This is a genomic window from Actinomadura sp. RB99, from assembly GCF_014706005.1.
Classification (GTDB): Bacteria; Actinomycetota; Actinomycetes; order Streptosporangiales; family Streptosporangiaceae; genus Spirillospora.
Genome location: NZ_JABMCA010000029.1, coordinates 1 through 113,662 on the forward strand (window position 1 = coordinate 1; position 113,662 = coordinate 113,662).

96 protein-coding genes and 1 pseudogene are annotated in these 113,662 nt (G+C 73.7%); 43 read left to right on the forward strand and 54 right to left on the reverse strand.

The window, feature by feature from the left end:
• The first annotated feature begins 627 nt into the window (after positions 1 to 627).
• Together amrb99_RS24600 and amrb99_RS24605 are read left to right on the forward strand one after the other, a co-directional pair.
• Entirely contained in the window at positions 628 to 2,133 is a 1,506-nt protein-coding gene (locus amrb99_RS24600; RefSeq protein ID WP_347256832.1) for a glycoside hydrolase family 3 N-terminal domain-containing protein, read from the forward strand.
• Positions 2,134 to 2,194: 61 nt separating this feature from the next.
• Positions 2,195 to 2,698, forward strand: coding sequence for a hypothetical protein (locus amrb99_RS24605; protein WP_190860100.1), 504 nt, complete (start codon positions 2,195 to 2,197; stop codon positions 2,696 to 2,698).
• A gap of 131 nt (positions 2,699 to 2,829) precedes the next feature.
• Here the strand turns inward: amrb99_RS24605 and ptsP are convergent, their stop codons facing one another.
• The 7 genes from ptsP to nagA form a co-directional block, all read right to left on the reverse strand.
• Positions 2,830 to 4,512: a phosphoenolpyruvate--protein phosphotransferase gene (gene ptsP / locus amrb99_RS24610; protein WP_190860101.1), complete on the reverse strand. Its 1,683-nt coding sequence runs from the start codon at positions 4,510 to 4,512 to the stop codon at positions 2,830 to 2,832.
• The gene (locus amrb99_RS24615) at positions 4,505 to 4,777 is read right to left on the reverse strand and encodes an HPr family phosphocarrier protein (RefSeq protein ID WP_190860103.1); all 273 of its coding nucleotides are present in this window, start codon (positions 4,775 to 4,777) and stop codon (positions 4,505 to 4,507) included. Before amrb99_RS24615 ends, ptsP begins: the two co-directional genes overlap by 8 nt.
• Positions 4,774 to 5,457, reverse strand: a complete 684-nt coding sequence (locus amrb99_RS24620) for an HAD family phosphatase (protein WP_190860106.1) — start codon at positions 5,455 to 5,457, stop codon at positions 4,774 to 4,776. Before amrb99_RS24620 ends, amrb99_RS24615 begins: the two co-directional genes overlap by 4 nt.
• Positions 5,458 to 5,461: 4 nt before the next feature.
• The gene (locus amrb99_RS24625; RefSeq protein WP_190860107.1) at positions 5,462 to 5,911 is read right to left on the reverse strand and encodes a PTS glucose transporter subunit IIA; all 450 of its coding nucleotides are present in this window, start codon (positions 5,909 to 5,911) and stop codon (positions 5,462 to 5,464) included.
• A gap of 86 nt (positions 5,912 to 5,997) precedes the next feature.
• Positions 5,998 to 6,231 carry a PTS glucose/sucrose transporter subunit IIB gene (locus tag amrb99_RS24630; protein WP_190860108.1) on the reverse strand — a complete coding sequence of 78 codons (234 nt, stop codon included), beginning with the start codon at positions 6,229 to 6,231 and terminating at the stop codon, positions 5,998 to 6,000.
• A 27-nt stretch (positions 6,232 to 6,258) separates the two neighbouring features.
• Entirely contained in the window at positions 6,259 to 7,299 is a 1,041-nt protein-coding gene (locus amrb99_RS24635; protein WP_241755887.1) for an SIS domain-containing protein, read from the reverse strand.
• Positions 7,296 to 8,453: an N-acetylglucosamine-6-phosphate deacetylase gene (gene nagA, locus amrb99_RS24640; protein ID WP_190860109.1), complete on the reverse strand. Its 1,158-nt coding sequence runs from the start codon at positions 8,451 to 8,453 to the stop codon at positions 7,296 to 7,298. Before nagA ends, amrb99_RS24635 begins: the two co-directional genes overlap by 4 nt.
• A 331-nt stretch (positions 8,454 to 8,784) precedes the next feature.
• On the opposite strand from nagA, the gene amrb99_RS24645 reads away from it, so the two are divergent.
• The 3 genes from amrb99_RS24645 (at position 8,785) to amrb99_RS24655 (ending at position 11,662) form a co-directional block, all read left to right on the forward strand.
• The gene (locus tag amrb99_RS24645; protein WP_190860110.1) at positions 8,785 to 9,525 is read left to right on the forward strand and encodes a GntR family transcriptional regulator; all 741 of its coding nucleotides are present in this window, start codon (positions 8,785 to 8,787) and stop codon (positions 9,523 to 9,525) included.
• 25 nt (positions 9,526 to 9,550) lie between these two features.
• A complete protein-coding gene (locus tag amrb99_RS24650; RefSeq protein ID WP_190860111.1) occupies positions 9,551 to 10,927 on the forward strand; it encodes a PTS transporter subunit EIIC in 1,377 nt (458 codons plus the stop codon).
• Between the two features lie 186 nt (positions 10,928 to 11,113).
• Positions 11,114 to 11,662: an Rv3235 family protein gene (locus amrb99_RS24655; RefSeq protein WP_190860112.1), complete on the forward strand. Its 549-nt coding sequence runs from the start codon at positions 11,114 to 11,116 to the stop codon at positions 11,660 to 11,662.
• Positions 11,663 to 11,808: 146 nt separating this feature from the next.
• Here the strand turns inward: amrb99_RS24655 and secA are convergent, their stop codons facing one another.
• Positions 11,809 to 14,679: a preprotein translocase subunit SecA gene (gene secA, locus amrb99_RS24660; protein WP_190860113.1), complete on the reverse strand. Its 2,871-nt coding sequence runs from the start codon at positions 14,677 to 14,679 to the stop codon at positions 11,809 to 11,811.
• A gap of 183 nt (positions 14,680 to 14,862) precedes the next feature.
• Here secA and amrb99_RS24665 point away from each other — a divergent pair, with 183 nt between their 5' ends.
• Positions 14,863 to 15,201: an HGxxPAAW family protein gene (locus amrb99_RS24665; RefSeq protein ID WP_190860115.1), complete on the forward strand. Its 339-nt coding sequence runs from the start codon at positions 14,863 to 14,865 to the stop codon at positions 15,199 to 15,201.
• Between the two features lie 178 nt (positions 15,202 to 15,379).
• Here the strand turns inward: amrb99_RS24665 and amrb99_RS24670 are convergent, their stop codons facing one another.
• The 7 genes from amrb99_RS24670 to mtrA all read right to left on the reverse strand — a co-directional run bounded on the left by amrb99_RS24670 (position 15,380) and on the right by mtrA (position 24,836).
• Entirely contained in the window at positions 15,380 to 16,573 is a 1,194-nt protein-coding gene (locus amrb99_RS24670) for a crosslink repair DNA glycosylase YcaQ family protein (RefSeq protein WP_347256833.1), read from the reverse strand.
• A gap of 427 nt (positions 16,574 to 17,000) precedes the next feature.
• Entirely contained in the window at positions 17,001 to 17,657 is a 657-nt protein-coding gene (locus amrb99_RS24675; RefSeq protein WP_225991365.1) for a response regulator transcription factor, read from the reverse strand.
• Positions 17,658 to 18,120: 463 nt separating this feature from the next.
• Positions 18,121 to 18,801, reverse strand: coding sequence for a ribosome-associated translation inhibitor RaiA (raiA, locus tag amrb99_RS24680; protein ID WP_190860118.1), 681 nt, complete (start codon positions 18,799 to 18,801; stop codon positions 18,121 to 18,123).
• An 869-nt stretch (positions 18,802 to 19,670) separates the two neighbouring features.
• The gene (locus amrb99_RS51405; RefSeq protein ID WP_190860120.1) at positions 19,671 to 20,543 is read right to left on the reverse strand and encodes a phosphoribosyltransferase family protein; all 873 of its coding nucleotides are present in this window, start codon (positions 20,541 to 20,543) and stop codon (positions 19,671 to 19,673) included.
• A 69-nt stretch (positions 20,544 to 20,612) separates the two neighbouring features.
• Positions 20,613 to 22,433 carry an LpqB family beta-propeller domain-containing protein gene (locus amrb99_RS24690; RefSeq protein ID WP_241755888.1) on the reverse strand — a complete coding sequence of 607 codons (1,821 nt, stop codon included), beginning with the start codon at positions 22,431 to 22,433 and terminating at the stop codon, positions 20,613 to 20,615.
• Positions 22,430 to 24,067 carry an MtrAB system histidine kinase MtrB gene (gene mtrB, locus amrb99_RS24695; RefSeq protein WP_190860122.1) on the reverse strand — a complete coding sequence of 546 codons (1,638 nt, stop codon included), beginning with the start codon at positions 24,065 to 24,067 and terminating at the stop codon, positions 22,430 to 22,432. Before mtrB ends, amrb99_RS24690 begins: the two co-directional genes overlap by 4 nt.
• A gap of 91 nt (positions 24,068 to 24,158) precedes the next feature.
• Complete coding sequence (gene mtrA, locus amrb99_RS24700) at positions 24,159 to 24,836, reverse strand: MtrAB system response regulator MtrA (RefSeq protein ID WP_151538627.1); 678 nt, start codon at positions 24,834 to 24,836, stop codon at positions 24,159 to 24,161.
• A gap of 436 nt (positions 24,837 to 25,272) precedes the next feature.
• Here mtrA and amrb99_RS24705 point away from each other — a divergent pair, with 436 nt between their 5' ends.
• The 5 genes from amrb99_RS24705 (at position 25,273) to amrb99_RS24725 (ending at position 30,626) form a co-directional block, all read left to right on the forward strand.
• Complete coding sequence (locus amrb99_RS24705; protein ID WP_190860124.1) at positions 25,273 to 26,403, forward strand: hypothetical protein; 1,131 nt, start codon at positions 25,273 to 25,275, stop codon at positions 26,401 to 26,403.
• Positions 26,403 to 27,086, forward strand: a complete 684-nt coding sequence (locus amrb99_RS24710; RefSeq protein WP_194737144.1) for a DUF4129 domain-containing protein — start codon at positions 26,403 to 26,405, stop codon at positions 27,084 to 27,086. The genes amrb99_RS24705 and amrb99_RS24710 overlap by 1 nt, the downstream gene beginning before the upstream one ends.
• Complete coding sequence (locus amrb99_RS24715; RefSeq protein ID WP_190860128.1) at positions 27,080 to 28,291, forward strand: DUF4350 domain-containing protein; 1,212 nt, start codon at positions 27,080 to 27,082, stop codon at positions 28,289 to 28,291. Before amrb99_RS24710 ends, amrb99_RS24715 begins: the two co-directional genes overlap by 7 nt.
• Before the next feature lie 74 nt (positions 28,292 to 28,365).
• On the forward strand, positions 28,366 to 29,334 hold the full coding sequence (locus amrb99_RS24720; RefSeq protein ID WP_190860257.1) for a MoxR family ATPase: 969 nt from the start codon (positions 28,366 to 28,368) through the stop codon (positions 29,332 to 29,334).
• The gene (locus amrb99_RS24725) at positions 29,334 to 30,626 is read left to right on the forward strand and encodes a DUF58 domain-containing protein (RefSeq protein ID WP_190860130.1); all 1,293 of its coding nucleotides are present in this window, start codon (positions 29,334 to 29,336) and stop codon (positions 30,624 to 30,626) included. Before amrb99_RS24720 ends, amrb99_RS24725 begins: the two co-directional genes overlap by 1 nt.
• Before the next feature lie 128 nt (positions 30,627 to 30,754).
• On the opposite strand, the gene amrb99_RS24730 is transcribed toward amrb99_RS24725, so the two are convergent.
• Positions 30,755 to 31,750: a stage II sporulation protein M gene (locus tag amrb99_RS24730; RefSeq protein ID WP_190860132.1), complete on the reverse strand. Its 996-nt coding sequence runs from the start codon at positions 31,748 to 31,750 to the stop codon at positions 30,755 to 30,757.
• Positions 31,751 to 31,820: 70 nt separating this feature from the next.
• Between amrb99_RS24730 and amrb99_RS52570 the strand changes: the two genes are divergently transcribed.
• Together amrb99_RS52570 and amrb99_RS24740 are read left to right on the forward strand one after the other, a co-directional pair.
• The gene (locus tag amrb99_RS52570; protein WP_190860135.1) at positions 31,821 to 32,972 is read left to right on the forward strand and encodes an RDD family protein; all 1,152 of its coding nucleotides are present in this window, start codon (positions 31,821 to 31,823) and stop codon (positions 32,970 to 32,972) included.
• Positions 32,973 to 33,126: 154 nt separating this feature from the next.
• Positions 33,127 to 34,548, forward strand: coding sequence for a cellulase family glycosylhydrolase (locus tag amrb99_RS24740; RefSeq protein WP_190860137.1), 1,422 nt, complete (start codon positions 33,127 to 33,129; stop codon positions 34,546 to 34,548).
• A 46-nt stretch (positions 34,549 to 34,594) separates the two neighbouring features.
• Here amrb99_RS24740 and amrb99_RS24745 read toward each other — a convergent pair whose 3' ends face one another.
• Entirely contained in the window at positions 34,595 to 35,845 is a 1,251-nt protein-coding gene (locus amrb99_RS24745) for an MFS transporter (protein ID WP_190860140.1), read from the reverse strand.
• Between the two features lie 102 nt (positions 35,846 to 35,947).
• Here amrb99_RS24745 and amrb99_RS24750 point away from each other — a divergent pair, with 102 nt between their 5' ends.
• Positions 35,948 to 36,823, forward strand: coding sequence for a LysR substrate-binding domain-containing protein (locus amrb99_RS24750; protein WP_190860141.1), 876 nt, complete (start codon positions 35,948 to 35,950; stop codon positions 36,821 to 36,823).
• A 9-nt stretch (positions 36,824 to 36,832) separates the two neighbouring features.
• On the opposite strand, the gene amrb99_RS24755 is transcribed toward amrb99_RS24750, so the two are convergent.
• From amrb99_RS24755 to ahcY (amrb99_RS24765), 3 genes are all read right to left on the reverse strand, one after another.
• Positions 36,833 to 37,411, reverse strand: a complete 579-nt coding sequence (locus tag amrb99_RS24755; protein WP_190860143.1) for a hypothetical protein — start codon at positions 37,409 to 37,411, stop codon at positions 36,833 to 36,835.
• A 2-nt stretch (positions 37,412 to 37,413) separates the two neighbouring features.
• Positions 37,414 to 38,670 (reverse strand): adenosylhomocysteinase, encoded by a 1,257-nt coding sequence (gene ahcY / locus amrb99_RS24760; protein WP_190860145.1) that lies wholly within the window; start codon positions 38,668 to 38,670, stop codon positions 37,414 to 37,416.
• Positions 38,671 to 38,738: 68 nt separating this feature from the next.
• On the reverse strand, positions 38,739 to 40,169 hold the full coding sequence (gene ahcY, locus amrb99_RS24765) for an adenosylhomocysteinase (RefSeq protein WP_190860147.1): 1,431 nt from the start codon (positions 40,167 to 40,169) through the stop codon (positions 38,739 to 38,741).
• 214 nt (positions 40,170 to 40,383) lie between these two features.
• Between ahcY (amrb99_RS24765) and amrb99_RS24770 the strand changes: the two genes are divergently transcribed.
• Both amrb99_RS24770 and amrb99_RS24775 read left to right on the forward strand, forming a co-directional pair.
• The gene (locus tag amrb99_RS24770) at positions 40,384 to 40,761 is read left to right on the forward strand and encodes a MerR family DNA-binding transcriptional regulator (protein ID WP_190860149.1); all 378 of its coding nucleotides are present in this window, start codon (positions 40,384 to 40,386) and stop codon (positions 40,759 to 40,761) included.
• 72 nt (positions 40,762 to 40,833) lie between these two features.
• Positions 40,834 to 41,244, forward strand: a complete 411-nt coding sequence (locus amrb99_RS24775; protein ID WP_190860151.1) for a hypothetical protein — start codon at positions 40,834 to 40,836, stop codon at positions 41,242 to 41,244.
• A 24-nt stretch (positions 41,245 to 41,268) separates the two neighbouring features.
• On the opposite strand, the gene amrb99_RS24780 is transcribed toward amrb99_RS24775, so the two are convergent.
• From amrb99_RS24780 to amrb99_RS24810, 7 genes are all read right to left on the reverse strand, one after another.
• Positions 41,269 to 41,940 carry a response regulator gene (locus amrb99_RS24780; RefSeq protein ID WP_190860153.1) on the reverse strand — a complete coding sequence of 224 codons (672 nt, stop codon included), beginning with the start codon at positions 41,938 to 41,940 and terminating at the stop codon, positions 41,269 to 41,271.
• A gap of 36 nt (positions 41,941 to 41,976) precedes the next feature.
• The gene (locus amrb99_RS53290; RefSeq protein ID WP_347256834.1) at positions 41,977 to 43,590 is read right to left on the reverse strand and encodes a histidine kinase; all 1,614 of its coding nucleotides are present in this window, start codon (positions 43,588 to 43,590) and stop codon (positions 41,977 to 41,979) included.
• A 424-nt stretch (positions 43,591 to 44,014) separates the two neighbouring features.
• On the reverse strand, positions 44,015 to 44,992 hold the full coding sequence (locus amrb99_RS24790) for a cation diffusion facilitator family transporter (RefSeq protein ID WP_190860155.1): 978 nt from the start codon (positions 44,990 to 44,992) through the stop codon (positions 44,015 to 44,017).
• A complete protein-coding gene (locus tag amrb99_RS24795; protein ID WP_347256835.1) occupies positions 44,993 to 46,171 on the reverse strand; it encodes a bifunctional phosphoglucose/phosphomannose isomerase in 1,179 nt (392 codons plus the stop codon).
• Entirely contained in the window at positions 46,168 to 46,350 is a 183-nt protein-coding gene (locus tag amrb99_RS24800; protein ID WP_151538645.1) for a Trm112 family protein, read from the reverse strand. Before amrb99_RS24800 ends, amrb99_RS24795 begins: the two co-directional genes overlap by 4 nt.
• 7 nt (positions 46,351 to 46,357) lie before the next feature.
• Positions 46,358 to 47,713, reverse strand: coding sequence for a phosphomannomutase/phosphoglucomutase (locus amrb99_RS24805; RefSeq protein ID WP_190860157.1), 1,356 nt, complete (start codon positions 47,711 to 47,713; stop codon positions 46,358 to 46,360).
• Positions 47,714 to 47,855: 142 nt separating this feature from the next.
• Positions 47,856 to 48,233 carry a DUF3499 domain-containing protein gene (locus amrb99_RS24810; protein ID WP_190860159.1) on the reverse strand — a complete coding sequence of 126 codons (378 nt, stop codon included), beginning with the start codon at positions 48,231 to 48,233 and terminating at the stop codon, positions 47,856 to 47,858.
• 242 nt (positions 48,234 to 48,475) lie between these two features.
• Here amrb99_RS24810 and amrb99_RS24815 point away from each other — a divergent pair, with 242 nt between their 5' ends.
• Entirely contained in the window at positions 48,476 to 48,904 is a 429-nt protein-coding gene (locus amrb99_RS24815; protein WP_347256836.1) for a metallopeptidase family protein, read from the forward strand.
• Between the two features lie 52 nt (positions 48,905 to 48,956).
• Here the strand turns inward: amrb99_RS24815 and amrb99_RS24820 are convergent, their stop codons facing one another.
• The 4 genes from amrb99_RS24820 to amrb99_RS24835 form a co-directional block, all read right to left on the reverse strand.
• The gene (locus amrb99_RS24820) at positions 48,957 to 50,399 is read right to left on the reverse strand and encodes a DUF5719 family protein (RefSeq protein ID WP_190860161.1); all 1,443 of its coding nucleotides are present in this window, start codon (positions 50,397 to 50,399) and stop codon (positions 48,957 to 48,959) included.
• A gap of 1 nt (position 50,400) precedes the next feature.
• A complete protein-coding gene (locus amrb99_RS24825; RefSeq protein ID WP_190860163.1) occupies positions 50,401 to 53,745 on the reverse strand; it encodes a glycosyltransferase in 3,345 nt (1,114 codons plus the stop codon).
• Positions 53,746 to 54,018: 273 nt separating this feature from the next.
• On the reverse strand, positions 54,019 to 54,234 hold the full coding sequence (locus amrb99_RS24830; protein WP_171064042.1) for a WhiB family transcriptional regulator: 216 nt from the start codon (positions 54,232 to 54,234) through the stop codon (positions 54,019 to 54,021).
• Positions 54,235 to 54,515: 281 nt separating this feature from the next.
• Positions 54,516 to 55,445 carry a hypothetical protein gene (locus amrb99_RS24835; protein WP_190860165.1) on the reverse strand — a complete coding sequence of 310 codons (930 nt, stop codon included), beginning with the start codon at positions 55,443 to 55,445 and terminating at the stop codon, positions 54,516 to 54,518.
• 171 nt (positions 55,446 to 55,616) lie between these two features.
• Here amrb99_RS24835 and cofD point away from each other — a divergent pair, with 171 nt between their 5' ends.
• Both cofD and amrb99_RS24845 read left to right on the forward strand, forming a co-directional pair.
• Complete coding sequence (cofD, locus tag amrb99_RS50180; protein WP_190860167.1) at positions 55,617 to 56,567, forward strand: 2-phospho-L-lactate transferase; 951 nt, start codon at positions 55,617 to 55,619, stop codon at positions 56,565 to 56,567.
• Positions 56,564 to 57,850, forward strand: a complete 1,287-nt coding sequence (locus amrb99_RS24845) for a coenzyme F420-0:L-glutamate ligase (RefSeq protein WP_190860168.1) — start codon at positions 56,564 to 56,566, stop codon at positions 57,848 to 57,850. The genes cofD and amrb99_RS24845 overlap by 4 nt, the downstream gene beginning before the upstream one ends.
• 52 nt (positions 57,851 to 57,902) lie before the next feature.
• Here the strand turns inward: amrb99_RS24845 and amrb99_RS24850 are convergent, their stop codons facing one another.
• Positions 57,903 to 58,919 carry a substrate-binding domain-containing protein gene (locus amrb99_RS24850; protein WP_190860170.1) on the reverse strand — a complete coding sequence of 339 codons (1,017 nt, stop codon included), beginning with the start codon at positions 58,917 to 58,919 and terminating at the stop codon, positions 57,903 to 57,905.
• Positions 58,920 to 59,009: 90 nt separating this feature from the next.
• The gene (locus amrb99_RS24855) at positions 59,010 to 61,562 is read right to left on the reverse strand and encodes a bifunctional FO biosynthesis protein CofGH (RefSeq protein ID WP_190860172.1); all 2,553 of its coding nucleotides are present in this window, start codon (positions 61,560 to 61,562) and stop codon (positions 59,010 to 59,012) included.
• Between the two features lie 256 nt (positions 61,563 to 61,818).
• Here amrb99_RS24855 and amrb99_RS24860 point away from each other — a divergent pair, with 256 nt between their 5' ends.
• On the forward strand, positions 61,819 to 62,193 hold the full coding sequence (locus tag amrb99_RS24860; RefSeq protein WP_190860174.1) for a hypothetical protein: 375 nt from the start codon (positions 61,819 to 61,821) through the stop codon (positions 62,191 to 62,193).
• Here the strand turns inward: amrb99_RS24860 and amrb99_RS24865 are convergent.
• From amrb99_RS24865 to amrb99_RS24880, 4 genes are all read right to left on the reverse strand, one after another.
• Positions 62,111 to 63,058 carry a DNA-3-methyladenine glycosylase 2 family protein gene (locus tag amrb99_RS24865; protein ID WP_241755889.1) on the reverse strand — a complete coding sequence of 316 codons (948 nt, stop codon included), beginning with the start codon at positions 63,056 to 63,058 and terminating at the stop codon, positions 62,111 to 62,113. The genes amrb99_RS24860 and amrb99_RS24865 overlap by 83 nt on opposite strands.
• Positions 63,051 to 64,118: a sugar phosphate nucleotidyltransferase gene (locus tag amrb99_RS24870; RefSeq protein ID WP_190860176.1), complete on the reverse strand. Its 1,068-nt coding sequence runs from the start codon at positions 64,116 to 64,118 to the stop codon at positions 63,051 to 63,053. The genes amrb99_RS24865 and amrb99_RS24870 overlap by 8 nt, the downstream gene beginning before the upstream one ends.
• A 37-nt stretch (positions 64,119 to 64,155) precedes the next feature.
• Positions 64,156 to 65,325 carry a glycosyltransferase gene (locus amrb99_RS24875; RefSeq protein ID WP_190860178.1) on the reverse strand — a complete coding sequence of 390 codons (1,170 nt, stop codon included), beginning with the start codon at positions 65,323 to 65,325 and terminating at the stop codon, positions 64,156 to 64,158.
• A gap of 180 nt (positions 65,326 to 65,505) precedes the next feature.
• On the reverse strand, positions 65,506 to 66,210 hold the full coding sequence (locus tag amrb99_RS24880; RefSeq protein WP_190860180.1) for a class I SAM-dependent methyltransferase: 705 nt from the start codon (positions 66,208 to 66,210) through the stop codon (positions 65,506 to 65,508).
• Positions 66,211 to 66,307: 97 nt separating this feature from the next.
• Here amrb99_RS24880 and amrb99_RS24885 point away from each other — a divergent pair, with 97 nt between their 5' ends.
• Both amrb99_RS24885 and trxA read left to right on the forward strand, forming a co-directional pair.
• Positions 66,308 to 67,309, forward strand: a complete 1,002-nt coding sequence (locus amrb99_RS24885; RefSeq protein ID WP_347256837.1) for a lysylphosphatidylglycerol synthase transmembrane domain-containing protein — start codon at positions 66,308 to 66,310, stop codon at positions 67,307 to 67,309.
• Positions 67,310 to 67,311: 2 nt separating this feature from the next.
• Entirely contained in the window at positions 67,312 to 67,635 is a 324-nt protein-coding gene (gene trxA, locus amrb99_RS24890; RefSeq protein ID WP_190860182.1) for a thioredoxin, read from the forward strand.
• Here the strand turns inward: trxA and amrb99_RS24895 are convergent.
• From amrb99_RS24895 to amrb99_RS24905, 3 genes are all read right to left on the reverse strand, one after another.
• Entirely contained in the window at positions 67,616 to 68,707 is a 1,092-nt protein-coding gene (locus amrb99_RS24895) for a glycosyltransferase (protein WP_190860185.1), read from the reverse strand. The two genes, trxA and amrb99_RS24895, sit on opposite strands and share 20 nt — an antisense overlap.
• Positions 68,707 to 69,648 carry a glycosyltransferase gene (locus amrb99_RS24900; RefSeq protein WP_190860268.1) on the reverse strand — a complete coding sequence of 314 codons (942 nt, stop codon included), beginning with the start codon at positions 69,646 to 69,648 and terminating at the stop codon, positions 68,707 to 68,709. The genes amrb99_RS24895 and amrb99_RS24900 overlap by 1 nt, the downstream gene beginning before the upstream one ends.
• Positions 69,649 to 69,872: 224 nt before the next feature.
• Positions 69,873 to 71,921 (reverse strand): hypothetical protein, encoded by a 2,049-nt coding sequence (locus tag amrb99_RS24905; protein ID WP_190860188.1) that lies wholly within the window; start codon positions 71,919 to 71,921, stop codon positions 69,873 to 69,875.
• Positions 71,922 to 72,028: 107 nt separating this feature from the next.
• Between amrb99_RS24905 and amrb99_RS24910 the strand changes: the two genes are divergently transcribed.
• The 8 genes from amrb99_RS24910 (at position 72,029) to amrb99_RS24945 (ending at position 84,882) form a co-directional block, all read left to right on the forward strand.
• The gene (locus amrb99_RS24910; protein WP_190860190.1) at positions 72,029 to 72,889 is read left to right on the forward strand and encodes a TIGR03089 family protein; all 861 of its coding nucleotides are present in this window, start codon (positions 72,029 to 72,031) and stop codon (positions 72,887 to 72,889) included.
• 154 nt (positions 72,890 to 73,043) lie between these two features.
• Entirely contained in the window at positions 73,044 to 74,465 is a 1,422-nt protein-coding gene (locus tag amrb99_RS24915; protein ID WP_190860192.1) for an LCP family protein, read from the forward strand.
• 11 nt (positions 74,466 to 74,476) lie between these two features.
• Entirely contained in the window at positions 74,477 to 75,682 is a 1,206-nt protein-coding gene (locus amrb99_RS24920) for an acyltransferase family protein (RefSeq protein WP_190860194.1), read from the forward strand.
• A gap of 117 nt (positions 75,683 to 75,799) precedes the next feature.
• Complete coding sequence (locus tag amrb99_RS24925; RefSeq protein ID WP_190860196.1) at positions 75,800 to 76,981, forward strand: acyltransferase family protein; 1,182 nt, start codon at positions 75,800 to 75,802, stop codon at positions 76,979 to 76,981.
• 95 nt (positions 76,982 to 77,076) lie between these two features.
• On the forward strand, positions 77,077 to 79,311 hold the full coding sequence (locus amrb99_RS24930; RefSeq protein WP_190860270.1) for a CDP-glycerol glycerophosphotransferase family protein: 2,235 nt from the start codon (positions 77,077 to 77,079) through the stop codon (positions 79,309 to 79,311).
• Positions 79,312 to 79,401: 90 nt separating this feature from the next.
• Positions 79,402 to 82,809 carry a bifunctional glycosyltransferase family 2 protein/CDP-glycerol:glycerophosphate glycerophosphotransferase gene (locus amrb99_RS24935; protein WP_190860198.1) on the forward strand — a complete coding sequence of 1,136 codons (3,408 nt, stop codon included), beginning with the start codon at positions 79,402 to 79,404 and terminating at the stop codon, positions 82,807 to 82,809.
• 115 nt (positions 82,810 to 82,924) lie between these two features.
• Entirely contained in the window at positions 82,925 to 83,707 is a 783-nt protein-coding gene (locus amrb99_RS24940) for a hypothetical protein (RefSeq protein ID WP_190860200.1), read from the forward strand.
• Positions 83,704 to 84,882 carry a glycosyltransferase family 4 protein gene (locus amrb99_RS24945; RefSeq protein WP_190860202.1) on the forward strand — a complete coding sequence of 393 codons (1,179 nt, stop codon included), beginning with the start codon at positions 83,704 to 83,706 and terminating at the stop codon, positions 84,880 to 84,882. The genes amrb99_RS24940 and amrb99_RS24945 overlap by 4 nt, the downstream gene beginning before the upstream one ends.
• A gap of 39 nt (positions 84,883 to 84,921) precedes the next feature.
• On the opposite strand, the gene amrb99_RS24950 is transcribed toward amrb99_RS24945, so the two are convergent.
• The gene (locus tag amrb99_RS24950) at positions 84,922 to 86,436 is read right to left on the reverse strand and encodes a hypothetical protein (RefSeq protein WP_190860204.1); all 1,515 of its coding nucleotides are present in this window, start codon (positions 86,434 to 86,436) and stop codon (positions 84,922 to 84,924) included.
• A gap of 185 nt (positions 86,437 to 86,621) precedes the next feature.
• Here amrb99_RS24950 and amrb99_RS24955 point away from each other — a divergent pair, with 185 nt between their 5' ends.
• Positions 86,622 to 87,656, forward strand: coding sequence for a CDP-alcohol phosphatidyltransferase family protein (locus tag amrb99_RS24955; RefSeq protein ID WP_190860206.1), 1,035 nt, complete (start codon positions 86,622 to 86,624; stop codon positions 87,654 to 87,656).
• A 139-nt stretch (positions 87,657 to 87,795) separates the two neighbouring features.
• Here amrb99_RS24955 and amrb99_RS24960 read toward each other — a convergent pair whose 3' ends face one another.
• The 3 genes from amrb99_RS24960 to wecB form a co-directional block, all read right to left on the reverse strand.
• Entirely contained in the window at positions 87,796 to 89,958 is a 2,163-nt protein-coding gene (locus amrb99_RS24960) for a glycosyltransferase (RefSeq protein ID WP_241755905.1), read from the reverse strand.
• Between the two features lie 86 nt (positions 89,959 to 90,044).
• Positions 90,045 to 90,779: a hypothetical protein gene (locus amrb99_RS24965; protein ID WP_190860211.1), complete on the reverse strand. Its 735-nt coding sequence runs from the start codon at positions 90,777 to 90,779 to the stop codon at positions 90,045 to 90,047.
• Positions 90,776 to 91,861 (reverse strand): UDP-N-acetylglucosamine 2-epimerase (non-hydrolyzing), encoded by a 1,086-nt coding sequence (gene wecB / locus amrb99_RS24970; protein ID WP_347256841.1) that lies wholly within the window; start codon positions 91,859 to 91,861, stop codon positions 90,776 to 90,778. The genes amrb99_RS24965 and wecB overlap by 4 nt, the downstream gene beginning before the upstream one ends.
• A gap of 54 nt (positions 91,862 to 91,915) precedes the next feature.
• On the opposite strand from wecB, the gene amrb99_RS24975 reads away from it, so the two are divergent.
• From amrb99_RS24975 to amrb99_RS24985, 3 genes are all read left to right on the forward strand, one after another.
• Positions 91,916 to 93,394 carry a glycosyltransferase family 4 protein gene (locus amrb99_RS24975; RefSeq protein WP_347256838.1) on the forward strand — a complete coding sequence of 493 codons (1,479 nt, stop codon included), beginning with the start codon at positions 91,916 to 91,918 and terminating at the stop codon, positions 93,392 to 93,394.
• 89 nt (positions 93,395 to 93,483) lie between these two features.
• A complete protein-coding gene (locus tag amrb99_RS24980; protein WP_190860220.1) occupies positions 93,484 to 94,746 on the forward strand; it encodes a nucleotide sugar dehydrogenase in 1,263 nt (420 codons plus the stop codon).
• A 140-nt stretch (positions 94,747 to 94,886) separates the two neighbouring features.
• Entirely contained in the window at positions 94,887 to 96,086 is a 1,200-nt protein-coding gene (locus tag amrb99_RS24985; protein ID WP_190860222.1) for a glycosyltransferase family 4 protein, read from the forward strand.
• Between the two features lie 31 nt (positions 96,087 to 96,117).
• Here the strand turns inward: amrb99_RS24985 and amrb99_RS24990 are convergent, their stop codons facing one another.
• Positions 96,118 to 98,160: a PQQ-binding-like beta-propeller repeat protein gene (locus amrb99_RS24990; RefSeq protein WP_190860224.1), complete on the reverse strand. Its 2,043-nt coding sequence runs from the start codon at positions 98,158 to 98,160 to the stop codon at positions 96,118 to 96,120.
• Between the two features lie 170 nt (positions 98,161 to 98,330).
• Between amrb99_RS24990 and amrb99_RS24995 the strand changes: the two genes are divergently transcribed.
• The 5 genes from amrb99_RS24995 to amrb99_RS25015 all read left to right on the forward strand — a co-directional run bounded on the left by amrb99_RS24995 (position 98,331) and on the right by amrb99_RS25015 (position 103,586).
• A complete protein-coding gene (locus amrb99_RS24995) occupies positions 98,331 to 98,933 on the forward strand; it encodes an HD domain-containing protein (RefSeq protein WP_190860226.1) in 603 nt (200 codons plus the stop codon).
• A gap of 44 nt (positions 98,934 to 98,977) precedes the next feature.
• Positions 98,978 to 99,472, forward strand: coding sequence for an SRPBCC family protein (locus amrb99_RS25000; RefSeq protein WP_190860228.1), 495 nt, complete (start codon positions 98,978 to 98,980; stop codon positions 99,470 to 99,472).
• A 90-nt stretch (positions 99,473 to 99,562) separates the two neighbouring features.
• Complete coding sequence (locus amrb99_RS25005) at positions 99,563 to 100,345, forward strand: acetoacetate decarboxylase family protein (protein WP_347256839.1); 783 nt, start codon at positions 99,563 to 99,565, stop codon at positions 100,343 to 100,345.
• Positions 100,342 to 101,028 (forward strand): SDR family NAD(P)-dependent oxidoreductase, encoded by a 687-nt coding sequence (locus amrb99_RS25010; RefSeq protein WP_190860230.1) that lies wholly within the window; start codon positions 100,342 to 100,344, stop codon positions 101,026 to 101,028. Before amrb99_RS25005 ends, amrb99_RS25010 begins: the two co-directional genes overlap by 4 nt.
• 89 nt (positions 101,029 to 101,117) lie before the next feature.
• Positions 101,118 to 103,586 (forward strand): ATP-binding domain-containing protein, encoded by a 2,469-nt coding sequence (locus tag amrb99_RS25015; protein ID WP_190860232.1) that lies wholly within the window; start codon positions 101,118 to 101,120, stop codon positions 103,584 to 103,586.
• 55 nt (positions 103,587 to 103,641) lie between these two features.
• Here the strand turns inward: amrb99_RS25015 and amrb99_RS25020 are convergent, their stop codons facing one another.
• Positions 103,642 to 104,127: a carboxymuconolactone decarboxylase family protein gene (locus tag amrb99_RS25020; RefSeq protein ID WP_190860234.1), complete on the reverse strand. Its 486-nt coding sequence runs from the start codon at positions 104,125 to 104,127 to the stop codon at positions 103,642 to 103,644.
• A gap of 222 nt (positions 104,128 to 104,349) precedes the next feature.
• Here amrb99_RS25020 and amrb99_RS25025 point away from each other — a divergent pair, with 222 nt between their 5' ends.
• Both amrb99_RS25025 and amrb99_RS25030 read left to right on the forward strand, forming a co-directional pair.
• Positions 104,350 to 105,297, forward strand: a complete 948-nt coding sequence (locus amrb99_RS25025) for an RNA polymerase sigma-70 factor (protein WP_206700091.1) — start codon at positions 104,350 to 104,352, stop codon at positions 105,295 to 105,297.
• A 119-nt stretch (positions 105,298 to 105,416) separates the two neighbouring features.
• Positions 105,417 to 106,049 carry a TetR/AcrR family transcriptional regulator gene (locus amrb99_RS25030; RefSeq protein WP_190860237.1) on the forward strand — a complete coding sequence of 211 codons (633 nt, stop codon included), beginning with the start codon at positions 105,417 to 105,419 and terminating at the stop codon, positions 106,047 to 106,049.
• Here amrb99_RS25030 and amrb99_RS25035 read toward each other — a convergent pair.
• The 6 genes from amrb99_RS25035 to amrb99_RS52580 all read right to left on the reverse strand — a co-directional run bounded on the left by amrb99_RS25035 (position 106,042) and on the right by amrb99_RS52580 (position 111,075).
• Positions 106,042 to 106,923: a glycosyltransferase family 2 protein gene (locus amrb99_RS25035; RefSeq protein ID WP_347256840.1), complete on the reverse strand. Its 882-nt coding sequence runs from the start codon at positions 106,921 to 106,923 to the stop codon at positions 106,042 to 106,044. The two genes, amrb99_RS25030 and amrb99_RS25035, sit on opposite strands and share 8 nt — an antisense overlap.
• Complete coding sequence (locus amrb99_RS25040) at positions 106,920 to 107,789, reverse strand: CDP-alcohol phosphatidyltransferase family protein (RefSeq protein WP_241755892.1); 870 nt, start codon at positions 107,787 to 107,789, stop codon at positions 106,920 to 106,922. The genes amrb99_RS25035 and amrb99_RS25040 overlap by 4 nt, the downstream gene beginning before the upstream one ends.
• A complete protein-coding gene (locus amrb99_RS25045; protein ID WP_190860276.1) occupies positions 107,779 to 108,852 on the reverse strand; it encodes an iron-containing alcohol dehydrogenase family protein in 1,074 nt (357 codons plus the stop codon). The genes amrb99_RS25040 and amrb99_RS25045 overlap by 11 nt, the downstream gene beginning before the upstream one ends.
• A gap of 62 nt (positions 108,853 to 108,914) precedes the next feature.
• Positions 108,915 to 109,646 carry a phosphocholine cytidylyltransferase family protein gene (locus amrb99_RS25050; protein WP_190860242.1) on the reverse strand — a complete coding sequence of 244 codons (732 nt, stop codon included), beginning with the start codon at positions 109,644 to 109,646 and terminating at the stop codon, positions 108,915 to 108,917.
• Complete coding sequence (locus tag amrb99_RS52575) at positions 109,643 to 110,248, reverse strand: DUF5941 domain-containing protein (RefSeq protein WP_194737147.1); 606 nt, start codon at positions 110,246 to 110,248, stop codon at positions 109,643 to 109,645. The genes amrb99_RS25050 and amrb99_RS52575 overlap by 4 nt, the downstream gene beginning before the upstream one ends.
• The gene (locus amrb99_RS52580) at positions 110,245 to 111,075 is read right to left on the reverse strand and encodes a DUF5941 domain-containing protein (RefSeq protein WP_190860244.1); all 831 of its coding nucleotides are present in this window, start codon (positions 111,073 to 111,075) and stop codon (positions 110,245 to 110,247) included. The genes amrb99_RS52575 and amrb99_RS52580 overlap by 4 nt, the downstream gene beginning before the upstream one ends.
• A gap of 133 nt (positions 111,076 to 111,208) precedes the next feature.
• On the opposite strand from amrb99_RS52580, the gene ispD reads away from it, so the two are divergent.
• Together ispD and amrb99_RS25070 are read left to right on the forward strand one after the other, a co-directional pair.
• Positions 111,209 to 111,910 carry a 2-C-methyl-D-erythritol 4-phosphate cytidylyltransferase gene (ispD, locus tag amrb99_RS25065; RefSeq protein WP_190860246.1) on the forward strand — a complete coding sequence of 234 codons (702 nt, stop codon included), beginning with the start codon at positions 111,209 to 111,211 and terminating at the stop codon, positions 111,908 to 111,910.
• Positions 111,907 to 112,659: a glycerophosphodiester phosphodiesterase gene (locus amrb99_RS25070; protein WP_190860248.1), complete on the forward strand. Its 753-nt coding sequence runs from the start codon at positions 111,907 to 111,909 to the stop codon at positions 112,657 to 112,659. Before ispD ends, amrb99_RS25070 begins: the two co-directional genes overlap by 4 nt.
• Before the next feature lie 30 nt (positions 112,660 to 112,689).
• Here the strand turns inward: amrb99_RS25070 and amrb99_RS25075 are convergent, their stop codons facing one another.
• Together amrb99_RS25075 and amrb99_RS25080 are read right to left on the reverse strand one after the other, a co-directional pair.
• Positions 112,690 to 113,256: a Uma2 family endonuclease gene (locus amrb99_RS25075; RefSeq protein WP_190860250.1), complete on the reverse strand. Its 567-nt coding sequence runs from the start codon at positions 113,254 to 113,256 to the stop codon at positions 112,690 to 112,692.
• A 66-nt stretch (positions 113,257 to 113,322) separates the two neighbouring features.
• Positions 113,323 to 113,662: pseudogene (locus tag amrb99_RS25080) on the reverse strand (hypothetical protein); the annotation flags it as partial.

The window sequence follows — 113,662 nt, forward strand, 5'->3', positions numbered from 1 at the left end:
CCGCCGGGCTGGCGCTGCGCCGGCTCGGCCATCCCCTGCCGGGCTGAGCGCCCGGCCGAGCCCCGCCCGGCCGTGCGGGCGCCGCCGGTGGCCGACCCCGCCGGACGCCCCGCCGAGAGGCCGGAGAGGACGGCGACGCCGCCGTCCGGCTCATCACGATGGACCCCACCGCACATCCGCTCCGTTCGCGGACCTGGGGGCCATCGTGATCGAGCTGTGACCACGGGGGCTCGAGATCCGCCGGCGCGGTGCCGGGGGCACCGTGGCCGGTGGGACGACCGGTCACCGGCGTGGCTCGTGCGCGGTTCGTGCGCGGCGACCCGGGCCCGTCCGGCGCCGCGAGTCGACAGGGCGGCGGCGAGCGGTTAACGTCGCGACGTCCGAAGCGAGCAGACGACCACGTCGGGGGGCCTGGTCAGGTGCATGCCACTCATGTCCGCGGATAGCCGGTCGCGACGCGCCGGAACCGCCCGCCGGCGGCCCCGGCGGGGCGGTGCTGCGCGGCTGGCGCTGGCCGCGGCGGCCGCGCTGGCGCTCCCCCTCGCCGGATGCGCCGGCGGCGGGCCGGACTCCTCCGCCCACCCGGAGTCGCCGGGGGCGTCGGGTCCATCCGGAAAGAAGGCGCCCGTGACGAAGTCCCCGGACGCGTGGGTCCCCGGCTACGTCGCGAAGATGAGCCTGGAGCAGAAGGTCGGGCAGCTGTTCGTGCCGACGTTCTCCAGCCGCGCGAGCGCCCTGGCGATCATCCGGAAGTACCACGTCGGCGGGTTCATCTACTTCCCGGAGAACTTCGGCTCGCCCGCCGAGACCGCCGCGCAGTCGAACGCGCTGCAGAAGGCGTCCAAGGTCCCGCTGCTGCTCGGCGTGGACGAGGAGCAGGGCATCGTGTCGCGGACGCCGTTCATCACCCGCTTCCCCGGGAACATGGCGCTCGGCGCGACCCGGAGCACCGCGGACGCGCGCGCCGCCGCGCGGGTCACCGCCACCGAACTGCACGCGGTCGGGATCAACCTGGACTACGCGCCGGACGCCGACGTCAACGTGAACCCGCGCAACCCGGTGATCGGGCTGCGCTCGTTCGGCTCCGACCCGGCGCGGGTGTCGCCGCTGCTGACCGCGGCGATCGCGGGCTACCAGGACGCCGGGGTCGCCGCGACGGCCAAGCACTTCCCCGGGCACGGCGACACCGCGACCGACAGCCACACCGGCCTGCCCGTGATCACGCACTCGGCGGCGCAGTGGCGGAAGCTGGACGCGCCGCCGTTCAAGGCCGCGATCGCCGCCGGCGTCGACCTCGTCATGACGGCGCACATCGTGGTCCCGGGGCTCGACGAGTCGGGCGACCCGTCCACGCTGTCGAAGACCGTGCTGACCGGGCTGCTGCGCGGCGAGCTCGGCTACCGGGGCGTGATCACCACGGACTCGCTGCAGATGGCGGGCGTCCGGGAGAAGTACGGCGACGCGGTCGTGCCCGTGCGGGCGATCAACGCGGGCGCCGACCAGCTGCTGATGCCGCCGAGCCTGTCCAAGGCGTACAACGCGGTGCTGGCGGCCGTCCGGTCCGGGAAGATCACGCAGAAGCGGCTGGACGAGTCCGTCACCCGGATCCTGAGCCTCAAGCAGAGGCGCGGGCTGTTCACGGCGCCGCCGGCCGACCCGGCGAAGGCGTCCGCGCGGATCGGCACGCCGCAGCAGAAGGCGACCGCGCGGCAGGTCGCCGAGCACTCGGTCACGCTGGTCCGCAACGACCGGGGCGTGCTGCCGCTGAAGGGCAGGAAGGTGAGCGTCACCGGTCCGCAGAGCGCGGAGCTCGGCGCCGCGCTGCGCGAGCAGGGCGTCGCGACGACCGCGCCGGGCACCGCCGACGTCCACGTGCTGACCACCCTGAACGCCGGGACGGCCACCGCCGCGCGGGTCGGCGCGCTGGCGTCCAAGCCGGTCGTCGTCGCGGCGATCGGCCGCCCCTACGACCTCGACCACGCCGGCGGCGCCGCCGCGACGCTCGCGACCTACTCCGCCGGCGCGACGTCGATCGGCGCGCTCGCGCGGGTGCTGTCGGGCGCGGTGAAGCCGGTGGGGAGGCTGCCGGTGCCCGCGGGCGGGCAACCCGTTGGTCACGGCTTGTCGTATTGATGGACGCGGGGCCCCGCGGACTGGGAAGATCGGCCCGCCTTCGCACCCCCGGGAGGTCCCCGTGCGCGTTCGTCCGTTCCTGCCCGCTCTGTCCCTGCTGCCCGCGCTGGCCCTCGGCCCGGCCGCCTGCGGCGGGAAGGAGGAGGCGGGGATGCCGCCGCTGACGCCCGAGCCGGGCGACTCGCGGCTCGTCGACGTGACCGCCCCGGCGAAGGACAGCCTTCCCGCACGGCTGGTGCTCTACAAGTACCTGCGCGGCATCGCCGCCGGGAACGTCAAGGTCTGCGCCCTGCTCGCGCCCGCGTACGACCGGGCGGCGTTCGGGCGCGCGGGCGGCTGCCGGTCCGGCGGGCTCGCCGCCGCCCGCGCGAAGCTGCGGCCCGCCGACCTGGCCGCGCTGCGCGGCGTGACCGTCCCGGTCTGCGACGACGGGCCGGGTGAGGGCGAGTACACGGTCGATTTCGCCGACCTGAAGTGGAAGGGCGACCCGGCGCGCCCGGGCGGGGTCCTGGCCGCGAACTACACGCTCGGCAAGACAGGGACCCGCTGGCTCATCACCGGCTGACGGCCGCCCGCGGCAGCGCCCGCGGAGAGACACGGCACCCGCGGTGGGACGCGGCGCCCGCGGTGGGACGCGGCGCCCGTGTCGGACGCTCGCGACGGGCCGCCCACCCCGACGACCCGCCGCGAGCGTGCTCAGACGCCGAGCTCGGCCAGGCCCGGCAGGTGGTCGCGCGCCGCCTCGCGCGCCTGCTCCGCGGAGCGGGCGGCGCGGGCCGCCTCGGCGGCGCGGCGGCACTCGTCCAGCGTGTGCCGGGCCAGGGCGGCCCGGACGAGCGGGAGGGACGGGGCGCTCATCGACAGCGACGTCACGCCGAGCCCGACCAGGACGCAGGCGAGCGCCGGGTCGGCGGCCGCCTCGCCGCAGACCCCGCACGGGACGCCCGCCGCCGCCGCAGGAGCGACCAGGTCGAGCACGGCGGGCTGCCACGGGTCCTGCAGGTGCGCGAGGCCGCCGACCTGCCGGTCGGCAGCGCACGCGTACTGGGTCAGGTCGTTGGTGCCGATGCTGAAGAACTCCACCTCCGGCGCCAGGTCGCGGGCGCGCAGCGCGGCGGCCGGCACCTCGATCATGACGCCGGGATGCGCGATGCCGGCCTCCCGGCAGGCCCCGGCGAAGAACGCGGCCTCCGCCGCGTCCGTCACCATCGGCGCCATGACCTGGAGCTTCACGCTGAGCCCGGCGGCGGCGCGGGCGAGGGCGGCGAGCTGCGCGGTCAGCACGTCCGGATGGCGGCGCGCCATCCGCAGCCCGCGCTCGCCGAGCGCCGGGTTCGGCTCCTCGCCGGGAGGCGGGAGGAACGCGAGGGGCTTGTCGGCGCCGGCGTCGAGCGTCCGGACGACCACGCGGCCCTCCGGGAACGCCTCCAGCACCTTGCGGTAGGCGTCCTCCTGCTCCTCGTCGGACGGCGGCACCGACCGGTCGAGGAACAGGAATTCGGTGCGGTACAGGCCGACGCCCTCCGCGCCGTTCGCGAGCGCGGCGTCCAGGTCCTTCGGCCCGCCGACGTTCGCCAGCAGCGGGACGGCGTGCCCGTCCTTGGTCGCGCCCGGCCCGGACGCCTCCGCGAGCGCGGAGTCGCGGGCCGCGGCCGCGGCGAGCGCGGCGGCGACCTCGGCCTCGGACGGGTCGGGCCGGACGGTCCCGGCGGACCCGTCGACGAGGACGCGGGTGCCGTCGGCGAGCTCCGTCGCGCCCGGCAGCGCCACCACGGCCGGGACGCCCATCGTGCGGGCGAGGATCGCGGTGTGGCTGGTCGGGCCGCCCTCCTCGGTGACGAACGCGACGACCTGCGCCGGGTCGAGCACCGCGGTGTCGGCGGGCGCGAGGTCCCGCGCGACCAGCACGAACGGCTCGTCCGACTCCGGCACGCCGGGCATCGGCAGGTCGAGGAGGCGGGCGATCGCCCGGTCCCGGATGTCGTCGAGGTCGCTGACCCGGGCGGCCATGTACTCCCCCGCCCCGGCGAGCATCTCCCGGTACACCCCGAACGCCTCGAACACCGCGCGGGCCGCGGCCGTGCCCTCGCCGATCTTGGCGGTGACGCCGTCGGCGAGGCCCGGGTCGCGGGCCATCAGCGCCTGCGCGTTCAGCACGTCCCGGCCGTCGGTGTTACCGGCGGCCGCCGCGCGCGCGCCGCGCTCCTCCAGGTCGGCGGCGACGGCTTCCAGCGCGGCCAGCGCGCTGTCGCGTTCGGCCGCCGCGTCGCCGCCGTGCCGGGAACCGGCCTCCGGCTCCGGGACGGCGCCGGCGATGCGCCGCACCGGGCCCGCGCCCACCCCCGGGCTGACGCCCGCGCCGCGCAGGACCTCAGGCACCTTCCGGCTCCGGCGTGGACAGTAGCGCCTCCAGGCTGTCCAGCAGCTCGTCGGCGCCGTCGCCGTCGGCGGCCAGCACGACCTCCTCGCCGTGCCGGGCGTCCAGGCCGAGGACCGCGAGGATGCTCTTGGCGTTCACCGGCGAGCCCCCGCGCTTGGCCACGGTCACGTCCATCGGCGCCTTGGCCGCGGTCTGGACGAACAGCGCGGCCGGCCGCGCGTGCAGCCCCACCCTGGACTCGATCTTGACGTTGCGCTCGCTCACAGAATCTCCCTTGCGCCGCCGCGCACCCGCAGCGCGGGGCCCGGCTCGACATTGACTTCCTTCAGGTCCGCGACCACGTGGTCCGCCGCGGCGAGCGCCGCCACCGGCTGGGTGGTGGCGACGCCGACGCAGGTCATCCCGGCCGCCTTCACGGCCGCGACGCCCGCGGGCGCGTCCTCGAACCCGACCGCCTCGCCCGGCGGGACGCCCAGGTCGCGCGCGGCGGCCAGGTACCCCTCCGGGTGCGGCTTGCCGGTCAGGACGTCCCCGGCGGTCACGACGATGTCCATCAGGTCGCGGACGCCCAGCGCGGCCAGCAGCCGCTCGACGTACGAGCGCTGCCCCGACGTGACGACGGCCAGCGGCACGCCCGCGTCCGCCAGCGACCGCACCAGCTCGACCGCCCCCGGCACGGGGACGTCCGCCGGCACGCCGGGCGCCGTCTCGTACGCCACGGCCTGCTCGAACAGCTCCTCGGCGGTGCGGCCGGGGAACAGGTGCAGCAGCTCCTCCAGCACCTCGATGCCGCGGCGCCCCGCGAACGACCCGATCAGCTCGTCGTCGAACGGCACGCCGTGCGCGTCGAACAGCCGCGCCCACATCACCCGGTTGCGCGGCTCGGTGTCCATCAGGGTGCCGTCGAGGTCGAACACCGCCGCGCGCAGGCCGATCAGCCCCATCCGATCAGCTCCATGTGAACAGCTCGGCCCCCTTGACGACCTCGCCCGCCTCCACGACGTCCGACAGCGCGTCGGCGCCGGCGTCCAGCGCCACCACGGCGCAGATCGGCGAGCGGCCGCCCGCCTCGATGACGGCGGGGTCCCAGGCGACCACCCGCTGGCCGGCCGTGACCTGGTCGCCCTCGGCGACCAGCAGCTCGAACCCCTTGCCCTTCAGCTTGACGGTGTCGATGCCGAGGTGCACGAGCACGCCGTGCTCCTCCTCGTCCACCACCACGTAGGCGTGCGGGTGCAGCTTGACGATCTTCCCGGTGACGGGGGCGATGGCGTGGCCGGGGCCGCGCTCGGGGTCGACGGCGGTGCCCGGGCCGACCATGGCCTGCGCGAACACCGGGTCCGGGACGCCGGCGAGGCCGACCACCCGGCCGGCCACCGGGGACAGTACTCGGGTCATGCGGGGGTTCCTTCTGCTCGGTCGGTACGCGGGTCGGCGCGCCGCTGGGGCGGACTCGCGGCCCCGGGCGCGCGCCCGGGAACGGGTCAGTCGAGGATGTCCTCGATGTCGCTGGCGATGGTGTCGGCCTCCGGGCCGACGACGACCTGCACGACGGTGCCGCTGCGCATGACGCCGAACGCGCCCGCCTTCTTCAGCGCCGCCTCGTCGACCTTGTCGCCGTCGGAGACCTCGGTGCGCAGCCGGGTCGCGCAGGGCTCGATCTCCACGATGTTGTCGGCGCCGCCCAGCGCGGCGACGATGGCCTCGGCCTTGTCCATGTCGTTCTCTTCCCTCGGTGCGTCCGGTCAGTCCGTCTGGGTGACCTTGTTGAGGCCGCGCGGGACGTCGGGGTCGACGCCGAGTCGGCGGGCCAGGTTCTCGACCATGAGCTGGCCGGGGACGATGAGGCCCAGCGGCGCCACCCACTCGGGCAGGCCGGGGCCGGGCAGCGCGGCCGAGCAGGCGTCCGCCAGGCCGTCGCCGCCGCCGACGCCGAACGCCTTGGCGCCCGCGCCCTCCACCCTGCGCGCCAGCGCGATGGTGCCCGGCAGCGTCGGGCCGGAGTCGGCCGCGACCAGCAGCGCGGGGGTCTGCGCGTCGACCACGGCGATCGGGCCGTGCAGCAGGTCGGCGTACGACAGGCCCATGGCGTGCAGGTAGCACGCCTCCTTGATCTTCAGCGCGAGCTCCAGCGCGGTGCCGAACGCGATGCCCCGCCCGGACACGACCGTGCCGGGGACCTTCGCCAGCTCCTCGACGATCTCGGGCAGCGCCGGGGACGCCTCCGCCGCCGCGATCAGCCGCGCCACCTCGTCGGGGACGCGGCGCAGGTCGTCCACGGCGACGTCGGCGCCGAGCCCGAGGCCGAGCACCGCCAGCGCGGCGAGCTGGGTCGTGTAGGTCTTGGTGGCGGGGACCGCGATCTCGTCGCCCGCCTCGGTGATCAGCGCGACCTCGGCGGCCTCCGCCAGCGGCGACCCGGCGCCGTTGGTGACGGCGACGGTGCGGGCGCCGCAGTCCTTCGCCCAGTCGAGGGTCTCGACGATCTCCTCGGTCTTGCCGGACTGGCTGATCGCGACGGCGAGCACGCCGGACAGGTCCAGGCGCCGCTTGTAGGTCGTCGCGATGGACGGGGCGGCGAGGGTGGCCAGCCGCCCGGCGTGCGACTCCACCAGGTAGCGGCCGTACACGGCGGCGTTGTCGGACGAGCCGCGCGCGATGAACAGCACCTGCCGCGTCTCCCGGGCGAGCGCCCCGATGTCGGGCGTGCGCGGCAGCAGCGCGTCGATCGTCCGGCGCAGCGCGTCGGGCTGCTCACCGATCTCGGCGCGCATCAGACTGGTCATGATCCCCCTCCGAAGAGTTCCTGCCCGTTGATCCAGGTCGTACGCGCCCGGTGGTCCGGCCCGAGCCAGACGAGGTCGGCGGCCGCGCCGGGCGCGATGCGGCCGAGGTCGGGGCGGCCGATCAGGTCGGCCGGGACGCGGGTCGCCGCGTCGACCGCCGCGGCCGGGTCGAGGCCGAGGCCGATGGCGTTGCCGACCGCCTCGTCCAGCCGCAGCCCGGATCCGGCGATGGTGCCGTCGGCGCGCAGCGGCGGGCCCTGCTCGGGCATGGTGATCGGCTCGCCGCCCAGCTCGTAGGTGCCGGGCGGCATCCCGGCGGCGGACGCGGCGTCGGTGACGAGCACGACGCGTCCGGCGGCGGCGCGCAGCACCAGCCGCGCGACCTCCGGGCCGACGTGGTGCAGGTCGAGGATGAGGCCGGGGTGCAGCCGCTCGTCGATGAGCGCCTGGACGGCCACGCCGGGGTCGCGGTGGTGGACGCCGCTCTGCGCGTTGAAGATGTGGGTGACCTTGCGGGCGCCGGCGTCGGCCGCGGCGGCGACCTGCGCGGCGGTCGCGTCGCTGTGCCCGACGCTGACCAGCACGCCGGCCTCGGTGAGGCGGCGGATCGCGGCGAGCGCGCCGTCCCGCTCGGGCGCGAGGGTGACGAGCTTGACGAGCCCGGTCTCCAGCAGCGCCTCGACCGCTTCGGGCGCCGGGTCGGCGAGGTGCGCGGCGTTGTGCGCGCCCTTGCGCTTCGGGGAGAGGAACGGCCCCTCCAGGTGGACGCCGAGCACGCGGGCGCCGGGCGGCAGCGCGGGCAGCAGGTCGCGGGTGCGGCGCAGCGCCTCGGCCTGCACCGCGACGGGCGCGGTGATGAACGTGGGCAGGAACGCGGTCACGCCGGTCTCGGGGAGCCGGGCGACGACCTCGCGCCAGCCGGTCTCGCCGGCGTCCGCCATGTCGTGCCCGAAGAACCCGTTGACCTGGAGGTCGACCAGGCCCGGGGCGAGCAGCCCGTCGGCCAGGTGCGCGTCGGCGCCGGGCGGCGTGCCCTCGCCGGCCTCCGTGATGACACCGTCCTCGACGCGGACGTATCCCGGGGAGACCGCGCGGGTAGGACCGTCCGCGGGGGTCATGATCACCCGCTCCGCGGTGATCAGCAGTGATGCCATGGGGGTGCACTCTCCGTGATGCGACCGGTCGCCGCCTGCGCGGCGTACTGGTCTAGTCCGGACTAGACCAGTACGCACCATACTCCACGAATCGGATGGAGCTAAAGATGTCGGCCCGAACTCGTCCGGAACGTCCCTGCCAGGGGGGTCGTGACCTGCACGTTCACCTGATCTTGCACCCCCGGGCATGTGGCCCGGCCGTTACGGTTTCGTGCATTGACACGACTTTCCATAATGTGGTCTAGTCCGGCCTAGACCAGTACGAACAAGTCGATTCACGTCATCCGCCAACGCGTCGATACGGCCGCCGAGGCCATCGAGGACACCCCCAGTGACGACCATCGATCCGCACAGCCCCGTCCCGAAGTACTTCCAGCTGCGCGCCATCCTGCTCGACCTCATCGAGAGCGCCGAGCTCCCCGTCGACGCCCCGATCCCCTCGGAGCGAGAGCTGTGCGTGCGGTACGGGCTGTCCCGCATGACCGTCCGCCAGGGCGTCGACCAGCTCGTGTCGGAGGGGCGGCTGTACCGCGTCCCCGGCAAGGGCACCTTCGTCGCCCGGCCCAAGATCGAGATGCCGCTGCGGCTCGTCTCGTTCACCGAGGACATGCTCGCCCGCGGGCTGCGGCCCGGCGCCGTCGACCTGGACCGCCGCACCGTCCCCGCGGACGCCCGGCTGGCCCGGATCTTCGAGGTCGAGCCCGGCACCGAGATCCACGTGATCGAGCGGCTGCGCACCGCCGACGGCGAGCCCATGGCGCTCGAACGCGCGCACATCCTCGCCTCGCTCGCGCCCGACCTGCTGGACCGCCGCCTCGCCGACCGCTCCCTGTACGGCGTCCTCGAAGCGGTGTACGGGCTGGTCTTCGACGCCGGGGACCAGACCATCGACGCCAGCCTGGCGGACGCGGCCGACGCCAAGCACCTGCAGATCCCGAAGGGCAGCGCCGTGCTGCTCCTGCAACGCCGCTCCTACACCGGAGGCGTCTGCGCCGAGCTGGGAGTGTCGACCTACCGGGCCGACCGCTACCAGATCCACACGGCACTCGGAAATCCCCCGCCGCACTCCTGACACACCCCTGAGGAGGAACCTCTCGATGACTTCGACCACCGTGGACGCCGCGCCGCGGCGGGGGTCGCGCGCCCTCGCGGTGCTGCAGCGGATCGGCCGCAGCCTCATGCTGCCGATCGCCGTGCTGCCCGCCGCGGCCCTGCTGCTGCGCTTCGGCCAGCCGGACATGCTCGGCAAGGACGGCCTCGGCTGGATCCGCGTCGCCGAGGTCGTCGGCGGCGCCGGCCAGGCCCTGTTCGACCACCTGCCGCTGCTGTTCGCGGTCGGCGTCGCGATCGGCTTCGCCAAGAAGTCCGACGGCTCCACCGCGCTCGCCGCCGTCGTCGGCTACCTGGTCTTCGACCAGGTCACCAAGATCATGTTCTCGCACTCGGCCGACCTCAAGGGCCAGGTGCTGATCACCAAGGTGACCGACGGGACCGCCGCGCCGGCCATCGACTTCGGCGCCAAGAACCCGACGGACGTGCTCGGCGGCATCCTCATCGGCGTCGTCGCCGCCCTGCTCTACCAGCGCTTCTACCGGGTGAAGCTGCCCACCTACCTGGCGTTCTTCGGCGGCCGCCGGTTCGTCCCGATCATCACCGCGCTCGCCGCGCTGGTGCTCGGCGTGCTCATCGGCTTCATCTGGCCGGTGTTCGGCGGCTGGCTCACCGACTTCGGCAACTGGATCACCGGCGCGGGCGCCGCGGGCGCCGGCATCTACGGCGTCGTCAACCGGCTGCTGCTGCCGTTCGGCCTGCACCACATCCCGAACTCGCTCATCTGGTTCGTGTTCGGCTCCTACAACGGACCGGACGGCGTCGTGCACGGCGAGATCAACCGGTACCTCGCGGGCGACCCGCACTCGGGCGGCTTCCTCGCCGGGTTCTTCCCCGTGCTGATGTTCGGCCTGCCCGGCGCCGCGCTCGCCATGTGGCGCGCCGCTCCCCCGCACCGCCGCTCCGCGGTCGGCGGCATCATGATCTCCGCCGCGCTCACCGCGTTCGTCACCGGCGTCACCGAGCCGATCGAGTTCGCGTTCATGTTCGTCGCGCCCGTGCTGTACGCGGTGCACGTCGTCCTCACCGGCGTCTCGATGGCGATCCTCAACGCCGCCGGCGCCCAACTCGGCTTCGGCTTCTCGGCGGGCGGCATCGACATGCTGCTGAACGCGTCGAAGGACAACACCAAGGGCCTGCCGCTCATCATCGGCATGGGCGTCCTGTATTTCGTCATCTACTACTTCCTCTTCAAGTTCCTGATCGTGAAGTTCGACTTCGCGACACCGGGACGGGAACCGGAGGACGTGGAGTCCGTCGCCGCCGACCCGGGGTCCAACCCGGAGCTGGCGGGCGGCGAGAAGAAGGCGTCGCGCCGCCGCAAGCAGGAGGCCGAACCCGCCGACTCCTCCAGCACCACCTGACCGACCTCTGCCACCTCGACGGCGGCGGGACGCCCTACAGGGCGCCCGCCGCCGTCCGCATTTCCGGGGCCGGGCTCCGGGGACCGAGACGGCGCCTATGGCGTTACGGCCGTGGCCGTACGTGGTCAGGGGCGTATTTTTCCGCTGCCTCGCGACTCCTGTTCAGAAACGAAGGGGGAGGCACTCATGGGACGACGTCCGGTCAGGAGTTCGGCGGTCCGCATCGTCCGGTACCGCGCCGCGCCGCCGCGGCCAACGGACGGCGCGCTGGCGCTCGATCCCGCGCAGGCGGCGGCGCGGCGGCGGGCCGCAGCGCCCGAACAGAAGGCCGGGGCACCGCCGGGCGGGGCCGTCCTGCCGGGCCGTCGCGGGCCGGGGCCACTGCGAGTGGTGCGGCCCGCGGACGGGATGGACGCGGAGGTCCGGGCCGTCGCCGACACCACGCTGCGGATCGTCGTCGAAGTGCTCGCCGGGACGCGCCCGCCGCACCAGCTGTCGCTGGTCGCGGTCCCGGCGGTGTGCCGCGGCCTGGCACCGCACCGCCGTGCGGTGCCCGACGGGCGGCGGATCGTCCCGCCGCGGGTGCTGTCCAGCCGATTGCAGCGCCCGTCGCCCACCATCGCCGAGGCGTCCGCCGTGGTCGTCGTGGCGGGACGCGTGCACGCGGTCGCGCTGCGCCTCCAGCACCTGCGCGGACGGTGGCGCTGCACGGCCGTCGAGACCACCGCCCCCTGACGGCGCCCCGAACACACGGCGGCCCTGACACAGCTCGGCCCTGCTACGGCGAGGCGCTGCTACGGCGAGGCGCTGCTACGGCGGCCCGTGAAACGGCGAGGCGGCCTCCCGGATGTCCGGGAGGCCGCCTCGTCAGCGCGTCGGCCCTACTTCTTGCTGCGCGGGTCGCCGTGGCAGCGCTTGAACTTCTTGCCGGAGCCGCAGGGGCACGGGTCGTTGCGGTTCACGCCCGCGTACTCGTCCTCCGTCTCCTCGGAGTGGTGCTCCACGCCGCCCTCGCCGTCGACGGTGGGCGCCGAGTAGTCCAGCTTCTTCGGACGCTTCGGCTCGTCGAGGCCCTTGGCGTGGATGACCGGCTCCTCCTCGGCCTCCACCGGGACGGTGTCGGACGGCTCCTCGCCGGCGCCTTCGGACGCCGCGGTCTTGGCGACCGACACCGGCTTCGCGCCCACCTGCGGGGCCTCCGGCTGCTCCTCGACCTCGACCTCGAGGTTGAAGAGGTAGCCGACCGACTCCTCCTTGATGCCGTCGAGCATCGCGTTGAACATGTCGTAGCCCTCGCGCTGGTACTCCACCAGCGGGTCGCGCTGTGCCATGGCCCGCAGGCCGATGCCCTCCTGCAGGTAGTCCATCTCGTACAGGTGCTCGCGCCACTTGCGGTCCAGCACCGACAGCACGACCCGGCGCTCCAGCTCCCGCATGACCTCGGGGCCGAGCTCCTCCTCGCGCTTGTCGTAGGCCGCCTGCGCGTCGTCGCGGATCTTCTCGGCGAGCGTCTCCGCGTCCAGGCCCGAGATGTCACCGTCCGCCTCGTCCTCGACCAGCTGGTCGACGGTGAGGCTGATCGGGTACAGCTGCTTGAACGCCTTCCAGAGCTTCTCGAGGTCCCAGTCCTCGGCGAAGCCCTCGTTGGTGGCGCCCGCGACGTAGCCCGCGACGACCTCGTCGATCATCCGGCGGACCTGGTCGTGCAGGTCCTCGCCCTCCAGCACCTTGCGGCGCTCGGCGTAGATGACCTTGCGCTGCCGGTTCAGCACCTCGTCGTACTTCAGGACGTTCTTGCGCATCTCGAAGTTCTGCTGCTCGACCTGGCTCTGCGCCGACCGGATCGCGTTCGACACGATCTTGGACTCGATCGGCACGTCGTCCGGGATGTTCAGGCGCGTCATGATCGCCTCGACCCGGGCCGAGTTGAACAGCCGCATGAGGTCGTCCTCCAGCGACAGGTAGAACCGGGACTCGCCCGGGTCGCCCTGCCGGCCGGACCGGCCGCGCAGCTGGTTGTCGATGCGCCGCGACTCGTGCCGCTCGGTCGCGAGCACGTACAGGCCGCCGATCTCGACGACCTCCTCGTGCTCGCCCTTCACGGCCTCCTTGGCCTTCTCCAGCGCCTCCGGCCAGGCCGCCTCGTACTCCTCCGGAGTCTCCAGCGGCGACAGCCCGCGCTGGTGCAGCTCCAGGTCCGCGCGGAAGTCGGGGTTGCCGCCGAGCATGATGTCGGTGCCGCGGCCCGCCATGTTCGTCGCGACGGTGACGCCGCCCTTGCGGCCCGCCTCCGCGACGATCGCCGACTCCTGCTCGTGGTGCTTGGCGTTCAGCACCGCGTGCGGGATGCCGCGCCGCTTGAGCATCTTGCTCAGCTTCTCGGACTTCTCCACCGACGTCGTGCCGACCAGGACCGGCTGGCCCTTCTCGTGCCGCTCGGCGATGTCGTCGACCACGGCCTCGAACTTGGCCTGCTCGGTCTTGTAGACGACGTCCGCCACGTCCTGGCGGATCATCGGCTTGTTCGTCGGGATCGGCACCACGCCGATCTTGTAGGTCTTGTTGAACTCCGCCGCCTCGGTCTCGGCGGTACCGGTCATCCCGGACAGCTTGTTGTAGAGGCGGAAGTAGTTCTGCAGGGTGATCGTGGCGAGCGTCTGGTTCTCGTCCTTGATCGCCACGCCCTCTTTGGCCTCGATGGCCTGGTGCATGCCCTCGTTGTAGCGGCGGCCGTGCAGGATGCGGCCGGTGAACTCGTCGACGATCAGGACCTCGCCGTTCATGACGACGTAGTCCTTGTCGCGCTTGTACAGCTCCTTGGCCTTCAGCGCGTTGTTGAGGAAGCTGACCAGCGGCGTGTTCACCGAGTCGTAGAGGTTGTCGATGCCGAGGTAGTCCTCGACCTTCTCCACGCCGGACTCGGTGATGCCGACCGTGCGCTTCTTCTCGTTGACCTCGTAGTCACCGGGACCGTACTCGTCGACCTGCCCGGCGGTGCTGACCAGCTCGGCCCGCTTCAGCCGCGGGACGATCTTGGCGAACTCCGAGTACCACTTGGAGTTCTGCTCGGCCGGACCGGAGATGATCAGCGGCGTCCGGGCCTCGTCGATGAGGATCGAGTCGACCTCGTCCACGATCGCGTAGTTGTGCCCCCGCTGGACGCACTCCTCCAGGCTCCACGCCATATTGTCGCGCAGGTAGTCGAACCCGAACTCGTTGTTCGTCCCGTAGGTGATGTCGGCGGCGTAGGCCACACGGCGCTCGTCCGGGGTCATCTGCGGGAGGATGACGCCGACCTCGAGGCCGAGGAACTGGTGGACGCGGCCCATCCACTCGGCGTCGCGCTTGGCCAGGTAGTCGTTCACCGTGACCACGTGCACGCCGTCGCCGGACAGGGCGTTCAGGTACGCCGGGAGGACACAGGTCAGGGTCTTGCCCTCACCCGTCTTCATCTCCGCGATGTTGCCCATGTGCAGCGCCGCGCCGCCCATGATCTGGACGTCGTAGTGGCGCTGGCCCAGGACCCGCTTGGCGGCCTCGCGTGCGGTCGCGAACGCCTCGGGGAGCAGGTCGTCGAGGGACTCGCCCTCGGCGATGCGCTCGCGGTACTTGTCGGTCAGCTCACGCAACTCGGCGTCGGACATGTCGACGAAGTCTTCTTCGATCGAGTTGACCTGATCCGCGAGCTTCTTGAGCTTGCGCAGAATTTTTCCTTCGCCCGCACGAAGGATCTTGTCGATGACTGGCGGCACTCTCGAAGGCTCCTTGCAGATCGTGGTTCACCGCTCCCGGCGGCACGCACACCACTCGTACGATGCCCATCGTAGGCGAGACCCAGAATGGTCTAGGTCACTCCGCAGCGCAATCCACGGTCCGCCCCGTTTGACGCACGGGGTCCGGGAGAAGATCTCATGCACCATCGGAGGGGAGGCGCAATGTCCGAAGAGTCGCACGGGTCCCACGCCGGCCGGCCGAGTTCCTGGGTCGCCGTCACGATCATCTTCATCGGCTTCGTGGTGGGCGGTGTCGCGCTCTGCAACGGCCCCATGTGGATCACGTTCTGGGTGGGCGTCGGGATCATCGTCCTCGGCATGCTGGCCAGCTGGGTCGTCCACCTGTTCTCCGACGTGGTGCTGGACGCGCCGCGGGTGATCCCCGAGATCGTCGACTACACCCTCTTCGGTTCGCGCAGCTCGAAGCGGCGCGGCGGCGACGCCGGCGAGATCCTCGACCGCCCCACCGCCACCGACCCCCAGCAGACCCCCCACGGCTGACCGACGCCCCAGCGCGCCCGGCTCCCCGCGAGCCGGGCGCGTTCACGTCTCCGGGGGCGAACCACCTCATTTCGGCGGCCCGGAGTTCGCACGGCGAACCGCCCGTTTCCAACCGACCAATTCCGCCCCACGGCCGCTGAAGCCAGATCTCTCCACCTGGATGCTCAAGCCGGACCGCTCAGGCGGGGCCGGCTTTGATGGCGGCGTCGATGAGGGCGCGGTCGACACCATCCGGGACGATCCGCTCGACGCGGACGTCGTCGCAGCCGACCCACGCCGCCGCCCGCCACAGCGCGGTGGCCAGCGACGCGGCCGACGCCTCGGCGCGCCCTGCGGTCCTGGTCGCCCACGGTTCGAACGACACCTGGCGGGCGACGAGCGTGCCGCCCTCCCGGGCCGGGTCGACCCGTCCGAGCAGGCGCCCGCCCGCTAGCAGCGGCATCGCGAAGTAGCCGTGGACGCGCTTGGCCTTCGGGACGTACGCCTCCAGCCGGTGGTCGAACCCGAACACCCGGGACGTCCGCGCCCTGTCCCACACCAGCGAGTCGAACGGCGACAGCAGCGTGGTGGCGTGCCGTCCCCGCACCGGAGCGGCGAGGGCCTCCGGATCGGCCCAGGCCGGCTGCCGCCACCCGGCCACCGTCACCGGGACGAGCCCGGCCGCCTCGACGACGCCGGCGACCTGGTCCTGCTTGAGCCGGTAGTAGTCGGCGAGGTCGCCACGGGTCGCCACGCCGAGGGCCCGCCCTGCCCGCGCGACGAGGGCCGTCAGGCACGCCTCGTCGTCCGGGTCTTGCGCGAGAAGTTCCGCGGGGACGGCCCGTTCCGCCAGGTCGTAGACCCGCCGCCAGCCGACCCGCTCGACGCACACGACCTCGCCGACGTCGAGCAGCCACTCGATGCCGATCTTGTGCTCGCTCCAGTCCCACCATTCGGCGCTGGCCTTGGCGCCGCCGAGTTCCTTCGTGGTCAGCGGGCCTTCGGAGCGCAGCCGGTCGCGGATCTCGTCGCACACGCCCTCGGGCACCTTGTGCCAGCGCCAGCCGCGCCGCAGGTAGGCGCGGCGGCGGAACGCGAACAGCGGCCAGTCGCGCATGGGCAGGATCGACGCCGCGTGCGCCCAGTACTCGAAGGCGCCGAAGGAGCCGTTCCCCCAGTAGGCGGTCTCGATCGCGCCACGCCCGACGGGCCCCAGGCGCGCGTACGGCACCAGCTCGTGGGACCGGGCCAGCACCGAGATCGTGTCGAGCTGGACGGCCCCCAGCCGTTCCAGCATGCCCGTCACACCGCCTCTCGGCCGCGCGCCCAGGAATCCCTGGGCGCGCAACTGGAGCCGCCGTGCTTCGTCCGCGCTGAGCTCTGCCTCGACCACGTCCGCGATGCTAGGCCACAACACCGACAAAACCACATTGCCGGTAACCCGACCCCCGCCGCCAGCCCGTTCCTGCCAGCAGCCCAAGCTGCCGGCTGCCCACACCCTGTAGGCGGGTGTGGCCGCCGATCAGGCGACGACGCGGCCCCACCGGTAGCCCACCGCGCCGAATCGGGTGGCGCGGCCTGCCCGGCAGCCACGCCCTGTCGGTGACGCTGCCACCGGTCAATTGACACGGCCCCGCCGGTAGGCCACGCCGTGTCGGGTGGCGCGGCCTGCCCGGCAGCCGCGCCGTGCCGGTGACGCTGCCGCCAGTCAGATGACACGGCCCCCGCCGGTAGGCCACGCCGTGTCGGTGGCGTGGCTTTGCCGGTGGCCGCGCCGTGTCGGTGGCGCGGCCGCCGGTCGGGTGGTGCGGCGCCCCGGGTCAGGTGATCTCTAGGAGCTTCTCGCGGACGGCGTAGACGACCGCTTCCATGCGCGAGTGGAGTTGGAGCTTCTCGAGGATGTTGCGGACGTGGTTCTTCACCGTGTTCTCGGAGATGAACAGCTCCCGCGCGATCTCCCGGTTGCCGAGGCCGCGGGCGACGAGCCGGAGCACCTCCATCTCGCGCTCGGTGAGGCGGGGCGCGGGGACCTGCTGGGTGCGCTCCTCGCTGCGCTTGGCGAGCGAGGCGAACTCGGTGATCAGCTTGGACGCCATCGACGGGCTGATCAGCGACTGCCCGCCGTGAACCGCGCGGACCGCCTGCGGGACCTCGTCGATCGAGATCTCCTTCAGCAGGTAGCCGCTGGCCCCGGCCTTGATCGCTTCGAAGAGGTCCTCCTCCTCGTCGCTGATCGTCAGCATCACGATCTTGGCGCTGGGCGCGGCGTCCTTGATCGCCGTGCACGCCTCGATGCCGCTGCGGCGGGGCATCCGGATGTCCATCAGCACCACGTCGGGCAGCAGGTCGCCGGCCATCTCGACCGCCTCGTGGCCGTCGCCGCCCTCGCCGATGACCTCGATGTCGTCCTCGGCCTGCAGCACCATCTCCAGGCCTCTGCGGAACAGCGCGTGGTCGTCGACGATGAGCACGCGGATCGGGTCGGCCGCATCGCCCGGCCGCGCGGCCCGCCGCTCGGCGGGGGTGGCGGCGGCGCCGCCCTGCCGGGGCACCGTCACGGCTTCGCGAGCCTCGGGATTCTCGCTCACCTGAGTCGCGGCGTGGAGGAGACGCCGCTTCCCCCCTTCACTGTCAGTGATCTGAAACTACCGGAGGGTCGGGGCTCCAGGGTCGCCCCCCGGAGTTCTTCGCCGGGTCCGGGGTGGCCCCGGGACGAACGGGGTCGGGGCCGCGCCGGCGTGACACCGGCGGCGGCAACGCCCCTCGGCCCCTACGTTACGGGGTTTTCCGCCGTTCCCAGCGTCTCGCGGGGCCGACGTCTCCTGACAAAAATCCGGAACGCCGGCCGGCCCGGACGCCCCGCGTGGCCCCACGGGGTGCGCGGGCCGGCCGGCGCCGTGCCGATCCCGGCGCCGCGTGCGCGCCGCCGGGCGCCGTTCCTCACTCCTCGACGAGTCTGATCACTCCGTAGTCCCAGCCCCTCCGGCGGTAGACGACCGAGGGGTGCCCGGTGGCCTTGTCGCGGTAGAGGAAGAAGTCGTGCCCCACGAGCTCCATCTCGAAGAGCGCCTGCTCGATGCCCATCGGCTCGGCCTTGTGGAACTTCTCGCGGACGACGACGGGCCCGTCGCCCTCCATCGGGATCGGGACGATGCTCTCGTCCACCTGGGCCCCGGGCCGCGCGGCGCCGGTCTCCTCCTCGGCGACCGCCGTGGCCGTGCGCGTGCCGCTGGACGCGGGCTCGGGCACGGGAGCGGTCATCGGCGCCGGTTCGGGGAGCGGTTCCATCGTGGCGATCTTGGCGCGGCCCTTGCCTCCGTGCGCCTTGCGGCGCCCGCAGTCGCGGCGCAGCCGCGACTCCAGCTTGTCGAGCGCCATGTCGAGCGCGCCGTAGCGGTCGTCGGCGGCGGCCTCGGCCCGGATCACCGGGCCACGTGAGCGGATCGTGAGCTCCACTCGTTCGCGCTGGTCGGCGAGCCGCGGGTTGCGTTCCTCGGACACCTCCACATCCACACGGATGACCTTCTGGTCGAGCCGCTCGATCTTGGCCAGTTTGCTGTCGACGTGCCGACGGAACCTGTCGTTGACCTCGGTGTGCCGGCCCCTCACGATGATGTCCACGCGGGACCCCCCTTCTCCCGGTTGCGATTCACGCCCGGTTCGGGACCCCTGTTGGCCCCGTACGGGCACCACAGCACGGTGGGTCGCACCCGCCCGGCCGACCTGGTCTTCGTCCCCACATCCGCCTGCTGAGGGGCTCGCGGCGCTCTCGCCACTACTGCCCTTCTCCCGGTTCGGGGGATGTCGGATCCCTCGACGGGGCAGGACTTACCTCTAAGGCGCACCGTGATCGGTCGACGAGAAGTCGCCTTACGTGGGCCGTTTCGCCTGCGCCTGGCATCGGCTAGCCGGATCGTCTGCCGTGCTCCTGACGAGCACTGCGATCCGACGCAACCACGGACCCGGGCGGGTGCCATGTCAGGAACGCTAACCCCTTACGCCACGAATGTCAGGGGGGTGAGGCGAGGAAAAACTCACTGAACGTCATCGAGAGCCGCCGCTACGCCGTCCCTGGGCCCGCCCCCGCCGGGCGCCGAAGGCCCCAGAGGCCCCTGGTGCCGGGCGGTTCGGGCGATCGTGACCCGCAGGTCAGGCCACCGTCTCCGCCGGGTGAGTTTGGGAAATCTCTACTCCCGTCATGAAGCGATGTGACCCGAATTACCCCTTCTGTCCGCCGAACGGCGCCCGTCGCCGCCTCAGGACGCCGCTACGTTAGGTAGCTAGCTGCCTTCCTAGCCCGCCGACGTGAAGAAAGTCACCGCCCGGCCGGGCACGGCCCTCACGATCAGCGACCCGGGTGGAACGGCGTCCCGCCGCCGGGTCACCGCACGTGGTGCGGGTGGTCGCCACGAGCAGCTCTCTGTGCAGCGTGGAGTCGCCATGCGATCACCGCCCTGCGCGGCTTCTCCTGCGCGGCGTGGACGGCGCGATCACCATTCTCGGCGCAGCGGGGTCGCCGCTACGGTGGCCGCTGCCGCGACGTCGGCGCCCGCCTCCCGCAGTGCGCGTGCCGCCTCGGCCAGCGAGGCGCCGGTCGTGACCACGTCATCGACCAGGACGACCCGTCGTCCGGCGAGAGGGGCCCGCGCGACCGCCTCCAGCGCGCCGTTCAGGTTGTCCCGGCGCGCCTTCGCCCCGAGCCCGGCCTGGTCGGCGACCCGCCGGCACTGGCGCAGCCCGCCCAGCGCGACCACCGGGACGCCGCCCGCCCGCAACCGCTGCACGGCCACCGCCACGGCCTGCCTCATGGGATCGTGCCCGCGCCGCCGTGCCGCTCCCCGGCGCGACGGCACCCACACGATTGGAATCGGCTCTGTTGGGGTCGCCGTCGCCGTCGCCGACGCCGACGCTGCCGAGGTCGCGGAGGCTGTCGTGGCTTTCGAGGCACTGCGCGGCGGGCCTGGCTGGAGCGGCGGGCCTGGGCCGCGCGGCGGGCTCGGCTCGCCTGGCGGACCAGACCGGCGCAGCGAGGCTGGGCCGCGCGGCGAGTCGGGTTGGCGGAGCGGGTCGGGTGCCCGGGGGTCTGGTAGGGCCGCGTCCACCGCTCTGGCCAGGGCCTCGCCGAGCGGGGTGGCCAGGGCCGTCCTGCCGTGCTCCTTGTAGGCCGAGAAGATCTTCTGGACGGCGCCCTCGTAGGCGGCGACCGTCCACGGAGGCGGGACGCCCGGGGGCGCCGGACGCGCCGGACGGGCGGGCCCGTACAGCGGCGCGGCACAGGAGCCGCAGAGCAGGCCGGGCTCGCCGCCGCAGCCGGCGCAGATCTCGGGGAGCAGGAAGTCGATCAGATCGCCGAAGAAGCTCATGACCTCGACGATGGCCGCCGGCCCCGGCGGCCGGAAGCCCTTCGCCGAATTGTGGATAACCGCGCGGGCTCAGTGCGCGTAGCTGGGGTCCCGGGCCGCCGTCGGGCAGATCCACTGGCTGTACGAGGTGACGGGCGGGCGCTGGCGGCACACCTGGTCCTTGCCCGACGACCAGGTCCCGATCAGGACCGGGGACCCCGGGGCCGCGGCGATGGTGCGGGGCTCGCCGAGCGCGCCGACGCCCAGGGACGTGATGGCGCTTCCGCTCACGGGCATCAGGTACGGCAGCGTCTGGGAGTCGCGCTTGGCGCGGCCGAGGACGGCGAGGGTGTCGTAGTCGCGCCACGCCAGGTCGACGGCGTCCTGGAGTTCGGACGAGACGGGCAGGAACGACCCCACGTCCAAGGACCCGTCAGGGGCGGTGGCTATCCGGCCCATCTGGACCTCGGGGCGCCCGTCGATCCCGACGATGACGGCGGTACGGACTCCGTCCCGCGCCACGCGGAACGCCAGCACCTGCCGTCCGCCGAGGCCCCAGTGGCCGGCCTTCACCGGCGCCTTGCCGGGACGGCGGACCCACAGCCACGACGCCTTAGGAGTGCTCTCCACCGTCCACAGGGTGCCGTCACGGCTCCACGAGGGCGCGGTGAAGCGCGCGCCCTTGTGGGCGTTCAGCAGGACGTGAAGGGCCGGGCTGCCCGCGACGGGCCCCGCGGTGACGAGCTGGGTGCCGTCTGTGCTGAGCCCCGCCAGCTCCTGGTAGTTCGGTGATACGGCCGGGTGGGACAGCCGTCCGGCGGCGCCGGTGACGACGGGCTGGGCGCGGTCGCCCTGGAGGGTGCCGAGGAAGCCGGCGGTGCCGGCGACGTAGGCGGTCTGGCGGACCTGCTCGTCGGGGTCCTGGCCGTCCGGGGAGTTCCCGTCCCAGGAGTGGACGGACTGCGTGGCGTCGGAGCCCTGCGGCGTCACGGTCTCGCCGTCGATCTCCAGCCGCCAGCGCTTGATCTCCGAGAGCTGCCGCAGCGTCCAGCTGAGCTGGGCCGACATGCGCTCCACGTTGCCGCCGCGGGCGTCCTGGGTGAGGTCGACGATCGCGACGTCCTTGTCGATGCGGACGCTGCCGCCGCGCAGCCTGGTCCCTTTGGGGAACGCGCTCTGCACGGCCCCGTTGAGCCAGGACGTGGGGCCGGACAGGAGCGCCTGGACGAGCTGGGTGGGGAGCGTCTCGCGGTCCACCACCGGCAGGAAGATGCCGTTGGGGACGAGGGTGTGCTCGTCAGGGGCGAAGAAGTACAGGTTGACGGTGCGCATGGCGCGCTCGACGTCGTCCTTGGTGAGGAACAGGCCGGCCTTGTCGTTGCCGGGGAGCCCGGTGATGCGCCAGACGCCCTGCTGGGTCTTGGCCAGCTGGAAGTCGGCTTCGACGCTCTTGGGCGCGGCGGTGTACTGGCCGTCGGAGTCGATCGTGCCGAGCTGGTCGCCGGTGACGTGCACGGTGGCCTGGTTCGCGGACGTCTGGTCCACGTGGGGGTCGACCGTGCGGCTCGACAGGACGTCCACGTACGGCCTGAGGCCGGGGTCCCAGGCGTTGGGTGTGCTCAGGTACTCCTTGGCGACCTTGTGGCCGTCGTCGAAGCTCGCGGAGGCGGTGAGGAAGCCGGAGACGAGCTGGGTGGGCCCCCAGTCGGGCTGGGGGCTGACGGGGATGAGGCGGACGTACGGGTCGTCCACGCGTTCGGCCTTCTCGGCGGGCTTGCCGGTGATGACCTGGCCGCCCGTGGGCACGTTGGCGCATCCGGCCGCGCACAGGACGAGCACGGCCGCGACGGCGACGGCGGGCCGCATCCGCCGGGACTGGAGGCGCCGCGCCGGGCGGCGGTCGCCGGTCAATCCCCCGCCTCCAGTTCGGCGAAGAGGGGGCGCGCGTCGCCGGCTCCGGGCGGGACGAGCGGGAGGGGCGATCCGCGCAGTTCGGCTCCGGCGACGCGGGGCAGCGACAGGCGGAACTGGGAGCCGACGCCGGGTTCTCCCCATGCCTGCAGCCATCCGCCGTGCAGCTGCGCGTCCTCGCGCGAGATGGACAGCCCGAGCCCCGTGCCGCCGGTAGTGCGCGCGCGGGCGGGATCCGCGCGCCAGAAGCGGTCGAAGACCATCTGTCCCTCCCCCGGTTTGAGGCCGACGCCGTGGTCCCGCACGGCGACGGCGACGGCGTCGCGGTCGGCGGCCACCGACACCACGATGTCCTCGCCCTCGCCGTGCTCGACGGCGTTGACGACGAGGTTGCGCAGGATGCGCTCGACCCTGCGCCGGTCCACTTCGGCCATGCAGGGCTCGCCGGGGAGCTGCAGGACGACCTTGCTGCCCTTGCGCTCGGCGAGGCCCTGGATGTCGCCGACGACGCGCAGGACCAGATCGCGCATGTCGAGCGATTCCGCGTCGAGCGTGGCGGCGCCGGCGTCGTGGCGGCTGATCTCCAGCAGGTCGGCCAGCAGCGACTCGAACCGTTCGAGCTGGCTCTGCAGGAGCTCCGCGGACCGTCCCACGGCGGGGTCGTCGAAGGTGTCGCGGTTCTCGTAGAGCATGTCGGCCGCGATCCTGATCGTGGTCAGGGGCGTGCGCAGCTCATGGGAGACGTCGGAGACGAACTGGCGCTGCAGCTGCGACAGGTCCTCCAGTTCGCCGATCTTCTCCTGGAGGTTGGCGGCCATGTCGTTGAAGGAGCGGGCCAGGCGCGCCAGATCGTCCTCCCCGCGCACGCGCATGCGCTCTTCGAGCCGTCCTGCGGCGAGCCTCTGCGCCCCCTGCGCGGCCAGGCGCACCGGGATGACGACCTGGCGTGTCACCAGTGAGGCGATGGCGGCCAGGAGGAGCACCAGGACGACGCCCACTCCGACCATGGAGCGGCTGACGTTGGTGAGGGTCTTCTGCTCCTGCTCCAAGGGGAACAGGTAGTACAGCTCGAACTGGCCGGACTTGCCGCCCACGATGAGGCCGCGTTCGGACGGGTGCCCTCCGACATAGGTGAGCTTGCCGTACGTGTAGGCGCGCGCTCCGGCGGGAGCGTGCTTCAACTCGTCCCGGAGACGCTTGGGGACGCTCTCCTTACGGAGCTCGTTGGTGGCGTACCCGTCGAAGTACTCGGCGGTGGTGTCGCGGATGTACACCTCGTACAGGCCGGACGGGCCGCTGCGCGCCTTGAGGCGGTTCACCACGGCGTTGAGGCGGCTGCCGTCCTCGGCGGCCGGCGACGTGCTGTTGCCCAGGTCCCGCTGGACCTGCGCCAGGCCCTCGTCCAGCTGGAGACGGGCCGCCTTGACCTTGCCGTCCATGAGCGCGGTCGACACCTGCTGCATGAGGAACACGCCCAGGATGGCCACCACGATCGCCGAAATGAACAGCGTCGAGGTGACCACCCGTACCTGGATGGAGCGGCGCCACCGCATGTACGCGCGGCTGGCCGTTCCGCGCAGGACGCGCCGCAGCGCCAGCAGGCCGCGCCGCGCGAACCGCTTCGCCCTCGACATGTCGGCCTTCACGAGGGGTCCTGGGGGCGGGGCGGTGTGGCGGTCATCGGCGTGCCGTTCCGGCTGTCACGAGGGGCGCGGGACCGGGGGGTCAGGCGGGCCCGGCCTTGTAGCCGACGCCGCGCACGGTGACGACGATCTCGGGCCGCTCCGGGTCCTTCTCGATCTTGGCGCGGAGCCGCTGGACGTGGACGTTGACCAGGCGGGTGTCGGCGGCGTGCCGGTACCCCCAGACCTGCTCCAGCAGGACCTCGCGGGTGAACACCTGGCGGGGCTTGCGGGCCAGGGCGACGAGCAGGTCGAACTCCAGCGGGGTCAGAGGGATGTGGCGGTCGGCGCGCTTCACCGAGTGCCCCGCCACGTCGATGGTGATGTCCCCTATCTGCAGGGTCTCGGGAGCGGGCTCGTCTGTGCGGCGCAGGCGCGCGCGCACACGGGCGACCAGTTCCTTGGGCTTGAACGGCTTGACGATGTAGTCGTCGGCGCCCGATTCGAGGCCGAGGACGACGTCGACGGTGTCGCTCTTGGCGGTCAGCATGACGATCGGCACACCGGACTCGGCGCGGATCTGCCGGCAGACGTCGATGCCGTCGGCGCCCGGCAGCATCAGGTCCAGCAGCACCAGGTCGGGCCGGGTCTCCCGGAACGCCTCGAGCGCCTTGTCGCCGTCGTGGACGAACGACGGCTCGAAGCCCTCGCCCCTCAGCACGATGCCGAGCATCTCGGCGAGCGCGAGATCGTCGTCGACGACCAGTACACGTCCTCTCATGGCCCTCATCGTCACAAAGTCGGGGTTCGGTGGAGTGGGGTGAGACGCTCCGGCCCCACCTCGCCAGGGAGAGATATGCCTTGGCGTGCCAGGTTACCTGCGTTTGCCTCGTACATGACTCCTCCATGCGTCCGGTGGCCGGCCCCTGACGCGCGCCAGGGCGTGACATGGCACTAGGCCCGCCTTATGCGCGCCTTATGCGTCACCCCATACAAGGGCGGGATTGTAAACGGGACTCCCGAAACACATGCCAGGTTGTCCGGGATCGGAAGCTTTCGTCCCTGTGCGCGCCCGTCAGGGCGCAGATCGGCACCGACCGGGCCCGTGTCGGCATATGCGGCGGCTCGCCCGTGACAGGATGACCTGACCGGCGGCCGCGGCCACCATGGGCCGTCCACGCCGGGACACCCCCCGCCGAAGATCGCAGGGAGCCGACATGCCGGGACCGGACGGCTGGGACGACGACGCGGACGCCGACGTCCCGTTCCGCCCCATGTCCATCTCGGAGATGCTGGACGGGTCGATCGCCGGGATCCGGCGCCGGCCCCGCACGGCCCTCGGCGTCGCCCTGGCGTTCAGCGCGGTGACCCAGGTGGCCAGTTCCGTCGCCGCCTACTTCTTCATCGGCAACGAGGCGCGCGACGAGGTCACGCCCGGGGTTCTGCTGCGGTCGTTCGGGGCGCAGATGACCCTCGCCGTCATGGGGCTGGTGCTGTCGGCCTACGGGATCCTGGTCCTGTCGGGGCTGCTCGCGCCGATCCTGGGCCGCGAACTGGTGGGGCTGCCCATCGCGCCCAGGCAGGCGTGGCGCGACGCACGGCCGCGGCTGGGCCGGCTCGCCGCAACGGCGGCCGTGGTGCTGCTGGTGCCGCTCGCCGCGATGGTGGCGCCGATCATTCCGTTCATCCTGCTGGTGGCGTCCAGTGCGCATCCTGCGCTGGGCGTGCTGGCGGCGGTCATCGGTTTTCCCGTCGGCATAGCGCTGATGGTGTGGTCGTACATCCTGCTGGTGCTGGCCGTACCGGCGGTGGTGCTGGAGCGTACGACCGTCGTCGGCGCGCTCAGGCGGGCCCGGGTGCTGTCCAAGGGCCGGTGGTTCCGCACGTGCGGGACGCTCCTGCTGGCGATCCTCATCACGGTGTTCATGGGGTTCTTCGCTCTGCGGATCCCGTTCCTGGTCATCCAGCTCATCTTCTTCGGGGTCGGCTCGGACGGCGGCTCGACGGTCGGCGCGCTGGCGGTCGACACGGCGGGCCGGATCATCAGCTGGGCGGTGGTGCTGCCGTTCGACGCCGGCGTCATCGCGTTGCTCTATATGGACCGCCGTATGCGCCGTGAGGGTCTCGACCTCGACCTGCGTACGCGGGGACGATCCGCCGCCGCCGTGGCTGCGGCCGGATCCGGCCGTGACGGCAGTGGCGCTAGTGGCGGTAGTGACGGCGACGGAGATGCCGAGGGGGACCGCCGGGCGGACGGCGACGACGGGGAGGGCTTCATCGACCTGTGGCGGCCCCGCCCTGTAGGGGCCTGGCAGGGAACCGGAACGGAAGCGGGGGCGCGCCGGTGATGCTCGACCCGATCGGCCGCGACGAGGCCCGCGACATGGCGCGCCGTGAGCTGGACAAACAGATCTACCAGCGGGACAAGCCGTCCTGGCTCGAGCGTGTGTGGGAACGCTTCTCCGACTGGCTCCAGAAACTGTTCAGCCACGCCTCCCATCCGAACGCGCACGGCAGCGGCGGCGGGTGGGTCTCCATCGTCGTCATCGTGGTGATCGCACTGGTGGCGGTCGGCCTGGTCGTGTGGCTCATGTGGGACCGCCGGAACCCGCGCTCCCGGAAGGACCCGCTCCTGGAGGACACGCCGTCGACCGCTCTCGACCACCGGGAGGCCGCGGAACGGCTCGCGGCCGAGGGGCAGTGGGCCGAGGCCATCCGGGAGCGGCTCCGCGCCATCGCCCGCGACCTGGAGGAGCGCGCGGTGCTCGCCCCGCGGCCCGGCCGGACGGCGGACGAGCTGGCGGCGGAGGCGGGCGAGGCCGTGCCCGAGCTGGCGGACGCGCTGCGCGCCGGCGTACGGGTGTTCGACGACGTCTGGTACGGCGACCGTCCCGGCACGGCCGAGCGGTACGCGCAGGTCAAGGAGCTCGACGAGCGGCTGCGCGCGGCGCGTCCGAAGCCGCTGGAGTCCGACGGCCTCACGCCCGCGGGCGTCGGCGCCGACGATCCGGACGGAGGCCAGCGATGGTGATCCAGTCGCCGGCGCGCGCGCAGGAGGCGGGCAGCGGCGGGGGCGGCGGCGAGGCATCCGCCCGGCAGGTCGCCGGGCGCCGCTGGCGGTCGGCGCGCGGCGTTGTGGCGGCGCTGCTCACTATGGCGGTGATCGCGATCATCCTGGCCGCGCTGCGCCCGTCCGGCTCGCCCGAACGGCTCGACCCCACCTCCCCCAAGAGGGACGGCTCGCGCGCGCTCGCGGAGATCCTCAAGCAGCACGGGACGCCCGTTGTGGTGGCGAGGCACGCCGCTCAGGCCGTCGACCAGTCCGGCCCCGGCACCGTCATGGTGGTCACGCGGAGCGAGCGGCTCACCGAAAACGACATCGACCGGATGCGGGGCGCGCAAGGGGCCCTGCTGCTGGTCGAGCCCACGGCGCCGGTGCTGGAGGCCCTCGCGCCCGGCGTCGAGATCGAGAACACCAGCTTCGCCGGCACGGGCGAGCCCGGATGCCCGCTGCCCGCCGCCACGCTGGCGGGCGCGGTGACGTTCGGCCAGTCGCAGACCTACGCCGTGTCCGGCAACGCCGTCACCTGCTATGAGGTGGACCACGAGGCACGCCTCGTGCAGGTGCAGGACGGTCCGAGGACCGTCACCGTGCTGGGCTCCAGCACGCCGCTCACCAACCAGCACCTCGCGGAGGAGGGCGACGCGGCGCTGCTGATGAACCTCGCGGGGGCGGGCCAGTCCGTGGTGTGGCTGGCCCCCGACCTCCCCACCGAGGGCGCCGGCGCGGGGCAGGAGTCGCTCACCGACCTGCTGCCGTTCGGCGTCAAGCTGTTCTTCCTGGAGCTGATCGTCGCCGTCGTCCTGGTGGCGCTGTGGCGGGGGCGGCGGCTCGGCCCGGTGGTGGCCGAGGCGCTGCCCGTGGTCGTCCGCTCCGCGGAGACGGTCGAGGGGCGCGCGCGCCTGTACCGGGCGAGCCGCGCCCGGGACCGGGCCGCGGACGCGCTGCGCTCCGGCGCCCGCGAGCGCATCGTCCCGCTCCTCGGCCTGCCGCGCACCAGCGCGCAGGACCCCGCGGCCGCGCAGGAGATCGTCGCGGCCGTGGCCCGCCGGACCGACCGCGGCGAGGAGTACGTCGGCGCGGCCCTGTACGGTCCCGAACCCGTGGACGACGCCGGGCTGATCGCCCTCACCTCCGTCCTCGACGACCTGGAAAGGCAGGTACGCCAGTCGTGAACCACCCTGTTGACCTCGGGAAGGACGACGCGCCCGGCCCGGTGCCGGGCGACGCCCCGCCGGGCGCCGGGGGCATGTCCGAGGAGACCCTGCGGCAGGCCGAGACCGCCCGCGCGGCGCTCGCGGCCCTGCGCGGCGAGGTGGCCAAGACGGTCGTCGGCCAGGACTCGGTGGTGACGGGGCTCGTCATCGCGCTGCTGTGCCGCGGCCACGTGCTGCTGGAGGGCGTCCCCGGAACCGCCAAGACGCTGCTCATCAAGACGCTGTCGCGGGCCCTCGACCTCGACTTCAAGCGCGTCCAGTTCACCCCCGACCTGATGCCGGGCGACGTGACCGGGTCCCTGGTGTACGACAACCGGACCGCGGAGTTCGAGTTCCGCGAGGGCCCGGTCTTCACCAACCTGCTGCTCGCCGACGAGATCAACCGCACCCCGCCGAAGACGCAGGCGTCGCTGCTGGAGGCCATGGAGGAGCGGCAGGTCTCGGTGGAGGGGACGGCCCGCGCCCTGCCGGACCCGTTCGTGGTGTGCGCGACGCAGAACCCGATCGAGTACGAGGGCACGTACCCGCTGCCCGAGGCGCAGCTCGACCGGTTCCTGGTGAAGCTGACCGTGCCCGTCCCCACCCGGGACGAGGAGATCAGGATGTTGCAGCGGCACGCCGCGGGGTTCGACCCCCGCGACCTGTCGGAGGTGAAGGCCGTGGCGGGCGCCGCGGAGCTGGCGGCCGGGCGCGCCGCGGTCCGGTCGGTGCACCTGGACCCGAAGGTCGCCGCGTACGTCGTGGACCTGTGCCGCGCCACGCGCCAGTCCCCGTCGCTCCAGCTGGGCGTCTCCCCGCGCGGCGCCACCGCGCTGCTGGCCACCTCGCGCGCGTGGGCGTGGCTGTCCGGGCGCGACTACGTGACGCCGGACGACGTGAAGGCGCTGGCTCGCCCGACGCTCCGGCACCGTGTGCAGCTGCGCCCCGAGGCGGAGCTCGAGGGCGCGACGGCCGACGGGGTGCTGGAGGGCATCCTCGCCCACGTCCCCGCCCCGCGCTGATGGCGCTCACCGGACGCCTGGGGCTGCTGGCGCTGCTCGGCGCGGTCGCGCCGGTCCTGCTGCCGAGCTGGTGGACGCTCCTCGCGGTGTGGGGCGTCCTGCTGCTCGGCGTCGTGGTGGACCTCGCCCTGGCCGGCAACGTGCGGGCGCTGCGCTTCCACAGGTCGGGCGACACCAACGTCCGCCTCGGCGAGACGGCCCGGGTGGCGCTGATCGTGGAGAACCTCGGCCGGCGCCGGCTCAAGGCGCGGCTGCGGGACGTGTGGCCGCCCAGCGCGGCCGCCGCGCCCCGGGCGGTGCGCGTGGACGTCCCGGCCGGGGAGCGCCGCCGCGTCGACATGGCGCTGACGCCGACGAGGCGCGGCGACCGCCGCGCCGTGACCGTCGTGGTCCGGTCGGTGGGGCCGCTGGGGCTGGCCGCGCGGCAGCTGTCGCGGCCCGCGCCCTGGACGGTGCGCGCGCTGCCAGCGTTCCCGTCGCGCCGCCACCTGCCCGCGAAGCTGGCGCGCTTGCGGGAGCTGACGGGCGCGCACGTCGCGCTCATCCGCGGCCAGGGGACCGAGTTCGACTCGCTGCGCGAGTACGTCGACGGCGACGACGTCCGCTCGATCGACTGGCGGGCCACCGCGCGGCGCGCGGACGTGGTGGTCCGGACGTGGCGTCCCGAGCGCGACCGCCGGATCTACCTGGTGCTGGACACCGGCCGCACGTCCGCGGGGCGGGTCGGGGACATTCCGCGCCTGGACTGCTCCATGGACGCGGCGCTCCTCCTGGGCGCCCTGGCGTCCCGCGCCGGAGACCGCGTCGACATGCTCGCCTACGACCGGCGCGTCCGTGCGCGCGTCGAGGGCGCGTCGCGTACGGACCTGCTGCCCGCGATGGTGCACGCGATGGCCCCGCTGGAGCCGGAGCTGCTGGAGTTCGACGCGGCCGGGATGGTGTCGACGCTGATGTCGCGGGTCCGGCAGCGGTGCCTGGTCGTCCTGCTGACCGAGCTGAACACCGCGGCGATCGAGGAGGGGCTGCTGCCGCTGCTGCCCCGGCTGACGGCCCGCCACCTGGTCATGATCGCCGCCGTGGCGGACCCGCGGGTCGGCGAGATGGCCGCCGGGCGCGGCGATCTCGCGGCGGTGTACGACGCGGCGGCCGCGGAGCGGGCGCGGGCCGAGCGGCGCCGGCTCACCGCCGAGCTCCGGGCGCACGGCGTCGAGGTCGTGGACGCGCCGCCCCAGGACATCGCTCCCGCCCTCGCGGACGCCTACCTCGCCCTCAAGGCCGCCGGACGCCTCTGAACGGCTCAGCGGCCCGCTCAGCGACGCCTGGACGGACGCGGGAGGCCGCGCGTCACCCGGAGTCACGAGCGGCGGCGCCGATCATGGCGGTTCGCCGGATATGAGGCGGGACCTGCGCCGGGCGCCGCTCAGCCCGCGACCGGGACGAGATCGGGACGCAGCTCCGCGTCCCCGGTCTCGCCCTGCCGGGTGGCGCGGCGGCCCAGCACGATCACGTAACCGAGGAACGCGGCCTCGGCGACGACGCCGATCGCGATGCGCAGCCACGTGACGTGCACCCAGCCGGTGACGAAGCCCTCGATCAGCCCGGACACCAGCAGCACGCCGACGAGGCCGATCGCGATGCTGATCGCGGCGCGCCCCTCCTCGGCGAGCGCCTGGCCGCGGCGGCGGCGCCCCGGGTCCACGACCGTCCAGCCGAGCTTCAGGCCCCCCGCGCACGCGAGGTAGACCGCGGTCAGCTCCAGCAGGCCGTGCGGCAGGATCAGCCCGAAGAACACGTCGCCCTTGCCGTAGGCGAACATCAGCCCGCCCGTGACGCCGAGGTTGATCTGGTTCATCAGCAGCACGTACACGGTCGGGATGCCCAGCAGGATGCCGAAGATGAGCGCGATCGCCGACACCCACGCGTTGTTCGTCCACACCTTGAAGGCGAACGACGCGGCGGAGTGCTCGGTGTAGTAGTTCGCGAAGTCGTGCTCGACCAGGTCGCGGATCTCGTTGGGGGTGCCGATGCTCGACTGCACGTGCGGGCTGTGCACGATCCAGATCGCCAGGGCCAGCGCCAGCAGGTTGCCGAGGACCGCGTTGCCCAGCCACCACCACCGCATCCGGTAGGCGGCGGCGGGGAACGACACCGTCGCGAACCGCGTGACGTCCCGCCACATCGGCGCGTGGGCGCCCGCGACCGCGGCCCGGCCACGCGCCACCAGCGACGACAGCCGCCCCACGAGCTCCGGGTCCGGCGAGCTCGACCGGACGACGGACAGGTGCGTGGCCGTCCGCTGGTACAGCTCGACGAGCTCGTCGGCCTCCACGCCGGTCAGCCTGCGGCCGCGGTTGATGAGATGCTCAAGCCGTAGCCAGTCGGCGTTGTGCGCGGCCACATAGGCGTCGACGTCCACCCGGGGAGACTAACGCCTCGCCCCGCGAAGGCGGCAAAATGGACCGGCCCCGGCATTGGAGGATCAGGACATGGCCGAACTCGTCACCGGCGAGGCCGTCGCGCTCGACATCCGGGTCGCGCGGCTGGCCAGCCGGGGCTGTGCCCTGCTGCTGGACCTGCTGTTCCAGCTCATCCTGCTGAACCTCGCCGTCTACGTGACGGGCCTGACGGCCCTGGTCGCGGACGACGCGTGGACCGTCGGGCTCTCCCTGGTCTCGGTCGTCGCCGTGCTGGTCGGCTACCCGTGCGCGTTCGAGACCCTGTCGCGAGGGCGGACGCTCGGGAAGATGGCCCTCCGGATCCGGGTCGTGGCCGACGACGGCGGACCGATTCGGTTCCGGCAGGCGCTCGTGCGCGCGCTCGCCGGCTTCATCGAGTTCTGGACGCTCTACGGCGCGCCCGCCCTGATCACCTCGTTCTGCAACCGGCGCGGGAAGCGCCTCGGCGACCTGTTCGCCGGGACGATCGTCATCCAGGAGCGGATTCCGTCCGGCCGCCTCGGCCCCGTCGCCGTCATGCCCCCTCAGCTCGCCTGGTGGGCGCGGTCGCTGGAGATCTCCATGCTCTCGGACGAACTGGCGATGACGGCCCGCCAGTACCTCTCGCGGTTCTGGGAACTGCTGCCGGAAGTACGGGACTCCCTGGGGCAGCGCATAGCGGCACAGGTCGTTGACGTGATCAGCCCTCCGCCGCCGCCGGGCGTGCGCCCGGAGATCCTGCTGTCGGCCGTCCTCGCGGAGCGCCGCCAGCGGGAGGAATGGCGGCTGGCCCAGCGGCGCGCGCGCCGCTTGCGGCGCACCGGGCAGGCGGGCTGGGCGCAGGCTCCCGCTCCCGGCACGGCCCCTGTTCCCGGCCCTGTTCCCGTCCCGGCGATGGCCATGGCCGGAACAGGCCAGCCTCCCCCGCCCGGCTGGCAGGGGCCGCCGGCGGGCCCGCAGCCGCAGCCCGGCCCTCATCCGGCCGGCCCCTACCCGACGGGCCCCTATCCGACCGGCTCCTACCCAGCCGGCCCCTACCCGGCAGGCCCTTACCCGACGGGCGCGTACCCGACGGGGGGTCACCCGGCCGGTGGCCGTCCGGCCGGGCCCTACCCGGGCGGCCCGTACCCGCCCGCCCCCTATCCGGTGCAGGGCATGCCGCCTGCGCCGTACCCCAACGGCGGCGTGCACCCGGGCCGTTAGCCGGACGGGCATCGAAGGCCCACCGACCAGCGGCCGAAGCACGGCCTTGTCATCAACCGCCGTAAGCCGGCGTTGTTGTTGTGCACTTCTACGACTTCCCCAGGGCCTCCCCAGCCTCCTAATATCCGAACAAATTTCACGTTCAGGAGGCGGGATGCGCGTCCGCAGTGCCCTCGGCCGGATCACCCTGACCACCGCGCTGGCCCTCGCCGGGACCGCGGGGACCGCGGCGGCCGGAGCCCCCGCGCACGCGGACGCCGCGCCGCCGCCCACCATCACCGACGACCAGGGCCGCACGCTGATCCTGCACGGCCTCAACACCGCGAGCAGCGCCAAGGGTGACAGCGGCCTTCCCTGGATCGACCGGGACGACGTGGTCCGCGAGGCCCGCGAGATGGGCACCGACTCGGTCCGGTACCTGATCCTCTGGAGGAACATCGAGCCGAAGCCGGGCCAGTACGACGACGCCTATCTCGACGAGGTCGCCAAGCGGGTGGCCTGGTACCGCGAACAGGGGATGCACGTCATCCTGGACATGCACCAGGACATCTACGGCCCGGACGCGTGCAAGGGCGCCGGTGACGGCGCTCCCGCCTGGGCCACGATCACCGACGGGCTGCCCTGCACGCCCCAGGACCCGTGGGTGCTCACCTATCTCCAGCCCGCGATCCTGCGCGCGTACGACAACTTCTGGAACAACACCGGGAAGCACCCGGAGCTGATGCAGCGGTACACGGCGATGTGGCAGCACGTGGCGAAGCGCTTCGCCAAGGACCCCGCCGTCCTGGGCTACGACCTGATGAACGAGCCGTTCGGTGGGACCCGCCAGTTCGGCTTCTTCGAAGGCCCCATCCTGACCCCCTTCTACCAGCGCGTCGTCGACGCCATCCGGAAGGTCGACCGGGACAACTGGGTGTTCGTGGAGCCGGAGGCCCTCGGCTCCAACGAAGGCGCGGAATCCTCCATCGCACCCGTCGAGGACCCGCGTCCAGGGACGCCGCGCATCGTCCTGGCGCCGCACTTCTACCCGGGCGGGGTGGACCTGGGCGGCGCCTACAGCGGCGCTACGAAACTCCTCATCCAGGCGCAGTTCGCGCTGTGGAAGCGCAACATGCCCGCTGCGGCGCGCCGCCTGAACGCCCCGATGTGGCTCGGTGAGGTCGGCGGCATGGGTCAGGACGCGCCCGGTGCGGCGGACTTCACCGGCGACTGGCTCTCCATGGCGGACGACCTGGGCATCGGCTGGTCCTACTGGTCCAACGACCCGGGTTCCACGGGCGTGACCGACGGGAAGGGCAATCCGACGCTCTTCACCAAGCTGTTGGCCCGCCCCTATGCCAGGGCCATAGCGGGCACCCCGGTGAAGATGTCGTACTCCTCGCCGACGCTCACGGTCTCCTGGCGGAACAAGGCCGGTGTGTCCGGCCCCACGGAGATCTGGTTCCCGTCCACCCCGAAGGTCACGTCGACCGATCCGGCCGGGAAGTGGCGGACGGCCTGGGACGCGAGCCGCCACGTCCTGTCGGTGTGGGCCGACCCCAATACCGCGTCCCACACCGTCACCGTCACGCAGTAGCCCTCGACCGGCCCCTCTGGACCCGCATAAGCCCCCACCACGCCGGTCAGCGGCCTGCGTGGTGCGGGGCGCGGTCGGACTCCGCGTCCCCCTCGGACGTCCCGTGCCGTTCGAGCCGGAGGAGCGCGGCCAGCGCCGCCAGCGCGAGCACCGCGACGACCGCGGTGAACGCCACGGCGGCGTCGCGCAGGCCGAACGCCTGGGCGGCGACTCCGACGAGGATCACCGGCAGGGAGATCCCGGCGTAGGCGGTGAGGAAGAAGCTCGACACCGTCTGGGCGCGCTGGGCGGCCGGGGTGCCCGCGGTGATGGCGGCCAGCCCGGCGCGGAAGCCCAGGCTCTGTCCCAGGCCGACCACGACGGTCCCGACGACGAGCAGCGGGAGGGACTCGGCCAGGAGCGCACCGGCTATGGCGGCGAGCCCCGCCACGAGCACTCCGCACCCCGTGGGCAGCGCGATCCGCTCCGGCACCTTGGCGAACAGCACCTGCCCGGCCGTGGACGCGCCGAACATGGCGAACACCACGACGCCCGTGAGGGCCCGGTCGGGGCGGTGCAGCACGGTGGCGAGGATCCCCGGGACGACGGCCGTGACGAGGCCGAAGACCGCGAAGGCGGAGAACGCGGCGACGGCGGCGGGCACGAACACCGGCCGCACCTCGGGCGGCACCGCGGGCCGCTGCGCCCGGGGCCACGTGACCCGGGGCTCGCGGATGGTCTCGGGCGCCACCAGCACGGCCGCCAGCGCCAACGCGAGCACGGCGAGGTCCACGGCGAACGGCAGCTCCAGCGGATGCGGCGCGTACTCGGCGAGGAGCCCGGCGACCAGCGGGCCGCTGCCGAGCCCGAACATGTTGACGGCCGCCGCGAGCAGCGCCGCCGCGCCGCGGCGTTCCGGCCGGACGAGTTCGACCAGCGTGACCGTCCCGGTCGCGGTGACGACACCCGCCGAGAGACCCGAAAGCACCCGCGCCGCCAGCAGGACCGGGACGTCGCCGGCCACCAGGTACACCACGGCGGCGACCATCGAGACCGCCACGCCCGCCAGCATCATGCGGCGGCGGCCGAGCGCGTCCGAGGACCGCCCGAACAGCAGCGCGAAGATCACGCCGGCCGCGTAGACGGCGAAGACGACGGTCGTGACGAGGCTGCCGAAGCCGAGCTGCCGCTGGTAGATGGGGTACAGCGGCGTGGCGAGCGTGGTGCCGAGCATGACGGCCCAGAAGGCGTACGCCATGCACGCCGGGCCGGCCGCCCTCCGCAGGTCACGCAGCGACCCGTCCCCCCGAATCCCCATCAATGCACTCCTTCCATCCCGAACACCCTTCCCAGGGTGGCGGCAAGAATCATCATCGGTCCAACGCATAATTTCGATGCTCACCATCGGTAGGGTCGATCCATGGAGCTGCGCCAGCTGGAGCACTTCGTCGCCGTCGCCGAGGAACTGCACTTCACCCGTGCCGCCGCCCGCGTCCACGTCGTGCAGTCCAGCCTGTCCAGCTCGATCGGCGCCCTCGAACGCGAACTCGGCGCCCGGCTGTTCACCCGCACCAACCGCCGCGTCGAGCTGACCGAGGCGGGCCGCGCGCTGCTGCCGTCCGCGCGCCGCGCGCTGGCCGCCGCGGAGAGCGGCCGCGACGCCGTCGCCGGGGTCCGGGGGCTGCTGCGCGGCCGGCTGACCATCGGCGCGATCCAGATGCTCGGCGTCCTCGACCTGCCCGCGCTGCTCGCCCGCTACCGGCGCCGCCACCCCGGCGTCACCCTCCGGCTGCGGCACGCGGGCGCGCCCGCCCTCGCCCGCGAGACCGCCGCCGGACGGCTCGACCTCGCGTTCGTCGACCACGCGACCGGCGACGCGCGGCTCACCGAGCACGCGCTCGGCGGCGACCGGCTCGTCCTCGCCGTCCCCCGGACGGACCCGCTGGCCGCGCGCGGCGCGATCCGCCTCGCCGACCCCGCGCTCGCCGCCCGCGACTTCGTCGAGTACCGCGCGGACTCGGCGCTGCGCGCCCAGATCGACGCCGCCTGCGCCGCCGCCGGGCTGCGCCGCAGGGTCGCCGCGGAGGTCGACACCATCCAGTACCTGGTGGAGCTCGTCGGTCACGGGCTGGGCGTGTCGCTGCTGCCGCCCCAGGCCCTGCGGAACGCGGCGGACCGCGTCGCCGCCGTCCCGACCGATCCGCCGCTGCACCGCGACCTCGTCGCCGTCACCCTCGCCGGGCGCCCCCTGCCGCCCGCCGTGGAGGCCCTGCTGGCGCTCCTTCCGGACCAGTAGGGCGAGGGGTCAGGCGAGGAGGTTCGGCGGCGACTCCAGGTCGGTGAGCTCCACGCCCGGAGCCGCCACGGCGACGTCACCGGCCAGATACAGGGACTCCACCTCGCCCGTCGACAGATCGGTGATCTCGTACTCCGTCACGGGCAGCGGCTCGGTCTCGGTCTCGTAGGAGGACGTCGCGCCCCGGCGCCACCGCCACAGCACCGTCAGCGCCGACAGCGACGTCCCGCTCAACCGGACGAGGCGGACATCGGTCGCGGCGCCCTCGTCCAGCTCCAGGGAACGCGCCACCGCGACGAGGAACCCCGGCGAACCGGACACGAAGCCCGACGCCCGCTCCCCGTGCTCGGTGCCCGACTCCCCCGCCGCGCGCACCCACGCCAGCTCGGGCCCGGTCAGCCCGCCCCGCAGCCACCACCCGGGGGTGACGAGCTCGACGCGGATCTGCCGCCAGCGCGCGTCCACGACGAGGTCCAGGCGGACGCCGTCGTCCCGGCGGGACGTGTAGCGCCAGCCGCCGGGCCCGGGAGCGCACTGGAAGCGCTCCTCGACCCCCTCGTCGACGTGCAGGTACGTCCCGGACGGCACGGTCAGGACCCGATGCGCCAGGAGTGCAGGTAGTCCTCCTGGTCCGGGGTGAGCAGGTCGATGGAGATGGCCATGGACGCCAGCTTCAGCCGCGCCACCTCCGTGTCGATCTCCTTGGGGACGTCGTGGACGGCGGCGGGCAGCGACGCGTGCGCCGTCGCGAGCCACGCGCACGTGAGGGCCTGGTCGGCGAAGGACATGTCCATCACCGCGGCGGGATGGCCCTCGGCGGCCGCCAGGTTGACCAGGCGCCCCTCGGCCAGCAGGACCAGGCGGCGGCCGTCGGCCAGGACGTACTCGTCCGTCTGCGGGCGCACACCGTGGTGGACGGCGACCGCCATCTCCTCCAGCGCGCGCACGTCGATCTCGACGTCGAAGTGGCCGGAGTTCGCGAGGATCGCGCCGTCCTTCATCAGCGCGAGATGCTCGGCGTTCACCACGTCGCGGTTGCCGGTGACGGTGATGAACACGTCGCCGTCCACCGCCGCCTCGGCCATCGGCTGCACGGCGAAGCCCTGCAGCGCCGCGTCCAGCGCCTTCACCGGGTCGATCTCGGTGATGACGACACGGGCGCCCAGGCCCCGCGCGCGCTCGGCGAGGCCCCGCCCGCAGTAGCCGAAGCCCGCGATGACCACCGTCTTGCCCGCCAGAAGCGTGTTGGTGGCGCGGATGATGCCGTCCAGCGTCGACTGCCCGGTCCCGTACCGGTTGTCGAACATGTGCTTCGTATCGGTGTCGTTCACCGCGACCATGGGGAACCGGAGGGCGCCCTCACGGGCCATCTGGTGGAGGCGTATGACGCCCGTCGTCGTCTGCTCGCACCCGGCCTTCACCGTGGGCAGCAGATCGGTGCGGTCGGTGTGCAGCGTGTTGACGAGGTCGCAGCCGTCGTCCAGCACAAGGTCAGGACCCGTCTCCAGAGCCTGGTGGATGTGCGCGTAATAGCCCTCACGGTCGATGCCCGCGCGCGCGAAGACCTCCGTGCCGTCCTCCTGCACGAGCGCGGCGGCCGTGTCGTCCTGCGTGGACAGCGGGTTGGACGACGCGAGCGCCACGCTCGCCCCACCCGCCTGCAGGGTCCGGATCAGGCAGGCCGTCTCCGTCGTGATGTGCATGCACGCCGCGATCCGCAGGCCGTCCAAAGGACGCTCCTTGGCGAACCGCTCCCGGATCTGCCGCAGCACCGGCATGCTCCGGTCGGCCCACTCGATCCGCTTGACGCCCTCGTACGCCAGCGACACGTCCGCGATATCGCTCATCCGTCCCCCTCAAGGCACAAACCGCCGCACGGCCTTGGGCCGTGCGGCGGTCCGAACGCTACAGGCGATCAGTAGCGGTAGTGGTCCGGCTTGTACGGGCCCTCGACGTGGACGCCGATGTAGGCGGCCTGCTCCTTGGTGAGCGTGGTCAGCTTGACGCCGAGCGCGTCCAGGTGGAGGCGGGCGACCTTCTCGTCCAGGTGCTTCGGCAGCACGTACACGCCGACCGGGTACTCCTCGGTCTTGGTGAACAGCTCGATCTGCGCGATGACCTGGTTGGTGAACGAGTTGGACATGACGAACGACGGGTGGCCGGTGGCGCAGCCGAGGTTCATCAGCCGGCCCTCGGCCAGCACGATGATCGAGTGGCCGTCCGCGAACCGCCACTCGTGCACCTGCGGCTTGATCTCGATCTTCTCGATGCCGTCGGTCTTGGCGAGCCCGGCCATGTCGATCTCGTTGTCGAAGTGGCCGATGTTGGAGACGATCGCCTGGTGCTTCATCCGGGCCATGTGGTCGGCGCGGATGATGTTGAAGTTGCCGGTGGTGGTCACGAAGATGTCGGCGATCTCGACGACGTCCTCCAGGGTGGTGACCTGGAAGCCGTCCATCGCGGCCTGCAGCGCGCAGATCGGGTCGATCTCGGTGACGATGACGCGCGCGCCCTGGCCCTTCAGCGCCTCGGCGCAGCCCTTGCCGACGTCGCCGTAGCCGCACACCACGGCGACCTTGCCGCCGATCAGCACGTCGGTGGCGCGGTTGAGGCCGTCGATGACCGAGTGCCGGCAGCCGTACTTGTTGTCGAACTTCGACTTGGTGACCGAGTCGTTGACGTTGATCGCCGGGAAGGCGAGGGTGCCGGCCTTCGCCATCTCGTACAGGCGGTGGACGCCGGTGGTGGTCTCCTCGGTGACGCCCTTGATGCCGGCGGCGGTCTCGGTCCAGCGGCCCGGCTTCTCGGCGATGGTGCGGCGGAGGGTGTCGAGGATGATCCCCCACTCCTCCGGGTCGTCCTCGGTCGCCTGCGGGACGGCGCCCGCCTTCTCGTACTCGGCACCCTTGTGGACGAGCAGGGTCGCGTCGCCGCCGTCGTCCAGGATCATGTTCGGGCCGGAGCCGTCCGGCCACCGCAGCGCCTGGTCGGTGCACCACCAGTACTCTTCGAGCGTCTCGCCCTTCCAGGCGAACACCGGGACGCCCTTCGGGTCCTCGGCCGTACCGTCCTTGCCGACGACGATCGCGGCGGCGGCGTGGTCCTGGGTGGAGAAGATGTTGCAGGACACCCAGCGGACGTCGGCGCCGAGCTCCACCAGCGTCTCGATCAGCACGGCCGTCTGGATCGTCATGTGCAGCGAGCCCATGATCTTGGCGCCGCGCAGCGGCTTGGCGGCGGAGTACTCCTCGCGCACCGCCATCAGGCCCGGCATCTCGTGCTCGGCGAGCCGGATCTCCCGCCGGCCGAAGTCCGCCAGCGAAAGGTCGGCGACCTTGTAGTCCATGCTTTCGTTGCTCCTTGTCTGCTTTCTCGCAGCAGGGTCCGCTTTGCAGCAGGTCCGCTCGCGCGCGGCAGGTCCACTTGTGCCCGCGGGTCGCGTCGTTCGTCCGCGAGGACCGGCCCCGCGGGCCGGCCGACCCGGCCGAGTCTACGGGCGGGGACGGCCCGGAGGCACGGTCGGGGGCGCATTTCTAACACGAATTTGTCAGAATCGACGCATGCGCATCACGGAGGCCGCCCGGCGGCTCGGCACCTCGCCCCGCATGCTCCGCTACCGGGAGACGCTCGGGCTGCTGCCCGCGACCCGCGATCCCGCACCGGCCGGCACCGGACGGAACGGCGGTACCGCGCGGGGCGGCGGGCACCGGCGGTTCGGCGACGCGGAGCTGCGCGCCGTCGCGCTCGCGCTGGCGCTGGAGAAGCGCTACGACATCGGGCCCGCCGAGCTGGCGTTCGGGCTCCGCGTGCTCGCCGAGCCGCAGGTCCAGGCGCACGTCCGGGAACTGGGCGAGCGCATCGGCCGGCTGTCCGCACCACCCGCGCGGGCCCTGGACTTCGAGAAGGAGAAGGCGCTGCGGCTGCTGCGCCGCCGGTAGCGGGCGGGCCGGCGGGCGCCGTTCCGTCCGCCGCGGCCACTACCATCCCGCTGGACGGACGGGAGGCGGCGCGTGAAGAACTGGCTCTACGGGGTGCTCGGCCTCGTGCTCGGCATCGGACTGTTCGTGGGCGGCCTGTCGTCGATGCCGGGCGGCACGGTCAAGTGCGGCGAGCGCGTGATGTCGCCGGGCGACACCTGCACGACGCTCCGGAAGGGGCGCGCCACCCACCGGTCCTACGACGAGCAGAAGTCCAAGGACGGCCGCGAGGCGGTCATCATGATGATCGTCGGGCCGCTGCTGGCGGTCGGCTGCGGCGTGCTCTTCCTCGGCCCGGCCGTCATGCGCCGCCGCAAGAGCACAGCGCACGCGGCAGGCCCAGCCCAGCCGCCGCCACCGCCGCCTCCGGGCGCCCCGGCCTCCGACCTCCCGCCGCCGCCCGCCCGGCCGTACAGTCCCCCGGGCCCGTACCCGCCCGCCTGAGGCGAAGGGCCCGGCGGCCGCCGATCAGGTCGCGTTCTCGCCCGGGACGACGACGCCGGACTCGTAGGCGAGCATCACTGCCTGGGCCCGGTCGCGCAGGCCCAGCTTGGTGAAGACCCGGGCCACGTGCGTCTTGACCGTGTGCTCGCTGACCACGAGGCGGGCGGCGATCTCGGCGTTGGACAGCCCGCCCGCGATCAGCACGAGCACCTCGCTCTCCCGGGCCGTCAGCGTGGACAGCTCCGACGGCGCCTGCGGGCGGCTCCGCCGCTGCTTGGTGAACTCCCGGATCAGCCGCCCGGTGACCTGCGGCGCCAGCAGCGAGTCGCCGCGTGCGACGACCCGGACCGCGGAGACCAGCTCGTCGGCGGTCGCGTCCTTGAGCAGGAAGCCGGACGCGCCGACCGCGAGCGCCTCGTAGACGTACTCGTCCACGTCGAAGGTGGTGAGCACGAGGACGCGGACGCCCTCGGAGCCGGGCTGCGCGAGGATCCGGCGGGTGGCCTCGATGCCGTCCATCCCGGGCATCCGGATGTCCATGACCACGACGTCGGGACGGCCCCGCTCGGCGAGCGCGACCGCCTGCCGCCCGTCGCCGGCCTCGCCGACGACGGTGATGTCCTCCTGCGCGTCGAGCAGGGCGGCGAACCCGGCGCGGACGATGGTCTGGTCGTCCGCCACCAGCACCCGGATCACCGGCGGGGCCCCGTTCCGGAGCGGGCGAGAGCGCGGTCAGCGGCGGCCGGGGGGCGCCTCGGAACCGTGTCCACTGGTGGAATTCCCCTCCCTCGTCAGCGGAAGCTCGGCCTCCACCAGGAACCCGCCGTCGGTCGCGGGGCCGGCGGAGAACCGTCCGCCCAGCATGGTCGCACGTTCCCGCATGCCGACGAGACCGTGTCCGCCGCCCGGCCCGCCGCCGGGCGCGCCGGCCGGCGGCCGCGCGCCCTCCAGCCGGGTCGGACCGGCCGGGCCCGCGCCGGCGGGGTCCAGTACCGCGGTACGGGCGGCGGGATCGTCCAGGTTCAGCACCCGCGTCGATCCGGCCGAGCCGTCGTCGCGGACCCGGACCGCGAGCCGGTCGGGAAGGAAGGTGAGGTCGACGTGCACCCCGGCGCCCGGCGCGTGCCGCCGCGCGTTCGTCAGGGCCTCCTGGACGATCCGGTACGCCGACAGCTCCACGGTCGTGGACAGCGCCCGCGGGTCGCCGTGCACGGCGAGGTCGACGGCGCCGCCCGCGCCGCGGTGCTGCTCGATCAGGTCGGGGAGCCGGTCGAGGCGCGGCTGCGGGGAGTTCGCGGCGTCCGGCTCGGGCTTGGCGTCGGCGCGCAGCACGCTGAGCAGCCGGCGCATCTCCACCAGCGCCTCCCGGGCCGTCTTGGCGATCTCGGTGTAGCCGGCGCGGGCCTCGGGCGACAGGTCGTCCATCGTGTACGGGGCCGTCTCCGCCTGCACGGCGATCATGGAGACGGAGTGCGCGACGACGTCGTGCAGCTCGCGGGCGATGCGGGCGCGCTCGCGCATGACGGCCTGCTCGCGCTGGACGGCGGTGAGCCGGGTGAGGGTCTCGTTGGTGCGCTCCTCCGCCTCCGCCTCGGTGCGGCCCGCGGACTCGACGGCGCGGCGCGCGTCGCCGAGGCCGATGGCGGCCAGCACGGCGACGACCGCGGCCGGCCAGGGGACGTCGTCGAGCGTGCCCGTGGCGAGGTAGACGACGGCGACGGTGGCGACGCTCCCGGCCGCGAGGACGCCCGCGGACTGCCGGGGAAGCTGCCGCCCCAGCGCGTACAGCGTGTAGAGCGCCGCGAACGCCGTGGTGATGAGCAGCTGCTGGCCGGTGAGCAGCCCGGCCGCGAACGCGCCGAGGACGACGGCCGCGACGGGCCGCAGGTTCTCGCGGCGCCAGACGAGCGGTACCGTCGAGGCGACCGCGAAGCCCCCGGCGAGGCTCAGCGGGGACCCGGTGCTCGGCGCCAGCTCGGCCAGCGCGGCGATGGTCAGCGCGAGGCCGGTGAGCGGCGCGAAGTACCAGGCGCCGGTGAACTCGCTCCAGGTGTTGATCCAGCGGGGCAGCGGCGCCGTCTCGCCGGCCGGAGGGGGCGGCGAGCCCGGGAAGCCGGGCGGCATGCCGGGGGCGCCGGGGGCGGGCCCGCGGCCCGCGCCGTTCAGCCGGGCGCCGAGCCTGACGGCGAGCGGCCGCAGCAGGTGCCCGATGCCGGTGAGGATCCAGAGCAGCAGCTGCCCCACCCCCGCCACGATCCGGCCGGACAGCCGCCACGCCTGGTGGGCGAGGGCTGGGCCGAACCCCGCGGGGTCGGGTCCGGTCCGGGCCTTGTCATCGGTGGTCACTTCTCAATACTGACCGCTGGACGGGCTCATCACCTCACCGTGCGGTGGTATGCCCGCGGCCTGAATCCCCCTACAGGACGACCCCCGATCCCTCCTTGCGGGGGACGTGCGGGCGACCGGCGGAGACGTAATGTCTTAACCGTGACCGCAACGGCGGCACCGCCGACGTAGGGGGTTCGGCGGGGCTGCCGCGGTCACGCCAACCGCCCGGTTTCAGGGGTCCGGGCGGGGAAGCATGGGAAGCACCTCGCCGGACGGCCGCGCCGCCCGCCTCCGCGGAGGCACTCGCCGGTCTCGCCTGGGCTGGGGTTCGGCCGGCAACAGGTTCCGGCCGCCCGGCGAGGGATCCCATGCGGCCGCTCGTGGCGGCCCGGACAGGGCCGCCGCCACCGGCCCTACACGGCCCCGAAGGGGGCCGCCTCCCTCACACGTTCTCGCCCGCGGCCTTCTCGACCGGTTCGGCCGGCGTGGAGGCGGGGGCGTGCTTGCGGTCCGCCTCGTCCAGCGCCGGCTCCAGGTAGATCATGCCCGCCTCGGGGATCACCGCGCGGACCTTGGCCTCGGCCGCGTCGATGCCGCGGGCCACCTCGGCGGCGGTGTCGTCGTGGTAGACGGCGATCTTCGCGGCGATCAGCAGCTCCTCCGGGCCGAGGTACTCGGTCCGCATGTGGATGACGTGGTCGACCTGCTCCACCGACTCCAGCGCCTCGATGATCCGCTTCTCCTGGTCGGCGTCGACGCCCTCGCCGATCAGCAGGCTCTTGGTCTCGATCGCCAGCACCGTGGCGACGAGGCCCAGCAGGACGCCGATGCCGACGGTGCCGATGCCGTCCCAGCGCCCGTCGCCGGTCGCGACCGCCATCGACACGCCGAACAGCGCGAGGACCAGGCCGATCAGCGCCGCCGCGTCCTCCAGCAGGACGACCGGCAGCTCCGGCGCCTTCGCGCGGCGGATGAACGCCCACCACGACTTGCCGGCGCGCAGCCGGTCCGACTCCTTGATCGCGGTCCGGAAGGAGAAGCCCTCCATCCCGATCGCGATGATCAGCACCGCGAACGCCCAGATGGGCGACTCGACGTCCTCCGGGTGCAGGATCTTGTGGTAGCCCTCGTACAGCGAGAACGCCGAGCCGACGGTGAACAGCACGACCGCGACGACGAACGCGTAGAAGTAGCGCTCCCGCCCGTACCCGAACGGGTGCTCGGGCGTCCGGTCGCGCTCGGAGCGCTTGCGGCCGAGCAGCAGCAGCCCCTGGTTCCCCGAGTCGGCGACCGAGTGGATCGACTCCGCCAGCATCGACGACGACCCCGTGAACGCGAACGCGACCATCTTCGACGCGGCGATTCCGAGGTTGGCGGCCAGGGCCGCGATGATGGCCTTCGTCCCACCCTCAGCACTCATCTAGGCAATCCTCGCTTTGAGCTCTTGAATGGCCGGCACGGGCGTCGGGTCGACGCCCAGCGTGATGGCCAAGTAAACCGTGACATAGTCGGCCAGCGCGATCAGTGTCGCGATTCTCTCGAGCGGATGGTCGCCCTCGGCGAGGATCTCGGTCACCGCGACGCCCCGGTCCCGGGCCAGCTCGACGGACGCCTCGCGCCGCTTGGCGGTCTGCGGGTGCTCCTCGGTGTCGCGCAGCACGACCAGGTGGAGGCCGTGCTCCGCGTCCTCGGTGCGGTCGCGGAAGAAATCGTCGTTGTCGGGGGGCGTGGGGGTCGGCCCCCACAATGACGCGTCGGAATCGGCCGGCGAGCCGCCGCCCGCGAAGAGGCCGTCGAACGCCATCACCTGGTTGTGGTCCGCCTCCGGCAGGCCGCCGAAGACGCCCGGGTACTTGGCGTTCTCGTTGAGCTGGCAGCACATCCGGTACGCGGCCGTCTCGGCGAGCGGCGACGTCCCCCACACCAGCGGGACGTCGCCGGCGAGGTCCAGCGCGATCCGCTTCGCCGGGTTCACGAACGGCTCGCTGTCCGGGCGGCACCGGTGCGCGACGTCCTCCAGCCGGGCCGCCGTGGACTCCAGCACCGCGTCGGGGACGTCCGTCAGGCCGAGCGTGCGGGCCGCGACGAGCAGCGGGACCGTGAGGCCCCACAGCGTCGACCGCGGCTGCCCCACCGACCGCACCGGGACGAACACGCCGCGGCTGCGGGCGGCGAGATCGGCCAGCGGCGAGCCGGCCCCGCCGACGCACAGCAGCCGGCAGCCGCGCCGGGCCGCCTGCGCCGCCACCTCCAGGGTCTCCTCGGTGGAGCCGGAGCAGGACACCGCGATCACCAGGTCGGCGGCGCCGACCCAGCCGGGCAGCCGGTACCCGCGGACCGTCGTGACCGGGACGGGGCAGCCGAGCCCGCAGACCGCCGCGAGGACGTCCCCGGAGATCCCGGAGCCGCCCATGCCGGTGACCACGACCGCGCGGGGGCGGCCGTCCTCGGCGAGCGCCGCGACGCCGGCCTCCTCGGCCGCGCGCCGCGCCTCCCGGATCTGCGCCGCGGACGAGGCGACCTGCCGCAGCATCCCGCCCGGATCGGCCGCCTCGACGTCCGGCGCCTCCTCCAGCCGTCCCGGATCGAGCGTGCTCACGAAGCGGGGGCCCGGGCCTCGTCGACGAGGAGGACGGGGATGTCGTCGCGGACCGGGTAGGCGTAGCCGCAGGAGCCGGTGCAGACCAGCTCGGCGGCGGCGTCGTCGGCGCGCAGCTCGCCGCCGCAGTTCGGGCAGGCCAGGATCTCCAGCAGCCAGTCGTCCAGCTTCATGCTCATAGCAGCGTCACTTCTCCCTCACGATGGCCAGGACCTCGTCGCGGATCGCCGCCATGGTGGCCTCGTCGCCGGCCTCCGCGTTGAGGCGCAGCAGCGGCTCGGTGTTGGACGGCCGCAGGTTGAACCACCATCCGGCGGCCTCGTCCCCGACGGTCAGGCCGTCCAGCTCGTCGATCGTAACGCCGGGGCGGCCGGCGAACGCCTCGCGGACCTTGCCCGCCGCGGCGTCCTGGTCGGCGACCTCGCTGTTGATCTCGCCGGACGCCGCGTAGCGGGTGTACTCGCCGAGCAGCTCCGACAGGGGGCCGTCCTGCTCGCCCAGCGCGGCCAGCACGTGCAGCGCGGCGAGCATGCCGGAGTCGGCGAACCAGAAGTCGCGGAAGTAGAAGTGCGCCGAGTGCTCGCCGCCGAACACCGCGCCCGTCTCCGCCATCGTCTGCTTGATGAACGAGTGCCCGACCCGGGTCCGGACGGGGGACCCGCCGTTCTCGGTGACGATCTCCGGGACGGCCTTCGAGGTGATCAGGTTGTGCACGATCGGCGCGCCGGGGTGCTTGGCCAGCTCCCGCACCGCGACCAGCGCGGTGATCGCGGACGGCGCGACGATCTCGCCGCGCTCGTCCACCACGAAGCAGCGGTCGGCGTCGCCGTCGAAGGCGAGGCCGATGTCGGCGCCGGTCTCGCGGACCTTGGCCTGCAGGTCGCGCAGGTTCTCCGGCTCGATCGGGTTGGCCTCGTGGTTGGGGAAGGTGCCGTCCAGCTCGAAGTACAGCGGGACGAGGTCGATCGGCAGCCCATCGAAGACGACCGGGACGGTGTGACCGCCCATGCCGTTGCCCGCGTCCACGACGACCTTGAGCGGGCGGATCGAGGACAGGTCGACCAGCGTCTTGAGGTGGTCGGCGTATCCGTGCAGGACATCGCGCTGCGACACCGTGCCGGGCTCCCCGTCGTAGGCCGGGACGCCGTTCTCGACCATCTCGCGGATCTCGGTCAGGCCGGTGTCGCGGCCGACCGGCTTGGCGCCCGCGCGGCACAGCTTGATGCCGTTGTACTTCGCCGGGTTGTGGCTGGCGGTGAACATCGCGCCGGGGACGTCCAGGTCGCCGCTGGCGTAGTAGAGCATGTCGGTGGAGCCGAGCCCGGCCTCGATCACGTCCGCGCCCTGCGAGGTCGCGCCGCGCGCGAACGCGGCGGCCAGCGGCCCGGACGACTCGCGCATGTCGTGCGCGGTGACGATCGCGTCCGCCCCGGTCACCCGCACGAACGCCGCGCCGGCCGCCTCCGCGACGGCGGCGTCCAGCTCGTCGGGCACGACGCCGCGGATGTCGTACGCCTTGAAGATCTTGGCGAGGTCGCCCACTCCTGCTCCCCTGTACGCAAGTGATGACCGAAAGTCGGCGGGACAACCGAGCCTACCGGGAAGCGCGGCGGCGGCCCGAGCCGGTGCCGGTCGTGGGCGTGACCGGGGTCACTCCTGCGGCGGCGTCACTCCTGCGGCCGGGTCACTCCTGCGGCTGGGTGCCCGCCGGTTCGGAGCGCAGCACGCGCAGGTGCCCGCGGCGGCCGACCTCGGTGCCCTGGCCGACGGGCTCCTGCCCGGGGGCCGGCGCGGGGCGGGCGGCCTCGCGGACGGCGTCGGCGAGCGCCTCCAGGTCGTCGGCGCTCGGCTCGGTCTCCTCCTCGACGGGGAGCCGGACCAGCTCCCAGCCCATGGGGGCCGTCAGCCGCTCCGAATGCTCCGCGCACAGGTCGTAGCAGTGCGGCTCGGCGTACGTGGCGAGGGGCCCCAGGACAGCGGTCGAGTCGCGGTAGACGTACGTGAGCGTGAAGACTGCGGGCGCCTTGCAGGCGGTGCGGGAGCAGGTGCGGACGGGGCTCACGATGGCCGACCGTACCTCGCTCCCGCCGCCTCCGCCACCACCCGGGCGCACGTGTCGCCGTTACCGCCCGATTTCGCGGGTAACAACTACATACCGTGTGGACCCGAACTCTCACCGTGCGGCCGCTGTCGGGGCGCGGTGGGGCCGCTGTCCGGGGCGCCACGTTGGTGTTCCCGATGCGGAGACGGGTGTTCCTGGTGCGGGGGCCGGGGTTCGCGTGCGGCGGGAGGTAAGCTGAGGGGGTGCGATCCCGTGTGGCAGGCGTACGGCGCCGCGATCGGCACGGTCGCGGCCTCCGTGGCCCTCTGACGCCCCCGCAGGCGCCGGTCTCCCGGACCCGCGCGGAGAAGTTCGACGACCTCGTCCACGACGAGGTGCGGCGGCTCGGCGCGCGCTGGGGCAGGGAGCTGTCCGGTGTGGAGTTCGGCGTCGAGGAGGTGCCGGACGTCGAGCCCTGGTTCGACGGCCCCGTCCCCCTCGGCCGGACGGTGCCCGCCGACGGCGCCCGTCCCCTCCGCATCGTGGTGTTCCGGCGTCCCGTGGAGGCGCGCGCGTCGGGCGAGCAGGAGCTCGGCCGGCTGGTGCGCGACCTGCTGGTGGAGGAGGTCGCCGACCTCCTCGGCCTCTCCCCCGAGTCCGTCGACCCGAGCTATGACTCCCCGGACGACTAGCCGATGACGGCCGGCCGACGGAGACGGGCCGGCGGAGACGGGCCGATGACGTCTAGCGGATGAGGGCGGTCTGGCTGTCGCCGGTGGGCGGGAGCCGGACGGTGGTCGGCGCGGGCATCAGCGGCAGCACGGTGAACAGGTAGCCGCCGCCCTTGCCCTTCGCCATGATCCGCGCGGCGTAGACCGGCCCCGAACCCGGCTTGGCCGTGATGACGGCCCCGTAGCCCTTGTCGCCGCCGTGCGGTGCGGCGAGCTTCGTCTCGACGGTGCGTCCCGCGCCGATCTCGACGTTCTGCGGTGCGCCGGGCCCCTGCCCGTCCATCGTGGTGATCTGGACGGCGGCGCGGCCGGCGGGCGCGGTGAGGACGACGGACGCGTCGAACCGGTCGTCGGCGATGACCGCGGAGGCCCCGGACGGGCCGCCGAGCGGCTCGGTGGCGGTGCCGTAGGCGACGTCGGCGCCGCGCGAGGCCGCGTAGCCGGCGATGATCGGCCGGTCGGAGTCCAGCCGGACGGCGGCGGCGCGGCCGGACAGGGCGCCGGCGAGGTCGACGGAGGTGACGCTCTGCGCGGGCGCCTCCACGATGTCCTGGCCCTGGGGGGCGAAGGCGCCGTCGGCGGTGACGGCCCGCACCCGGATCCGGGCGTCGGCCTCGCCGGGCACCGCGATGACGAGCCGGCGCTGCCCGTCGCCGCCGGGCACCCCGGGGACGACCGCGGACGCGGCGGGCGCGGGCGACAGCGGCAGCCACTCGACGCCCTTCTTCTCGCCGATCCGGACCCGCAGCGACGCGGCGACGCGTCCGGCGGTGGTGTGCACGTTGAGCGCGAGGTCGCGGGCGGTCTTGACGATGTCGCCGAGCCCCTCCGGCTGCTCGCCGATCTTGATGACGCTGGTGCTGTACGGCGCGACGGGCGTGGCGAGGCCCTCGGTGGTGTCGAGCGGCCCCTCCCCGGACAGGCCGGTGACGTCGACGGACGCCGGCTGGGCGTCGACGTTGGTGAGGTACAGGTCGAGCCGGTCGGCGGCGAGCGGGCCGGGGCCGAGGAACCACAGGTCGGTGCCGGGACGGGCGCAGCGGGCGCTCGCGAGGCCGCGGTCGGGGCCGCCGGACCAGTGGGTGGTCTGCTCGGCCTCGATCCCGGCGGCGAGGGCGCCGGTGGCCCGGACGGTGTAGGAGTCCTCGGTGGTGCCCGTGTCCTTGTCCCAGCCCTGGCCGGGGGCGGTCATGGAGGCGAGCGGGGAGCCGCCGCGGGTGTCGGCCACGTCGAGGCGTCCGCCGGTCCGCTTCTGCGGGAGGGACTGGAGGGCGACGCGGCCGCCCTCGTGCCCCGGGCAGACCATCACGGCGGCGTCGACGGGCGCGCTGCGGCCCTTGGCGACGGCGGTCCCGGGGCGCGAGAACGACGCGGCGCCGTAGAGGGCCGCGAGGCCGACCAGGACGAGGGCGGCGATGGCGTAGCGCATGCCGAGGAGTTTCAGCACTCGGTCCATGTCAGCTCTGCTCCTCCGAGGCCACGGGTTCGGGCGCGGGCTCGCTCGTGGACCTGGGCTTCGGCAGGGTTCCGGAGGCGGGCTCGGGCTCGTCTCGCGGCGGCTCCGCGGTCTCCGGCGTCTCCGGCCCCTCCGGTGTCTCCGCAGGCGAGGCCGGTTCCGGTTCGTGGCGGACGCCGGCGCGGTGCCCGCCGCGCACGCCGCGCACGCCGCGCCTGGCGCGGCGGCCCCGCCGTTCGCGCCGTTCGCGGTTGCGGTCGCCGCCCGGCACGAGGGTGTCGGCGCGCGCGCCCGGCAGCGCCAGGACGGCGACCAGGAGCACCGCCACGCCCTGGACGACGAGCCACGTGTGCCGCATCAGCATGCCGCGCGTCAGCGTGACCTCGCCGCCGGACGCGGGGACGTCGTAGCCCTGCGCCCATCCGTCGACGGTCCGCGACTTGAGGCCGCGGCCGTTCAGCTCCGCCTTCCAGCCGCCGTCGGCCGGTTCGGCGAGCAGCAGTGTGCGCGCGCCGGTCCCGGCGGGGATGCGCACACGCGCGTCGATCCTGCCCGCGCGCAGCGGCGTGATCGTGGAGCCCTGCAGGAGCATCATGCGGGCGGAGTTCGCCTGGAGGCGCCACACCGCGAACGATCCCGTCCGGCTGAGGCGCGACAGTTCCGGCGCCGCGTCCAGGACCTTGGTGACGGGGTCGGAGCCGGGGTGCGGCACCAGCACGTACTGGACGCCCATCCGCGACAGCGCCGGGCCGTCGTCGCCCTCCCGGTTGGCGGCCAGGCTCGCGACCAGCTCGTCCAGGCGCCGCTCGCCGGGCCCGTCCGCGATGGTCTCGGCCTCGCCGAGCCTCGGCCGGTCGCCGCGGAGCAGCGTGTAGGCGACGCGTCCGGACGGGTCGCCGTGCAGCACGAGCGTGCGCGGCCCGCCCGGCGCCTTGACGAACTCGGGGACGGTGTCCGCGCCGACCGTGCCCAGCGGCCCGTCCGCGCCCCGGGCGATCCACGCGCCCGCCGCGAGCAGCGGCGCCGTGAGCGCGGCGAGGACGACGACCGCGCCGCCCGCCTTGTAGATCAGGTGCTTGCCGGCGAGGACCTCGGTGCCGCGCTGGACGGCGGCGGTCGCGGCCAGCAGGACCCCGGCGCCCGCGAAGACCAGCGCGACGCCCGGCCAGGCCGGCGCCGCGTCCGCGCCCTTGGTGACGGTGGCGGCGCCGGTGAGGATCGCGACGAGCAGCCCGGCGACGGCCAGCAGCCAGCCCGCGAGGACGGCGGTGCGGCGGCCGCGCAGTGGCAGCGCGCAGACGGCGGCGGCGAACAGCCCGGCGAAGGTCCACCACACGGGCGTGCCGGGGCCGCCGGGGTTCAGGGCGAGCAGCTCGGCGGCCGTCGCGGGCTCGAACGCCCGGTGCAGGCCCGCCTCCAGCAGGAACCGCGACGGGTGCAGCAGCAGCCCGACCGTCCAGGGGAACAGCAGCAGCGGCGGGACGGCCAGCGCGATGACGAGGTTGCGGCGGTCCTGCCGGCGGCGCCGGTCGAACAGCGCCCAGACCAGGCCGCCGCCGGCCAGCGCGAGCGGCCACGCGAGCGGGACGAACGCGGTCGCGACGGTCAGCAGCAGCGCGACCGCCCACGCCGCGCGCCCGGCGCGCTTGCGCAGCGTGGCGGGGTCCGCGGCGAAGCGCGGCAGCCCGTACATGCGGGCGACCTGCACGGCGACCAGCGGGAGCAGGACGAGGACGACCGCGGTGCCGAGCCGGCCGCCCGCGATGGCGCCGGTCGCGGCGGGCAGCAGCGCGTACGCGGCGGCGAACCACACGCGGACGGCGGCGACGGGGATGCGGCGGCCGGTGGAGCGGGCCCGGCGGCCGGTCCGCGGCGGCTCCAGCACCAGGACGCGGGACGCGCGGTAGGCGGTGAGCCCGGCGAGCGGGACGCTGCCGAGCAGCAGGACCGCGACCGCCAGCCACGGTTTGCCGAACAGGACCGTCGACAACAGCGCCAGGAACCCGACGTACGGCGGGCTGCCCGCGCCCGTGCCGAGACCGACCGGGTGGAAGCCGGACAGGTACTGGTCCCACAGGTCGCTCGCGCCGCCCCATGCGGGCACGAGCGCTCCGCCGCCGAGCCGCGCGGCTCTGGTGATCAGCGACCGCTCGGCCGCGATGGTGACGGCGGCGAGCGCCAGCACCAGCAGCACGCCGGGACGGGCGAGCAGCCGGCGGATCGGGCCGGGCTCGTCGGTGATCTCGTCTTCGGACTCCCGGTCGTGCTCGTGCGCGGCGAAGAACTCCGAGACCGCCTCGCCGGCGCGGCGCAGCGCGACCATCCGGGGCTGGAACCGCCGGACGCTGCGGTGCACGCGCGCCCGGCCGTCGGCGCGGACGGCGCGGGCCCGCCGCAGCCGGCCCGGATCGCGCAGCACGTCGGCGAGCGCGGCGAGCTCCGCGCGCGCGGCGGCGGGCCGCTTGGTGATCGTCAGGACGAGCGCGTGCACCAGCGACGCCCACACGTTCCGGACCAGCGTCCGCAGCATGGTCCGGAACGGCTGGTTCGCCAGCAGCGTCCACAGCGCGTTGCGGCGGTCGCGGCGGAGCGGGTGCTCGGAGGTCATCCCGATCTCGCGGAGCCCCCGCCGCGCCGCCTCCGCGTGGTACACGACCGCGTCGGTCGCGACGACGACCCGGTGCCCGGCCGCGTGGACCCGCCAGCAGAAGTCCAGGTCGTCGCGGAAGATGCCGTACTCGACGTCGAACCCGCCGAGCCGGTCCCACACGTCGCGCCGCACCAGCATCCCGGCGCTGGAGACGGCCAGCACGTCGCGGACGCCGTCGTGCTGGCCCTGGTCGAACTCGCGGCGGTCGACGCCGGTCCAGCGGCGCCCGGCCGCGTCGACGGACGTCCCGGCCTCGCGCAGCACGCGCCGGTCGGCGAAGTCGCGGATCTTGGGGCCGAGGACGGCGATGCCGGGGTCGGACTCGGCGGTCCGCAGCAGGTGGCCGAGGGCGTCGTGGTCGGGCACGGAGTCGTCGTGCAGCAGCCAGACCCACTCGGACCTGGGGTTGCCCGGCTCGTCGTCGGGGACGGGGGCGGACGCGGCGTCCTGGCGCAGCGCCTCGGCGACGGCCTCGCCGTAGCCGGTGGTGCGGGGCAGCGTGAGGACGCCGTGACCGCCGACGACCTCGGCGAGGACGGCGGGGCCGCGGTCGCGGCTCCCGGTGTCCACGGTCACGAGGCGCTGCACGGGCCGCGCCTGCGTCAGCAGCGCCTTGAGCGCCTCGGGCAGCCAGCGCGCGCCGTCGTGGGCGACGAGGACGGCCGTGACGACATGGCGATCGAGTGTGGGGGCCAAGGATCGCTCGATCTGTGGGACGACGGGTGATTCCCTGCTGGAATGCAGCAGCCGTGCCGGCCCTGGGGCCGACACGGCTGCTTACTGTACGCGTGGCTTCGCTGTATTTCCTGCGATCCCGGCCCAAGGGGCTCGCCTGGCGGCTCGCCGCTCGACCGGGCTCGGGCGAGCGCGACCTCGCTTCGCGAGCCTCCCGGTGGGGGCTCGCCTCCGGCTCCGCCCCCACCGGTCAGACGACGCGCTCGCACGGCGGCTCGGCACGTCGGGCGGGAACTAGACGGCTTGGCGCTTCAGCTTGCGGCGTTCGCGTTCGGACAGTCCCCCCCAAATACCGAAACGTTCATCGTGCTGCAGCGCGTACTCCAAGCACTCCGTCCGCACCTCGCATGCCCGGCACACCTTCTTGGCCTCGCGAGTGGAGCCGCCCTTCTCCGGAAAAAACGCCTCCGGGTCCGTCTGCGCGCACAGTGCGCGCTCCTGCCAGCCCATCTCTTCGCCGTCTGTGCCGTGCGCCAGCGGGATGACGACCTCGCTCACAGCGCACCTCCTGCCCGTGGAACCCCCTGGTCAATGCCGTCCTCAAGATCTCTCCCCCGGGAAGGCATTGAAACTACACCGACGAAATTACACGCGTGTAGCGCCCGCCCCGTCAAGCGGAACGAGTTTCCAGGGCGACATAGCGGGTTATGTGGGGAAGCGCTCGCCGAACCTCAGATGAAGATCAGTTAATCGGCGGGTCAGTGAGGCGGATCACCGCCGGCCGGCGCCGGTCACTGCGGCGGCGGGGGGCGGTTGTCGCGGTACCAGTCGCCGCCCTCGTCGGGCCGCTGCTCGCCCTGCGGCTGCCCGGGGTGGGTGCCCTGCGGGCCCTGCTGTCCCGCGCCCTCCTGGCCGCCGGACCCGCCGTAGGCGCGGGTCCACTCGCCCATCTCCTCCTGCTGGTCGGCGGGCTGCTGCGGCTGCTCGCCTCCCTGCGGCTGCCCCGGCTGCGGCTGGGCCTGCCCCGGCTGGGCGGGCTGGCCGGGCTGCGGCTGGCCGTACTGCTGGTACTGCGGCTGGCCGTACTGCTGCTGCCCGTACTGCTGGCCGTACTGCTGCTGCGCGGCCTGCTGGCCCTCGGCGCCCTGCTGGCCGTACTGCTCGCCCTGCTGGCCGTACTGCTGGTACTGCTGGTAGCCCTGCTGGCCGTAGCCCTGCTGCCCGTACTGCTGGCCCTGCTGGTAGCCGAAGTCGGGGTAGCCCTGCTGCATCTGCGGCTGCGGGCGGGCCGGCTGCATGCCCTGGAAGACGGTGAAGACGAACCAGCCCGCGATGCCGATCACGGCGATCTTGCCGCCGCCGGCGAGGAACACGGCGAGCTTGCTGAGGGCGCTCGCGCCGTCGGCGGCCATCGCGCTCAGCCAGGAGATGACGGCGAACAGGGCGGTGACGCCGAGCACGCCGAGCGCGCCCATGGTGATGGTGCGGGCCTGCGGGGTCGCGGCGGCGCCCCAGGTCGTCAGCACGACCGCGAGGACGGCCAGCCCGACACAGACGATCTGCGTGAACAGGGTGTCCTGGGCGGCCGCGAGCGCACGGTAGGTGAAGGCACCGCCGCCGCCGAGCAGCAGGATGATGCCCGCGAGCAATTGGACGCCCGCGGAGGCGAGCAGTACCCAGGCGGCCGGTTCGCGCAGGCGCTGGACGGCTTCCTTGTTCACGGTGACTTCTCCAGACCGAGGCAATCGGATGACACGCAAAGCTTTGCACATCCCGCCCGGCCCCGTCTCTGTCCCCCGCGGCACGCCAAAACCCTAGAAAGGCGCGGTTCGCGGACGCGGAACGCGCCCTGCGCGTCGAGAGCCGCCCACCGGCGCCCTAGGCTGATCGGCATGAGGATCGTGGCGCTGGCGGGCGGCATCGGGGGAGCCCGCTTCCTGCGCGGGCTCCAGGCCGCCGCCCCCGAGGCGGAGATCACCGTCATCGGCAACACCGGGGACGACATCTCCCTGTTCGGGCTGCGTGTCTGCCCCGATTTGGACACCGTGATGTACACCCTCGGCGGCGGGATCAACGAGGAGCAGGGCTGGGGGCGGACGGACGAGACGTTCGCCGTCAAGGAGGAGCTGGCCGCCTACGGCGTGGGGCCCGGCTGGTTCGGGCTCGGCGACCGCGACTTCGCCACCCACATCGTCCGGACGCAGATGCTGGCGGCCGGGTACAAGCTGTCGTCGGTGACGGAGGCGCTGTGCGACCGGTGGAAGCCGGGCGTGCGGCTCATCCCGATGACCGACGACCAGGTCGAGACGCACGTGGTCGTGGACGACCCGGAGCGCGGTCGGCGCGCGATCCACTTCCAGGAGTGGTGGGTGCGGCTGCGCGCGTCGCTGCCCGCGCTGTCGATCGCGCCGGTCGGCGCCGACGAGGCGAAGCCGGCCCCGGGCGTGCTCAAGGCGATCGAGGAGGCGGACGTGGTGCTGTTCCCGCCGTCCAACCCGGTCGTCAGCATCGGGACGATCCTGGCGATCCCCGGCATCCGCGAGGCGGTCGCGGCGAACACCGTGGTCGGTGTGTCGCCGATCATCGGCGGCGCCCCGGTGCGCGGGATGGCGGACGCGTGCCTGACCGCGATCGGCGTGGAGACGTCGGCGAAGGCGGTGGCCGAGTACTACGGGCTCGGGCTGCTGGACGGCTGGCTCGTCGACGAGGCGGACGGCGACGTGCGGGTGGAGGGCATCGAGGTGCGGTCCCGCCCGCTGCTGATGAGCGACCCGGAGGCCACGGCGGCGATCGCGCGCGCGGCGCTCGACCTGGCCCTCCGGCTGAAGAAGGAAGCGCCGTGAATCTGCAGGTGTTCGGCATCCCCGGGCTGCCCGAGGTCGGCGAGGGCGACGACATCGCCGCGCTGGTCCCGGCGGACGCGGTCGAGGACGGGGACGTGCTGGTCGTCACGTCCAAGATCGTCAGCAAGGCGGAGGGCCGGGTCCTGGTCGCGGACGACCGGGAGAAGGCGATCGACGCCGAGACGGTGCGGGTGGTGGCGCGGCGCAGGCACGCGCGCGGCGAGACCCGGATCGTGGAGACGCGGCAGGGGCTGGTGCTGGCGGCGGCGGGGGTGGACGCGTCCAACACCGCGCCCGGCACCGTCCTGCTGCTGCCGGAGGACTCCGACGCCTCCGCGCGCCGCATCCGCGCGGGCGTGCGGGAGCGGACCGGCGCGGACGTCGCGGTCATCGTGTCCGACACGCTGGGCCGGCCGTGGCGCAACGGCCTGACGGACGCGGCGATCGGCGTGGCGGGCCTCGCGCCGCTCAGCGACCTGCGCGGCACCGACGACGCGTACGGCAACCGGCTCGAAGCGACCATCACCGCCGTCGCGGACGAGATCGCGGCGGCGGCGGAGCTGGTGAAGGGCAAGCTCGACGGGGTGCCGATCGCGGTGGTGCGCGGGCTGGCGCACCTGGTGACCGGCGACGACGGTCCGGGGGCGCGGCAGCTCGTCCGGCCGCCCGCCGAGGACATGTTCCGGTACGGGTCGGCGGACGTGCTGCACGCGCGCCGCACCATCCGCGAGTTCACCGCGGACCCGGTCGACCCGGAGGCGGTGCGGCGCGCGGTCGCCGCCGCGATCACCGCGCCGGCGCCGCACCACACGACGCCGTGGCGGTTCGTCCTGCTGGAGTCGGCCGAGTCCCGGACCCGGCTGCTGGACGCGATGCGCGACGCGTGGGAGGGCGACCTGCGCCGCGACGGCTTCTCCGAGGAGTCGATCGCCAAGCGGCTGCGGCGCGGCGACGTGCTGCGCCGCGCGCCCTACCTGGTCGTCCCGTGCCTGGTCATGGACGGCTCGCACGACTACCCCGACGCGCGCCGCGCGACCGCCGAGCGCGAGATGTTCGTCGTGGCGACCGGGGCGGGCGTGGAGAACCTGCTGGTGTCGCTGGCGGTGGAGGGGCTCGGGTCGTGCTGGGTGTCCAGCACGATGTTCTGCCGCGACGTCGTCCGCGAGGCCCTGGACCTGCCGGACGAGTGGGACCCGATGGGCGCCGTCGGCGTCGGCCACCCCGCCGCTCCGCCCCGCGACCGCCCGCCCCGGACCCCCGACGCGTTCATCGAAGTCCGTTGACCTGCGGCGTGTCGCCCTGATCGGCGGTGCCGTGAGGGCGACACGCGACGGCTCAGCGTTTCCAGGCGGAGAGCGCCCGGTCGATCTCCTTGGGGGTGGGGAGGCGGAGGGCGCGCGGCGGCCCGGCCGAGAGGCCGTGGTCGCGGGCGTAGGCGTCGCCGAACGTGCCGTCGGGCGCGCGGAAGCCCGCCTGCTGGAGGGCGTCGCGGGCGGACCGCGCGCCGAGCGCGTCGCCGAACGCGGCCGCCGCGTCGCGGTGCCGCCGGTCGCGGGCCGTGACGGCGTACGGGTGGTCGAGCATGAGCGTGCCCTCGTCCGGGACGATCGGGGTGACCGGGTTGGGTCGGTGCGCGCCGTTGTAGGCGATGGCGGCCTGCTCGGTGGTGACGGTGAGGGACCGGGCGAGCCGCGGCGCGGTGGTGAGCCCGGCGAGCACCGCGGCGGAGCCGCCGGACGCGTCGTCCACCGGTGACGGCGCGGCCCCGCGCAGGTCGCCCGCGACGTCGCCCGCCTTCCCGCCGACCTGCTCGACGGCGAGCATCGCGACCATCCCGCTGGTGCCGACGGCCGGGTCCGCCGCCCTGCGGGCGAGGGCGACGCCGTCCGCCTCGTCCTTGAGCAGCAGCTTCCAGCTCATGGCGACGTGGTCGGCGGCGAACTCCTCCGCCACCGGACGGGTCATGGCGAGCACCACGGGCGTCGCGGCGAGCGGCGTCCCGCCCGATGGGACGTTCCTGTCGCCCGCGTCGCGGACGATCCCCAGCCACACCGACGACTCCGGCACCCAGGCGTCCGCGCGCCGCCGCAGCTCAGGACGGCGGGCGAACTCGGCGGGCGCGACGGCCGTCACGCGCGCGCGGACGCACCGTCCGCCGACGCGGTGCTCCTCCACGTTGAACCGGGCCGCGACATCGCGCAGCGCCGGTGCGATCTCCGGCTGCGCGGCGACCGTGACGCGCACCGTGCCGCCCGCGCACGACGACGGCCCCGGCAGCAGGCCGAGCGCCCACGCCCCGCCGCCCACGCCCGTCACGACGAGCAAGGCGGCCGCCCACACCTTCCACCTCACCCGTCAGTCATACCGGACACACTAGGAGCATGCGTTCATTCGCGGCGAGTCGCCGTCATGGGCGTGGCCATGACGGCGACTCGCCGCGGCTCAACGGGGCGTGAGGGTGAGGGTGGGGCGGCCGAAGTGGCCGATGCCGTCGGTCTTGCGGGCGGCTTCGAGGCGCTCCGCCGGGACCTCGCCGTAGAGGGTGGTGCGCTGGCGGGCGGGACGTCCCGCCCGCGCGGCGATCTCCTCCAGCTCGCTGATCGGCTTGAACGACCCGTTCTCCGACCCCGCCATCCGGCTGATGGTCTCCTCCATCAGCGTCCCGCCGAGGTCGTTGACGCCGCCCTTCAGCACCCGCGTGCACAGCTCGTCGCCGAGCTTCACCCAGGACGTCTGGATGTTGGAGATGGCGCCGTGCAGCAGGATCCGCGCGAGCGCGTGGACGGCGACGTTCTCCCGCACGGTCGGCCCCGGACGCGCGAGCCCGGCCAGGTAGATCGGCGAGTTGTGGTGGACGAACGGCAGCAGCACGAACTCGCTGAACCCGCCCGTCCGCTCCTGGATGGAGCGCAGCAGCCTGAGGTGCGCGACCCAGTGCGCCGGGGTGTCCACATGCCCGTACATCATCGTGGACGTCGTCGGGATGCCGATCTCGTGCGCGGTGGTGACGACCTCGACCCACTGGTCGGTGGGCAGCTTGCCCTTCGTCAGCACCCAGCGGACGTCGTCGTCGAGGATCTCGGCGGCCGTCCCGGGCAGCGAGTCGACGCCCGCCTCCTTCGCCGCCTCCAGCCACTCGCGGATGGACAGGTCGGTGCGGGACGCGCCGTTGACGACCTCCATCGGGCTGTAGGAGTGCAGGTGGATGCCGGGGGCGCGGCGCTTCACCTCGCGGGCGAGGTCGAAGTAGGCGGTGCCGGGCAGGTCCGGGTGGATGCCGCCCTGCATGCAGATCTCGGTGGCGCCCGCCTCCCACGCCTCGTCCACCCGGTCGCCGACCTGCTGGAGCGACAGCGTGTACGCGTCGGCGTCGGTGCGGCGCTGCGCGAACGCGCAGAACCGGCAGCCGGTGTAGCAGACGTTCGTGAAGTTGATGTTCCGGGTGACGACGTAGGTCACGTCGTCGCCGACCGTGTCGCGGCGCAGGTCGTCGGCCAGCTGCGCGAGCGCGTCCAGCTCGGGGCCGTCGGCGTGCAGCAGCGCGAGGGCCTCGTCGTCGGTCAGGCCGGCCGGGTCCCGCTCGGCGGCGGCGAGGGCGGCCTTGACGTCGGCGTCGAACCGCTCGGGGGCGGCCATCCGCTCCTTGAGCGCGTCCCAGTCGCCGTAGACCTCGTCGAAGTCGTCGCGCCGGTCGGACGTGCGGCCGGTCGTGTCGATCTCGGTGTGCAGGTCGGTGCGCCCGGACGCCTCGAACCCGCCGTCGGGCTCCTGCCACGGACGCCCTTCGAGCACGGCGTCCTCGCGGGCGAGCCCGGTCGCCGGATCGGCCAGCGCGGACACGTGCCCGAGGAGCCGCGGGTCCAGCCACGGCTCGCCCCGCTTGACGTACTCGGGGTAGATCGTGAGGCGTTCGCGCAGCTCGAAGCCCGCTTCGGCGGTCCGCGCGGCCAGCTCGTCGATCTGCGGCCACGGACGCTCGGGGTTCACGTGGTCCGGCGTCAGCGGGGACACGCCGCCCCAGTCGTCGATGCCGGCGCGCAGCATCAGCGCGTACTGGTCGGCGACGAGGTTCGGCGGCGCCTGGACGCGCGCCTTCGGGCCGAGGACGATCCGCGTCACCGCGATCGTCGCGGCGAGCTCCTCCAGCTCGGCGTCGGGCGTGTCGCGCATCTTGGTGTCCGGCTTCGCGCGGAAGTTCTGCACGATCACCTCCTGGACGGCGCCGTACTCGCGCATCGTCCGGCGGATCGCGAAGATCGCGTCCGCGCGCTCCTCGACCGTCTCGCCGATCCCGATGAGGATGCCGGTGGTGAACGGGACGTTCGTCCGGCCGGCGTCCTCCAGCACCCGCAGCCGGACGGCCGGGTCCTTGTCCGGCGAGCCGAAGTGCGGGCCGCCGCGCTCGCTGAACAGCCGCGTCGCGGTGGTCTCCAGCATCATCCCCATGGACGGCGCGACCGGCTTGAGCCGCTGGAAGTCGCGCCACGTCAGCACGCCGGGGTTCAGGTGCGGCAGCAGCCCGGTCTCCTCCAGCACCCGGATCGCCATCGCCCGCACGTAGGACAGCGTGTCGTCGTAGCCGTGGGCGTCGAGCCACTCGCGGGCCTGCTTCCACCGGTCCTCGGGACGGTCCCCGAGCGTGAACAGCGCCTCCTTGCAGCCCATCGCCGCGCCCTGGCGGGCGATCTCCAGCACCTCGTCGGGGCTGAGGTACGGCGCGTCCAGCTTGTGCGGGACGGTCGCGAACGTGCAGTAGCCGCAGCGGTCCCGGCACAGCCGGGTCAGCGGGATGAAGACCTTGCGGCTGTAGGTGATGATCCCGGGACGTCCCGCCGCCGCGAGACCGGCGTCCCTGGTCCTCGCCGCGTAGGCGAGGAGATCGTCGAGCTGCGGGCCCCTGGCCTGCAGCAGCGTCGTGGCCTCGGACTGGTCGAGCGTCTTCCCGTCACGCGCACGGGCCAAGGCCCGCCTCACCGCGTTCTCAGTGGCCTCCATGCGGGCACTCTATGCCAATCGTCATATTTTGCGACGCGGCGGGGCCCGGAAACCGGCGATCACCCCGGTACAGCCCGCCCCGCCCTCCGACTATTCCCGCGAGGACACCCCAACTCGGGATGTAGCGGAACTTAATGATTGCGTCTAGAAAGAGTCGCTGGTCCTCAATGTTGGACTGAGTCAAGCTATGGGTGCGAGAGGGTCGTCCCCCCGGGCGGAACCGCCGCCGCACGGCCCTCGCCGGAGGAACAGTCCCATGCTGGTCATGCTCGCGATCATCATCGCCCTCGCCGTTCTCGCGCCGGTCTTCGGCGCCGACACCCGCGACGGCCTCAACTGGACCCCGGACAGTGCTCACCAGCGCCGCCCTCGGCGTCGGGCGCTGGACGCCCTCCTTCAACGGGCGTCGCGGCGATCGCTGCATCGCTCCGACTCGCCTGGCGGCTCGCTGCGCGATCAGGTTCTCGCAGGCTCGAACCTGCCTTCGGACGCGATCGCGACGCTCGGAACCGACACCGGCCAGGGCGACCGCCCGGGCGATGCGCGAGTCAGAAGCTCCGGTAGTCGCGGACGGGAAGGCGCGGGCCGCGCCGCGGAGGCCGCGCGCCGGACGATTCCAGCAGCCGGGTGACCCGGTGCCGATGCCCCGCGTACGGCGCCAGCAGCTCCAGCATCCCGTCGTCGTCGACTTTGCGGCCCGCCAGCGCCCAGCCGACCAGGCCGGGCAGGTTGTAGTCGCCGACGGAGACGGCGTCGGGATCGCCCGCCGCCCGCTGCCGGACCTCCGCCGCCGTCCAGACCCCGACGCCCGGCAGCGTCCGCAGCCGGGCCTCGGCCGGGTCGTCCTCCAGCCGGGCGGCGACCCGCGCCGCGCCGATGATGGTCCGGGCCCGGACCGCCTCCAGCCCGGACCGGTGCCACTCCCACGACGGGATCCGGACCCAGACCGCGGGCGGCGGCGGCACCCGCAGCCGCAGCGCGGCGGGCGCGCCCGGCGCCGGCTCGCCGAACCGGCGCAGCAGGTACCCCCAGGCCCGCCACGCCTCCTGCGCGAGGACCTTCTGCTCCATCACCGCCGGGACGAGCGCCTCGAACACCCGGTTCGTCCGGCCGATCCGCAGCCCCGGCCGCAGTAGCGCCTGCCGCCGCACGATCTCGTGGTGCGCCTCGAACCCGTCCGGTTCGTCGGACGCCCCGAGCAGGTCGGGCAGGCCGTCCAGCAGCCACCCGGCGCCCGGCCCCCACGCGCGCCCCTCCACGGCCGCACCGCTGCGCCTGACCCGCAGCGTGCCAGGACCCTCCGGGGTGTAGGACGCGCGCCAGACCGTCCCGTCCGGCTCCACCCGGAACGCCGGATCGTGATGGCCGCGCCGGTGCGGCCCGAGCGTCGCCCCCACATCGACGTCGAACCCCGGCGTCCACATCCGCCGCAGCCCCTCCGCGGCACGGCCCGGCAGCGGCCCGGACGCGACGCCCGCGGCGCCGCCGTCAGGCATCGGTGGAGAAGCGGACCGCCGTGGCCGGGAGCTCGATCCCCGGCCAGACGCGCAGCCCGCAGCACAGCTCGTTGCCCGGGCCGACCACCGCGCCGTCACCGAGGATCACCCCGTCCAGCACCGCCCCGGGGCCGACGCGCGCGCCGCGGCTCAGCACCGAGTCGCGGACGGTCGCGCCCTCCGCGACGAACGAGTCGTCCAGCAGCACGCTGCCGATGACGGTGGCGCCCGCCTCGACCACCGCGCCGCGCCCGACCGTCGTGCCGCCGCGCACCACCGCGCCCGGCGACACCGTCGAACCGGCGAGGGCGAGCCGCTCGCCCGCCTCGCCCGGCATCGCCGGCGAGTCGATCCGGCCGAGGACGAGGTCGCAGGAGCCGCGCACGAACGCCTCCGGCGTGCCGACGTCCAGCCAGTAGCCCGACTCGACGTGGCCCATGACCACGGCGCCGGACGCGATCAGCGAGGGGAACGTCTCCCGCTCCACCGAGACGACCTCGTCCTCGGCGATCGTGTCGATCGCCGACCGGCGGAACACGTAGCAGCCCGCGTTGATCTGGTTCGTCACCGGATGGGACGTCTTCTCCAGGAACGCGGTGACGCGCCCCGCGCCGTCGGTCGGGACGCAGCCGAACCGGGTCGGGTCGTCCACCTCGGTGAGGTGCAGCGTCACCGCCGCGCCGGCGCTCTCGTGCACCTTCACCTGGGCGCGCACGTCATGGCCGGACAGGATGTCGCCGTTGAGGATCAGGACCGGATCGTCCGGGCCGCAGGTCAGCGCGCGCGCCGCGTTGCGGATCGCGCCGCCGGTGCCGAGCGGCTGCGCCTCACTGACGTACACCAGGTCCACGCCGTGCGCGCGCGGGCCGAACGCCGCCTCGAACATCTCCGCGCGGTAGGACGTCGCGAACACGATGCGCTCCACACCGGCGGCGTGCGCGCGCGCCAGCTGGTGCGCCAGGAAGGCCACGCCGGCCGTGGGGAGCAGAGGCTTCGGGGTGGAGATCGTCAAGGGGCGCAGGCGGGTGCCCTGGCCTCCCACCAGGAGGATCGCTTCCACTCGGTTCCTTTCTCCACCGCGGTCGTGGTGACGAAGCCTAGTGGGTGGCCGATGCCGGCCCGCGACCGTGGGACGCCTCGTGCTGCCGGATCGCCCGCTCGTAGGAGGCCAGGTGCGCCTCGGCGGACGCCGTCCAGGTGAACTCCAGCGACCGGGTGTAGGCGGCCTCCGCCAGGCCGGCGCGGCGGGCCGGGTCGCCGCTCAGCGCCGTCAGCGCCGACGCGATGCCCTCCGGGTCCGGCTCGGTGTAGGCGACCGCGTCGCCGCCGACCTCCGGCAGCGGCCCGCGCCGCGTCGTCAGGACGGGCGCGCCGCACGCCATCGCCTCCAGCACCGGCAGGCCGAACCCCTCGCCGCGGCTCGGCAGCGCCACCACCAGCGCGCCGCCGAAGAACCCGGGCAGCGACGGCCACGGCAGGTACCCCGGCCGCAGCACCCGCATCCGCGGCGGCACCGTCGCCATCGCCCCGTCGACCTCGTCGTCCCAGCCGCCGCCGCCCGCCAGGACCAGCGCGGGCGGGTCCTCCAGGTCGGAGCAGGCGCGCACCCAGCCGCGGATGAGGTTCGGGACGTTCTTGCGCGGCTCCAGCGCGCCCAGATAGGCGACGTACGGGCGGCCGTGCAGGCCGAGCCGGTCGGAGACCTGCTTCACCTCCGCCTCGGACGGCCGGTGGAACACCTCGTGGTCGACGCCGTGGTAGGCCACGTCGATGTGCTCCGGGTCGGCGCCCAGCACCCGCACCAGCTCGTCCCGCGTCGCCCGCGACGGGACGATCAGCCGGGTCGCGCGGCGCGCCGCGGTGCGGGTCGCCGACTTGACGTAGGTGGTGCGGACCGGGTCGTGCACCTCCGGCTCCGCGAACAGCGTCACGTCGTGGATGGTCACCACCGTCGGCCGGACGGCGCTGACCGGCATCGTGTACGTCGGCAGATGGATCACGTCGGCCTCGACGCCGTCGGCGACGTGCGGCAGACCGGTCTGCTCCCACGCCAGCCTGGTCGCGCGGTGCGCCAGCGCCGCCGGGCCCGCGACGATCCGGGCCCCGGGCGCGAGTTCCCCGTACCGCTTCTCGTCCGCGCGCTGGCAGGCGACCGCGAGGTCCGCGCCGAGCGCGTGCAGGGCCGACAGCAGGCCGTCCACGTACCGTCCGAGCCCGCCTCTGTCGGCGGGTACCGCGGTGGCATCGAGCAGGATCCGAGGCGCCACGGTCCACTCCCCCATTCCGGCGCTTCCGCCGTAGTGGCGTAGATCACTCTTTACCGTTCGAGCCTACGCCCGCGACCGGCCGGGGCGCGCGACCTCCGCGCCGCTCGCCGCCGCGAGTCATGGAGAGGCCCTACCCGAGCCCCCGGGCCCATACCTTTCTCCCCGGGGCCCTTCCCACACCTATCTCTTGCGCGCGTGCACCAGGACGATGCTGCCCTGCCGGTTCGGCGCGTTCTTGTCGGCGAGCGCCACCAGCGGCGCCAGCGGGGCCGCCGCGTTGAAGCCGACCTTCCCGCCGTACGTCGACAGCGACAGGTACAGGCGCTCCGTCGCGGCCGTCCTGAACTGGTAGGAGTGCCGGACCAGGTCGAGGCCGCGCTCGTCCATCAGCTTGCGCAGGCTCTCGTGGGTGTAGGTGTGCTGGACGTGGTACTTCGCCTTGTGCGCGTCGCGCAGCTTCGGCCACGCGTCGGCCCGGCTCAGCACGTCGGCGGACATGAAGATCTCACCGCCGGGCTTCAGCACCCGCGCCATCTCGTCCAGGGACTTCCCGCCGTCGTCGAAGTGCTCGATCGCGCACACCGACAGGACCGCGTCGAACGAGCCGTCGCCGAACGGCAGCCGCAGCGCGTCGCACTCGATCAGCGCGGGCGCGTCGGCGAGCGTCCGGCCGTACACCATCTTGTTGCGCGCCAGGTCGATCGAGACCGCGTGGGCCCCGCGGCGGCGCGCGCGCCCCGCCCAGTAGCCGTCGCCGCCGGCGACGTCGAGGACCCGCTTGCCGCGCAGGTCCCGTCCCATCCAGGACAGCAGCGTCCCCGCCTCGCGGTACCGGCACACGTGCACCTGGTGCCCCATGAAGGCGACCACATCCGAGAGTTTCATCGTCCCCAACTGTAGGGCGCGGCGGGCCGCGGCGCGGCCGAAGCGGCCCCGCCGGAGCCGCGGCGCGGCGGGATCCCGGTTCGCCTACGCTGGGCGCGTGAACATCAAGGTCGTCGCAATGCGGGCCCTGCGCGTGCTGCTGGTACTGCTCGCGCTCGGGTTCTGCGCCTACAGCGTGATCCACCAGTGGGACGCGACGACGAAGGCGTTCCGGGAGATGTCCTGGCCCACGCTCGCCGGCGCGCTCGTCACGGGCCTGGCCGGCCTGTTCGCCTGGACGCTCGGATGGCGGACGTTCCTCGGCGGCCTCGGCTCGCCCCTGCCGCTGAAGGTCGCCTACCGGATCTCGGCGGTGTCCCAGCTCGGCAAGTACGTGCCCGGCAAGGTGTGGGCGCTCGTCACCCAGATCGAGATGGCCCGCGAGCACAAGGTGCCCGCCGAGCGCAGCTTCGGCTCGACGCTGCTGGCCGTGGCGACCTCGACCGCCTGCGGGCTGGCCGTGGCGGCGGTGACGCTGCCGCTGACGTCGGCCGCGGCGCGCCGCGAGTACTGGTGGCTGTTCCTGCTCGCCCCGTTCATGCTCGCGGCGCTGCACCCGAAGATCGTGACGTGGGCGCTCGGCGTCATGCTGAAGCTCGTCCGGCGGCCTCCGCTGGAGCACCCCGTCAGCCTCGGCGTGACGCTGCGGGCCGTCGGCTGGACGGTCCTCGGCTGGGCGCTGTTCGGCGTCCACACCTGGCTGCTGTGCCTGGCCGTCGGCGGCGACGGCCCCGGGCTGCCGTTCCTCGCGACCGGCGCCTACGGGCTGGCGTTCGTCGCCGGGTTCCTGGTGTTCATCGCGCCGGGCGGCATCGGCGCGCGGGAGGCGGCGCTGACGGTGGTGCTGACGCCGGTGCTGCCGGCGGGCGCGCCGGTCGTCGTCGCGATCGCGTCCCGCGTCGTGCTGACGGTCGCCGACCTGCTCAACGCGGGCGCCGGCCTCCTCCTCGGCCGCCCCGCCCGCCGCCACCGCGCCGAGGCCGCGTTCCTGGCGGACGAGGGTGGGAATGAAGACGGACGCGCCGCACTTGTCAGGAACACGCAGCCTACGAAGGAGTGACCGTGACGGCCCCTATCAGCGTGACTGACGCCACGTTCGCCGAGGAAGTCCTGAACAGCGACGTGCCGGTGCTCGTCGACTTCTGGGCGGACTGGTGCGGCCCGTGCCGCATGGTCGCCCCCGTCCTCGACCAGATCGCCGCCGAGCAGGACGGCAAGATCAAGATCGCCAAGCTGGACTACGACGCCAACCCGCAGACGCCGCAGAAGTACGGCGTGATGGGCCTGCCGACGCTGCTGCTCCTCAAGAACGGCGAGGTCGTCGAGCAGATCGTCGGCGCCAAGCCGAAGCGCGCCCTGCTCAAGGTCATCGAACCGCACCTGTGAGCGCGGTGAGCGCCTCCAGATAGGCGGCCCAGACCGGGCCGTGGTCGACCGGGCGGACGCCGGAGCGCAGGCGCTCCGGCTCCCCCGGCGCGTAGAACCGGGTGAGGGCCTCGGCCAGCGCGGGCACGTCGCCGGGCGGGCAGATCAGGCCGTCCACGCCGTCGCGGACCTGCTCGGCGAACCCGCCGACGTCCGTGGCGATCACCGGGAGGCCGTGCTCGTAGGCCATCCACACGTTCTGCGAGGCGGTGGCCGTCCGGTACGGCAGGACGAGCGCGTCGGCGGCGGCGAACAGGCCGGGGACGTCCGCGGCGGGCACGTAGCCGGGACGCAGGTCCACCCGGGACGCCAGGTCGAGCGACCGGATCAGCTCGCGGGTCTCGTCCAGGCCGCCCCAGAACTCGCCCGCGACGGTCAGCCCGACGTCGCCGGGGCCTTCGGCGAGCGCGCGCAGCAGGACGTCCAGGCCCTTGTAGGGGCGGACGATCCCCCAGAACAGCAGGCGCCTGCGCACCTTGCCGTCCGGAGCGGGCGCGCCGCCGGACGCGGGCAGGTGGGCGGGCATCTCCGCGACGCGGACGGGACGCGGCGTCAGCCCCCGCGCCAGCTCCGCCTGCGCCTCCGAGTGGACGAGGACGCCGTCGGCCTTGCGGAGCAGCCGCCGCATCAGCGGTTCGTCGTAGCGCTTGCGCTCGTGCGGCAGGACGTTGTGGCACAGCGCCACGACGGGCGTCCGGCGCTTGAGTCCGGCGAGGATGCCCAGGTAGGACGGCACCTGGACGGGGCTCAGCACAGCGAGCACGACCAGGTCGTACTCTCGCAGCGCCTTGCCGGTGCGGTACCAGCCGTCCGGGCGGCGCCAGTCGAGGTGGTGCCGGGTGCCGGGGAACGGCTCGCCCTCCGGCTCGGAGATCGTCTGCTGCCCCGGGTACAGGAAGCCGGGGTACTGGGCGCGCCACGACTCGATGGCGACGTCGTGCCCGGCGGCGGCCAGGCGCCGCGCCAGCTCGGTGGTGTGGTGGGCGCCGCCCCCCTTGTACGGGAAGGCGGGGCCGACGACGGCGATCCGCACTAGACGTCGCCGCGCGATCGGACGATCAGGTCGGCCAGCAGCGCCAGCGACGCGATGATCAGCCCCGTCACGAAGATCATGATGGTGTTGTTGGCGAAGTAGCCGATGTGCACCACCATGTCGAACACGCCCTTGAGCAGCCCGATCCCGATCAGCCAGAGGGCGAGCGGCATCAGCACCTTGAGCGGGTTGAAGTACATCACCATCCGCAGCACCTGCAGGATGTAGCGGTAGGCGTCCTTGGTGAAGTGGAACTTGGACTTGCCGGCCCGCTTGGCGTACTCGATCGGCATGTAGTGCACGGGGTGCTGGTTCGACAGGAACGCGATCGTGATCGTGGTGACGCAGGAGAACCCGGGCGGCAGCAGCCGCAGGTAGGGCAGGGACACCTCGCGGCGGAACGCGCGCAGCCCGGAGTTCAGGTCGGGGATCCTGGAGTTGGTGAGCCGCTCGGCGACCTTGCGGATGAACCACTTCGCGGGGACGCGCAGGAGCTTGTGCGTGCCCTCCTCGGTGGTGCGGGCGCCGACGACCTGGTCGACGGACGGGTCGGTGTCGAGGATGTCGACGAGGTCGGGGATCCGCTCGTTCGGGTACGACATGTCGGCGTCGGTCCACACCACGATGTCGCCGCGGGCCTGCTGGGAGCCGATCCGCCGGACCGTCCCGGACCCGCTGTTGTGCTGGAACGCCATGACCCGCATGTGCGGGAAGCGGGGCGCCGCCTCCTCCAGCCGGGCGAGGGTCTCGTCGGTGGAGCAGTCGTCGACCGCCAGCAGCTCGTAGCTCTTGCCGCTGTTGTCCATGGCCTTCGTGATGCGCTCGACCTCGTCGATCACGTGGTCCTGCTCGTTGTAGCAGGGCAGGACGATGGTCACGTGGACGGGCGGCGCCGTGTCGGGATCGGCGGCGGGTTCGGCGGCGGGGGCCGTGGCCGGCACCGCGGCCGGCTCGCTCGCGGGGGCGGTGTCCACGGGGGCGGCGTCGCTCACGGGGTCGCTCACGGTTTCGGCCGGCTCGGCGCCTTCGGGCGCGGGCCGCTGCGCGGGCTCGGCGGGCTGGGTACTCACGCACCGCGAGAATACTCGCAACGGCGCACCCCGGCCGACTCACCGGCGGACACGGCGCGTGAACAGCGGGTGGCGGCGCCCCGGGGAGGGGCGCGTCAGGGGGCCGTCGGCTCGGCGATCCACACGTCGATGGCGAGGCCCCAGGACCCGCCCGGCGGCTCGTCGAGCGTGCGCCCGTCCTGCCGGGAGCGCAGCCGCATGATCTGGCGGGGGCGGCCGTACGGCGCCACCTGCTCGGGCTTGGACCCCATGACCACCGGGCGCCGTCCGGCGTCGCCGATCTTCCCGATGACGCGGCGGACGTCGGGCGGCGCGGCGAACGTGGCGGCCCGCGCGGCGGGCACCCCGCACATCCCGCGCAGGACCTGGAGGAAGCGGTCGGCGGTGCCGACCTCGACGACCACGACGGAGCGACCCGGGCCGATCCGGTCGCACATCGCGTCGACGGCGCCGACCTCCTTCTGGTCGGTCCGTCCCACCATGTACGCGGCGGACGTGATGACGATCGGCACCAGCATCAGCAGGACGCCCGTGACGGCCGTCACCCGCACGGCCTTCCGCGAGTAGCCGAGCCGCCGCAGCCGCTTGGTGATCCACGCCGCCGCGAACACCGTGAACAGGAGCAGCCCGGGGATGACCAGGCCGATCAGCCGGCGGGACGCCCATGGGTGGTCCGGGGTGATGCCGGGCCTGATCAGCACCTGGACGGTCGTCCACACGATCACCGCGTAGGGCAGCAGCCATTCCGGCGACTGGCGGCGCATGAGCCGCCGCACGAGCAGCGCGGCGCCGAACGTGGCGAGCAGCAGCGCGGGGATGCCGATGTACCAGACGACCCAGTACAGCGACAGCTCCGAGTACTGCCGGGTGCCGTCCAGCGGCAGGTGGTCGAGCTTCTGGACGGCCTCGATGAACTGGGCGTTCAGCCGGTCGTCGGTGTTGGTCGGGACGCGGCGCACGGTCTGCACCAGCGGCCGGACGGCGAACGCGACCATCACCAGCACGGTGAGGATCGCGGCGGCGCCGGGCAGCCGGCCGCGCCCGAGCGCCGCCCCGGCCGCCCGCAGCCGGCGGCCCGTCACGTTCCAGCGGAGCGCGACGGCCAGCAGCGCGGTGCCGGCCACGATCGCGCCGGAGATCATCAGCAGCGGGTTCAGCGAGGCGTGCAGGTAGTCCAGGTAGGGGCGGGACTTCAGGTAGCCCTCGACGAGCCCGGCGGCGGCGCCGAGCGCGAGCCCGCCGGCGAGGGCGTAGCCGCTGCGGCGCCGGCGCGCGACGAGGAGCCCCGCGTACACCACGGCGGGCAGGATGTCGCGGATCCCGTCGATCCGGACGAGCACGATCAGCCCGAGCGCGAGGCCGCCGAGGAACGCCTTCGCCATGGCCGCGCGGGGCCGCTCCGTGCGGGCGTCGTGCAGCAGCGAAAGCCCGCCGAGCAGCAGGATCAGCGCCGGCGGCTCGCTGAAGGTGGACCGCGACACCCACAGCATCGGCAGGGTCAGCGCCAGCAGCAGTGCCGCGGCGGGCGCCCAGCGCGGGCCGACGAGCCGCGCGGCGAGGCCGCCGAACGCCAGCACGCTGCAGGCGCCGAGCAGCGGCGCCATCAGCAGCATCCCGTGCGTGCCGCCCGCCCAGCCGCCGAGCGCGAGGATCATCGGCAGGCCCGCCATGAACTGCGGGACGACCGAGCCGCCGTGCTCGTAGAAGGCGGGGCTGTCGAAGCGCAGCGCGGGGTCGCCGCCGCCGAAGGCCCAGAGCATCCGCGGGATCGGCAGCGAGCCGTGGTCCTGGAGCCAGGTCGCGAACTGCACGTAGGAGGCGGGGTCGCGGCGGACGATGATCTGTTCGGAGGACATCAGCGCCTCGAACACCAGGAACGCGACGGCGACCGCGATCACGCCGGCCGCCGACCACCACGGGGCGGGGCCGAGCGGGCCCTCTGCGGCCTGTTCGGCGGCCGGGTCGCGGGGCCGCCGCCGGAGGCCGAGCCAGAGCGCCGCCGCGGCGACCGGCACCCACAGCAGGATCGCCGGTCCCGGCCGGAACACCCCGCCCATCAGCAGCGGAAGGCCCACCACGAGCAATGCCGCGACGAGCAGCGCCGGCGCCACGGTGATCCGGGCGAGCAGCCGACCCGCGTTCATGAACCCGCCCCGTGCTCGTCCGATCCGTGGTCATTCATCGGTGCGGAGCGTAGCGGGAACGGCCGGTCTGCGAGTCCCGGCCGGTCACGGGGCTCTACGCTCGCCCCATGAGCCACCGCGAACCCGCCGTGCCCGGACCCGCCGAACTGCTGCGGCGTCGGCTGGCCGACGACCCGTCCCGCCCGCTCGTCACCTACTACGACGACGCGAAGGGCGAGCGCGTCGAGCTGTCCGCGCGGACGTTCGACAACTGGGTGGCCAAGACCGCGAACTTCCTGGTGGACGGGCTGGCGGCGGAGCCGGGCGGGCGTGTCGTGCTGGCGCTGCCGCCGCACTGGCAGACCGCCGTGTGGCTGATGGCCTGCTGGTCGGCGGGGCTCGTGGCCGAGCCGGTCGACCCGGCGACGGTGCTGGAGCGCGACGCGGCGGGGGCCGAACCGCTGGAGGCGTCCGGGCCGTACATCCTGGCGGCGGCCGAGGAGGTGCTGGACGTGGTGCTGGCGGACCCGCGTGTGGACGGCGAGGCGGAGGAGATCGTCGGGCTCTCGCTGCACCCGCTCGGCGGGCCGCTGGGGGACTGCCCGGTCGGCGTCACCGACTACGCGGCCGAGGTCCGGTCGTACGGCGACCGGTTCGCGCCGGGCCCCGAGGTGACCCCCGGACTGCCCGCGCTGGATGTGACAAAGACCACATTGACGGGTGCGGAGCTGGTGGCGGCGGCGCGCGCGGCCGCCGCGAAATGGGAGCTGGACGCGTCCTCGCGCGTGCTGGTCGACATGCCGTTCACCACCCTCGACGGGGTTATGGCGGGCCTGGTCGCACCACTAGCCTCAGGTGCTTCCGTCATAATCCAACGAAACTTTGACAAAGCCGCCCTAGATCGACGCTTGACCTTGGAGCATGTGACGGCGGTGGCCGGACTGCCCGGATGGAACGACGCATCCGGGTCCGTCCGCCGGCTCGGCTGACCTACGCTCTCTTTGCCCGCGCTTTGTCAACCGAGCCACGGCCAGCCCCGTCACAGCAGTACCGGACAGTTCCAGCAGAACAGACCGTTCGAGCAGAGCAGACCAAGCCGACCGACCCCCTGAAAGCGGGCCGCGCCCCCCGGACACGGAGCCGATGAACAGCAACCCGATGTACATGGAGTACGTCGACGACGCCGATCCGCAGCCGGCGCCGCGTCGACGCGGCTGGCGCATCCTCGGCTGGGTGTGCGTCGGACTGTCGGCGGTCATGGTGGCCGGCTCCCTCACGGCGTACGGCCTGTACCGCAGCGCGATGGGCAACATCAACCACGAGGACGTCAACTCGGCGATCGGCCCCAACCGGCCGAAGAAGCTGAACAGCGCGATGAACATCCTGCTGCTGGGGTCCGACACCCGCGCGGGCGCCAACGCCAGCTACGGCCGGTCGATGAAGAACGACCCGCCGCGCTCGGACACGATGATCCTCCTCCACCTGTCCCCCGGCGGCAGCCAGGCGATGGGCATCAGCTTCCCGCGCGACCTGATCGTGCACATCCCGCCGTGCAAGACCCACGCCGGCGGCATGTCGCCCGACCAGCCGAAGGCGCAGATCAACTCCGCCTTCACCATCGGCGGCGCCGCCTGCGTCATGAAGACGATCGAGGGCCTGTCCGACATCCGCATCGACCACTTCATGCAGGTCGACTTCACCGGGTTCAAGGCCATCACCAGCGCGGTCGGCGGCGTCCCGGTCTGCCTGCCGAAGGACGTGAACGACCCCAAGTCCAAGCTGCACCTGACCCGCGGCAGGCACGTCATCAAGGGCTCCACCGCGCTCGCCTACGTGCGCGTCCGGCACGGCCTCGGCGACGGCTCCGACCTCGACCGCATCAAGCGGCAGCAGAAGTTCATGGGCGCGCTGGCGAACAAGGCCATGAGCGCCGGGGTGCTGAGCAACCCGACCAAGCTGATCCCGCTGATGAACGCGGCGACCAAGTCGCTCACCACCGACAAGGAGCTGACCTCGCAGGTCATGCTCAAGATCGCCCAGGGCATGCAGGGCATGACCTCGGGCAAGCTGCGCTTCGTCACCGCGCCCAACGGCCCCGACCCGTCCGACCCGAACCGGGTCGTGCTCAACTCCGCCGCACAGCCGTTCTTCGCCGCGATCCGCAACGACAAGACGGTGCCGACGGAGAGCAAGTCGGCCGCCCCCAAGATCCAGCCCGACCAGGTGCGGGTGCGCGTCTACAACGGCAGCGGCATCGCCGGGCAGGCCAGCCGCGTCGCCTCCGACCTGGAGGCCCAGGGCTTCCAGGTGACGGTCGGCGGCAACGCCGCCAAGACGAGCGCCACCAAGGTGCTGTACGGTTCCGGGGCGGACCAGCAGGCTCAGACGCTCACCGCGCTGATCCCGAGCAACCCCGCCCCGGCGGCACGGACCACCGGCGGCACGCCCGGCGTGGTCGACCTGGTCGTCGGCTCGAACTGGACGGCCCTCAAGAACGCCAAGGGGGGCATCCCCAAGCAGCAGGGCGAGATCCGCGCCAACGACGACATCTGCAAGGGGGCTTGAACCGGCCGGCCATGACGTACACCAGCAGGCCCTCGGAGGCCGAGACGGGACCGCACGGCGCCGCCTGGACGGCGGCCGACCAGCGAACACCGGACGATCAGCGCGCGCCGGCCGTCCCCGACCCCCGTCCCGACCCGGCGGCGCCCGCCGCCCCGGGCGGCGAGCGCCAGGCGGCCGGGCCGGTCCGGATCTCCTCGCCGCCGAAGCCGCGCAAGGAGCGGGACCCGTACTTCGACAACGCGAAGTACTTCGCGATCCTGCTGGTGGTGTCGGGCCACTCGATCGCCAACCTGCAGAACGTCCCGATGGCCAAGGGCCTGTACATCTTCATCTACATGTTCCACATGCCGCTGTTCATCGTGATCACCGGCTACTTCTCGCGGAACTGGACGTTCTCCCCGGGCAAGGCCCGCAAGCTCATCACCAACGTCGGCGTCCCGTACGTGGTGTTCGAGGTCGCGTACTCGCTGTACGACTGGCTGGCGGGCCGCCACGACCTGGAGATCAGCCTGCTGAGCCCGTACTACCTGACGTGGTTCCTGTGCGCGCTGTTCCTGTGGCGGCTGTCCACCCCGGTGTGGCAGCAGATCCGGTGGCCGCTGGCCGTCGCGATGGGGTTCGCCCTGCTGTCGTACATGAGCGACCTCGGCAGCACCTTCGACATCCACCGGGTGTTCGGGCTGCTGCCGTTCTACGTCCTCGGGCTGAAGCTCAGGCCCGAGCACTTCGAACTGCTGAAGAAGCCGATCGCGCGCCCCATCGGGGCGGTCGTGCTCGTCATCGGGCTGGCGTGCTCCTACCTGGTGATGAAGCACATGTCGGTCAGCTGGATCTTCTGGAAGGACCCGCACTTCAAGCTGGGCGTCGGCGACTTCAAGGGCACCCTGATGCGGCTGGCGATGTTCGCGTCCGCCACCGTGCTGGTCGCCGCGTTCCTGACGCTCATTCCGCGCAAGCGGTACTGGTTCACCGCGCTGGGCTCGACGACGCTGTACTGCTACCTGCTGCACGGCTTCGTCACCCGGCTGCTGAACTTCACCGGCTGGTGGGGCGCGGACTGGATGCACACGCCGGGCGGGGTCGTCGCGGTGATCTGCGGCGCCGTCGTCGTCGGGACGTTCCTGTGCTCTCCCCCGGTCCGCCGGACCATGAGCTGGGCGCTGGAGCCCAAGATGACCTGGGTGTTCACGCCGCTGCGCCGGCCGAGCCGGGGCTAGCCGGCGGCACGGAACCGGAACAATCTCCCATCCGGCCCCAGGGCCGCCGATCGCGGACTAGAGTCGCCCTGCCCGCACGTGAACGGTTGTCACGGACGAAATGAATCCTTCGGAGACATGACGGAAACCCTCCCCCAGCCGCGCCCCCCGGAGCCGGGCCGCCCCGCCGACCCCGGCCGCTCCCTGGAGCCGGGCCGCCCGCCGGAGCCCGGCCGGCCCCTCGACGGCGGGCCGGTGCCCGCTCCGCGGACGGCACCGGTGCCCCCCGCTCCGCGCCGCGAGCGCGACCCCTACTTCGACAACGTCAAGTTCTTCCTCATCCTCCTGGTCGTCGTCGGGCACGTCTGGGAGGTCCTCCGGAACGGCAGCCACGCGGTGGAGGCCGCCTACACCCTGGTGTACGGCTTCCACATGCCGGTGTTCGTGTTCGTCTCCGGTTACTTCGCCCGCGGGTTCATGCGGTCGACCGACAAATTCCGGGTTGTTTTCCCCACCTTGGTCGTTCCGTACGTGATCTTCGACGTGCTTTACCGGTTGCAGCTCGTCGCCATCCGGGGAAATGAATTCCGGCTGCACGAACTTTTCCGTCCGCAGTTCCTGATGTGGTTCCTCGTCGCGCTGGTGCTGTGGCGGCTGAGCGCCCCGCTGTGGGGGCACCTGCGCCATCCGGTGGCGGTGTCGGTGGCGCTGGCGCTGGTGGCGGGGAGCTGGAGCTTCAACAGCGACTCGACGCTGTGCCGGGCGGCGGCACTGCTGCCGTTCTTCGTCCTCGGCCTGACCATCAGGCCCGAGCTGGCGCAGGCCCCGCGCAGCCGCGGGTGGACGCGCTGGGCCGGGTTCGCCGTGCTGGCCGCCGCCCTGCCGGTCGCCTACGTGTGGGAGCGCGGGACCGTGCTGCCCAGGGTCGAGCGGGGCGTCCTGCTGTGGAACGAGGGCTACGAGCACATGCACTTCGGTGCGGTCGAGGGCATGGGGTACCGGCTGCTGGCCATGGCGATCGCCGCCGTCCTCGGCGTCGCGTTCCTCGCGGCCGTCCCGCGCGGGCGGGCCTGGTACACCGCGCTCGGGACCCGGACGATGTACGTCTACCTGCTGCACGGCCTCATCGTGAAGACGCTGGACTACGGCGGCGTCTTCGACGCGCGCTTCTTCGACACCCCGGCCGGGGCGGTCGCGGCGACGCTGGGGGCGCTCGCCGTCGGCGTGCTGCTCGGGACCGCGCCGGTGCAGCGGCTCACCCATTGGGCGATCGAGCCGAAGGGCCGATGGCTACTCAAGCCCTCTCATGGCAGGACATAAGATTTACCTGCCGGATGCGGGTATGATCCAGATTCACCGAGTAGTTGATTGGCGTTCGTGTGAGCAGTGAATACGACATCTCCCTGAGCATCATCGTGCCCGTGCACAAAGTGCAGGGGTACCTGCGGCAGTGCCTGGATTCGCTGCTCGTCCCGGACGTGCCGAATCTGGAGATCATCGGGATCGACGACGCCTCGCCGGACGCCTGCGGGGAGATCCTCGACGAGTACGCCGAGCGCGACTCGCGGCTGAAGGTGCGCCATCTGACCGAGAACGTCGGGCTCGGCGAGGCCCGCAACGTCGGGCTGGACATGGCGACCGGCGACTACGTCTGGTTCTTCGACAGCGACGACTACGCCACCGAGGGCGCCGTCAAGGCGATCTGCGAGCGGCTCGCCGAGACCCGGCCCGACGTGCTGATGTTCGACTACGCGCGGTCCTACTGGAACGGGCGGGTCAAGCGGAGCATCATCAACCACCTGTTCCGCGAGCCGCCCGCGCCGGAGGTGTTCACGCTCGCCGACCGGCCGAGCCTGCTGGAGATGTTCACCTCGATCTGGAACCGGGCGATCCGCCGCGAGTTCATGATCGAGCACGGGCTGCGCTTCAACAGCGGCTACTACGAGGACGTCAGCATCACCTACCCCGTCCTCATGGCCGCCGAGCGGGTCAGCTTCCTCGACCGGGTCTGCTACATCTACCGGCAGCGCCGCAGCGGCGCGATCACCAAGACGGCCAGCGACAAGCACTTCGACGCCTTCGACCAGTACGACCGCATCTTCGCGTTCATGGACCACCTGGGCCCGAGGATGGACCGGTTCCGGCCGCTGATGTTCGACCGGACGATCTGGCACCTGCTGGTCATCCTGGAGCGCGCCGACCGCGTGTACCCCTCGGAGAAGCCGCGGTTCTTCGCCGAGATGACCAAGACCTACAACCGCTACAAGCCGCCGGGGCACGTCCCGCCGGACGACGAGCCGAACCTGGCCGAGAAGCACCGGGCGATCGAGCGCGGCGACTTCCGGGCCTGGGAGCGCCTCAACACCCCCGGGCTCACGACGAAGGCGAAGAAGAGCGGCCGCAAGGTCCGCAAGCTGCAGAAGCGCGGCGTCGTCCGCTCCAAGGAGCTCGCCAAGGAGCGGTACTACGCGATGCGGCGGCACCTGCCGATCGAGGAGAACCTCGCGGTGTTCGCCGCCTACTGGTACCGCGGGTACTCCTGCAACCCGGCCGCGATCTACGAGAAGGTCCGGGAGCTGGCGCCGCACATCCGCTGCGTGTGGATCGTGAAGCCGGGCGCGCGCAAGACCATGCCGGAGGGCGTCGAGTACGTGGTGGCCGGGTCGGCGGAGTACTACCGGACGATCGCCGCCGCGAAGTACTTCGTCAACAACGTCAACTTCCCCGACAACCTCGTCAAGCGGCCGGGGCAGGTGCACCTGGAGACCCAGCACGGCACGCCGCTGAAGAAGATGGGCCTCGACCAGATGGAGTACCCGGTCGGCGCCGCCGACATGGACTTCAAGGCGCTCATCGAGCGGTCCGACCGCTGGGACTTCCTGCTGTCCGCCAACCCGCTGATGAGCGAGGCGTGGGAGCGGGGCTTCCCCTGCAAGTACGAGCTGCTGGAGATCGGGTACCCGCGCAACGACCGGCTGGTGCGCGCGACGCCGGAGGAGCAGGCCCGGCTGCGCGACGAGCTCGGCGTCCCCGAGGGCAAGACGGCGATCCTGTACGCGCCGACGCACCGCGACTACCAGCGCCGCTACGCCCCGATGTTCGACATCGGCCGCGTGATGGAGCAGCTCGGCGACGACCACGTCCTGCTGCTGCGCGCGCACTACTACTACAAGCTCAAGAACATGGCGGCGGACCTCGGCTGGAACGAGGAGCAGGTCATCGACGTCTCCAAGCACCCCTCCGTCGAGGACCTGATGATCGCCTCGGACGCGCTGCTCACCGACTACTCGTCGGTCATGTTCGACTACGCCAACCTCGGCAAGCCGATCGTCATCTACGCCAACGACTGGGAGACCTACAAGCTCACCCGGGGCGTGAACTTCGACCTGACCGAGTTCCCGCCGGGCGTCGTCGCCTACGCGGAGTCCGAGCTCGTCGAGGCGTTCGCGTCCCGGGCGGCGTGGGGCGACGCGGCGGCGAAGAACCTGGAGGCGTTCCGGGCGCGGTTCTGCCCCTGGGACGACGGGCACGCGGCCGAGCGGGCGGTGCGCCGGGTGTTCCTCGGCGAGCAGCTTCCGCCGATGCCGTCCGCGGCGCCCTCCCCCGACGCCTCCGCGGGCGCCTCCTCCGCGGCGTCCGGCCCGGCGTAGCGGCGGCGCGCCGGGGCGCCGCACTCTTTTTCCTGACCGTCCGCGACCGGACCGCCGGCTCCGGCTCGCACAGCCCTCGAAGGAGTGGGCATGACCGCCCCCAGGATCAGTGTCATCGTGCTCTCGCACGGCGCGGGAGAGGACCTCGGCGACGCCCTGGACTCGCTCGCGGCCCAGACGTTCCGGGACCTGGAGGTCCTGGTCGTGGACGACGGCACGGGCACGGCCGCGCGGGCGGAGCTGCCCGACGACCGGTTCCGGATCGTCCGCAGCGGCGCGCCGAGCCGGGGCGCGGCCCGCAACCTGGGGGTGGCCGAGAGCCGCGGCGAGTTCCTGCTCTTCGCCGACCGCGGCGACCCGATGCCGCCGGAGGCGGTCGCCTCGCTGCTGACGGCGCTGGAGGCGTCCGGGGCGGAGTTCGCGACCGGGCCCGACGCGGCCCGCCGGTGGACGGGCCAGGTGTCGCAGTGGAAGGCGAGCGGCGACGCGCCGGCGCCCGGGAAGGCCACCGACCTGCACCGCAGCCCGGACCTGCTGAACCGCCGCCGGATCGTCGGGTCGCTGTTCCGCCGCTCGTTCTGGGACGCGGCGGGCCTGGAGTTCCCCGACCTCGGCCGCTACGACGACCTGCCGGTCGTGGTGCGGGCGGTGCACCTGGCGAAGTCCGTCGACATCGTGCCGGGCCCCGTCCTGCACCGCCGTGGACCGCGCCATCAGCCGACCACCGAGCCGCAGGACATCGCGGACGGCTTCGGCGCGGCGAACCTCGCGACGTCCTGGGTCGCCGAGCGCGGCGACGTCAAGGAGCTGCGGCGGCTGCAGCTCGCCCTCGTCACCACCGAGCTGAAGATGTTCCTGGACGCCCTGCCGGACCTGTCCGGCGAGGAGCGGGAGCAGGTCGTCGCGCAGGCGGCGGCGTACGCCAAGGGCGTGTCGCCGAAGGTGTTCGCCGAGGCGCCCGCGCTGACCCGGCTGAAGTGGCACCTCGCGTCCGAGGGCCACACGATGGAGCTGGTGAAGGTCGTCCGGTACGAGCGGGGGAAGTCCTCGCCGTCGATCGTCCGCGACCCGCTGCGCCGCTACGTCGTGTACCCGTACTGGAAGGACGCGAAGCTCGACGTCCCCCGCGACGTGTACCGGGCACGCGACGAGGTCAAGATGCGGGGCCGGGTGCACGCGGTGCGCTGGGAGGGCGACCGGCTGGTCGTCACCGGCGAGGCGTACATCAACTCGGTCAGCTCCCGCCGCCGCTGGACGTCGATCAAGGCGGTGACGCTGCGCAACGGCCGCCGCAAGATCCTCATGAAGGCGCGGCAGACCCCGAAGCCCGGCAAGGCGTCCGGCGGCTGGACCGGCTTCGAGTTCGCGCTGGACGCGGCGAAGCTGAAGGAGCGCGGCGGCTGGGCGGAGGGCACCTGGGAGGTGCACGCCTCGGTGCTGAACGCCGGCGTGTTCCGGCAGGGGCCGGTGCGCGGCGGCGGCTCGGGGACGGGCGCGCACCCGCCCTACCGGTACGTCGCCGACGACGTGCGCGTCGTCCCGAAGGTCGTGGACGGGTACCTCGTCGTGCAGGTGGAGCGGGTCCGGGAGCGCGCGACGGCGCTGCGCTGGGACGGCCCCGCGCTGCTCATCGAGGTCGAGGCGGACGGCGGCCCGCCCGCGGAGCTGGTGCTGACGCTCGGCGACGCGCGCGTCCCGGTGCCGGTGACGCAGCGGCCCGGCGGGTGGACGGCGCGCGTCGACCCGGACGCGCTGGACGTCGACATCGACCCCGACGCGATCGACGACACCCGCGACTGGACGCTGTCGGCCGACGGCCGGCCGCTCGTCCTCGCCGAGGGCGTGGAGGAGGCGCGGCGCACGTCCGGCGCGCTGGAGGTCAGCGCGGGCCACGGCCCCGGCGGGTACGTGCGGGTGCGGCGGGCGACGACGCGGCTGTCGGTGAGCGACTGCGTGTGGCGCCCCGACGGGACCCTGTCGCTGGCGGCGACGCACACGGCGCACACGGCCGGGCAGATCGTGGTGCGCGGCCGCGGGCGCCGCAAGGAGCACGCGTTCGACCTGGTCCCGGACGACTCGGGCACGCTGCGGGCCGAGGTGCCGGCGGCGGCGGTGCCGAGCGTCGCGGGGATCCTGCCGCTGCGGCCGGGCCGCTGGGACGTGCTGTTCCGGCCGCCGGGCGGGCGGGCCCTGACGGTCCGGCTGACGGACGCCGCGCAGCGCGCCCTGCCGGGGCCGCTGGAGGTGGCGCGCCGCGGCTACGCGCTGGAGACCAAGGACGGCCGGCTGGTCATCGCGGTCACCGGCGACGTGTCCGGCGAGGAGAAGAGCGCGGGCCCGAAGTACCGGGAGGAGGCGCGCCGCAGGGTGGCCCGGGAGGGGCTGCGCGACGCGGTGCTGTTCTCCTGCTTCAACGGGCGGCAGTTCTCCGACAGCCCGAAGGCGATCCACCAGGAGCTGCTGCGGCGCGGCACCGACCTGGAGCAGCTGTGGGTGGTGAACGACGCGCAGGCCGAGCTTCCGGACACGCTGAAGGCCGTCCGGCTGAACGGCAAGGAGTGGCAGGAGGCGGTGACGACGTCCCGCTACATCGTCACCAACCACCGGCTCGGCGACTGGTTCCAGCGGCACCCCGACCAGGTGGTGCTGCAGACCTGGCACGGCACCCCGCTGAAGAAGATCGGCCGGGACGTCAAGGAGGTCCACTTCGCGTACGCGCCGGGGATGAAGTCGGCGCTGCAGAGCAAGGAGAAGAAGCCCGAGGGCCCGGCCGTCCCGGAGTGGAGCCACCTGCTGTCGCCGAACCCGTTCAGCACGGAGATCTTCCGCCGCGCGTTCGCGTTCAAGGGCGAGATGCTGGAGGTCGGGTACCCGCGGAACGACCTGCTGTACAGCCCGGAGGCGGACGCGGTCGCGAGGTCGGTCCGGGCGCGGCTCGGCATCCCGGAGGGCAAGCGGGTCGTGCTGTACGCGCCGACGTGGCGCGACGACCAGTACTACAGCCGCGGCCGGTACAAGCACGACATGCGCCTCGACCTGGACCGCGCGCGCGCCGCGCTGGGCGACGACCACGTCCTGCTGGTCCGGCTGCACTCCAACGTGGTGGACGGCATCACCGAGGACGAGCACGGCTTCGTCCGGGACGTGTCGCTGTACCCGGACATCACCGAGCTGTACCTGATCTCCGACATGATGATCAGCGACTACTCGTCGGTGATGTTCGACTACGCCAACACCGGCCGGCCGATGCTGTTCTTCACCTACGACCTGGCCGACTACCGGGACCGGCTGCGCGGCTTCTACTTCGACTTCGAGGCGGAGGCGCCGGGGCCGCTGGTGGAGACCTCCGACGACCTGATCGACGCGATCCGCGACGTGGAGGCGGCGACGGCGGGGCACCAGGACCGGTACAAGGACTTCGTGGCGCGGTTCTGCCCGCTTGACGACGGGAAGGCCGCGGCGCGCACCGTGGACCGGGTGTTCCCGCCCCAAGGGTGATCAACTGTAGCCATCCGTGACCGTCCGGCATCGATGCGTTGATAGGCTACCCGCCTGGCACAAGCGACATCGGGGAAGGCTGCGGACATTGGACGCGGTGGCCAACCATTGCCGCGTGGGCTCCGACGACCGCCTGCGCATCCGGTGGCACGACCCTCTGCCGGAGGGGCGGCGGGTCGTGCTGCGGCACCGGGCGTCGGGCGAGACGCGCCCGGTGCCCGTCGCGGCGGACCGGCGGTCGCTGGAGCTGCACGTCGGCGATCTGGCGACCGGCACCTGGGAGCCCCTCATCGAGACGGACGCCACGGCGGACGGGCCGGGCGGCGGCACGGGCGACGGCTCCGCCCGCCCGATCCTGACCGACGACCCGGGCTTCTCGCTGGACGGGCTGCGCGCCTACGCGGACCGTCCGCGCGACCGGGCCGTCCGGGCGGTGCGGACGCGGAACGGGCACGCCCGGCTCCGCGTCCGGACGGTCACCCCGCACGCCGAGGTGGCGGCGGTGCATCCGCGCGACGGCGAGATCCGGATCGACGGGTGGCTCGCGTACACGGGCCCGCGCACCGGCGAGACGGCGCGGCTCGTGGCCGCGCCGCGCGACGGCGGCGCCGCGGTGACCGGGGAGGCCGCCCTCGACGGCACCGGCTTCCGCGGCCGCCTGGCGGTCGACGCGCTGGCCGCGGCGGAGCCCGCCCTGTGGGACCTGTGGCTCGACGTCGGCGACGTGCACGCCCGCCTCGGCACCTGGCTCGACGACGCGCCCGGCAAGCGCGGCAAGCTGTCCTACCCCCGGCAGGTCGCCGCTCCGGGCGGGCGGGAGATGGCCGTCCGGCCGTACTACACCGAGCGGGACCAGCTGGCGGTCTCCTGCCGCCCGGTGGGGGATGACGGCGCGTGAAGATCACGTTCCTGCTGCTGGAGGCCTTCTCCATCGACGGCACCGTCCGCTGCACCTTCACGCTCGCCGACGAGCTGTCGCGGCGGCACGAGGTCGAGGTCGTGAGCGTGCTGCGGGACCGGGACCGGCCCGTCCTGCCGCTGTCGGACCGGGTCCGGCTGCGGTCCCTGGTCGACGTGCGGCCCGGCGCGACCGTCCCGTGGCCGAACACCGCGCGCGCCGAGCGGCTGATGCCGGAGCCGTCCGCGATGGTCCACCCGGAGGAGCGCAGCTTCAACAAGTACAGCGCCTGGACCGACGACCGGCTCACCCGCTTCCTGCGGCACCTGCACACGGACGTGCTGGTCACGACGCGCGCCGGGCTCAACCTGGCGGCGGCGCGGCTGGCACCCCGCCGGGTGGTGGTCGTCGGGCAGGAGCACCTCCAGCTCGGCATCAACGAGCCGGGGATCCTCGCGGAGATCAAGGAGTGGTACCCGCGGCTCGACGCGCTCACCTGCCTGACGGCCGCCGACCGGGCCGCCTACGAGGAGCTGCTGCCGCCGGGGTCGTGCCCGGTCCGCGCGATCCCCAACGGCCTGCCGCCCCGGGTGCATCCGCGGTCCCGGCAGGAGAACCGGATCGTCGTCGCGGCCGGCCGGGTCGTGTGGATCAAGGGCTACGACCTGCTGATCGACGCGTTCGCGAAGGTCGTGGAGAAGCACCCGGAGTGGAGCCTGCGGATCTACGGGGACGGGCCGCGGCGCGAGGAGCTGCGCCGCAGGGCGACCCGCCTCGGCCTGTACAACAACGTCCTGATGATGGACCCCACCGACGACATGGAGGGCGAGCTCGCCAAGGCGTCGGTGCTCGCGGTGTCCTCGCGCGCCGAGTCGTTCGGGATGACGATCATCGAGGGGTTCGCGTGCGGGCTGCCGGTGGTCGGCTTCGACTGCCCGTGCGGGCCCCGCGAGATCATCACCGACGGCCGGGACGGGCTGCTCGTCCCGCCCGAGGACCCGGACGCGTTCGCCGGGGCGCTGCTGCGCGTGATCGAGGACGAGGAGCTCCGCCTGACGATGGCCGCGAACGCCGTCGCGGCGGCGAGCCGGTTCGACATCGCGGTCGTGGCCGCCGCCTGGGAGCGGATGCTGGCGGACCTGCGCGCCCGCCCCCGCCGGACGAAGCGACGCTAGCGGAGGCGGCGCCAGCAGGGCGGCGCCGGCGAGGCGTGGCTAGGCGCTGAGCGACTCCTCGGCGGCGGGCTCGTCGTCGTCCTGCCCGGGGCCGGGCTCGCCCACCGGGTCCTCGCGGACGCGGCGCGGCGACGGCAGCAGCGCGAGCCCCAGCGCCACGCACGCGAACGGCACGGCGGGCAGCACGTAGCGGTAGTCGAAGTCGGCGGTCGCCGCCGGGATGACCAGCAGCGCGAGGCTCGTCCCCCACGGCATCAGCGCGCCGGTCCCCCAGTGCCGGACGGGCCCGAGCAGCCGCCGCCGGGTGCCGCGCCACCCGACGTGCGGCAGCGCGAACACCAGGCCGCCGAGCAGGACGAGCCCGAGGACGGTGCCGGGCATCGACATGCGGTCCTGGTAGGCCAGCATCTTCCCGGCCCACGGCTGGACGACCTTCGTCTCCCCGCCGGACGGGTCGTACTTCTCCGCGACGAGGGCCTGCTCGTCGTCCCACGACTCGCCCTTGGGGAACACGTACTCCAGCCACGTCCACGGCGTCGGGTACGGCTCGCGCTTCCAGTCGAAGGACCGCCAGGTGTCGCGGACCACGACGCGCGCGTAGTCGCCGGGCTGCTTCTCGATGGCCTGCTTCGTGAAGTCGCTCGCCATCCGGTTGGCCTGGTCGCCGGTGATCCAGCCGGGGATCCGGTGGAACGGGGAGTCGGCGGTCCACAGCACCACGAACGCCGGCGCGATCTGCGGGTCCTCGTCCGGCGGCGGGCACATGATCCGCAGCTCCGGGCTCGGCTTGATCTTGGCGCAGTCGGCGAACGCGGCGGTGCGGCCGTACAGCCAGATGGAACTCGCCTTGGACACGGTGAACTGGCCGTAGGTCTCCTTGAACCAGTACATGTAGCCGCCGAGGGGCAGCACGAACGCGATCAGCGCGGCGACGAGCGGCCGCCAGCCCGCGCGGCGCAGCAGCATGCCGAGCAGGATCACGGCGATCAGCGGCAGGCCCGCCGAGCGGGTCACCGCGGCGAAGGCGGCGAACATCCCGGCGAGCGCGCCGAGCCACCAGGTCGCCCGGCGCCGCCACAGCGCCGCCGTCACCGCCGCGAGCAGCAGGAACGTGAAGAGCGAGTCGGACATGAGCATGTGCTCGAGGGCGATCTGGTAGCTGTCCAGCAGCACCGGCACCGTCAGCGCCGCGCCGAGCAGCCCGGGCACGAGGTACCGCCAGCCGAGCCGCCCCGCGCTGCCGTCCGGCCCGTTGGGCCAGGCCGCCCGGCCCGCCCGCCACACCAGCAGGTACACCAGGACCCCGCCGAGCAGCCCGATGGCGTGCTGCACCGACACCATCACGGTGAAGGAGTGGAACGGCTTCAGCGCCCACAGCAGGATCGGGTAGCCGCTCGGGCGCGTCTCACCGGGCCGGAGCTTGAGGGCGGCTTCGAGGTAGCTGGGCGAGTCGCCCGTCCAGTGCGGCGCGGGGTAGCCGCGGACCGCGATGATCCGGATCCAGGTGGCCGCCACGAGCACGCAGGCGAAGGGCAATTGGGCAAGAACTGCCATAGGTCTGACGCGCACCGCCAAAGCCTACCCAGCCACGCCCATCAAAACGATCTGGACAGGCGGTGCCGGCGCCCTGCTCGTCCCATGCGTCCCACTAACGGAGTCACGACTCGGTGACAATGCCGGAGACCGCATCCGGACAGCCGATACCATCGAGCGGTCCCGGGACGAAAGGAAACCCCTCCATGGCGAACTTCACGCTCGACGACGTTCGGCAACGGACGTACAAGGCGCGTGACGCGTGGTGGACGGTCCTGCTGGTCGACCCGCTCGCCGCCCGCCTGGTGAAGTTCACCGCGAACCGGACCAGGATCACGCCCAACCAGCTCACCGTGGGCGCGCTGATCCTCGGTCTCGGCGCGGGCGCCTGCTTCGCGGTGGCGTCGTGGCCGTGGCTGCTGGCCGGCGCGGTGCTGTACCACCTGTCGTTCACGCTCGACTGCATGGACGGCAAGATCGCGCGGCTGAAGGGCACCGGGTCGGTGTTCGGCGCGTGGCTGGACTACATCTTCGACCGGGTCCGGGTGCTGGCCTGCGCGATCGCGCTGATGGCCGGGCAGTACGCGGCGACGGGGAACGTCGCCTACGTGTGGACGGCGCTCGGCGTCGTCTTCCTGGACATGCTCCGCTACATGGACGCGCTGGAGATCTACAAGGTGCGCTCGCAGATGCGCACCACGCTGCTGGAGGCGCGCCGGGAGGCGGAGACGCTGGAGGCGGCGGTCCGGCGGGCCGACGGCGGCCAGGGCGGGCTGCCCGACGCGGGCGAGGTCGGCGCGGACCTGCGCTCCGCCGAGGGCGCGCTCGGCACCGACCCCGAGATGGAGGAGCAGGTCGTCGGCGACACCGAGCGCGCCAACGCCGACCTCCAGGCGGGCTTCTACAAGCGGTTCCCCTGGTACATCCGGATCCGCAACGTGCTGCTGCGGGGCCGGATCCGCCCGCACCTGATCAGCGGCATCGAGTTCCAGATGGGCGTGTTCATCGTCGCCCCGGTGATCGCCGCGGCCGTGCCGGGCGCGATCATCCCGGTCGTGTGCGTGAGCGCCGCCGGCATGCTGGCCTTCGAGCTGTTCATCATCTACAAGTTCTGGCTGTCCAGCCGGGACTACAGCCGCAGCCTCGCCAAGCTGAACGGCACGATCGAGGGCTACCGGGCGCAGCTGCCCGCCGAGGAGCCGGCGCACTCCGGCGCCGCGGTGGTCGGCAGCTCCGGCTGACCACGCCGCCGGCCTCCACGACTCGCGACGGCCCGGCGGGAGGCGCGCCCCATGCGCGCTTCCCGCCGGGCCGTCCGGTGTTGGAGGTCACGGTCCTCGCCCGCGCCCGCCTACCGCCCCTGGCCGGCGGCGGTCCCGGTCACGGGGCGGCGGCGAGGAGGTCGGTCCACTGGCGGCAGACCTCGTCCAGCCCGTAGGCGGCGCGGACCTGGTCGCGCGCCAGCGCCGCGTCCGCCTCCCACCGGTCCAGCGCGACCGTGCCGGAGATCGAGGCGGCCATCGCGGACGGGTCCGCGTGGATCCACCGGGTGTCGTAGATCGTCTCCGCGCCGGGCCAGCCGAGCAGCGCCGGGACGGCCCCGGACGCCATGCCCTCGGCGGGCGCGAGGTGGAAGCTCTCGTCGTCGCTGGTGGACAGCACGAACCCGATCCGGCGCAGCCAGGACGCCACGTCGCGGCCGTAGGAGTCGAACACGACGCCGCCGGACAGGACCGGGGACCGGCGGATGCGGCGGAACACCTTCTCGTAGTGGGCGCGCTCCTCGTCCTTCTGCCAGATCCACCAGTACTCCCACGGCAGCTTGGACTTGACGAAGAGGGTGAAGCGCGGGTCGTCGCGGCGCAGCTCCTCCAGCGCGTCCAGGGCGAGGTCGAGGCGCTTGCGGGACGGCGCGATGCCGATCATGCCGAGGTGGTGCTCGGCGCCGGCGAGCTTCGGCCGGTCGAGCTGCCGGTCGTCCACCCAGTTCGGCACCGTGGTGATCTTGGACATCGGCCAGCCGAGGATCTCGTGGGTCAGCCGCGCGTAGTGCGGGCTGACGCAGATGACCTGGTCGACGGCGTCGATGTCGAGGTGCCGGGGCCAGCGCGCGTACAGCTCGAAGCGGTGCAGCCGGACGACGAGCCGCTGCCCGGGCCGCTTGCGCTGGGCGAACCAGATCGCGTTCGGCCCGCACCACTCGCAGACGATCACGTCGGCCCAGTCGACGAGCTCCTGGCTGCGCTCCTCGTCGTGGACGCGCAGCGCCGCCCACGGGTCGACGCGGACCTCCATGTCGGGCCGCGACCTGAGGTAGTCGAGCAGGCGGGTGAAGAACTTCAGGTCGTGGCCCGCGACGCCGACGCGCAGGCGCCGCCGCCCCTCCGCGGGCTCCGGCGGGGCCGGGACGTCCGAGGCGGCGGAGCTCCGCGCGTGCTCCTCGGCGGCGGCGAGGACGGCGGCGGACGGCTCCGGGAACGTCTGCGCGAGGCAGTCGCGCAGGCGCCCGGCCGCGGCGTCCAGCGTGAACCCGGCGGCGGCGGTCCGGCAGCGCTCGGCGGCGAGGGTGTAGACGTCGGGGTTCTTGCCGATGATCGTCAGCGCGTCGAGGACGTCGTCCTCGGTGGCGGAGAACAGCGGGTAGTCGACCCCGAACAGCCGCTCGTGCATCGGCGTGCGGTTCAGCACGACGGGGACGCCGAGCGTCCCGCACTCCAGCACCTTCGTGGACAGCTCCAGGCTCGCGTCCATCTCCGGGTGCCGCCAGGACAGCCCGACGTCGGACGCGGCCGTCAGCCGCATCGCCTCCGCGCGCGGGTGGCCGCCGTGCCAGACCACGCCCTCCCCGGACTCCAGCGCGGTCCGCATGCGGGTCGCGAACCCGGGGTCCTTCGGGTCGTCGTGGATCTTGTCGCCGACCATGTGCAGCTCGGCGTCCACGCCCCGCATCGCGAGCAGGCGCGGCAGCGACGTCATCTCGTAGGTGTTCCAGCGCGGCGCGAACTTGCCGGTGTAGACGAGCTTGAGCGCGCGCCCGTCCGGGGTGCCGTCGGGGCGCGGTTCCAGGCCGTCGGGCAGCACCACGACGGGCGGGAACAGCACGCTCTTGCCGGCCGTCGCGGGGACGGCGCTCTCCAGGAAGCCACGCAGCTCCTCGGTCTGGCAGAGCAGCACGCGCGACGCGTCCGCGATGCGGCGCAGCTCGCCCTTGGCGGAGCCGGTGAACTCGGCGGCGGACTGCGGGACGTCGGTCAGGTACGTCCACAGGCGCCCGGCGAGCGGGCCGCCGGACAGCTTGCCCGCGAGGCGGCGGCCCCGCACGACGACGAGGTCGAACGGTTCCGGCTCGTCGACCCGGGCGAGGATCGCGGCGGCCTGCTTGGCCGGCATGCCCGCCTCCCCCGCGACCAGGCCCTCGGCGTGCGGGCTGCGGACGGTCACGCCGGGCAGGGCGCGCAGCGGGTCGACCAGCCGGCCGGTCCGGACCGGGGCCTTGAGCACCAGGGTCACCGCGCAGCCGGCACGGGCCAGCGCCTGGACCATGCCCTGGGCCCAGATCGCCGATCCGTCGATCAGGTTCAGGTCGACGTCGCCGTAGACGAGGGCGCGAGGTGGCACAGCAGTTCCTTTCAACGAGGCAGCGTCATTTCCGGGGGCGGACCCCCGGACCCCCCGGGCCGCGCCCGATGAGAGGGTTCGAGCAGGTCGTGCAGCCGGTCCGGCGTGGTGGCGGCGGCGTCCCAGTCCAGGAGCGCGAGCGTGGCGGGCGGCGCCTCCCCCCACAGGACGAGCGGCAGCGAGCGGGCCGCGGCGATCTGGCGGACGTCGTGGAGCGCGCGGTCCCGGTCGTACATGCCGGGGACGCCCAGGTAGGCCCAGGGGCCGCCGGGCTCGCCGGCCGCCGCGTCGACGACGACCAGATCCACGTCCGCGGTGTCGAGGACGATCGTGGCGTCGTGCGGGTAGAGCGGGATCACCTTGGCGTGCTCGCGGAGCGCCGCGGCCGTCGCCGGCGCGAAGATCCCCGCGATGACGATCCCCTCGTACGGCGCGGCGGCGAGCAGCCGGTCCTCGGGCCGGTCGATCCGGTCGAGCTGGAGCCGCTCGCTCCCGGACGGCGGCGGCCCCTGCTCGGGGCCGTTCCGCTTGCGCCAGAGCCGGTACAGCTCCTTCGGCAGCCGCGTGCCGCGGCGGCGCGGGTTGCGCGCCGCGCCGGCGACGAGCCGGCCGAACTGCAGGGCGACCGAGGTCTCCAGGGCGCCGAGGCGCCGCTCCAGCTCCTGGACGCGCGCCTCGCGCTCCCGCAGGGCGGCGCGCAGCCGCGCCGCCTGCCGGTTCGCCTTCGCGCCGTCGGCTCCGCTCATCCGAGGGCTCCGTTCTCGCCGAGGAACGCCATGACCACTTCCGCGATGCGCGGGCCGGCGTGGCCGTCCCACAGCGGCGGCTTGCGGTCGCCGGCCTGCGCGCCGGACTCCAGGACCTTGCGGACGCCCGGCACCAGCTCCTCGAAGGTGACGAGCCGGTTGGTCCCGTGGGTGATGGTGATGGGCCGCTCGGTGTTCGGCCGGACGGTGAGGCACGGCACGCCGAGGATCGTCGTCTCCTCCTGCAGGCCGCCGGAGTCGGTGACGACCGCCGCCGCGCCGCGCACGGCCGCGATGAAGTCGATGTAGCCGAGCGGTTCGAGGACGTGCACGCGGTCGTGGTCGCCGAGCCCGGCGGCCAGCAGGTTCGCGCGGCCGCGCGGGTGCACCGGGATGACGAGGTCGGCCAGGTCGGCGACGCCGTGCAGGTGCCGGACGAGCGCGGCGGCCGTCCCCGGCGCGTCGACGTTCGCGGGCCGGTGCATGGTCGCGAGGACGTACCGGTCCGGCAGCCCGTGCGCGTCCCGGACGCGTCCGGTGTCGAAGGAGTCGAGGTTGGCCAGCAGCGTGTCGATCATCGGGTTGCCGACCAGGTGCGCCCGCTCCACCGGGACGCCCTCGTTCGCCAGGTGCCCGATCCCCTCGGGGCTCGTCACCAGGCAGATGTCGGAGAGCTGGTCGGTGAGCCGGCGGTTCACCTCCTCCGGCATGGTCATGTCGAAGCTGCGCAGCCCGGCCTCCACATGGGCGACCGGGATGTGCAGCTTGGCCGCGACCAGCGCGGCGGCGATCGTCGAGTTCACGTCGCCGTACACGATGACGAGCACCGGTGAACGGCTCGTGAACTCCCGTTCAAGGCCGACCATGAGGGCGGCGGTCTGCTCGGCGTGCCCGCCGGAGCCGACGCCGAGGTTCACGTCGGGCTCGGGCAGTCCCAGCTCGTCAAAGAAGATCTCCGACATCCGGGCGTCGTAGTGCTGCCCGGTGTGGATCACCGCCTGGTCGGCGCCGGCGGCCCGCAGGGCGCCGATGACGGGCGCCGCCTTGACGAAGTTGGGGCGCGCCCCGAGGACGTGCACGATGGGTGACACCACAATTTCCCTTCTGTTCATCAGGGTTGCCTACGCTCCGTCGCCGTGCGGAACCTTGCCCTGAAAAAGCCGGTTTACCTGCTGGGACTCACCTGGCGTCAGATCCGCGACGATCCCGGGCGGGCGCCCCGGCTGGCGGTGCGGCTGCTGGCCCGGGCGGCGCCCGGGCCGCTCGGCGGGCGCCGGCTGCGCCGGTCCCGGCTGGCGGTGCCGCGGCCGCGCGGCGCCCGCCGGGAGAACGCGGAGCTGCGCGCGCTGCTGGCGCGCACCCCGCCGGTCTCCGGCGGCGCCGCCCGTCCCCGGAACGGTTCCGGGACGGGCGTGCTGCAGTTCGTGACGAACGCGCTGCCGGCCACGAACGCCGGCTACACCGTCCGGACGCACCGGATCGCGCTCGCGCAGCGGGAGGCCGGGTTCGACACCCACGTCGCGACGCGGCTCGGGTACCCGCTCAGCCAGGGGCTCGGCGACGCGCGGGCCCGCGTGGACGTCGACGGCGTCCCGTACCACCGGCTGCTGCCGTGGCTGCCGCCCGCCGGTCCGGTGCGGGCCGTCGAGAAGGGCGCCGACCTGGCCGGGCGGCTCGTCGAGGAGCTGCGCCCGGACGTCCTGCACGCGGTCAGCAACCACCTGAACGCGGCGGTCGCGCTGGAGCTGGGGCGCCGGTACGGGCTGCCCGTCGTGTACGAGGTGCGCGGGTTCCTGGAGGACTCGTGGCTGTCGCGCGACCCGGCGCACAGCGCGTCCGACGAGTTCTACCGGCTGACCCGAGAGCTGGAGACGCGCCGGATGGCCGAGGCCGACGCGGTCGTGACGCTCGGCGAGGCGATGCGGGCGGAGATCGCCTCCCGCGGCGTCCCCGAGGAGAAGATCTTCGTGGTGCCGAACGGGGTGGACGAGGCGTTCCTCGAACCGCTGCCGGACGCCTCCGGCCTGCGCGCGGAGCTCGGCATCGCGGCGGACGCCACCGTCGTGGGCCTGACGTCGTCGTTCTACGGCTACGAGGGCATCGACACGCTGATCGACGCGGCGGCGCTGCTGCGCGACCGCGGCGCGCCGGTCACGCTGCTGCTGGTCGGGGACGGACCCGAGCGCGGCGCCCTGGAGCGGCGGGCGGCCGGGCACGGCGTTCACGCCGTGTTCACCGGGCGGGTGCCGATGGGTTCCGTTCGCCGCTACCACGCGCTCCTCGATGTCTTCGCGGTCCCGCGCCGGGCGGACCGGGTCTGCCAATTGGTGACGCCCCTCAAGCCGCTGGAGGCGATGGCCGGGGGAATCCCCGTCATAGCCAGTGATGTCAGGGCACTTCGCGAAATCGTGGAACCCGGCGTGACCGGCGCGTTAACAGTTCCGGAAAACGCGGAAGCATGGGCGAATTGTCTGGAAGAGCTGGCTTACAGTCCCGAAAGAAGGCGAAAAACAGGACAGCGGGCCCGGGAATGGGTTCGGGCGGAACGCACCTGGCGGGCCGTCGCGACGGGATACCGGGCCGCCTACGGCCTGCGGCCCCCGATGGGGCCGTAGCGACCGACATCGCCTCGATCGAACGAATCGCCATACCTGACATCCGGGAGCGCGCCGGGCGCGCGCACCGATCTCGAAGGGAGCCGGGCATGGATCTGGTGGTCATCGGACTCGGCTATGTGGGACTTCCGCTCGTGCGGGAGGCGTGCCGGGCCGGGCTGCAGGTCGGCGGTCTGGACCGTGACGCGCGGGTGGTGGCCGGGCTGAAGGCCGGGCTGTCGCACATCGACGACGTGACGCCGGCCGAGGTGGCCGACATGCTGGCGGCCGGGTTCGCGCCGAGCCTGGACGAGGACGTCCTCGACGGCGCCCGGACCGTGGTGATCTGCGTGCCCACGCCGCTGTCGCCGGACGGCGGTCCCGACCTGACCGCGGTGCGCGGCGCCGCCGAGACCGTCGCGCGGCATCTCCAGCCCGGCGCCCTGGTGGTGCTGGAGTCCACCACCTACCCGGGCACCACCGAGGAGGTCGTGCGCCCCATCCTGGAGACCTCCGGGCTGGTCGCGGGCGAGGAGTTCCACCTGGCGTTCTCCCCGGAGCGGATCGACCCGGGCAACGCCGTCTACGGGGTCCGCAACACCCCGAAGATCGTCGGCGGGCTCACCGCGGCCTGCGCGACGGCCGCCGCCGCGTTCTACGGCAAGTTCGTCGAGCGCGTCGTGCAGGCGAAGGGGACCCGCGAGGCCGAGATGGCCAAGCTGCTGGAGAACACCTACCGGCACGTCAACATCGCGCTGGTCAACGAGATGGCGGTGTTCTGCAACGAGCTCGGCATCGACCTGTGGGACGCCATCGACTGCGCCGCCACCAAGCCGTTCGGGTTCCAGGCGTTCCGGCCCGGCCCCGGCGTCGGCGGGCACTGCATCCCCATCGACCCGAACTACCTGTCCTACAAGGTCCGCTCCCTGGGCTACCCGTTCCGGTTCGTCGAGCTGGCCCAGGAGATCAACGACCGGATGCCCCGCTACGTCGCCGAACGCGCCCAGCAGCTCCTCAACCGCGAGGGCCGCGCGCTGAAGGGCGCCAAGGTGCTGCTGCTGGGCGTCACCTACAAGGCCGACATCGCCGACCAGCGCGAGTCGCCCGCCCGGCCCGTGGCCCGGCGGCTGGCCCGGCTGGGCGCGGACCTGTCCTTCCACGACCCGTTCGTCACGGAGTGGCAGGTGGACGGCGCTGCGGTGCCGCCCGCCGAGGGCGACCTGCCCACCGCGCTGGCGGACGCGGACCTGGTGATCGTGCTGGCCGACCACGCGGCCTACGACGCCGAGACCCTGACCCGGCACGCCCGGCTGCTGTTCGACACCCGCGGACGCACCAGGGACGTGCAACTCGAAACCGTCGAACTGCTCTAGCGGGACGGCGCTCTGGCGGACCGGCACGAGTCGCCCGCGGCCGTCCACATCGCGGACAAGGGGAATTCATCAGTGATTTCCATGGGCGACGAAGACTCGAGCAGCAGGCGATTTTACCGGCACCTTGCGGAGTGAGTGAAATGCGGATCTGTGTTTGCACGGTGGTGCACCATCCGGAGGATGCGCGCATTCTGCACCGGCAGATACGCGCGCTCCTCGACGCCGGCCATGAGGTCACCTACATCGCGCCCTTCCGGGCGTGCAACGTGACCCCCTGGCGCGAGGTCAGCCCCGTGGACGTCCCGCGGGCCACCGGGAGGCGCCGCCTCCGGGCCCTGCGGGCCGCCCGCCGGGCCATCGCCGAGCACGCCGGCTACGCCGACGTGATCCTCCTGCACGACCCCGAGCTGCTGGTCGCGCTGCCCCGCGAGGCGCACCGCCGGACCGTCGTGTGGGACGTCCACGAGGACACGGCGGCGGCGCTCACCGCGAAGGGCTGGGTGCCCGGGCCGGTCCGCCCGCTGCTGCGGCCGGCCGTCAAGCGGCTGGAGCGGCGCGGCGAGCGGCGGCTGAAGCTGCTGCTCGCCGAGGAGGGGTACCGGGCCCGGTTCCGCGGCGACCACCCGGTCGTGCCCAACACCACCTACGTCTCCGACCTGCCGCCCGGCCCGCCGGACGACCGCCGCGCCGTCTACGTCGGCAACCTGTCGGTGGCGCGCGGCGCGCTCGACATGATCGAGATGGCGCGGCTGCTGGCCCCCGAGGGCATCACCGTCGAGCTGATCGGCTCCGCCGACCCCGACGTGCGGCCCGCGCTGCGCGAGGCGCAGCGCACCGGGGTCCTGCGCTGGTACGGGTTCGTCCCGAACGACCGGGCGCTGCGGATCGCCGAGGGCGCGATGGCGGGGCTCGCGCTGCTGCACGACGAGCCCAACTACCGGCACTCGATGCCCACGAAGGTCGTGGAGTACATGGCCCGCGGCGTCCCGGTGATCACCACGCCGAACCCGCCCGCGGTGGACATCGTCGACCCGGCCGGCTGCGGGCTGGTCGTCCCGTTCGGCGACCCGGCCGCCGCCGCCGAGGCGGTCCGGAGGCTGCGCGACGATCCGAAGCTGCGGGTCGGCATGGGCCAGCGCGGCTACGCGGCCGCGCGCGCCCGCTTCCACTGGCCGGTCCACGCCGAGCGCTTCGTGGCGCAGCTGGAGGCGTGGGCGGGCCGCAGCACCTCCGTCGTCACCGACCCGGTCATCGCCCCGCACCCCATGGCGGGACCGCTGCCGGAGCCGATGTCCGAGCAGCTGTCCGAGCCTCTTCCCGAAGCCGTCCCGGACTACTGACAGGTCCGCCGGGGCCCGCGGCGCGGCCCGGTCAGGTGCCCGCCGACCAGGTCTGGAGGCGGCCGGCGACGGACCGGGCGAGGCGGGCCGCGGCACCGGGCGGGCGGTCCACGTCCACGACCACCACGGCCCGGCCGACCCGGAGCGCGATCATCCCGGCGGTCGGCCCGAGCTCGTAGGCCCGCCCGGCGGGGATGTCGGGGCGCTCCCGCGCCTGCGACTGGACCGCCTCCAGCGCTTCGAGCATCCGCTCGGCCGCCTCGGGCGTCTCCGCCACCCAGCGCACGCTGACCGTCAGCCCGCGGACCGCCGTCTCGGGCACCGCGTCGTCCCCGGCCTTCGCACCGCCGGAGGCGTGGGGGGTCGGCGACGTCCCGGCCTTGCCGGCCGCCTTCCCGGTCGCCTTGCCGGTGGCGCTGGCCTTGGCGGACGGCGTCGCCGACGGCTTCGGACCGCCGGACGGCCGCCCCTCACCCGGCCTCTTCCCGGCCGACTCGTTCCAGGTCGTCTCGTACGTGCAGGACACCGGGCGCGGCAGCGTCACGCCGCCGACGCTCGTCCGGGTGGGGCGGGCACCGCGGTCGTCGGCGTGCACGGCGGCCAGGTCGGCCTTCTTCAGCAGCGAGCAGGCGTCCGGCCAGTCGTCCACCGGCACGCCGCCCAGCTCGGCGGGGCCCGTGCCGTCCGGGCCGCCGCGCAGCGCGACCAGCCGCGCCGCACCCGCCGGGCGCGGCGCCGCCTCCGCGACCGCCGCGTACAGCAGCCCGCCCGCCGCCGCCAGCCACGGCCGCGCGCCGGGCAGGTCCGGGTCCGTCGCGAACGGCGCCGGGGTCGTGGACGCCCGGCCGTCCGCCGGGTCCACGACGTCGACCCCCGCCGGGAGGAGCTGGTCCGCCAGGCGCGGCCGCAGCGCGTACACCGTGCCGCCCGCCTCCGCCAGCGCCGCGTATCCGGGGACGTCGCGCGACCACGCCACCGTGCCGGAGGGGACGTCGACCGCCTCCATCCGGTCGGTGCCGGCGCCCTTCCCTTCCTGGTGGCGGACGACCACGAGCCGCCCGCCCGCGAGGACGGCCGGGCACATCCGGTCGCCGCACACCCCGTCGCCGTCCCACTCGGCGATCCGGTCGCCGGCGGCGGTGAACGCGCGCAGCGCCGCCCCGTCCGCGACGAGGACCGCGCCGTCCAGCACCCGCACCTCGGGGGACTCCCCCGCCGCGAGCGTCCGGCTCCACAGGACCCGCCCGTGCCCCGGGTCGACGGCCAGCAGCCGCCCGGGCTGCCGCGGGCAGCCGACCGCGAGCGCCGCGAGGGCGTCGCCCCGCCGCCCGGGGGCGGCCCCGCCGTCCGCCGGATCGCCGGCCGGGTCCAGGGCGTCCGAGGGCTGCGCCGCGCCCTCGAACAGCCGGCAGCCCTTCGGCAGCGGCGTCCGCCACAGCCGCTTCCCGCTCAGCGCGGACACGCCGTACAGGGTGCGGCGGCCGTCGTCGGTGGTCAGCACCACCCCGGCGCCGGCGGGCCAGCGCAGCGTCGCGCGCGACACCGCCGCGGGGCGCTCGCCGTCGCGCCGCCACAGCTGCGCGCCCGACAGCTCGTCGAACCCGACGAGCAGCCGCTCGCCGCGCCGCCCGTCCCGCTCGAAGTAGGCGACGAGGCGGGACCGGGTGGACGTCCAGCCGAGCAGCGTCCACCCGGTGCGGCGGTAGCTCCAGCGCGGGGCGCCGTTCCGCGCGTCCCGGACCACCAGGCCGCCGCCGGACGCCGCGACGACCTGCCCGCGCGCCACGTCGTAGGCGACGCCGTCGTACCCGGCGGCCGATCCCCCGTGGATGCGCGTGGTGTCCTCCCAGCTCACCGCGAGCGGTCCGGGCGGCGGGCCGACGTCGGTCTGCGGCGCGACCGGCTGCGAGGTGACGGTGTGGCGGACCTGCCACCACTCGGCGTGCAGGACGAACCGCTCGACGAGGACCGCGCACAGCGCGACGGCGAGGGCGCCCGCGACGAGGCCGAGCGCCACGCGGACGCCGCCACCCGGCCCCGGCCGGCCGTCAGGCCGCCGCCGGCTCCCGCCCACGCCCGTGCCGCCTCCCTGTTCCGCCGACCGCATGTCCGTCCACTGGCCGCATAGTGTGGACCCCCACCTTGCCGTGTCGCGCCCGCCCGCGCGACACGGCCCGGACGGATTCGCCCGGGGACGCCCCGCCCTCCCGGGCCGGGCACCACCGGAACCAGCAGGGAGGGTACGTGGAGGTCTTCACCCGGTGGCGCACCTGGGACGCCGCCCGCGCGGACCTGGAGTCGTCCGGCGACGGCGCCCGCGTCGACCTCGGCGCGCTGGCCGCTGCGGCGGACGCGGCGCGGCGCTGGCACGGCGACCAGCGGCGCCCGACCGGCGAGCCGTACGTCGAGCACCTGCTGGAGGCCCTGGAGGTGCTCGTCCGCGGCGCGGGCGTCACCGATCCGGCGATGCTGTCCGCCGTGCTGCTGCACGACGTGGTGGAGGACACCCCGGCCACGCTCGCCGACGTCGAGGACGCATTCGGGCCCGAGGTGACCGAGCTGGTCGACTGGGTCACCAAGCCGCCGGCGGGCGGCGCCGGGCGGCAGGCGAAGCGCGCCGCGAAGTCCGCGTACCTGCGCCGGCTGCGGGACGCCCCGCCGGAGGCGGTCCTGGTGAAGCTCGCCGACCGGGTCAGCAACGTCCAGCGGCTGGACCGGATGCCGCCGGACTTCCAGCGCCGCTACTACGCCGAGACGGTCACCTACATCGTCCCGCTGGCCGAGCCGCACCCGTGGTTCGCGGCCTGGTACGCCGAGTGGCGCGAGGCGTTCTCGCACCTGCGCTAGCCCGGCCGATGACCGGTCGGTCACAAAGTGGGATGATCGGGCGCATGGAACGCGAGTGGGTGGTCGAGGAGAGCGTCGCGATCGAGGCCGGCACGCGGGCGGTCTACGCCGCGGTCGCCGACCTGCGGCGGATGCGCGAGTGGAGCCCCGAGGTCTTCGCGACGTGGATCCGCGGGCGGGCCGTCCGGCCCGGCACGAAGTTCGTCGGGTTCAACCGGCTCGGCTGGCGGGTCTGGTTCACCACCTGCGAGGTGACGGTGGCCGTCCCCGGCGAGGCGTTCGCCTTCCGCGTGTCGAGCTTCGGCCTCCCGGTGGCGCTGTGGGGCTACCGCATCGAGGACGTCGGCGGCGCGGACGGCGCCCGGACGCGGCTCACCGAGTACTGGGAGGACCTGCGGCGGGGCACCCGCGGCGCGGGGCTGGTCTCGCTGCTCGGGAAGGTGTTCACGGGCGTCCCGGCCGAGGAGCGCGCCGCGCTCAACCGCGCGGGCATGCGGGCCACCCTCGGCCGGATCAAGGCGGGCGTCGAGCGCGGCTGAGCCGGGCGTCGAGCGCGACCGGGCCGCGCGGCGCCACCGGAGGGCGGGCCGCCCTTGGCAGCAAAACGAGAACCTGTTCTACTTACCGGTGTGACAAGTGCCGCGCAAGTCCATCCGATCCAGGGGCACGAGGTCGCGCTTCCGGTACAGATCCGGGACGCCGCCGTCGCCTCGGCCATGTTCGCCGTCCCGGCCGCCGCCGCGCAGGCCGTCATCGCCTACTCCGGCTTGGAGATCGCCGAGGTGTGGTCGGGCCGAGGAGGCAGGTCGGGGTCGGTCGGCCGGGGAGGAAGAGCGATCTGCTCGCTGGCGTTCGTCCGCTACGCCGACGGCGACCTCGGGCCGTACCACGAGTTCGCGGTCGCGTTCCTCGTGCGCCCGCCCGGGACGCCGCCGCCGTCCGGCAGGCTCGGGCGGCTGCGCGGCATGCGGGACGTGGGCGCGTTCATCCACTGGCTCCCCGTGAACCAGGAGTTCACCCTGGAGTGCGGGCGCAGCATCTGGGGCTTCCCCAAGGAGCTCGCCGACATCCCCATGGACCTGGCCGGACGCGTCAAGCGGTGCGCCGTGCGGTTCGGCGGCCGCACCGCCATCGAGGTCGCCGTGCGGCCCGGCGCGCCGATGCCGGGCGGCGCCGGAGCGCCCAAGGTGGACGCGTACTCGTGCCTGGACGGCGTCACCCGCCGGACGCCGTGGACGCTCACGCCGTCCGACGTCCGGATGCGCCCAGGCGGCGCCAAGGTCGTCTTGGGCGACCATCCGGTGGCCGAGGAACTGCGGTCTCTGGGCCTGGACCGGGCGCGCGCGCTGAGCAGCACCACGGTCGGGCACCTGTCGATGACCTTCGACCCGGCCGAGGAGGTGCGCCCATGAGGCGGACGGCCCTGGTCGCCGGCGCGGCCCGCGGCGTCGGGGCGCTCGCGGCGCGGCGGCTCGCCGCGGCGGCGTGGGACGTCGTCGCCGTGGACACCGACGAGGTCGGGCTCGCGGCCACCGCGCTGCGCTCGCCGAACACCCACGTCCGCACCTGCGACGTCACCGACCCCGAGGACGTGGCGGACATCCTGGGCGTGACCGGGGCCGTGCACCGGCTCGTCATCGCCCCGCCGCCCGCCTACGCCCCACCGCCTACCTACGCACCGCCGCCCGCCTACGCACCGCCCGGCGCGCTGGAAGCGCCGCTGGACGAGGTGATGCGGCGCGCGTTCCTCGGTCCCGCCGCCCTTGTGAGCGCGGCGCTGCCCGGGATGCTGGAGCGCGGCGCGGGCGAGGTGATCGTCATCGTGCCGTCCGGCGCGTCCCCCGCGACGGCCGCCGCGTCCGCCGCCGCCCGCGCCTACGTCGAGGCCCTCGCGGCCGAGCACCACGGGCGCGGCGTCGCGTTCCGCTGCGTGAGCCCGCCCGCCGGCGTCCCCGACCGGCTCGTCCTCGACGAGATCGACCGGTCACTGGCGCGGCCCGGCGACGTGCACGTGGCGCCCGGCGGGAGGACCGGGCCGCTGCGCCTCGCGCTGCGCCGCCCGCGCCCGCCCCGGGCGTCGGCGCCGCCGCGCTGAACGTCGGGGGGACCGCATAGGCTTGTCTCTTTCGCCCCTTAGGGCGCCGGGGGCCGTCCCCGGCGAGCCGAGCGCGAGGAGCAGCCTGCATGTCGTCCCAGGTCACCGGGCGGCCGACCGAGCCCGGCGGCACGGTCAAGGACCGTGAGATCGCCGCCGAGCAGCGGTACGTCGACATCGCCTACGCGCGGCTGGAGGAGATGCGCGCGGACGCCCAGGCGATGATCCGCGAGGGCTACCGGCAGTCGCTCGCCGGCACGAAGGGCTCCCTGGTGGACCGCGACGCGATGGTCCACCAGGCGGCGCTGCGCGCCCAGGCCCTCGACATCGCCGACGACGGGCTGGTGTTCGGCCGGCTCGACCTCGCCCCCGGCGAGAAGCCGTCCGGCGAGGTCCGCTACGTCGGCCGGATCGGCGTGCGCACCACCGAGCACGACTCCCTGGTCATCGACTGGCGCGCCCCCGCCGCCGAGGACTTCTACCGCGCCACCCCCGAGGACCCGCGCGGCGTCGTCCGGCGCCGCGTCCTGCACTCGCGCGGCCACACCGTCGTCGACCTGGAGGACGACCTCCTCGACCCCGACGCCGCCGACGGCATGACGATCGTCGGCGACGGCGCGTTCCTCGCCTCCCTCGCCCGCGCCCGCGAGGGCGCGATGCGCGACATCGTCGCGACCATCCAGCGCGAGCAGGACGAGGTGATCCGCGCGCCCGCCGACGGGACCGTCCTGGTCCGCGGCGCCCCCGGCACCGGCAAGACGGCGGTCGCCCTGCACCGCGTCGCCTACCTGCTGTTCCGGCACCGCCGCCGGTTCGGCTCGCGCGGCGTGCTGGTGGTCGGCCCGAACCGCCGCTTCACCGCCTACATCGAGCGGGTGCTGCCGTCCCTCGGCGAGGGCTCGGCGACGCTCCGCTCCCTCGGCGACCTCGTCGACGGCGTCACCGCGACCGTCCACGACACGCCCCCGCTCGCCGCGCTGAAGGGGTCGGAGGCGATGGCGGCCGTGCTGCGGCGCGCCGTCGCCGACCACGCCCCGGGCGCGCCCGACGAGCTGCGCGTGGTGTTCAAGGGCGTCGTCGTCTCCCTCGACCGGCGGACCCTCGACCGCGTCCGCAACGACGTGCACCGGCGCAGCCGGGGCAGCGTGAACGCGGCCCGCCGCCAGGTCGCCGAGATGCTGCTGGACGCCCTGTGGCGGCGGTTCAACGACCTCGGCGGGCCGGAGGCCGCGCGGGAGGCGGAGGGCGCCGAGGCCGGCCTGTGGAACGCGATCCTCGCCGCCGACGGCCTCGCCTCCCTGGACGACGAGACCGGCCGCCCGGCGGGCGACGGCACGCCCCGCGAGCAGTTCGACGCGCGCGTCCGCGAGCAGCGCGAGTTCGCCGACTTCCTCGTGGCGTTCTGGCCGATCCGCCGCCCCGCCGACGTGCTCCGCTCGCTCGGCGACCCGGACCGGCTGCACCGCGCCGCCGGGCGCGAGCTGCACCGCGACGACGTCGCCCGGCTCGCGGCGTCCTGGGCCGCCCCCGCCGGCGGCGACGCCCCGTTCAGCTACCAGGACGTCGCCCTGATCGACGAGCTCGACGCGCTGCTCGGCGCACCGCCGCGCCCGTCCCGCCGCCGCGCGTCCGCCGCCGCCGACGACCCGTTCGTGGTCGACGGCGTCAACATCCTCACCGGCGAGGAGGTCGCGGAGGACGACTGGGAGCCGGAGATGCAGGAGCTCACCACGTCGATGGAGCGGCTGGAGCGGTCCCGCCGCGTCGACGACGGCGTGGTGGAGGAACGCCCCGAGTACGCGCACATCGTCGTGGACGAGGCGCAGGACCTGTCGCCGATGCAGTGGCGGATGCTCGGCCGCCGGGGCCGCCAGGCCAGCTGGACGGTCGTGGAGGACCCGGCGCAGAGCGCCTGGGAGGACCTCGCCGCCGCCCGCACGGCCATGGAGGCGGCGCTCAGCGGGGAGCGCCCGTCGTCCCGGAACCGCCGCCGCCGCAAGCCCGCGCCGCGCCGCACCCGGCACGAGTACGAGCTGACGACGAACTACCGCAACTCCACCGAGATCGCCGCCGTGTCCGCGCGGGTGCTGGCGCGCGCGCTGCCCGAGGCGCGGCCGGCCCGCGCCGTCCGCTCCTCGGGGATCGCGCCGGCCGTCCGCGTCCTCCCCGAGGCCGGCCTCCCCGCCGCCGCGCGGGAGGCCGCCGAGGAGCTGCTCGGGCAGGTCGAGGGGACGATCGGAGTGATCGTCCCGTTCCATCCGGCCGAGACGCACGACGAGGGCACGATCCCGCTGCCGCACGAGATCGCGTCCGCGCGGTGGGACGCCGCCGCCCGCGCGCGCCTCGCCGCCGGGCTGCCCGACCGCGTCCAGGTCCTCGACGTGCTGGAGGCCAAGGGCCTGGAGTTCGACGCCGCGGTGATCGCCGCCCCCGAGACGGTCGCCGCGCAGTCGCCCAACGGGCTCCGCGTCCTGTACGTGGCCGTCTCCCGCGCCACCCAGCACCTGGTCGTCCTGACGTCCGCGCCGGAGTGGGAGGGCATCCTGCTGTCCGGCTGACGCGCGCGGCGCGGGCCGGGCCCGGATCCGCGGATCCGGGCCGGGTGCCCGCCGGTCAGTTCTCCAGCCCGGCGAACGCGCCGGGCTCGTACGAACCGCCCTTGCTGCGGCAGATCACGCCGAGCCGGTTGGCCGCGTTGATCATCGCGACGAGGTAGACGAGCGCGGCGATCTGGTCGTCGTCGTAGTGCTCGCGCACCAGCGCCCACGTCTCGTCGGACACGCCGTGGTGGGCGTCGGCGAGCCGGGTGCCCTCCTCGGCGAGCGCGAGCGCGGCCCGCTCCGCCTCGGTGAACACGGTCGACTCGCGCCAGGCGGCGACCAGGCCCAGCCGGACGGCGGTCTCCCCCGCCGCCGCGGCGTCCTTGCTGTGCACGTCCACGCACCAGCCGCAGCCGTTGATCTGGCTGGCGCGCAGCATCGCCAGATTCTGGACGCTCTCGGGCAGCGACGACTGCTGGATCGCCAGGCTGACGTTGAAGAACCGCTTGCCGATCTTGGCGCCGAGCGCGTTGGCCATCAGGTCGAACCGGGATTCCATGGCTTCTCCTCTGTAGCGGACTCCGAAGTGGGCTCCGTGGCGGGGCCGTGCGCCGCGCGGCCCGTCCGCGCGGCGTCCTGATGCCATGGAGATGCCGGCGCCCCGGCCCCTGTGACGGCGCCGCGCTGTGACCTACGCCACCGGCCGCACCTGTCACAGGGCGGCGGCGGGCGGCATCTCATGCGCGTGGCAGCCTTGACGACGAGCAGACAGGAGCCGGCGATGAACGACCCCGAGGAGCGAGCCAGCACTCCGCTGGAGCCGGCGAGCACCCCGCCGGAGCGGCCCGGCCGCGCCGACGCCGCCACGGAGGCGTTCGTCGCCCACCGCAACCTGCTGTTCACCGTCGCCTACGAGATGCTCGGCTCCGCCGCCGACGCCGAGGACGTCCTCCAGGAGACCTGGCTGCGCTGGATCGGCGTCGACCTCGACGGCGTGCGGGACCGGCGCGCCTACCTCGTGCGGATCACCACCCGCCAGGCGCTCGGCCGGCTCCGCACGCTCCGCCGCCGCAAGGAGTCCTACATCGGCCCCTGGCTGCCCGAGCCGCTGCTGACCGCGCCGGACGTGGCCGACGACATCGAGCTGGCCGACAGCCTCTCGATGGCGATGCTGCTGGTGCTGGAGACGCTCGCGCCGACCGAGCGGGCCGTGTTCGTGCTGCGCGAGGTGTTCGACCTGCCCTACGACGAGATCGCCGAGGCGGTCGGCAAGTCGCCCGCCGCCGTCCGCCAGATCACCAGCCGCGCCCGGGCGCACGTCGCGGCGCGCCGGCCGCGCGGCCCCGTCTCCCCGGACGAGACCGCCGGCGCGCTGGAAGCGTTCCGGCGGGCGATCGAGACCGGCGACCTGCAGCGGCTGCTCGACGTCCTCGCGCCGGACGTCGTGTTCCTCGGCGACGGCGGCGGGGTCGCGCAGGCCGCGCTGGAGCCCATCACCGGAGCCGACCTGGTGGCGCCGCTGGCCGCGGGCCTGAACCGGTTCGGCGCCGCCGCGTCGCTGCGTCCCGCGCACGTCAACGGCTACCCGGCGCTGGTGTTCCGGCTCGACGGCGAGATCGACACCGTCATCGCGGTGCGCATCGACGACGGCCTCATCACCGGCCTCTACGCCGTCCGCAACCCCGAGAAGCTGTCGCGCATGACCGAGGAGACCCCCGTCCTGCGCTGAACCGCGGGCGGCGACGGGGGCGAGCGGCGACGGGGGGGACGACGGCGACGGGGCGCGCGGCGGGCCGGGCGCGGTTAGGCTGGCGCTGCCTCCTTACGACACCGCCAGAACGGAGATCGATGAGCGGCCGGAATCCCGCCCCCCGCCGCAGTTACGGCGGCCGCTCCGCCGAGGAGCGCCGCGCCGACCGGCGGGAGCGGCTGCTCGGCGCCGGCCTCGAACTGTTCGGGACCCGCGGCTACGCGGCGACCTCCATCGAGCGGCTCTGCGCCACCGCCAGCGTGTCCACCCGCAACTTCTACGAGGAGTTCTCCGGGCGCGAGGAACTGCTCACCGCCCTGCACCGGAGCATCAACGAGCGCGCCCGCGCGGCCCTCGACACCGCCTACGCCGAGGCCGCCGCCGACCCGCTGCCCGCCCGCGTCGAGCGCGCGGTCCGCGCCTTCGTGACCGTCACCGCCAGCGACCCGCGCTGGGCGCGCATCGCGTTCGTCGAGGTCATCGGGGTCAGCGCCGGCCTCGAACGGCACCGGCTCCAGTGGCGCGCGCACTGGGAGGAGACGATGCTCGCGATGATCCGGGAGGCCGTCGGGCGCGGCGAGGCCGCCGACCGCGACTACCGCCTCACCGTCATCGCGATCATCGGGGCCGTGAACAACCTCGTCCACCACTGGTCCGCCCGCGACCAGACGATCCCGCTGGACGACATCACGGCGGAGCTGACCCACCTGATCCTGTCGGCGATCAGATGATCGGCGGGCGGCCCGTCCGCGTCATGCGCCACGCGGTGCGGTAGGAGATGGGGCGGCGGGGGCCCGCCGGCTTGCGCCAGCCCTCCAGGAAGCCCTTGAACCACGGCTTCAGGGCGCTCGGCTTGCGCTCGCGCAGCAGGGTCATGCCGATCCACACCGCGAGGTAGGTGAACGCCAGCGGCCACGGCAGGTTGCGGCGGGCCAGCCAGACGCGGTTGCGGGCGTTGTACCGGTAGAACATGTCGTGCCGGGTCGGCAGGACGGCCGGGTGGAACATCACCGCGGACGCGTCGTACACGATGTGGTAGCCGGCGTTGAGGATCTGCCACGCGAGGTCGGTCTCCTCGTGGGCGTAGAAGAAGTCCTCCGGCAGGCCGCCGCCCGCGTCGAACGCGGCGCGGCGGATCGCGCACGCGCCGCCGAGGAACGTCGTGGCCTCCGACGAGCGCTCCGGGTCCCCGGCGCGCAGCCGGGGGACGTGCCGGCGCTCGCCCCGCCCGCCCTCCGGGTCGCGGACCCGGAACGACACGACGCCGAGCGCCGGGTCGGCGGCGAACCGGTCCCGCAGGTAGGTGCCGAGGCGGGTGGAGCGGTACCAGCCGTCGTCGTCGAGGAACAGCACCACGTCGCCGCTGGACGCCTCGACGCCGCGGTTGCGGCCGGCCGGGATGCCGACGTTCGTCGGCAGGCTGATCGTCTTGACGCGCTCGTCGTCGAACGGCGGGACCCCGGCGCGGTCGCCCACGGGGTCGACGCCGTTGCCGACGAGGACGACCTCGACGTCCGCGTGCTCCTGCTCCAGCGCGCTGCGCACGGCGCGGGCCAGCTCGTCCGGGCGGTTGCCCATGGTCAGGACGACGACGCTGAGTTTCACTTCAGTCTCCGGGAGGCCAGGATGCTGACCAGGTGCAGCAGGGTCTGGACGACCGCGACGACCGCGACGGCGACCATCAGCACGCGGATCGCGACGGGGGTGTCCGCACCGGTCAGGGTGTCGATCAGGGCGGCGGCCAGGATCAGCAGCGACAGCTCGACGGCGCCGATGATGCGGTGGAAGCGCAGCATCGACGCGGCCTGGCGGGCCAGCGCGATCCCGGTGGAGCGGGGCCGCAGCGCCCGGTCGCCGCCGGACGGGTCGGCGGGCAGCCCGGACTTGGCGCGGGCCACCACGACGTTGTCGGTCTCCGCCTTGATCAGCGCGGCGCCGAGCGCGGCGACGAGGCCGAGCTCGGCCCAGCCGCCGTTCTTCCAGCCGCCCTGCGCGGCGAAGCCGAGCCCGATGAGCAGGGAGATCTCCGACAGGTAGTGGCCGATGCGGTCGAGGAAGACCCCCGCCACCGACGTCCGCCGCAGGTACCGGGCGACCTCGCCGTCCACGCAGTCGAGCAGCAGGTAGACCTGGATGAGCAGGGCGCCGCCGAGGGCCGTCCACAGCGCGCCCGTGCCGGACGCGGGCAGCGACACCACGACGCCGGCGACGATGCCGCTCAGCATCATCAGGTAGGTGAGCTGGTTCGGGCTGAACCCGAGGCGCAGCGCGATCCACCCGAAGTACGGGGACAGGTCGCGCATGTAGAGGCGGCCCGCCCAGTGCTCCTCGTTCCGCCGGTCCTTCAGGCCGGGCGGCTGCCCGTACCGGCGGATGTCGGCGACCTTCGCCGCCTTGCGCGGCGGACGCTGGTCGCCCGCGTCCGGCGGACCGGGGTCGGGCGCGGGCTGTCCGGGGAGCTCAGCCTCCATGGGCCTGGACATACTCTTCCACCGCCTTGAGCGTCTCGCCCTTGTCGAGGCCGAGGTGTTCCAAGATCGTATAGCGGCCGGGACGGGTGCGCGGGGCGTACAGCACGGCCTCCGCGAACTGCTCCTCGGTCAGGCCGACGTCGGCCGGGAACCGGGGCAGCCCGTGCCTGCCGAGGCAGGTGAGGATCTCCGCGAGCCGCTCCGCGGCGGTGTCGCCGGCGTCCGCGCCGCCGAGCCGGCTGGCGCGCAGGTGGTAGCAGAACGCCGCGCCGATCCCCGCCAGCTCCCCGTGGTTGGCCGTCCCCGGGTAGAGCTGGTCGATGGCGTGCAGGATCTCGTGGTCGCCGCCGCTCGCCGGACGCGAGTCGCCCGCGAACGACATCGCCATCCCCGACAGCACGAGGCCCTCGGCGAGGACGGTGAGGAACCGGTCGGACTCGATGGAGCCCGGCTGGTGCAGCAGCGCCTCCGCGGCGGTGCGGGCGACGGTCAGCGCCATCCGGTCGACGCGCTCGCCGCACTGCTCGGCGGCGAGGAGCCAGTCGTCCACCGCGGAGAAGTTGCTGACCACGTCGCCGATCCCGGCGCGGACGAGCCGGTCGGGCGCGGTGTGCACGTAGTCGAGGTCGACGACCATCGCCAGCGGCATCACGACGCCGAACGAGCCCTTGCCCTTGTCGTGCTCCAGGGACGCGACCGGGGAGCAGATCCCGTCGTGCGACAGGTTCGTGGCGACCGACACCATCGGGATGCCCGACAGCGTCGCCGCGTACTTGGTCGCGTCGATCGTCCGGCCGCCGCCGATGCCGACGACGGCCTCGAACGTCCCGCCGCGCAGCTTGCCGGCGAGGCCGACGGCGGCGTCGACGGTGCCGCCCTCCACCTGGAACACCTCGCAGGCGGACAGGGACGGGCGGACGTGCTCGGCGATGTGGTCGCCCTGGCCTTGGCCGACGGCGATGGCCACCCGTCCCTCGGTGGCGATGCGCTTGTCGGCGAGCAGCTCGCCCAGGGCGGCGACGGCGCCGCGCCGCACGTCGATGGAGAGCGGCGCGTTCAGCATCCGCGTCAGCAGGGGCATGGGCCTCCTCGCTCGGGGTCGTCCCGCGTGTGGCGCCGGCGGCGTCAGTAGGTCTTGGCGATCCGGCGGGCCTTCTCCAGGTCGTCGTGGTTGTCCACCTCGACCCACTCGACCGCGCCGATCGGCGCGACCGCGATGCGGCCGCCCCGGTTCACCAGCTCCTGGTAGCCGTCCTCGTAGTACTGGTCGGGGTTCGCCTCCCACGTCGCCTTGAGGGCGTCCGCGAGGGGCTCCGCGGCGGCGGGCTCGATCAGGGTGGCGCCGATGTACTCGCCGTAGGCGGTCGACGGGTCCATCAGCTTGGTGATCGTCTTCAGGTGCTCGCCCTCGTCGAGGATGACCTTCATCTCCTCGTCGGCGAGAGTTTTCACGTTGTCCACGGCGAGGAGGATGTCCGGTCCGCGGTTGGCCAGTAGCGTCTTCTCGACGCTCACCGGATGGACCGTGTCGCCGTTGACCATGAGGACGCCCTTGGAGAAGTGCTCCCGAGCCAGCCACATGGAGTAGGCGTTGTTCCACTCCTCGGCCTTGTCGTTGTGAACCAGCGTGATGGACACGCCGTACTTCTCCTCGAGGGCGGCCTTGCGCTCCTCGACCGCGCCGGCGCAGTAGCCGACGACGATGACCACGTCGGTCAGGCCGACCTCGGCGAGGTTGCCGAGCGCGATGTCCAGGATGGTGGTCTCGCCGTCCACGGGGACCAGGGCCTTGGGGAGGGTATCGGTGTACGGCCGCAGCCTCCGGCCCGCGCCCGCCGCCAGCACCATGCCGATCATGCTTTCTCTTCCTCCCAGTCGACCATCACACCGCCGCCGCGACCGGACCGCGCCCACGTGGCGACGCCCTCGCTGCCGAACAGCACACCAAGGTAGGCGGCCAGCGCAGCGTACGCGAGCGGAAGCAGTCCGCAGAGGCCCGCGAAGGCCACACAGAGCATCCGGCCCTCCCAGCCGAGCCCGGCGCGGAGGGCGAGCCCCCGCGCCCGGAATCCCTGGCGGGAGCGGTACGCGACGTCGCAGTGGTGGAGCGCGAGGACGGCCGCCAGCACGTAGACGAGCGGTGCCGACACTCCCTGCGCAAACCCCAGTACGGCGAGGTAACCATACTCGATCGCGCGGATTATGGGCGGTACGAGCCAGTCCAGCCGTCCGGTGTGCGGATGGCCTGCGGAAGGACCCGCCAGCAGGATCACCACGATCGGGGCGAGCAGCGCGGGCGCCGGCGGGCCGGGCGCACCCGCGGCGAGCAGCAGCGCGGTGACGCCCGCGGCGGCGGCCGCGGCGGGCAGCGGCGGGAGCCGGCCGCGCGCCGTCCGGCCCAGCACCAGGCACACCGGCCCGTCGTCGCGGTGGTCCCCGACCTGGACGGCGGCGTTCACCGGTCCGCCGATCCCGGCAGGGGCGCCGCGTGCGCGAACGAGCCGTGCGCGTGCCCGGCGAGGACGAACGCGGCCGCGGCCGAGCCCCACACCAGCAGGACCGTGAAGGTGACCCGGGCGCCCGCGAGCGCGGCGGTGACGGCGACCAGCGCGAACCGCTCGCCGGCCGGGAGCGCGAGCGCCCGCACCGCGCGGCGCGCGACCTCGTTGCGGACGCGGTCCCGCCGCGGGCGCCGGCCGTACCGGGACGCCGCGTAGGACACGTCCATCGTGTGGCGGACCGACAGGAGCGTCAGCGCGGCCACCGCCGCCGCCCACGCGTTCCCGGCGAGGCCGGGCCCGCCCGGCGGCTCCGCGCCCGCGCCGGCCGCGAGGCCCGCGTACACGGCGGCCTCCTTGGCCCGGCCGAGCACGCCCGCCGGCCACGCGGCCCCGGGCGCGCCCTCCGCGCGCGCCAGCCCGCCGTCCACGCAGTCCAGCACGAACGAGGCGTACAGCAGGCCCGCGCCCGCGATCATCCCGGCGCGGGAGCCGGCGGAGAACCAGACCGCAGCCAGCGCCCCGAAGCAGAACGAGATGCCCGCGACGGTCTCGGGCGCGAGGCCGCGCGACGCCGCCCAGCGCACGAGGTACGGGGCGTACCCGCCGACCGCGTACGCCGCGACGAGGCCGTCGCCGCGGTGCGACGGGCCGCGCCGGCGCTCCGCGCGCCCGGGCGCCCCGCGTGCGGCGGCCCGCTCCGGGCGGGCGCGGTTCTCCTCCACGGCGTCGGCCGCCTCCGGTACGTTGAGCGTGGCGGGCCGGCGCCAGGGGCGCACCCTGGCCATCGGCGCCTCCAGGCGAGATCGAAGCGTGCGGATGACCGCTCAGCGTAGCGATTCGGTGACCGGGTGTCGCAGGAACGGGCGCGCACGTCCCGCGGGCGGCGCCGAGCGGCGCGAGCGGCGGTGAAAGGGAGAGATGGCGGCGCGGACGGTGGCGGTGGTGCTCGCCGGCGGGGTCGGCGAGCGCATGGGCGCGGGACGCCCCAAGCAGCTCATCGAGGTGGGCGGGCGGCCGATCCTGGCGCACGCGATCGCCGCGTTCGACGCGCATCCCGGCGTCGGCGAGGTGCTGGTGGTGATGGCCGCCGGGCACCTGCGCGAGGCGGGCGTGATCGCGGCGCCGTTCCGCAGCATCACGGGCGTGGTAGAGGGCGGCGCGACCCGCACCGCCTCGACCGTCGCGGCGCTGCGCGTGCTGGAGGACCGCCCCGACGACACGCGCGTGCTGTTCCACGACGCGGCCCGCCCGTTCGTGGACGCCCCGGTCATCGACCGGGTGCTGGACGCGCTGGACGGCCACGACGCCGTCGCAGTGGGCGTGCCGTCGCCGGACACGATCGTCGTCGTCGAGGACGGGGTGGTCGCGTCCATGCCGCCGCGCGAGACGATGAGCCGGTTCCAGACCCCGCAGGGGTTCCGGCTCGGCACCATCCGCAAGGCCTACGAGCTGGCCCTCGCCGATCCGGCGCTGCGCGCCACCGACGACTGCGGGATCGTGCACCGCTACCTGCCGGACGTGCCGATCCGGGTGGTCGCGGGCAGCGAGCGCAACCTCAAGGTCACCCAGCCGCTCGACGCGGTGGTCGCCGAGCACCTCGCCCAGGAGGACCTGCCTTGATCTTCGAGAAGTCCCCGGCCGTCATCGGGCACCGCGGCTACGGCGCGGGCCGGCCCACCCCGCCCGGCGCGTCGTCGCCGGTCGCGGAGAACACCCTGGAGTCCCTGCTCGCCGCCGCCGAGGCGGGGCTGTCCTGGGTGGAGATCGACGTGACCCGCACCGCCGACGACCACCTCGTCCTGCGGCACGACCCGACCGTCGAGGGCGGCGACCACATCGTGGACATGCCCGCCGACGCCAGCGGCCTGCCGCTGCTCGCCGACATCTTCGAGGCGCTGCCCGCGGACGTGGCGGTCGACGTCGACGTCAAGACCGTGCTGGAGGACGCGGTGGACGCCCCGTCTCGCCGGACGGGGGCTCTGCTGCTGCCGGTGCTGAAGCGGGAGGCGCGGCGGCGCCGGCTGCTGGTCACCTCGTTCGACCCGGCGCTGCTGGTGTTCCTGCGCGGCGAGCTGCCGGACGTCCCGCTGGGCCTGCTGACCTGGCTGCGGTTCCCGATGTGGCACGCGGTCCCGGCCGCGGCCGGGCTGGACCTGCAGGCCATCGCGGTGCACACCGGCTCGTGCGGGTTCGAGCACCCCGACAGCCGGCTGCGGCCGCTGGAGCACTGCGTCGACGTCGCGCACGAGGCGGGCCTGGACGTGATCGCCTGGTGCCCGGCCGCCGACCGCGCCCCGGACTACGCGTCCGCAGGAGTGGACGCGATGGTCGTCAACGACATCCCCGGGGTCCTGTCGGCACTGGCGTAGTGGAGAGGCCGGCGAAGCGCAGGGGCGCCCTCAGACCGCCCCGAGGTCGGCCTCCACAGAGAACGGAGCCGACACCCTGACCTTGCCGGTGAACACCTCTCCGTCCCGGTAGGCCCCGCTCGCCGGGTCCAGAACATAGGTGTACAGCAACGGAACACCGGTGGCTGCTTGCTCCACTCTCCAGTAGAAGGCGATGCCCGCCTTGGCGTACTGATCCACCTTCACGACCCGGTCGGTGGTCTCCGAGCCCGGCGAGACCACCTCGGCCACCAGAAGCACGTGCTCGGGGCGGGTCGGCACGATGTCGATCGTGTCCGCCCGGTACACGACGACGTCGGGACGGCGATTGGTGAGCGGAACGTCCTGCAGTCGGACGTCGAAGTCCGTGTCGGCGTTCCAGTCCGGGCCTCCCGCCTCGTCCAAGGCGTTCGCCAGGATCCGAGCGAGGCGGTTGTGGCGCTTGGAAGCGCTGGGACTCACGACGACCATCCCGTCCACGACTTCGATGCCCGCGCACTGCTCCTCGGACCAGGAGTCGTACTGCTCCGCTGTGATCTGCTCGTGCATCCACGCGGGAGCGACCATCTCGGCGGTCATGGCGCACCTCCCCGAGCCCGCCCTGCGGACCGGCCCTGACCAGCTCAGCGTACCGTCCCGGCCACGCTAGCGGTCGCGGCGCAGGTCGTCGCCGCCGTACATCTGGGTCCACTCGCCGACGCCGTCGCCGGAGCCGCCCTGGGAGGACGGCTTGCCGCCGTCGTCGTCGAACGGCACCGCGCCGGACGCCGGACGCGACCCGCCCTGCGGCGCGGACGGCGACGGCGACGGGGAACCCGGCTGCGCCGAGCGCCCGTACTGGGGCTGCCCAGAAGGCTGTGCGGCGGGCGGCGCGTACTGGGGAGGCCGCCCCCACGGCGAGTCCTGTGCGGGCGCCTGAGGCCCGCCCAGCGGCGCCGGAGCTCCGGGGGCGCCCGGCGCTCCGGGCGGCGGGCCCATCGGCGCG

What these genes read in the sequence shown, in the direction of transcription:
- amrb99_RS24635 (WP_241755887.1), bottom strand. Translation starts at nt 7,299, where the DNA reads ATGACCAGTCTGATGCGCGCCGAGATCGGTGAGCAGCCCGACGCGCTG.
- amrb99_RS24965 (WP_190860211.1), bottom strand. Translation starts at nt 90,779, where the DNA reads ATGAGCGGAGCCGACGGCGCGAAGGCGAACCGGCAGGCGGCGCGGCTG.
- amrb99_RS52580 (WP_190860244.1), bottom strand. Translation starts at nt 111,075, where the DNA reads ATGGCCAGGGTGCGCCCCTGGCGCCGGCCCGCCACGCTCAACGTACCG.
- amrb99_RS25050 (WP_190860242.1), bottom strand. Translation starts at nt 109,646, where the DNA reads ATGATCGGCATGGTGCTGGCGGCGGGCGCGGGCCGGAGGCTGCGGCCG.
- amrb99_RS51405 (WP_190860120.1), bottom strand. Translation starts at nt 20,543, where the DNA reads ATGAGCTTCTTCGGCGATCTGATCGACTTCCTGCTCCCCGAGATCTGC.
- amrb99_RS25025 (WP_206700091.1), top strand. Translation starts at nt 104,350, where the DNA reads ATGAACGACCCCGAGGAGCGAGCCAGCACTCCGCTGGAGCCGGCGAGC.
- amrb99_RS24985 (WP_190860222.1), top strand. Translation starts at nt 94,887, where the DNA reads ATGCGGATCTGTGTTTGCACGGTGGTGCACCATCCGGAGGATGCGCGC.
- amrb99_RS24710 (WP_194737144.1), top strand. Translation starts at nt 26,403, where the DNA reads ATGCTCGACCCGATCGGCCGCGACGAGGCCCGCGACATGGCGCGCCGT.
- amrb99_RS24950 (WP_190860204.1), bottom strand. Translation starts at nt 86,436, where the DNA reads ATGGCAGTTCTTGCCCAATTGCCCTTCGCCTGCGTGCTCGTGGCGGCC.
- amrb99_RS24910 (WP_190860190.1), top strand. Translation starts at nt 72,029, where the DNA reads ATGAGCCACCGCGAACCCGCCGTGCCCGGACCCGCCGAACTGCTGCGG.
- amrb99_RS24740 (WP_190860137.1), top strand. Translation starts at nt 33,127, where the DNA reads ATGCGCGTCCGCAGTGCCCTCGGCCGGATCACCCTGACCACCGCGCTG.
- amrb99_RS25040 (WP_241755892.1), bottom strand. Translation starts at nt 107,789, where the DNA reads ATGGAGGCTGAGCTCCCCGGACAGCCCGCGCCCGACCCCGGTCCGCCG.
- amrb99_RS24980 (WP_190860220.1), top strand. Translation starts at nt 93,484, where the DNA reads ATGGATCTGGTGGTCATCGGACTCGGCTATGTGGGACTTCCGCTCGTG.
- ahcY (WP_190860145.1), bottom strand. Translation starts at nt 38,670, where the DNA reads ATGAGCGATATCGCGGACGTGTCGCTGGCGTACGAGGGCGTCAAGCGG.
- amrb99_RS24905 (WP_190860188.1), bottom strand. Translation starts at nt 71,921, where the DNA reads ATGAACGCGGGTCGGCTGCTCGCCCGGATCACCGTGGCGCCGGCGCTG.
- ispD (WP_190860246.1), top strand. Translation starts at nt 111,209, where the DNA reads ATGGCGGCGCGGACGGTGGCGGTGGTGCTCGCCGGCGGGGTCGGCGAG.
- nagA (WP_190860109.1), bottom strand. Translation starts at nt 8,453, where the DNA reads ATGGCATCACTGCTGATCACCGCGGAGCGGGTGATCATGACCCCCGCG.
- amrb99_RS24830 (WP_171064042.1), bottom strand. Translation starts at nt 54,234, where the DNA reads ATGGGCTGGCAGGAGCGCGCACTGTGCGCGCAGACGGACCCGGAGGCG.
- amrb99_RS24955 (WP_190860206.1), top strand. Translation starts at nt 86,622, where the DNA reads ATGGCGAACTTCACGCTCGACGACGTTCGGCAACGGACGTACAAGGCG.
- amrb99_RS25015 (WP_190860232.1), top strand. Translation starts at nt 101,118, where the DNA reads ATGTCGTCCCAGGTCACCGGGCGGCCGACCGAGCCCGGCGGCACGGTC.
- amrb99_RS24920 (WP_190860194.1), top strand. Translation starts at nt 74,477, where the DNA reads ATGACGTACACCAGCAGGCCCTCGGAGGCCGAGACGGGACCGCACGGC.
- amrb99_RS24865 (WP_241755889.1), bottom strand. Translation starts at nt 63,058, where the DNA reads ATGCCTGACGGCGGCGCCGCGGGCGTCGCGTCCGGGCCGCTGCCGGGC.
- amrb99_RS24715 (WP_190860128.1), top strand. Translation starts at nt 27,080, where the DNA reads ATGGTGATCCAGTCGCCGGCGCGCGCGCAGGAGGCGGGCAGCGGCGGG.
- cofD (WP_190860167.1), top strand. Translation starts at nt 55,617, where the DNA reads ATGAGGATCGTGGCGCTGGCGGGCGGCATCGGGGGAGCCCGCTTCCTG.
- amrb99_RS25045 (WP_190860276.1), bottom strand. Translation starts at nt 108,852, where the DNA reads ATGCTGAACGCGCCGCTCTCCATCGACGTGCGGCGCGGCGCCGTCGCC.
- amrb99_RS24655 (WP_190860112.1), top strand. Translation starts at nt 11,114, where the DNA reads ATGGGACGACGTCCGGTCAGGAGTTCGGCGGTCCGCATCGTCCGGTAC.
- amrb99_RS24860 (WP_190860174.1), top strand. Translation starts at nt 61,819, where the DNA reads ATGCTGGTCATGCTCGCGATCATCATCGCCCTCGCCGTTCTCGCGCCG.
- amrb99_RS24820 (WP_190860161.1), bottom strand. Translation starts at nt 50,399, where the DNA reads ATGGACCGAGTGCTGAAACTCCTCGGCATGCGCTACGCCATCGCCGCC.
- amrb99_RS25075 (WP_190860250.1), bottom strand. Translation starts at nt 113,256, where the DNA reads ATGACCGCCGAGATGGTCGCTCCCGCGTGGATGCACGAGCAGATCACA.
- amrb99_RS24915 (WP_190860192.1), top strand. Translation starts at nt 73,044, where the DNA reads ATGAACAGCAACCCGATGTACATGGAGTACGTCGACGACGCCGATCCG.
- amrb99_RS24770 (WP_190860149.1), top strand. Translation starts at nt 40,384, where the DNA reads ATGCGCATCACGGAGGCCGCCCGGCGGCTCGGCACCTCGCCCCGCATG.
- amrb99_RS24625 (WP_190860107.1), bottom strand. Translation starts at nt 5,911, where the DNA reads ATGACCCGAGTACTGTCCCCGGTGGCCGGCCGGGTGGTCGGCCTCGCC.
- amrb99_RS24790 (WP_190860155.1), bottom strand. Translation starts at nt 44,992, where the DNA reads ATGAGTGCTGAGGGTGGGACGAAGGCCATCATCGCGGCCCTGGCCGCC.
- amrb99_RS24705 (WP_190860124.1), top strand. Translation starts at nt 25,273, where the DNA reads ATGCCGGGACCGGACGGCTGGGACGACGACGCGGACGCCGACGTCCCG.
- amrb99_RS24960 (WP_241755905.1), bottom strand. Translation starts at nt 89,958, where the DNA reads ATGGTCCAGGCGCTGGCCCGTGCCGGCTGCGCGGTGACCCTGGTGCTC.
- mtrB (WP_190860122.1), bottom strand. Translation starts at nt 24,067, where the DNA reads ATGTCGAGGGCGAAGCGGTTCGCGCGGCGCGGCCTGCTGGCGCTGCGG.
- amrb99_RS25000 (WP_190860228.1), top strand. Translation starts at nt 98,978, where the DNA reads ATGGAACGCGAGTGGGTGGTCGAGGAGAGCGTCGCGATCGAGGCCGGC.
- amrb99_RS24880 (WP_190860180.1), bottom strand. Translation starts at nt 66,210, where the DNA reads ATGAAACTCTCGGATGTGGTCGCCTTCATGGGGCACCAGGTGCACGTG.
- amrb99_RS24630 (WP_190860108.1), bottom strand. Translation starts at nt 6,231, where the DNA reads ATGGACAAGGCCGAGGCCATCGTCGCCGCGCTGGGCGGCGCCGACAAC.
- amrb99_RS25030 (WP_190860237.1), top strand. Translation starts at nt 105,417, where the DNA reads ATGAGCGGCCGGAATCCCGCCCCCCGCCGCAGTTACGGCGGCCGCTCC.
- amrb99_RS52570 (WP_190860135.1), top strand. Translation starts at nt 31,821, where the DNA reads ATGGCCGAACTCGTCACCGGCGAGGCCGTCGCGCTCGACATCCGGGTC.
- amrb99_RS24750 (WP_190860141.1), top strand. Translation starts at nt 35,948, where the DNA reads ATGGAGCTGCGCCAGCTGGAGCACTTCGTCGCCGTCGCCGAGGAACTG.
- amrb99_RS24935 (WP_190860198.1), top strand. Translation starts at nt 79,402, where the DNA reads ATGACCGCCCCCAGGATCAGTGTCATCGTGCTCTCGCACGGCGCGGGA.
- amrb99_RS24725 (WP_190860130.1), top strand. Translation starts at nt 29,334, where the DNA reads ATGGCGCTCACCGGACGCCTGGGGCTGCTGGCGCTGCTCGGCGCGGTC.
- amrb99_RS24855 (WP_190860172.1), bottom strand. Translation starts at nt 61,562, where the DNA reads ATGGAGGCCACTGAGAACGCGGTGAGGCGGGCCTTGGCCCGTGCGCGT.
- amrb99_RS24665 (WP_190860115.1), top strand. Translation starts at nt 14,863, where the DNA reads ATGTCCGAAGAGTCGCACGGGTCCCACGCCGGCCGGCCGAGTTCCTGG.
- ahcY (WP_190860147.1), bottom strand. Translation starts at nt 40,169, where the DNA reads ATGGACTACAAGGTCGCCGACCTTTCGCTGGCGGACTTCGGCCGGCGG.
- amrb99_RS25020 (WP_190860234.1), bottom strand. Translation starts at nt 104,127, where the DNA reads ATGGAATCCCGGTTCGACCTGATGGCCAACGCGCTCGGCGCCAAGATC.
- amrb99_RS24650 (WP_190860111.1), top strand. Translation starts at nt 9,551, where the DNA reads ATGACTTCGACCACCGTGGACGCCGCGCCGCGGCGGGGGTCGCGCGCC.
- amrb99_RS24620 (WP_190860106.1), bottom strand. Translation starts at nt 5,457, where the DNA reads ATGGGGCTGATCGGCCTGCGCGCGGCGGTGTTCGACCTCGACGGCACC.
- amrb99_RS24720 (WP_190860257.1), top strand. Translation starts at nt 28,366, where the DNA reads ATGTCCGAGGAGACCCTGCGGCAGGCCGAGACCGCCCGCGCGGCGCTC.
- amrb99_RS25010 (WP_190860230.1), top strand. Translation starts at nt 100,342, where the DNA reads ATGAGGCGGACGGCCCTGGTCGCCGGCGCGGCCCGCGGCGTCGGGGCG.
- amrb99_RS24925 (WP_190860196.1), top strand. Translation starts at nt 75,800, where the DNA reads ATGACGGAAACCCTCCCCCAGCCGCGCCCCCCGGAGCCGGGCCGCCCC.
- amrb99_RS24745 (WP_190860140.1), bottom strand. Translation starts at nt 35,845, where the DNA reads ATGGGGATTCGGGGGGACGGGTCGCTGCGTGACCTGCGGAGGGCGGCC.
- mtrA (WP_151538627.1), bottom strand. Translation starts at nt 24,836, where the DNA reads ATGAGAGGACGTGTACTGGTCGTCGACGACGATCTCGCGCTCGCCGAG.
- amrb99_RS24800 (WP_151538645.1), bottom strand. Translation starts at nt 46,350, where the DNA reads ATGAGCATGAAGCTGGACGACTGGCTGCTGGAGATCCTGGCCTGCCCG.